Source organism: Streptomyces sp. 35G-GA-8 (genome assembly GCF_023534745.1).
Taxonomy (GTDB): domain Bacteria; phylum Actinomycetota; class Actinomycetes; order Streptomycetales; family Streptomycetaceae; genus Streptomyces.
Genome location: NZ_JAMHJQ010000020.1, coordinates 1 through 114,594 on the forward strand (window position 1 = coordinate 1; position 114,594 = coordinate 114,594).

Sequence of the window (114,594 nt, forward strand, 5' to 3'; positions counted from 1 at the left end):
ACGGGGGCGCGGTGAACTCCGGGGCCGCCGGTGCGGCGGGCGCCGGCTTCGGCGCGGCGGCCGCGGGGCGCGGGGCCGGGCGCGGGCCGGGCGTCGGCGCGGGGGAAGGGGTGCTCCTGGGGGCCTCGGCGACGGCCGGCTTGGGGGCCGGAACGCCGGGCTTGGGGGCAGCGGGACGTGCCGCCTGCGCCGGAGAGGGCGCGGCGGGCCTGGCGGGGGTCGCCTTGCGGGGCGCCCCGGGCTTGGCAGCGGTCTTGCCGGCGTTGCCGCCGGGACCCTGCAAAGCATCAGTCAGTTTGCGTACGACCGGCGCCTCGATCGTCGACGACGCCGAACGGACGAATTCACCGAGTTCCTGGAGCTTGGCCATGACGACCTTGCTCTCCACGCCGAACTCCTTGGCGAGTTCGTATACCCGGACCTTAGCCACTTCGCTCCTTTTAGGTCCGGGTTACCGCCGGACCGTCGCTACTTCATGGGCGTACTCATCGCGTACTCATCGAGTGCTCATCGCAATCTCGACCTACTTCCAACTCGCGAGGTACCTGAACCGCACGGGGTTCCGTGCCGTACTTCTTCCTACAGTGCTGCCTGCACTGTGATCGCCTCGACAACCCGGCGCAGGTCCGCGCTGTCGAGCGGTCCCTGGACCCGGAAGGCCCGGGGGAACGCCCGGCGGCGGACCGCCAGATCGAGACAGATCAAGGCGGGATGCAGATACGCACCCCGGCCGGGCAGCGTACCGCGTTGATCGGGAACACATTGTTCTCCGGCCACCACGATGCGCAACAGATCGTTCTTGGCCGCTCGCTCCCGGCAGCCCACACAGGTTCGTTCAGGGCATGCACGGTCGACCGTCCGGCCAGACACGCTCAAGTCTACCTCCCCGCGCCGCCCCCACCCCTTTGGGGCAAGGTTCGAACGCCTGCCGCCCGAAAGATCACGTCGGTGTCCGGCGTGGCCTCGTCGCGACCTACCGCGAGGGGCCCGCACCGCCGGTCATTCCTTGATCATTCGAACCGGATGATCAGCCGTGGTCGCTACCGCGGTCCCCGGTCGTCACGACCGCGCTCCCGGTCGTCGCCGCGGTCGCGGTCGTCGTCCGTGGGCTCCGTGTCCGGCCGGATATCGATGCGCCAGCCGGTCAGCCGGGCGGCGAGCCGGGCGTTCTGCCCTTCCTTGCCGATCGCCAGCGACAGCTGGTAGTCGGGCACGGTCACCCGCGCGGAGCGGGCACCCAGATCGACCACCTCGACCTTGCTGACCCGGGCCGGGGACAGCGCGTTCGCGACCATCTCGGCCGGGTCGTCCGACCAGTCCACGATGTCGATCTTCTCGCCCAGCAGCTCGGCCATGACATTACGCACACGCGCGCCCATCGGGCCGATGCAGGCGCCCTTGGCATTGAGACCGGAACGTGTCGACCGTACGGCGATCTTGGTGCGGTGGCCGGCCTCGCGGGCGATCGCGGTGATCTCGACGGAGCCGTCCGCGATCTCCGGGACCTCCAGCGCGAAGAGCTTCTTCACCAGATTGGGGTGGGTACGCGACAGCGTCACCGACGGCCCGCGCACCCCTCTGGCCACCCTGACCACATACGTACGCAGCCGAAGACCGTGGGTGTACTCCTCGCCCGGCACCTGTTCCTGCACCGGAAGGATGGCCTCAAGCTTGTCGTCCAGCTTGACCAGGACGTTCTTCGGGTCCTTGCCCTGCTGGACCAGGCCGGCGACGATATCGCCCTCCCGGCGGGCGTACTCGCCGAAGGTCACGTCGTTCTCGGCGTCGCGCAGCCGCTGCTGGATGACCTGGCGGGCGGTGGTCGCGGCGATCCGGCCGAAGTCCGACGGGGTGTCGTCGAACTCCTTGGGCTCCTGGCCCTCCTCCAGATCGGCCGGGTCCTCCTTGGCCCAGACCGTGACATGGCCGGTGTCCCGGCTCAGTACGACCCGGGCGCGCCGGTGGCTGCCCTCGGTGCGGTGGTAGGCGATGAGGAGTGCCGATTCGATCGCCTCGACCAGCAGGTCGAAGGGAATCTCCTTCTCTTGTGCCAAGCCCTTCAGGAGCTTCACATCGATGTCCACGGCTACGCCTCCTCTTCCTTCTTGTCCTTGCGGCTGAACTCGATCTCCACGCGCGCCTTGTCGATCCCCGGGAACTCGATCCGGCGGGCGGTGGGCTTGCGCCCCTTCACGCCCGGCACTTCGAGGTCGAGCCCCTCGTCGTCGACGGTGAGGATGCGGGCCACCAGCTCGCCGTCGTCGTGCAGCTGGAACCTGGCCAGCCGGCCCACGGCGCGCACGTAGTGGCGGTGTTCTGTCAGCGGGCGCTCCGCGCCGGGGGAGGTCACTTCGAGCTGGTACTCGTCCTCGCCCATCGCGTCCGTCTCGTCGAGCTTGTCGGAGATGGAGCGGCTCAGCTCGGCACACTCGTCGAGGTCCACGCCCTCGTCGGAATCGACCACGACCCTCAGCACGCGACGCCTGCCCGCCCGGGACACCTCGATCTCTTCCAGATCCAGGTCCTTCGCGCTGACGAGTGGTTCCAGCAGTCCGCGCAGCCTTTCGCTCTGGGTGGTGCTCATCCGGGTGACTCCTCGGCCGCGTGTGCTGTTGTGGGGATCGTCGCGTGTCAGATCAAAGGGTATCCGGTCCCAAGGGGTGTTGCCGTCCACCCGGGGGTGACCCGCGGGTACGCTCGCCTGCGGTGATCATCGCGAAGCCCGAGGAGAGACGCGTGGGGCGCACGGGGACGACACGGAGGCATGCGCTGATGGCCGCGGGCGCCGCGACGGCCGGTCTGGTGACCGGCTGTTCCCAGGACTCCCCGGCCGCGGACAGCCCGGCGGGAATCGCGCGGGCGGCCGAGCTGGAGCGCGCGCTGCGGGCCCGCGCGGCCGGCGCCAACCGGAAGTTGCTGGGGCAGTACGACGCCGTGCTGAAGCGCCACCCCGGGCAGCGTGCGCGGCTGGCTCCGCTGCGGGCGGCGGTCGCACAGCAGTTGGCGGCGCTGGCCCCGGAGCCTTCCGAGTCCGCGAGCCCGTCCGCGCGGCCCTCCCCCACTCCGTCCGTCTCCGTCACGGCCGCCGGGCCGGCGCCGGCCTCGTCCGCGATCCCCGCGGAACCGGCCGAGGCCCTCAGGGCGCTGGCCGCGACCGAGCGCCGTACCAGCGACGCGCACACCACGGCGCTCATGGAGGCGCCCCCGGAGCTGGCCCGGCTGCTGGCCTCTCTCGCGGCGGCGAGCGCCGCCCACGCCTATCTGCTGATGGAAGGATCCCGCTCATGAGCACGGCGTGGACGGTGCGCACCGCGCGGACAACCGGCTCGCAGGCCGCGACGGGCGACGGCACGCTGGACGCCGCGCAGGCCGCGCTCGCCGCCGAGCACGCGGCGGTGTACGGGTACGGGGTCGTCGGCGGTCGCGTCGGGGGCGAGCGCCGGAGCGAGGCCACCAGCGCGCACGCGGCGCACCGCGCCCGGCGTGACGCGCTGGCGCGGACCGTACGGGACCTGGGCGGTACACCAGCCGTCGCTGCCCCCGCGTACACCCTGCCCTTCCCCGTACCGGATTCCGCCGCGGCCGTACGGCTGGCCGCCGAACTGGAGGACCGGGTCGCGGCCGTCTACTCGGATCTCGTACGGGCCTCGGAGGGCCCCCTGCGGCGGGAGGCGGCGGGCGCGCTGCGCGAGGCCGCCGTGCGCGCGGTGCGCTGGCGCGGGAGCGGCGTAGCCTTTCCTGGGCTCGCCGAGCGCGCGTGAGCCCGTGACCTCGGAAAGGGAACAACGCACGTATGGGTTTCGAACCGCCGCAGCGTCTGGTGCGCACGCTCGGCGAGAGGTACGGGGAGACGGCCGCGGCCGAATGGCTCGGCCGACTGCCCGCCCTCGCGGGTGAGGCGGTCGCCCGGCGGGGTCTTGAGGTCGAGCGGGTGATCGCGCCCGGCGGTCGGAGCGGCCTGGTGCTGCTCGTACGGCGGTCCGACGGCTCCCCCGCGACGCTCAAGATCGTCCCGCCGTTCGCCGCTCCTTCACTGGAGCGGGCGGCGCTGGCGCACTGGAAGGGCTGGGGAGCGGTGGAACTGCTCGACGCCGCGGACGAGGACGGCGCGGACGCCCCGGACACCGCCGGTCGCGCACTGCTCCTGGAGCGGCTGCATCCCGAGGTGTCGCTGCGCTCCCTGCCGGAGGCGAAGTCGCTGCTCGAAGCGGCGGGTACGGTGCGTCGGCTGTGGGTCGACCCGCCCGGGGGCCATGGCTTCGAGACGGTGGCCGAGCGGACCGCGCGGGAGGCGGTGGCGCTGCGGACGACCGCCGACGACTCGCTCGGGCCGCTGGTGTCGGCCGCGCTGGCGGCGCGGGACGAACTCTGCGCCTCCGCCGCCGAGGTACAGCTCCTGCACGGCGCCTTCGGTCAGGGCAAGGTGCTCGCCGGGGACCGCGCGCCCTGGCTCGCGGTCGGCCCGGAACCGCTGGTCGGTGAGCGCGCCTATGATCTGGCCCGGCTGGTGCGCGACCGGGTCGAGGACCTGGTGGCGGCCTCGTCGGGGCCGTCCTCGGCCCGTCGGCGCGTCAACAGACTGGCCGATTCGCTGGATCTGGACCGGGAACGGGTGCGTGGGTGGACGCTGTTCCGTGCGGTGGAGTCGGGGGTGCGCACGCTTCGGGCGGGACGTCGGCAGAGCGGGGAGATGCTGCTGGAGTTCGCGGGCTGGCTGTAGAGGGCGTTAGGTCCTGTCCGGCGGACCGGACAGAACGGGACGGGACGGGCTCGGCGCGAGCCCGTCCCTCGATGGGCCCCGGTCAGGCGGTGAGGCGGGCGATCGCCTCCGCGACGGTCAGCTCCTCGCGCTCGCCCGTACGGCGGTCCTTCAGCTCCAGGACGCCTTCGGCCGCGCGGCGGCCCGCCACCAGGATCTTGGGGACACCGATCAGTTCGGCGTCGGTGAACTTCACGCCCGGCGAGACCCCGGGACGCTCGTCCACCAGCACCCGCAGACCGGCGGCCGACAGCTGCTCGGAGACGTCCAGCGCCAGTTCCGTCTGGAGCGCCTTGCCCGCCGCGACGACATGGACGTCCGCCGGGGCGATCTCGCGGGGCCAGCACAGCCCCTGCTCGTCGGCGCTCTGCTCGGCCAGGGCCGCCACCGCGCGCGAGACACCGATGCCGTACGAGCCCATGGTCACGCGGACCGGCTTGCCCTGCTGACCGAGGACATCGAGCTGGAAGGTGTCGGCGTACTTGCGGCCGAGCTGGAAGATATGGCCGATCTCGATCGCGCGGTCGAGCTTGAGGCCGGTGCCGCAGACCGGGCAGGGGTCGCCCTCCTCGACCACGACGACGTCGAGATAGTCGTCGACCTCGAAGTCGCGGCCGCAGACCACATTGCGCGCGTGGGTGTCGGGCTTGTTGGCTCCGGTGATCCAGGCGGTGCCGGCCGCGACGCGCGGGTCGGCGATGTAGCGGATCTTGAGGCCCTGCGGGCCGACATAGCCCCGTACCAGCTCGGGGCGGTCCTCGAAGTCCTCGGCCGTCACCAGCTCCACCACGGCGGGGGCGAGGTGCTCGCCCAGCTTGCCGAGGTCCACCTCGCGGTCGCCGGGGACGCCTACCGCGGTGATCTCGCCGTCGACCTTGACGAGGAGGTTCTTCAGCGTCGCCGAGGCGGGCACCCCGAGGTGCGCGGCGAGCGTTTCGATGGTCGGGGTGTCGGGGGTGTCCAGCTCCTCGACCGGGCCGGGCTCGGTCGCCGCGGGCACGGACGCGGCGAATGTGACGGCCTCCGTGTTGGCCGCGTAGTCGCATGCCGGGCAGTCCACGAAGGTGTCCTCACCGGCGGCGGCGGGCGCCAGGAACTCCTCGGAGGCGGAGCCGCCCATCGCGCCGGAGACCGCCGAGACGATACGGAAGTCGAGACCGATGCGCGCGAAGATCTTCTGGTAGGCGGCGCGGTGCAGCGCGTACGACTCGGCCAGGCCCTCGTCGGTGGTGTCGAAGGAGTACGAGTCCTTCATCTGGAACTCGCGCCCGCGCAGCACGCCGGAGCGCGGCCTCGCCTCGTCGCGGTACTTCGTCTGGATCTGGTAGAGCATCACCGGCAGGTCCTTGTAGGACGTGCACTGGTCCTTGACGACCTGGGTGAAGATCTCCTCGTGCGTGGGGCCGAGCAGATAGTCGGCGCCCTTGCGGTCCTTGAGGCGGAACAGCAGATCGCCGTACTCCTCCCACCGGCCGCTCGCCTCGTACGGCTCCCTGGGCAGCAGTGCGGGCAGCAGCACCTCCTGCGCGCCGATCGCGTCCATCTCCTCGCGGACGACGCGCGAGATGTTCTCGAGGACCTTCTTGCCCAGCGGCAGCCAGCTCCAGATGCCGGCGGACGTACGGCGGACATACCCCGCGCGGACGAGCAGCTTGTGGCTGAGCGTCTCGGCGTCCGCCGGGTCGTCGCGCAATGTCTTGACCATCAAACGGGACATGCGCTGGACCTGGGACATGGGGAGCACTCCTGCGTTCTCTCGGCTGATGCCAGGAGGTTAGCCGGGGCACGCCCGCGGGCGGAAATCAGTTCTCCGCGCCGCCCGCCCGGCGCAGCGGGAGCGGGGCGCCCATCACGGCGTACGGCTTGGGGGCGCTGGGGAAGTGGACCTGGCGTGCCAGGTCGGTGTAGCCGAGCGCGCGGTAGAGGCGGCGGGCCGGGCTCTCGATGTCGATCGCGGACAGGATCGACTTGGGTTCGCCGGCGCCGTCGGTGATCGTGGTGATCAGCGCGCGGCCGATGCCGCGGGCCTGGAACTCCGGGTGGACATGCAGTTCGGTGATCACGAAGGAGTCGATGAGCCAGTCCTCGGAGCCGGTGGTGCGCAGATACGGCTCGACGACGCTGGACCACCAGTGGGCGCGGTCGTTCGGCAGTCCGTATACGAAGCCGACGAGCCGGCCGGCCGCGGTGGTCGCGCCGAGGGCGCGGGAGCCGCGCAGCAGCAGATGCCGGAGCACGATATGGCGGCGTACCTCGATCTCGTCGGCACTGAGCCCGAAGGCGAGGGCCTGTACGGCGAGCGCCTCGTCGACGCGTGCGGCGAGATCGACCGGCCCTACCTGTACGTCGGGGGTGCGGGGGCCCCGCCCGGGAATGCTCAGCATGGGCCGAACCCTACTTTCAGAACAGCACGCTCATGAAGGCACCCACTTCACGGAAACCCACCCGGCGGTACGCGGCTCTGGCAGGGGTGTTGTAGTCGTTCACATACAGGCTCACGACGGGCGCGACATCGGCCAGCGCGTACCGCACGACCGCCGCCATGCCCGCCTCGGACAGGCCGCGACCGCGGAATTCGGGGTCGACCCAGACCCCCTGGATCTGGCAGGCCCGGGGGGTGGCGGCGCCGATCTCGGCCTTGAAGATGACCCTGCCGTCGTCGATACGGGCGAACGAGCGTCCCGCGCCGACGAGTTCGGCGACACGCGCCTGGTAGAGCAGTCCGCCATCCCCGGCGAGCGGGGAGACACCGACCTCCTCGGTGAACATCGCCACGCAGGCGGGCATGATCACTTCGAGTTCGGTCTTGCGGATTCGGCGTACGAGCGGGTCGGGCGCGACCGAGGTGGGAATCCGCTCGGTGACCATCAGCGGCTGGTGGGCGCGGATCTCGCGGGCCGGGCCCCAGCTCGGTTCGAGCAGCCGCCACAGCTGGGCGGTGGGCCCGGCGGGGCCGACGATCGAGGAGCAGCGGCGGCCGGCCCTGCGTGCCCGGTCGGCGAAGGCGCGCACGGCCTCGGGGGTGGCGCAGATGGGGACGAGATTGGCACCGGAGTAGCAGAGCGAGCGCAGCCGCCCGTCCGCGTACCAGCCCCACATCTCGCCACCGAGACGCCAGGGGTCGAGCCCCGCGACCTGCACGCGGGACGTCACAAAGGCGTTTTCGACGGGCTCGCTCTCCAGGATGGCGAGCGCGGCGTCGAGTTCGCTGGGTTCGAGGACCCGGGTGGTGGTCTGCGTCAACACGAGGGGGCCTCACCATACGTATGCCGATCCCCGCACTGTACCCGGACCCTTCCCGGTATGCCGCTCATCGGAGCGGGGTCCGGTATCGCCGCAGGTCAGAGTCACGAAAGAGCCCGCAGCCGATGCCCGGGGGCGGTGGCTGCGGGATCCGTCGCGAACATATGTCCATGGCCGGACAGGTCTTGGGTGGCCGCGGTCAGCTGACGGAGACCTCGGGCTCGCCCGAGGCGACGCCGTCCTTCTCCATCTGCTCCGCGATCTTCATGGCCTCGTCGATCAAGGTCTCCACGATCTTCGATTCCGGGACGGTCTTGATGACCTCGCCCTTCACGAAGATCTGGCCCTTGCCATTGCCGGACGCGACACCGAGGTCGGCCTCGCGGGCCTCGCCAGGACCGTTCACGACACAGCCCATGACGGCCACACGCAGCGGGACCTCCATGCCCTCCAGACCGGCCGTCACCTCGTCGGCCAGCTTGTAGACATCGACCTGGGCCCGGCCGCAGGAGGGGCAGGAGACGATCTCCAGCCGGCGCTGACGCAGATTCAGCGACTCCAGGATCTGGATGCCGACCTTGACCTCCTCCGCGGGCGGGGCGGAGAGGGAAACCCGGATCGTGTCGCCGATGCCTTCGCTGAGGAGGGCGCCGAAGGCCACCGCGGACTTGATGGTGCCCTGGAACGCGGGGCCCGCCTCGGTGACGCCGAGGTGCAGCGGATAGTCGCACTGCGCCGCCAGCTGGCGGTACGCGTTGACCATGATCACCGGGTCGTTGTGCTTCACGGAGATCTTGATGTCCCGGAAGCCGTGCTCCTCGAACAGCGACGCCTCCCACAGCGCCGACTCGACGAGCGCCTCCGGGGTGGCCTTGCCGTACTTCGCCAGCAGACGCGCGTCCAGCGAACCGGCGTTCACGCCGATCCGGATCGGGGTGCCGGTCTCACCGGCCGCCTTCGCGATCTCCTTGACCTTGTCGTCGAACTGCTTGATGTTCCCCGGATTCACCCGCACCGCCGCGCAGCCCGCGTCGATCGCCGCGAACACGTACTTCGGCTGGAAGTGAATGTCCGCGATCACCGGGATCTGCGACTTCCGCGCGATCGTCGCCAGCGCGTCCGCGTCGTCCTGCGTCGGGCACGCCACCCGTACGATCTGGCAGCCGGACGCCGTCAACTCCGCGATCTGCTGCAGCGTGGCGCCGATGTCCGACGTACGCGTCGTTGTCATCGACTGCACCGAGACCGGCGCGTCCCCGCCGACCGCCACCGACCCCACCTGGATCTGACGGCTGACCCGTCGGTCGGCGAGCTTCGTCGGAACGGACGGCATTCCGAGAGAAATTGCAGTCATCTGCTGTGCAACCCCAAGGTGTGGATCGAGGTCCCGAGATCGGCGGGCTCCAGCCCCCGAGATTACGCCACCGCGTGCGGGCCGGGCACATCCTCGCGAAAACTCCACCCAAAGGTAAGCGGCCGGACACGAATGGTGTCCGGCCGCCGCGAAACGGATTCAATCAGCTGATCTTGACGGGGTTGAAGACATCGGCGACCAGGACGAGCAGGGTGAAGCAGATGAAGATCCCCGCCACGACATAGGCGACGGGCATCAGCTTCGCCACATCGAACGGGCCCGGGTCGGGCCGCTTGAACAGCCGTGCGAGCCTGCGCCGCAGCGATTCCCAGAGCGCGCCCGCGATATGCCCGCCGTCGAGGGGCAGCAGGGGCAGCATGTTGAAGAGGAAGAGCGACAGATTGAAGCCCGCGAGCAGGAACAGCATCATCGCGATCTGGTTCTGCGCGGGGATGTCGAGCGTCATCACCTCGCCGCCGATGCGTGCCGCGCCGACCACACCGACCGGTGAGTCGTCCTTGCGGGGGCCGTCGCCGAAGGCCGCGCTCCAGAGGTCGGGGATCTTGGAGGGCAGGGCCAGGATCGACTCGACACCGTCCCCGATCATGGTGCCCATCCGGTCCACGGACTGCGGGAAGGAGAGCGGGACGATCTCGGTGGAGGCGGCGAAGCCGAGATAGCCGGCCGGTACGTACTTGTCCGGGACGACCTCTCCGTCGGAGTCCTTCTCGGCCACCATGTTCTTCGCGAGCGTGGCGTGGAGCACCTTCTCGGTGCCGTCGCGCTCGACGGTGATGGTGGCGGGGCCGATCGTCTTACGGATGAGGCCGGAGAGCGTCGCCCAGTCCTCGACGCGCTGTCCGTCGAAGGCGACGATCTTGTCGCCCTTCTGGAGACCGGCCGCGCGCGCGGGCGAGACGGGGTCCTTCTTCTCGCAGGTGTCGCGCTTCTCGCTCTGCGAGATCACACACTGCTGGACGCCGGCGACCTGGGTGGTCTGGGTCTGGAAGCCGAAGCTCATCGCCACACCGATGAAGATCACGGCGGCGAGGACGAGGTTCATGAACGGGCCCGCGAACATCACGATCACGCGCTTCCACGGCTTGCGCGTGTAGAAGAGGCGCTTCTCGTCGCCCGGCCCCAGCTCCTCGAAGGCGGCGGAGCGCGCGTCCTCTATCATCCCGCGCCACGGCGAGGTGGAGCGCGCCTCGATCTTGCCGTCGGGGCCCGGCGGGAACATTCCGATCATCCGGATATAGCCGCCCATCGGGATCGCCTTGATCCCGTACTCCGTATCGCCCTTCGTGCGCGACCAGAGGGTCGGCCCGAAGCCGACCATGTACTGGGGCACGCGGATGCCGAAGAGTTTGGCCGTGGAGAGATGGCCCAGTTCGTGCCAGGCGATGGAGAAGAGCAGCCCCACGACAAAGACGAGAATGCCGAGGACCGTCAACAGGATCGTCATGCGCGAGCCTCCGCTGGCTGTTCTGCACTGAATTTCGCTGCCGTTTCACGGGCCCGGGCGCGGGCCCAGGTCTCCGCTTCGAGGACGTCCGCCACGGTGAGCGAGGTTCCCGTACGGGGGGTGCCGTGCTCCGCGACGACCTCCGTGACCGTATCCATGATGCCGTTGAACGGCAGCCGTCCCGCCAAAAACGCGTCCACGCACTCCTCGTTCGCGGCATTGAACACCGCGGGGGCCGTGCCGCCCAGGGCGCCGACGTGCCGGGCGAGTCCCACGGAAGGGAACGCCTCGGTGTCGAGCGGGAAGAACTGCCAGGTCGAGGCCGTGGTCCAGTCGAAGGCGGGCGCGGCGTCCGGCACCCGGTGCGGCCAGCCGAGGCCCAAGGCGATCGGCCCGCGCATATCGGGCGGGGTCGCCTGGGCCAGGGTCGAACCGTCGTTGAACTCCACCATCGAGTGGACATACGACTGGGGGTGTACGACGACCTCGATGCGTTCGAAGGGAATGTCGTACAGCAGATGCGCCTCGATCACTTCGAGGCCCTTGTTGACGAGGGTCGCGGAGTTGACCGTGATCACCGGACCCATGGCCCAGGTGGGGTGCGCGAGGGCGTCCTTGGGGGTGACATGCGCCAGTTCGGCCTTCGTACGGCCCCGGAAGGGCCCGCCGGAGGCCGTCACCACGAGCTTGCGCACCTCGGCGCGGGTGCCGGCGGCCAGCGCCTGGAAGAGCGCGGCGTGCTCGGAGTCGACGGGGATGATCTGGCCGGGGCGGGCCAGGGCCTTCACCAGCGGTCCGCCGACGATCAGCGATTCCTTGTTGGCGAGCGCGAGCGTACGGCCCGCCGTGAGGGCGGCGAGGGTCGGCGCGAGTCCGATGGAGCCGGTGATGCCGTTGAGCACGGTGTGACAGTCCGACGCCGCCAGCGCCGTGGCGGCGTCGGGTCCCGCGAGGATCTCGGGGAGCGGTTCACCCGTCCCGTACCGCCCGGCGAGCGCCTCCCTGAGCGCGGGCACGGCCTCCTCGCGCGCGACCGCGACGGTACGGACCCGCAGCCGCCACGCCTGCTCGGCGAGCAGTTCCACACGACCGCCGGCGGCGGAGAGCGCGGTGACACGGAAGCGGTCGGGGTGGCGCAGGACCAGGTCGATGGCCTGCGTGCCAATGGATCCGGTGGAGCCGAGGACGACGATGTCCCGGCGGCCTTCGATCGGATCGAAGGTGGTGTGCGGATCGGCGAGAGGGGCTGGGCAGTCGCTCATGCCCCCATTCTTGCCTCATCCCCGCGCCGGGAGGACAGCGCGCCCCCGCAGGTGTTCCCGTGCGCCGGTTCTGATGGCTGATTCACGGCTTTTCCGCGGCTTCCCCGGCCACCGACCGGAACTTCTGCCACTGGGCCTGGACGATCTCGTCGGGCACTCCCCCGACATCCTTCGTGCCGGTGATCTCGGCGCGGAAGGAGAGCGTGGTGGAGCCGGACCGTACGACGGTCAGATACTCGTACAGCTTCAGCGTGCCCTTCACGTCGAGGATGGTGAAGCGGTACGCCCTCGCCTCGTCCCCCACGTCCGGGGCGGTGGCGGGCTCCACCTTCAGATAGGTCGCCCGCGCCAGCGCCCGGTCCTCGGTGAACCCGCCCGCGCACTCCCGCCCCGCCGTGGCGAGGGCCTTCATCACACCGGTCGCGTCCGGCGCGGTGTACGAACGCAGCTGTACGGAGACGGTGAGGCCGAGCATCTCGTCGGGTATGTCGGCCTTGCGCTGGACCTCGGCGACGGGGTCGAACGCGGTGGCGCCCTTGGCGAGGCTGACGAGCGGCTGGCAGACGGCGGGATCGGCGGTGTAGTCGTCACCGAGGGGCGCGCCGAGGGCGTACTCGGAGGCGGTGTACGCGCCGACGCGCTCGCCGTCGGTCAGGGACGCGGCGGTGAGCCGGTCCACGGTGAGCGGCGCGGGCCCGGCGGCGGAGGTGGAGGCGGCGACGGAGGGCCCCTCGGCCGGATTCCCGCTCGCCTCGCCGCTCGCCTTCCCGCCCTTGCCGTCGTCGGCGCTCTGCCCGTCACCACCGCACGCGGCCACCCCGACCAGTACGAGCCCTGCGGCCACCGCCCCAAGACCCCGCGCCCACCGCTTCCCGGCCCCGAACATCCTTGCCCCCGTCGTGAGTCGATCGCGCCGCGTCGACGGCGCGCCTGGTCCTACGTCTGCTCTGCGCCGCTGAGCTTATGGGGGCCCTTGCCGGCCGTGCTGACCCGCGTACCGGAAGCGCCGGCGCGGGGTCTGTCCGTCGCTCAGTAGTGGGTCGTGATGCCGAACTTCTCGCGGAGCCTGGCCATGTCGTGGCGGTCCCGGTCGGTCGGCTCGTATCCCTGGTGGAAGAGGACCTGTTGCCCGGCCGAGATGCACCGGACCGTCGTATCCCCGATGGTGCCCGTGGTGAAGCACTCCGCCGGGTACACATAAGGCTGCTCCGGGTCCAGTGAGGACTGGAGCGCCGAGCCGTCCGGGGCGAAGGAGAGGGGGTGGAGATCGATCTCCACGCCCGTCGGGCGGGCGAGTACGAAACGCACCGGGCGCCAGTCCAGGGTCTCGGCGAAGCCCGCGGCGGCGAGCGCCTCGATGACACGGGGTTCCTGGTCGGCGCGGTGCAGGAGATCCAGATCGCGGTGGGGGCGGGTCTGGGTGCCGAGCAGGGCGTCGATGCCCCAGCCTCCGGCGATCCAGACGTCCGCGTCGGCCTTCCGCAGCAGGTCCAGCACGGTCAGTACGTCGTCGGCGTTCATCACGCGGCGGCACGCTACGCCGTCAACTCCGGTCGCCGCCAGTCATTTTCCCGGCCCCCCGGCCGGTCCGGGGAACGCACCGCCGCTGGGGCGAGTTGGGTCGGGCGCATTGACACACCTCACCCGCGGCCCGATTCTGAGAGCGCTCTCAACCCGCTCCTCAACCCCACACAGCAGGAGGTAGAGCGTGCTTGGCACCAGAAAGTTGCTCGCGGCGCTGGCCGCCGCGGTGATCTTCGCAACGGGGTTCTCGGCCGCCGGCCCCGCGGCTCCCGCCGAGGCCGCGGTTCCCACGACCATTCCGCTCACCATCACGAACAACTCCGGCCGCACGGACCCGGTCTACATCTACAACCTCGGCACCCTGCTCACGACGGGCCAGCAGGGCTGGGCCGACGCGAACGGCACGTTCCACGCCTGGCCCGCCGGCGGCAATCCCCCCACCCCGGCGCCCGACGCGTCGATCGCCGGACCCGCCAACGGGCAGTCCACGACGATCCGGATGCCGAAGTTCTCCGGCAGGGTCTACTTCTCGTACGGCCAGAAGCTCGACTTCAGGCTGACGACCGGCGGACTGGTGCAGCCCGCCGTGCAGAACCCGTCCGACCCGAACCGGAACATCCTGTTCAACTGGACCGAATACACACTCAATGACGCCGGACTGTGGATCAACAGCACACAGGTCGATATGTTCTCGGCGCCCTACGCCGTCGGCGTCCGGGCCTCCAACGGCACCACCAAGACCACCGGCCATCTCAAGGCGGGCGGCTACCAGGGATTCTTCGACTCCCTCAGGAGCCAGCCGGGCGGCTGGGCCAACCTGATCCAGACCCGGTCCGACGGCACGATCCTGCGCGCCCTCTCGCCCGGTCACGGCATCGGGGCCGGCAACCTGCCCGCCTCCGTGATGGACGACTACATCAACCGGGTGTGGAGCAGGTACACCACCTCCACGCTGACGGTGACACCGTTCGCGGACCAGCCGAACACCAAGTACTTCGGCCGGGTCTCGGGCAACACCATGAACTTCACCAACAGCGCGGGAGCGGTCGTCACGTCCTTCCAGAAGCCCGACTCCGACTCGATCTTCGGCTGCTACAAGCTGCTGGACGCACCGAACGACCTCGTACGCGGGCCGATCTCGCGCACGCTCTGCGCGGGGTTCAACCGCTCCACGCTCCTGGTCAACCCCAACCAGCCGGACACGAGTCCGGCCGGCTTCTACCAGGACGGGGTGACCAACCACTACGCCAAGAAGATCCACGAGCGGATGGCCGACGGCAAGGCGTACGCCTTCGCCTTCGACGACGTCGGCAACTACGAGTCACTGGTGCACGACGGTGACCCGCAGCAGGCCTCCATCACGCTCGACCCGTTCAACTGATCGCGACCCGTCACACATGACCGTCCCATGACCGGTCGGTTGACTCCGGTCATGGGGCGGGGTTACGGGTGGGCCGAGCGGCCCTCACGGGTGCGGCCTTCGCGGGAACGGCGGCCCTCACGGGAACAGCAGGATTCCCGCCAGGATGATCACGATGATCGCGATGGCGACGGCCATGACCTTCCAGGCCGTGCTGTGGACCGGGGGCGGCCCCTTCGGTCCGCCTCCGCGCGGCCGGTCCTCCCGGAGCTGTGGGTTCTCCGGCCGCCCATGTGCGTAGAAGTCGGCGTCGCCGGCCATGGCAACCCCCTCACAGAGGTCGACGGACCCCGCCCGGCTCGGACGGGAGGCGCGGTAGGCATCCCTACCATTCCTCTACATTTTACCCACAAAGCGGGCAAAATGTAGAGGAAAATATGCCTCGCTTCAGTGGATCGGACGGTGCACGTTCTCCCGCCGGGACGGTCCCGGAGTCGCGTCCGCGATCCAGGGGCCCTCACCGCTCGGGTCGATGATCCCGGCCTCCAGCCAGGTGTACGTACCGGCCAGGACACCGTTCACGACCTTGCGGTCCAGGTCGTCCGTGTTGGACCAGAGCCGTGTGAACAGCTCCTCGACCCGGATACGGGCCTGCCGGCAGAAGACGTCGGCCAGCTGGTACGCCTCACGGCCGTGGTCGCCGCTCGTCCGCATCAGCTCGGCCCGTACACAGGCCGCGCTCATCGCGAACAGTTCGGCGCCGATGTCCACGATCCTGCCGAGGAAGCCCTGCTTGGTCTCCATCCGGCCCTGCCAGCGCGACATGGCGTAGAAGGTGGAGCGGGCGAGCTTGCGCGCGTTGCGCTCGACATAGCGCAGATGCGTCGACAGGTCCGGGTGTCCCGCCGGGTGGAACTCCGCGTACGAGCCGGGCAACCGGCCCGGCCCCGTGACCAGCTGCGGCAGCCAGCGGGCGTAGAACCGGCCCGCCTGCGCACCGGCCCGCGCCTTGTCCGAGAGCGACTTCTCCGGATCGATGATGTCGCCCGCGACGGACAGATGGGCGTCGACCGCCTCGCGCGCGATCAGCAGATGCATGATCTCCGTGGAGCCCTCGAAGATCCGGTTGATGCGCAGATCGCGGAGCATCTGTTCGGCGGGTACGGCGCGTTCGCCGCGCGCGGCCAGGGAGTCCGCGGTCTCGAAGCCTCGGCCGCCCCGGATCTGGACCAGCTCGTCGGCCATCAGACAGCTCATCTCGGAGCCGTACAGCTTGGCCAGGGCCGCCTCGATCCTGATGTCGTTGCGGTCCTCGTCCGCCATCTGGGAGGCCAGGTCCACGACCGCCTCCAGAGCGAACGTGGTGGCGGCGATGAACGAGATCTTCGCGCCCACGGCCTCGTGGCGGCCGACCGCTCTGCCCCACTGCTCGCGGGCGGCCGACCATTCGCGGGCGATCTTCAGACACCACTTGCCGGCGCCCACGCACATCGCGGGCAGCGAGAGCCGGCCGGTGTTGAGGGTGGTGAGGGCGATCTTCAGGCCCGCGCCCTCGGGGCCGATGCGGTTCGCGGCGGGCACCCGGACCTGGTGGAAGCGGGTGACACCGTTCTCCAGACCGCGCAGGCCCATGAAGGCGTTGCGGTTCTCGACCGTGATGCCCGGGGAGCCGGCCTCGACGACGAACGCCGTGATGCCGCCCTTCCCGCCCTCCGTCTTCGGCACGCGCGCCATCACGACGAGCAGATCGGCGACGACTCCATTGGTCGTCCACAGCTTCACACCGTCGAGGACGTACGAGTCGCCGTCGGGCACGGCGGTGGTGGCCAGCCGGGCGGGGTCGGAGCCCACGTCCGGCTCGGTGAGGAGGAAGGCCGAGATGTCGGTGCGGGCCAGGCGCGGCAGGAACGTGTCCTTCTGCTCCTGGGTGCCGAAAAGCTTCAGCGGCTGCGGTACGCCGATCGACTGATGGGCGGAGAGCAGCGCGCCGATCGCCGGACTGGCGGAGCCGACCAGGGCCAGGGCCTTGTTGTAGTACACCTGGGTGAGGCCGAGCCCGCCGTACTTGGTCTCGATCTTCATACCGAGCGCGCCCAGCTCCTTGAGGCCGTTGATCACCTCGTCGGGGATCCGGGCCTCGCGCTCGATCCGCGCGCCGTCGATCCTCGTCTCGCTGAACTCGCGGAGCTTGGTCAGGAACTGCTCGCCGCGCTTGACGTCCTCGGACGCGGGCATCGGGTGCGGATGGATGAGATCGAGACGGAAGCGGCCGAGGAACATCTCCTTGGCGAAGCTCGGCTTGCGCCAGCCCTGTTCCCGGGCCGCTTCGGCGACCTGGCGCGCTTCCCGCTCGGAGACCTTGGGCGTGCCCTGGGGTTCCTGCGGTGCGGATGCTGCTGAGGGTGCGGATGGGGCGGACATGAGGAACTCACCTCGCCGCGGAGTCGGGTCCAGTGACGGTTCAACCGGCCTGGTACTACTCGTCCGTATCTACCCGATTCCGGCGGCCCGCACCAGTCGTGGCGCGGGCCGCGGAGGCCCCCGGGGCGCTTCTAGAGGGCGAGGCCCGTGAGCACCATGACGCGCTCGTACGTGTAGTCGTCCATCGCGAACCGGACGCCCTCACGGCCGACGCCGGACTGCTTGGCACCGCCGTACGGCATCTGGTCGGCGCGGTACGAGGGGACATCACCGATGATCACGCCGCCGACCTCCAGCGCGCGGTGGGCGCGGAAGGCGGCCTGGAGGTCATGGGTGAACACCCCGGCCTGGAGGCCGTACTTCGAGTCGTTGACCTTCTCGAACGCCTCGGTCTCGCTCTCGACCCGGCGCAGGGTGAGAACGGGCCCGAAGACCTCCTCGCGGGAGATCGTGACGTCCTCGGGGACCTCGGACAGCACCGTCGGGGCATAGCCGGCGCCATCCCGCTTGCCGCCCGTGAGCAGCTGGGCGCCGGCCCGTACCGCCTCGTCGACCCACGACTCGACGCGCTTGGCCGCGTCCTCGCTGACGAGCGGCCCGACATCGGTGGCGTCGTCGCCGGGGTCGCCGGTGACCTGGGCCTCGACCGCGGCGATGACCTTGGGGACGAGACGTTCGTACACCGAGGCGTCCGCGATCACGCGCTGGACGGAGATGCAGGACTGGCCGCCCTGGTAGTTCGAGAACGTGGCGATCCGGGTCGCCGCCCAGTCCAGGTCCTTCTCGCTCGCGTAGTCGGCGAGGACGACGGCCGCGCCGTTGCCGCCGAGTTCGAGCGTGCAGTGCTTGCGCGGCACGGAGTCCATGATCGCGAAGCCGACCTTGTCCGAGCCGGTGAAGGAGATCACCGGCAGCCGCTCGTCCTGGACGAGGGCGGGCATCCGGTCGTTCGGCACGGGCAGTACGGACCAGGCGCCGGCCGGCAGCTCGGTCTCGGCCAGCAGCTCGCCGAGGAGGAGGCCGGAGAGCGGGGTCGCCGGGGCGGGCTTGAGGATGATCGGGGCTCCGACCGCGATGGCCGGGGCGATCTTGTGGGCGCAGAGGTTGAGCGGGAAGTTGAACGGCGCGATGCCCAGGACGACGCCACGGGGGAAGCGGCGGGTCAGGGCGAGGCGGCCGGCGCCGCCCGCGTCGGTGTCGAGACGCTGGGCGTCCCCGCCGTTGAAGCGGCGGGCCTCCTCGGCGGCGAAGCGGAAGACGGAGACGGCGCGGCCGACTTCGCCCCGGGCCCACTTGAGGGGCTTGCCGTTCTCGGCGGAGATCAGCCGGGCGATCTCCTCGGTGCGCTCGACGAGCCTGCGCGAGACATGGTCGAGCGCGGCGGCCCGTACGTGCGCGGGCGTCGCGGCGAACTCGTCCAGGACGGCGTGCGCGGCGGCCACGGCCTCCTCGACCTGGTCCTCGGTCGGCACGGCCACGGTGCCGACGAGCCGGCCGTCCCAGGGGGAGGTGACATCGAAGGTGTCCTCGCCGGTGGCCTGGCGGCCGGCGAGCCAGAAAGCGTGGGTGGAAGTCATTGCGAGTCCGGGCCCTTCCGAAGAGATGGGGGTGTCTGGTTCCACGGTAGGGGTGCGGGCATGGGTGGTCGTTTGTCCGGGGTGGAGTGATGGGGTGGAGGGTGTGCTACGCAATGTCGTAACCGGACAGCCGAGTGGCGGACCACCCCCGCCCCAGCACCTCCGCGCTGCCCGGCTACTCGGTCGCGGGAACGGGTGACGCCGTCGTCTTCAGGGCCAGCCACAGCTCCATCCGTACGTCCGGGTCGTCCAGCGAGCGGCCGAGGATCTCCTCCACCCGGCGCATGCGGTAGCGCAGCGTATGGCGGTGGACCCCGAGGTCCGCCGCCGCCGCGTCCCACTGGCCGTGGCGGGAGAGCCAGGCCCGCAGCGAGGCCACCAGATCGCCGCGGCCCTTCGCGTCGTGCTCGTACAGGGCGCGCAGCATGCCATCGGCGAAGGCGCGCACCGCGTCGTCCGCGAGCAGCGGAAGGATCGATCCCGCCGCCAGTTCCTCGTGCTCGACCAGCGCGCGGCCGCGCCGCCGTGCCACCGAGAGGGCCTGCTCCGCCTGTTTGTACGCACCCGCCGCCGCGATCGGGCCCGTCGGCGCGGAGAGCCCGATGACGACCCCGGCCTCTTCGGCCTCGCGCCGCGCGTATCCCTCGCAGGCCGTGACCACCGCCCCGCCGTCCACCGCGAGCACCATGAGCCGTTCCTCGCCGTCCGGGACCGCGAGCACCGCCTCGCCCGCCCGTGCCGCCGCGGCCTCCAGCGCCTCCGCGAGCAGCTGGAGCGGATGGTCGGTCTCCGGGTCCGGCGCGGGCTTCGCCGACTTCGCCGAGTTCGCCGATTCGGCCGATTCGGCGACCAGCAGCCGGAACGGGGCGTCGAGCAGGCCCCCGTACAGATCCCCCGCCACGGCCCGCGCGTGGTCGGGCTGGCCGGAGAGCAGCATCCGCAGCACGGCCGAGCCGAGCCGCTGTTCGGCGGCCTGAAGGGCGCGCGATCGTTCCGTCGTCAGCGTCAGCAGGGCGATCGCCGAGTGGACCGCGTACCGCTCCGCGGTACCCAGCGCGGCTCCTGTGCCGACGGCGAGCGCGCCGCGCAGCCGCCGGCCCGTGCCGAGGGACTGGAGCTCGACCCGGTCCTCGGCGTCGCCGGACGCCTCGTCCAGCGCGTCGCCCGAGGCTCCGACCACCGCGCTCGCGGGCGCGGGCCGCTCCCGCAGCCGTTCCACCTCGCCGGTCAGCCGGGCGGCCCGGCGCGCGGCCCACTCGGGCGCGGCGGCGACCACGGCGCCCGACGCGTCGTACAGCGCCGCCCAGCCGTCCACATACGCGGCGAGCCGGGCCAGCAGCGCCGCGGGCCCCTCGGCGAGCGCGGCACGGGTCAGCTCCCGCTGGGCCTCGAACCCGGCGGTGACCGCGCGGTACTGATCGGCGGCGAGCGCCGCCGAGACGGCCTTGCTGATGGCGAGGAAAGGGGTACGCCGGGGAACGCCCAGCAGCGGCAGCCCGGCCTCCCGTGCCGCCTCGACCAGCGCCTCGGGGACGTCCTCGTAGTTCACGCCGACGGCGAAGCCGAGCCCGACGACCCCGGCGCCGACCAGCCGGCGCACATAGCGCCGCATGGCCTCCGGATCGTCGGCGTCCAGCGTTGTCGCCGTGATGAGAAGCAGCTCACCGCCCTCCATGTACGGCACGGGGTCGGCCAGCTCGCTCGCGTGGACCCAGCGCACAGGCGTCTGCAGCCGGTCCTCGCCCGCGCGCACGGTCAGATTGAGCGCCGAGTGCTGGACGAGCGAGGCGAGGGTGGGCGGCATGGTGGAACCGTAGGGCCTTCGGCGATCGAGGGGCAGGGCGGCGGCCGGATGACGCCGCCTCGGACGATTACGCCGCTCCGTACGAACGGCATCCCTCAATTCTGCCAGCTTGTACGAGCCGACGGCCGGGGGCCGGGGCCCGGTGCCGTGGCCGGGTGGCGCGAGCTCCGGGGGTCAGCTCCGCAGATCCACCAGCAGGGGCGGCGCGTGGTCGCCCCCCACCGTGCGCAGCGACAGCACCGCGTGCCCGGCGGGGACCGAGTGCGCCAGCTCGGAGGCCGACCACCGTTCGCGCTCGACCTTCCGTACGGTCACCGCGTCCGTCGTCACGGCCTTGCCGGTGACCAGCTTCCGGAACGCGTGAATGGCCCGGGTCAGCGGCTGGTCGGCGAAGACCGTGCGCTGGGTGACGTCCCGGGTCTCCACCCACTCCGTGCCCCAGGCCTCCGCGAAGCGCTTGCCGTCCCAGGTGGTGATCCCGGAGAAGGCCATCCGGCAGCCGACGGCTCCGAGGAGCGCGGTGTGCAGTGCCTCCGGCACATCGTCGAGCGTGCGCAGGGTGAGCAGCGCGCCCGCGTTGACCGACCGCAGCCGCTGCACCCCGCGCAGCGTCTCGCCGGTGAGGGTGCGGGTCGCGTCGTCCAGGACGAGGCAGGCGAAGAGCGAGCGGTCGGCGCGTACGGCGGCGTTCGCCGTGAACTGGGCGAGCACGAGCCTGGCCAGCATCCGCGAGGCCTCGGCGTGTCCGCGCTCGGGCAGATCGATACGGACCCGGAGCGGATGCTGCAGGGTGCGCAGCGAGAACGGCCGGGTTCTGCCGCTGGTGTCGAAGAAGCCCGCGAACGCCGGGCGGTCGAGCAGTGCGATCCGGTCGGCGAGCGCGCTCCCGGCGTCCCCCGGGGCTCCGGACTGCCGTTCCCTGGTGTCGAGTTCACGCCGCATGGCGTGGTGGCCCCCGGCGTCGAGCGCCTCGCGCAGCGCCGCCAGCGCGGCGGGCGTGCCGTCGAGCAGCTCGCGCAGCTCCGGGACGGCGGGCAGCCGGCCGTGTGCCGCGTGGAACGGGCCGAGCAGCTGCGCGAGCGCGGTGGTGGCGCGCCTGCCGTCGGTGTCCGTGAGATCGCCGACCAGACCTTCGGCGAGTACGGCGGCGGCCTCGTCCGGGTCGTTCGTCCCCCCGTACAGATCGAGGTCGTACACCGACGCCGGGTCGCCGAGCCGGACCACGACGTCATAGGCGCTGTCGGGGCCGAGCTGGGTTCCGGCGGCGCAGACGGCGATGACGACGGCCTGTCCTGCGAGCGCCTGGAGGGAGAGCGACTCGACGACCGGCCGGACGAGCGCGTGTGTCTTGCCGGCGCCCGGCGGCCCCACGGCCAGCAGCGAGGTCCCCAGCAGGCCAGGATCCAGCGCGAGCCCCGTCCCGCGCCGGGGGTACGGGTTGCGCTCCCCGTCGTGGACCGTGCCGAGCCTGACCTGTTGTACGAGCAGATCGTGCCGGGCCGCGCGGACGGGCAGGTCGCGCTTGCCCGACGGGTGGACGCAGGCCCCGGCGCCATGGCCGCGCACGGCCTCGGCGAACGCCGTGAGCCGGGAGGGATCGGCCCTCACGGACTGCCAGGCGCGCCGGATCCGGGCGTAGTCGACATCGTTCATCCGCCCGTTGCGCACCTCGGCGGCGAGCCGCGCGGCGGTCTCGCCCTGGCCGGAGGAGCGGAGCTGGGGCCACTCGGCCAGATCGTCCTCGGGCTCCGGAGGCGGGGGCGCGGTCTCCTCCGGGGCGACGCCGGGGACCCGGCGCAGAACACGGCGGGCGAGCTCGGGCCAGCGGCCGAGCCGGCCGAAGAGGAAGAGAAGCCCGCCGACGACGAGCACGTTGTAGATGGCCTGGGCGACAGCGCCTTCCTGCGTACCGATCCACCAGCGGTCCGGGGTAAGGAGGAAGAGCGGCCAGAGCCAGAAACTGCCCAGATAGCCGTTCCACAGCAGCGACCAGAGCAGCAGGCCCGCGAGGAGCGAGATCAGCGCGCCGCTGACCAGCTGCCGCGTGGGCGTGCGCTCCGGCTCCTCCGGGGGGCGGGGCCGGTGTCCGTACGTCCAGGTCCCGGGCGCGTCCGCGACCCTGGGCACCCGTAGCCACTCGCCCAGCGTCGGGCCGCTGTCCGGGGCGCGCTCCGGCGCGGGGGGTGGAGCCGTCTCGAAGGCGCCGGCTTTGTAGGCACCGGACGGCGGACCCGCCGAGACCGGCGAGGCCGTCGGCATCGGCGGTGGCGTGGAGTGCGCCGTGGGGGCCGCGGGCGCCGTGGAGGGTGTGGGCGGCGTTGGTGGCGTTGGTGGCGGCCCCGCCGGCCGCGGCACAGGGGTGGCGCGCGTGCCCTGCGAGTCGTGCGTGCCGTCGGTGTCCATGAACCCCTGCCCCCTACCAGTCGGGCCCGCGCTGCGCGGTCCGCCCTGTGCAAGCGTCGATCTCGTGTGCAAGCGTCAATCTAGTGCCCGCGCACGGGTAGTTCACCGTTCCGCGCGCAGGGGGTGTCGCCCGCCCCGCCGTACCTCCCGGCCCCGGCGCGTGGGCCACCTGTCCGTCACGGACAACGACACGCCCCGGTTACTACCGAACGGCGCATGCCCGCACCCCTCCCCCACCCCTAGCCTGCGAAGAAAGCCGAAGAAAGACCCCGGAAACACCCCCAGGAGCCCCTCATGACCGCCATTCCGCAGGAGCGCCGCCTCGTCACCGCCGTCCCCGGCCCGAAGTCGAGGGAGTTGCAGGCCCGCCGTACCGCCGCGGTCGCCGCGGGCGTCGGGTCCGTGCTGCCCGTGTTCGCCGCCCGCGCCGACGGCGGCATCCTTGAGGACGTGGACGGCAACCGGCTGATCGACTTCGGTTCCGGGATCGCCGTGACCTCGGTCGGTGCCAGCGCCGAGGCCGTCGTACGCCGCGCCTCCGCCCAGCTCGCGGACTTCACCCACACCTGTTTCATGGTCACGCCGTACGAGGGGTACGTCGAGGTCTGTGAGCGGCTCGCCGAGCTGACCCCGGGTGACCACGCGAAGAAGTCCGCGCTGTTCAACTCGGGCGCCGAGGCCGTCGAGAACGCCGTGAAGATCGCCCGTTCGTACACCAAGCGCCAGGCGGTGGTCGTGTTCGACCACGGCTATCACGGCCGTACGAACCTCACCATGGCGCTGACCTCGAAGAACATGCCGTACAAGAACGGCTTCGGGCCGTTCGCCCCGGAGATCTACCGGGTGCCGGTCGCCTATGGCTACCGCTGGCCGACCGGTCCCGAGAACTGCGGCCCCGAGGCGTCCGCCCAGGCCATCGACCAGATCAGCAAGCAGATCGGCGCCGACAACGTCGCGGCGATCGTCATCGAGCCGGTGCTCGGCGAGGGCGGCTTCATCGAGCCGGCCAAGGGCTTCCTGCCCGCGCTGGCGAAGTTCGCCAAGGACAACGGGATCGTGTTCGTGGCGGACGAGATCCAGTCCGGTTTCTGCCGTACCGGCCAGTGGTTCGCCTGCGAGGACGAGGGCGTCGTCCCCGACCTGATCACCACCGCGAAGGGCATCGCGGGCGGTCTGCCGCTCGCCGCCGTCACCGGTCGCGCCGAGATCATGGACGCCGCGCACTCGGGCGGCCTCGGCGGTACGTACGGCGGCAACCCGGTGGCCTGTGCCGCCGCGCTCGGCTCCATCGAGACGATGCGGGAACAGGACCTGGCCGGGAAGGCCCGCCGTATCGAGACGGTCATGAAGGGCCGGCTCTCCGCGCTGCGCGAGAAGTACGACCTCATCGGCGATGTCCGCGGCCGGGGCGCGATGATCGCGATCGAGCTGGTGAAGAACCGCGAGACCAAGGAGCCGGCCCCGGAGGCGACCGCCGCGCTCGCCAAGGCGTGCCACGCGGCAGGGCTACTGGTCCTGACCTGTGGCACTTATGGCAATGTGCTGCGCTTCCTGCCGCCGCTGGTGATCGGCGAGGACCTGCTGAACGAGGGCCTGGACATCATCGAGCAGGCTCTCGCCACCGTCTGACCTGGCGTCCGAGCTGCCGGAACGGCGGACCGTGGACGGCACTCCGCCCCCGGTCCGTCACACCTGTCAGGGCCTGTGAAGAAGGTGTGCGAGGCCGATGGCGGGATGCGTTTCGTACTGTCGGTGGCCGCGCGCCTGACGTACCGTTTCCGCAGATGAGAGAAACACCCCGCTCGCAGGGGACTGCGGGCGACACCGGAGCGGGGCATCCCCAGCACCGCTTTGGTCGTGCCTTCGCGCACACCACTGGAGCCTTCGGCTCTGGAACACCTCACCGATCGGACGGCCGCCCGCCCCAAACCCCCCGGGGCGTGCGGCACACCGGTCCGTACGGCCGCCCCGGAACCACCCCCCCTGTTCCCGGGCGGCCGGCCTTTTTCTCCTTCTTCTCCCGCCCCGGGTGGCGGTTCTGGGTTCCCTTCGCGCTGTGCGCGGCCGTCTTCGCGCTCGTGACCTGGCAGGTTTCCGCCGGCGGGCCGCTGCGCTCGGCCGACGAGCGGGTTGGTCACGCGCTCGCGGGCCAGGGGCCCAGACCAATGACGGAACTCCTCGCCGATCTGGGCAGCATGCTCGTCGCCGTGCCCGTACTGGCCCTGGTGATCGGGTACGCGCTCTGGCGCGGGCAGCGCGCGCGACCGCTGATGGCGGCGCTCGCGATGGCAGCCGTCCCTCTCCTGGTCGTACCGCTCAAGATCTGGATCGACCGGCAGGGCCCGCTGACCGATGCCACCGGGTACTACCCGTCCGGGCATACGGCGACGGCGATGGTGGCGTACGGCGCCGCCGCCCTGCTCCTCGCGCCCCGCGGGCGGACGTGGGCGATGCCCGCCGCCGTCCTGCTCACCCTGGCGACGGGCATCGGTCTTCTGCTGCGTGGCTACCACTGGCCGCTGGACGTCCTCGGCAGCCTGGCGCTCTGCGGAATGCCGCTCCTGGCTCTGGAGCGGGCACTCCGCGCGGCCGGATCGCGCGATCTCAGCCGCGATCTCAGCCGAAGTACGCGTCGAAGTTCTTCGAGAACTCCCACTGGTTGAAGCGGTCCCAGTTGATCGACCAGGTCATCAGCCCCCGCAGGGTGGGCCAGGTGCCATGGGTCTGGTACGAGCCGCAGTCGGTCTTCTTGGTCAGGCAGTTCAGCGCCTTGTTCACCTCGGCCGGTGACGTATGGCCGTTGCCCGCCTGGGTCGAGGCCGGCAGGCCGATGGCCACCTGCTCGGGGCGGAGCGCCGGGAAGACCTTCGTGGTGTCACCGGCGACGGGGAAGCCGGTGAGCAGCATGTCGGTCATGGCGATATGGAAATCGGCGCCGCCCATCGAGTGGTACTGGTTGTCCAGACCCATGATCGGGCCGGAGTTGTAGTCCTGGACGTGCAGCAGGGTGAGATCGTCGCGCAGGGCGTGGATCACCGGGAGATACGATCCGGCGCGCGGGTCCTGGCCGCCCCAGGGACCGGATCCGTAGAACTGGTAGCCGAGCTGTACGAAGAAGGTCTCGGGCGCCATGGTGAGGACGAAGTCCGCGCCGTACTTGGCCTTGAGGGTCTTGATCGCGGAGATCAGATTGACGACGACCGGTGTCGTGGGGTTGCGGAAGTCGGTGTCGCCGGTGTTCAGCGAGAGCGAGTGGCCCTCGAAGTCGATGTCCAGGCCGTCCAGACCGTACTCGTCGATGATCTTGGAGACCGAGGAGACGAAGGCGTCACGGGCGGCGGTGGTGGAGAGCTGGACCTGGCCGTTCGCGCCGCCGATGGAGATCAGGACCTTCTTGCCCGCGGCCTGCTTGGCCTTGATCGCCGCCTTGAACTCGGCGACGGATTCGACGTTCGGGCATTCGGCGACCGGGCAGAGGCTGAAGCGGATGTCGCCCGAGGTGACCGAGGTGGGTTCGCCGAAGGCGAGGTTGATGACGTCCCACGAGGCGGGCACATCGGCCATGCGTGTGTAGCCGGAGCCGTTGGCGAAGCTGGAGTGCAGATAGCCGACCAGCGCGTGGGCGGGCAGGTCACCGCCTCCTCCGCCGCCGCCCGAGGGGGCGGTGGTGGCGGTGACGGCGGGCGAGAGCGCGGACGCGCCGACGGCGTTGGTCGCGGCGACCTGGAAGCTGTAGGCCGTGGCGGGGCTGAGCCCGGTGACGGTCGCCGAGGTGCCGGAGACGTCCAGGGCCTTCACGCCGCCCCGGTAGACGGTGTAGCCGGTGGCTCCCGTGACCGGCGCCCAGGACAGCGCCACGGAGGTCGAGGTGACGCTGCCCGCCTTCAGGCCGGTGGGGACGGCCGGGGCCTGCTCGGGCGCGCCGCCGGGGCCGACGAGGGTGAGGTCGTCGGCGTAATAGGCGGGCGTGCCGTACCAGCCGTGGGTGTAGATGGTCACCGAGGTGGTGCTCGGGCCGGTGCGGAAGGTCGTGGTCAGCTTCTGCCAGTCGGCCGCGGACTGCGTCCAGGTCGAGACATCGGTGGTGCCGGTGCCGGAGGCGCCGAGATAGACATAGCCGCCGCGGACCCAGGAGCTGAGCGTGTACGCGGAGTCGGGCTTGACCGTGACGGTCTGCGAGCACTTGGCGTTGTCGTTGCCCGCGGGGGTCCCCTTGAGCGCGCCGCCGCCACCGTGCACCGGTGTGGTGACGACGGAGCCGCTGCCCGCCGTACAGCTCCAGCCGGTCAGGCCGGACTCGAAGCCGCCGTTACGGGCGATGTCCGCGTCGGCGGCCCGTGCCGTCTGGGCGGCGGCGACGAGTCCGCCCGCGGTGAGCACGGCGGCCGCGAGGGCGGCCACCAGTCTTGGGTACAGAGCAGGACGTCTGGTGCGTTCCACAACTGCCTCCGGGCATGGGGGAAATGAGGTGGCGGAGCGCGCACAGCATGGTCCAGACCAATTGGTTGGTCAAGACCTGTGACAGCGCCACCCCGGAACCGCCCCGGTCGCCCCCGCCCGCCGTCGTCACACGGCGCCGCTCCGGCCGCCCCCGCCCCCATCGCCGTTCCCGGCCGCGAGGTTCGCCGCCGCCTCGTGCATCGCCAGCTCCAGCAGCGACGCGTCGGTGAGTGTGCCCGAGCCGTCCGGCGGCACCAGCCAGCGCAGACCGCCGCTCGCCCGTCCCGGGTACGGCACGACGATCCAGGTGCCGGACCCGGCGCCGCGTACGCCCGTACCGAGCCAGCGCGCGACCGTGCCCGGCGGCACGAAGAACCCCATGCGGGAGTCGCCGGAGTCGGCGAGCACGGGCCCCGGCCGGTCGACGAGCCTGGTCAGCACGTCGAGGGTCGGATAGCCGAGCGCGCCGGGGAGGATCAGCACGTCCCAGAGCCGGCCGGCGGGCAGCAGAGCCACCCCCAGCGGGTTGCGCTCCCACTCCCATCGGCAGGCTTCTGGATCCGGTGCCACCGAAGTCAGCCACCCCACCGCGTTGTTCGCCCCTGAGCCGGTCATGTGCCCGGCCTCCCCTCCGTATTGTTGGACAATCTGTCCACAAGGGGGAGACACGAGGGGGGCCGGGCGATGACGCGAGTTCGGCCCGCGATCTTGCGGTGATCTGGGTCACAAGGACCTCGGCGGCCGGTCCGGCGGTGGCTCAGCTGTCGAAACCGAGGCCCAGCCGGTCCATGGTCCGCAGCCACAGATTGCGCCGACCGCCCCGGGCGTCCGCGCGGGCCAGCGACCATTTGGTGAGACCGATCCCCGCCCACGCGGCGGGTTCCGGCGGGAACGGCAGCGGCTTGCTCCTGACCATCTCCAGCGCCGTGCGCTCGGTCCGTTCGCCCGCCAGGAGATCGAGCATCACCTCCCCGCCGAAGCGGGTCGCCCCGACACCGAGCCCGGTGTACCCGGCGGCGTACGCGACCCGGCCGTCGTAGGCCGTGCCGAAGAAGGCCGAGAAACGCGAACAGGTGTCGATGGCACCGCCCCAGGCGTGGCTGAAGCGCACCCCCTCCAGCTGCGGGAAGCAGCGGAAGAAGTGGCCGGCGAGCTTGAGATAGGTCTCCGGACGGTGGTTGAGCGCCGCGTCGAGCCGACCGCCGTACGGATAGATCGCGTCGTAGCCGCCCCACAGGATGCGGTGGTCGTCGGTGATCCGGAAGTAGTGGAACTGGTTGGCGCTGTCGCCGAGCCCCTGACGGTTGCGCCAGCCGATCGCGGCGCGCTGCGCCTCGGTCAGCGGCTCGGTCATCAGCGCGTAGTCGTAGACCGGGACGGTGTACGGCCGTACCCGCCGGACCAGCGAGGGGAACACATTGGTGCCGAGCGCGACCCTGCGCGCGAAGACCCGGCCGTACGGCGTACGCACGGCCATCCCGGAACCGGCACCCGACCGGGCACCCGGCCCGCCTCCGGACCCGGCTCCGGCTCGGGCACGCGCCAGCTCCAGCGCGCGGGTGTTCTCGTAGACGCGTACCCCCAGCTCCGCGCAGACGCGCTTGAGGCCCCATGCGAGCTTGGCCGGATGCAGCATGGCGACGCCGCGCCGGTCCCACAGCCCGCCCAGGAACGTCGGGGAGTCGACCTCGGCGCGCAGCGCGTCCCGGTCGAGCGGTTCCAGACCGGTGCGGCCGAGCCGCGTCGCCTCCTCGTACAGCTCATGGAGGTCGTCCAGTTGGTACGGCTCGGTGGCGACATCGATCTCACCGGTGCGTTCGAACGAGCAGTCGATCGCGTAGCGGGCGACGGTCGCCTCGATGGCGTCGAGATTACGCTCGCCCAGTTCCTCCAGTTTCCGCAGCTCACCCGGCCAGCGCGCGAGCCCATTGCCGAAGCCGTGGGTGAGGGAGGCGGCGCAGAAGCCGCCGTTGCGGCCGGAGGCGGCCCAGCCCACCTCGCGGCCCTCGATCAGTACGACGTCCCGCTCCGGGTCGCGTTCCTTGGCGAGCAGCGCGGTCCACAGCCCGCTGTAGCCGCCGCCGATGACCAGCAGATCGCAGTGTTCGTCGCCCGTGAGGGCCGGCAGGGCCCCCGGCCTGCCGGGGTCGTCCAGCCAGTACGGGACCGGCCGCGCGTCGGAGAGCGATGCGGCGGAGAGCGCCGCGGTGGCGGTACGCATGGCGCTTGGGGCCATGTCTTCCAACTCCTTCAGGGGATGGTGAGACCCGTTCAGGCGGTGGCGGTCTTCTTCCGTCGGTTGCTGACCAGCTGACCGCCGACCACCAGCAGTACGGCGACGATGAACATCGCCGTCCCGATGACATTGATCTGTACCGGCGTGCCGCGCTGCGCGGAGCCCCAGACGAACATGGGGAAGGTCACGGTCGAGCCGGCGTTGAAGTTGGTGATGATGAAGTCGTCGAAGGAGAGCGCGAAGGCGAGCAGGGCGCCCGCCGCGATGCCGGGGGCGGCGATCGGCAGCGTGACCCGCAGGAAGGTCTGTACGGGCCCCGCGTAGAGGTCCCGCGCCGCCTCCTCCAGTCTCGGGTCCATCGACATGACGCGCGCCTTGACGGCGGTCACCACAAAGCTGAGGCAGAACATGATGTGGGCGATCAGCACGGTCCAGAAGCCGAGCTGCGCGCCGAGGTTGAGGAAGAGCGTCAGCAGCGAGGCGGCCATCACGACCTCGGGCATCGCCATCGGCAGGAAGATCAGTGAGTTGATCGAGCCGCGCGCCCGGAAGCGGTAGCGGACCAACGCGAAGGCGATCATCGTGCCCAGGACGGTGGCGCCGAGCGTCGCCCAGGCGGCGATCTGGAGGGAGAGCGTCAGCGAGCCGCACAGATCGGCGACTCCGCAGGGGTCCTTCCAGGCGTCCAGCGAGAAGCGCTGCCAGGAGTAGTTGAAGCGCCCGTTCGGCTTGTTGAAGGAGAAGACCATCACGACGAGATTGGGCACGATCAGATAGCCGAGCGTCAGCACGCCCGCGATGACGACGATGTTGCGTCGGAGCCAGCGCATCAGACCAGGTCCTCCGTCCCTGCTCGGCGGATGTAGAAGGTGACCATCAGCAGGACGATCGCCATGAGGATGAACGAGAGCGCGGCGGCCGTCGGATAGTCCAGGACCCGCAGGAACTGCGTCTGGATGACGCTGCCCACCATCTTGGTGTCGGTGGAGCCGAGCAGTTCGGCGTTGACGTAATCACCGCTCGCCGGGATGAAGGTGAGCAGCGTGCCGGAGACGACCCCCGGCATGGAGAGCGGGAAGGTCACCTTCCGGAACGTGGTCAGCGGCCTGGCGTACAGATCGCCCGCTGCCTCGTGCAGCCGCCCGTCGATGCGCTCCAGCGAGGTGTAGAGGGGCAGGATCATGAAGGGCAGGAAGTTGTAGGTGAGCCCGCAGACCACCGCCATGGGCGTGGCGAGTACGCGGTTGCCCTCGGTCCAGCCGAGCCAGCTGGTCACGTCGAGCACATGGAGGGAGTCCAGGATGCCGACGACCGTGCCGCCGTCCGCGAGGATCGTCTTCCAGGCGAGTGTGCGGATCAGGAAGCTGGTGAAGAACGGCGCGATGACCAGGACCAGCAGCAGATTGCGCCAGCGTCCGGCCTTGAAGGCGATGAGATACGCGAGCGGATAGCCGAGCAGCAGACACAGGATCGTGGCGGTGCCCGCGTACAGCAGGGAGCGCACGAACTGCGGGTAGTACTCCTGGAGCGCGTCCCAGTAGGTCGGGAAGTGCCAGGTGACCTGGAAGCCCTCCTCCAGGGAGCCGGTCTGTACCGAGGTCGACGCCTGGTAGACCATCGGCAGCGCGAAGAAGACCAGCAGCCAGAGGATGCCGGGCAGCAGCAGCCAGTACGGGACGAGCCGCTTGCGCGTGGACGCCTTGCGCACCGGGGGTTCCGGCGGGGTGGCGGGCGCGGCGGGCGGCGCCTCGGTGATCGTCACGAGACCTCCTCGTCCACCGTCTCGATGCCCGCGGAGCCCACTGTCCCGGCAAGCAGGGACTGGGCCGCGTCAAGACCGAAGCTGTGCGCCGGGTTCCAGTGCAGGACCACCTCGGCGCCGGGGGAGAGCCGGCTGTCCCGCTCGATGTTCTGCGCGTACACCTCGAACTCGGGACAGACCGGGCTGTCGATCACATACTGCGTGGAGACTCCGATGAAGCTGGAGTAGGCGATCCGTCCGGTGATGCGGTTGTGGCCGTCGGGGATGGTGCCCGCGTCGTCCGCGTGCGCCAGCGAGATCTTCTCGGGCCGTATGCCGACCAGCAGCTTGCCGCCGCTCGTGGTCGGGGCGGAGCACCGTCCCGCGGGCAGCCGCAGTTTGGCGCCGCCCGCCGTGACCACCACGTCGTCGCCGTGGATCTCGGCCACCTCGGCCTCGATGAGGTTGGAGGTGCCGAGGAAGTTGGCGACGAAGGTGGTCCGCGGGTTCTCGTAGAGATCGGCGGGGCTGCCCAGCTGCTCGACCACACCGCCGTTCATCACCGCGACCGTGTCGGCCATCGTCATGGCCTCCTCCTGGTCGTGGGTGACATGGATGAAGGTGATGCCGACCTCGGTCTGGATGCGCTTCAGCTCCAGCTGCATCTGCCGGCGCAGCTTGAGGTCGAGGGCGCCGAGCGGTTCGTCGAGCAGCAGCACCTGCGGGTGGTTGATCAGCGCGCGGGCGACGGCGACCCGCTGCTGCTGGCCGCCGGAGAGCTGGTGCGGCTTGCGCTTGGCGAAGTCGCCGAGCTGGACGAGATCGAGCATCTGGCCGACCTGCCCGCGTACGGACTTGATGCCGCGGCGGCGCAGCCCGAAGGCGACGTTCTCGTAGATGTCGAGGTGCGGGAAGAGCGCGTAGCTCTGGAAGACGGTGTTGACCGGCCGCTTGTAGGGAGGCAGGCCGGTGACGTCCTTGTCCCCCAGGAAGACCGTGCCGGTGGTCGGCTCCTCCAGGCCCGCGATCATCCGCAGGGTGGTGGTCTTGCCGCACCCCGACGCGCCGAGGAGAGCGAAGAAGGAGCCCCGCGGCACGGTGAGATCGAGCGGCTTGACGGCGCGGAAGGAGCCGTACGTCTTGCTGATCCCGGACAGGCGGACGTCGCCGCCGCCCCGGCTGGTGGATGCAGTCTCTGTCATGGGTAACGGTCCCGGGGATGAGAGAGGTGGACGGGCTGAGACCAGGCCGTCCCCGGCGATGGAGGAGGAGCGGCGTCAGGCGCCGATGAGCTTGGCGAACTTCTGCTCGTACGCCGTCTCTTCCTCGGCGCTGAGGGAACGGAAGGCGTGCGAGGCGGCGGCCATCGCCGCGTCCGGGAGGATCAGGGTGTTGTCGGCCATCGACGTGTCGATCTTCGCGAGTTCGGCGCGTACACCGTCGACCGGGCAGACGTAGTTGATGTACGCGGCGAGCTGGGCGGCGATCTCCGGCCGGTAGTAGTGGTCGATGAGCATCTCGGCGTTGGTCTTGTGCCGTGCCTTGGCCGGGACCAGCAGATTGTCGCTGGAGATGATGTAGCCGCTGCGTGGGATGGCGAACTTGATGTCCGGGTTGTCGGTCTGGAGCTGGACGACGTCACCGGCCCAGGCGACACAGGCCGCGATATCGCCCTTGTCGAGGTCCGCGGTGTAGTCGTTGCCGGTGAAGCGGCGGATCTGCTTCTTGTCGACGGCCTTCTGGATACGGGCGACGGCGGCGTCGAAGTCGTCGTCCGTGAAGCTGCCCGGGTCCTTGCCCAGATCGAGCAGGGTCATTCCGATGGAGTCGCGCATCTCGGAGAGGAAGGAGACGCGCCCTTTCAGCTGGGGGTCGTCGAGCAGCTGGGAGACGGAGTCGACCTTGCGTCCGCCGGTGGCCTTCGCGTTGTACGCGATGACGGTGGGGATACCGGTCCACGGGTAGCTGTGGGCGCGGCCCGGGTCCCAGTCGGGTGAGCGGAACTGGTCGGAGAGGTTCGCGAACGCGTGGGGCAGCCGCGAGGGGTCGAGCTTCTGCGCGTAACCGAGCCTGATCATGCGGGCGGCGAGCCAGTCGGTGACACATATGAGATCGCGGCCGATGTCCTGGCCGGCCGCCAGCTGCGGCTGGATCTTGCCGAAGAACTCGACGTTGTCGTTGATGTCCGCCGTGTACTTGACGCTGACGCCGGTGCGCCTGGTGAACTCCCGGAGCGTCGGGTAGTCCTTCTCGTCCTCGCTGACGTCCATGTACTCGGTCCAGTTGGAGAAGACGACCCGCTTCTCGTCCGCCGAGTGGTCGGTGGACGCGGGCCCGTCGCCCTCCCGCTTGGCGGGCGGGATCCCGCAGCCGCTCAGACCGGCGAGAGCGCCGATCGTGAGCGCGCCGGCACCGGTGGCGCGCAGCATGGAACGGCGGGTGAGGGCGCCCCTGCCGCTGGTCAGGCTGCGCCGCATCGCGGCCAGTTGGGCCCCGGAGAGACGGTCGGGCTCGTACTGCTCCATGCGCTGTGCCCTTTCGGGTGGGTGGTCACTGCGGACGGACGGTCCCTAGGGACGGTCACCGAAGATCGTGCGGTGCCAGTCCTTCCTGGCCACCGCGGTGTTGTCGTACATCACATGCTTGACCTGCGTGTACTCCTCGAAGGAGTACATGGACATGTCCTTGCCGAATCCGCTGGCCCGGTACCCGCCGTGCGGCATCTCGCTGATGATCGGGATGTGGTCGTTGACCCAGACACAGCCGGCCCTGATCTCACGGGTGGCCCGGCCCGCGCGGTGGACGTCGCGGGTCCAGGCGGAGGCGGCGAGGCCGTACGGAGTGTCGTTGGCGAGCCGGATGCCCTCGTCGTCGGAGTCGAAGGGCAGGACGACCAGGACCGGGCCGAAGATCTCGGACTGGACGATCTCGCTGTCCTGGGCGGCGTCCGCGACAAGGGTGGGGCGGTAGTACGCGCCGTCCTTCCACATCCCGCCGGGCGCCTCGCCGCCGGTGACGATCCGGGCGTAGCCGCGGGCTCGTTCCACGAAGCCGGCCACGCGGTCGCGGTGGGTGCCCGAGATCAGCGGGCCGAGGTCCGTGGCCGGATCGAAGGGGTCGCCGAGGCGCACGGTCTCCATCAGATCGGCGACACCGCTGACGAAGGCGTCGTAGAGCGGCCGTTGCACATAGGCGCGGGTGGCGGCCGTGCAGTCCTGGCCGCCGTTGATGAGGGAACCCGCCACCGCTCCATGGACGGCGGCCTCCAGGTCCGCGTCGTCGAAGACCAGGAAGGGCGCCTTGCCGCCGAGTTCGAGATGGAGGCGTTTGACGGTGGCGGTGGCGATCTCGGCGACGCGCTTTCCGACGGCGGTGGAGCCGGTGAAGGAGGTCATCACGACATCGGGGTGGCCGACGAGACGTTCCCCGGCCTCGGGCCCCGCGCCGCTGACGATATTGATCACGCCGTCGGGCAGTCCGGCCCGCTGGGCGGCGCCCGCGAACATCAGCGAGGTGAAGGGGGTGATCTCGGCGGGCTTCAGGACGATGGTGTTGCCCGCGGCGACGGCCGGCAGGATCTTCCAGGCGGCCATCTGGAGCGGGTAGTTCCAGGGCGCGATGGAGCCGATGACCCCGATCGGCTCGCGGCGCAGGTACGAGGTGTGATCGGCGCTGTACTCACCGGCCGAGGCGCCCTGGAGATGGCGCGCGGCGCCCGCGAAGAACGCGGCGTTGTCGATGGTGCCGGGGACATCGAACTCGGTGGACAGCTTGATCGGTTTGCCGCACTGGAGCGATTCCGCGTACGCGAGGTCGTCGGCTTGTTCGGCGAGGACGTCGGCGAACCGGTGCAGGGCGTCGGAACGCTCCCCCGGGGTGGTGCCCGACCAGCCGGGGAACGCCTCGCGCGCGGCGGTCACGGCGGCGTCGACATCATCGGCGCCCGCCAGTTCGTACGCGTACAGCTCCTCGCCGGTCGCCGGGTTGACGACGGCGTGCGTACGTCCCGAGGTGCCCGGGCGGGGCCGTCCGCCGATGAACTGCGCACCGTCCGCGAAGCGGTCCCGCACCTGGAAGCGGTTGGCCATGACGCTCTCCGATGTTCCAGCTGGTTGGTCAGCTGTTGTTCCGGCTGTTGTTCCGGCTTCAATTGAGTGCCGATCCTGACAGAGCACCGCCACCTCAACAAGGGATTCCGTTGTTGCCTTTTGGTTACGCGACGGAATCGGTCGACCATGTGTCGCCTCAGCGCCCTGATCGGCGGACGGAATGTCAGTGGTGGCTGCCAGACTCGCATGCATGGGGAAGAACTCGGGGCGGGAGAAATACCTGCTCTTCTGGGGCCACGCGGCACGGCGGGACGGCACGCTCGGGGCGAGCTGTCTCAGTCAGTGGTGGCCGTCGCCGTTCACGGTGGACGGGGTGGAGTACGCGACGGCCGAGCACTGGATGATGGCGCGCAAGGCACGGCTCTTCGGGGACGAGGAGGCCGAGCGCGCCGCGCTGGGGGCGGCGAATCCGGCGCTCGCCAAGAAGGCGGGGCGGCTGGTGCGCGATTTCGACGAGACCGTCTGGGAGCGCGAGCGCTTCGGCATCGTGGTGGAGGGCAGCGTCCACAAGTTCGGGCAGGACGCGGCGCTGCGCGGATTCCTGATGGCCACGGGCGACCGGATACTCGTGGAGGCCAGCCCGATGGACCGGATCTGGGGCATCGGGCTGGCCTCGGACGACGAGCGGGCGCGGGACCCCGAGCGCTGGCGCGGGCTGAATCTGCTGGGCCTGGCGCTGATGGAGGCGCGTGAGCGGCTCCGGGCCGAGGCCGCGGGCGCGGGCGCGGCCTCGGACGACGGAGGGTCCGCGGGCTGAGGACCGGTCGGCTCAGAGCCTGGCGGGCCCCCGGATGCCACGGGTCCTCCCGGGTCTACCGAGTGACGTCGACCACCAGCGAGGTGCTGTAGCCGTCGTAGGTGCTGTCGTAGTCGTTGTCGTTCTCCTCGTTGATCGCCTGGGTGATGCCCCAGATGATGAAGCCGAGGAAGATGACGCCGAGGGCGATGCCGATCGAGCCGAGGATGACACCGGCGCGGGCCTGTCCCTCATTGGTGGCCTCGCCCCGCTGTACCCGCTTCCTGCCGACGATGCCGAAGATCAGCGCGAGTACGCCGAGGACGATGCCGCCGATGCCGTACAGACAGAACAGACAGACGGACAGAATGCCGAGCACCATCGCGGCGACGCCCATACCGTTCGCCGGGGGCTGCCAGCCGGGCTGGCCGTACCCCGGGGCGCCCGGGTACGGCTGGGGAGCCGCCGGGTAGCCGGGATAGCCGTAGCCGGGGGCCGCTCCCGGTCCCGCGCCGGCGCCGTACGGAGCGGCGCCGTACGGAGCGGCGGAGTGCGGGGCGGGCGGGGCGCTCGGGTATCCATAGGGACCGGGGGCGGGCTGAGCCGGTCCCCCGGGAGCGGTGGGCGGCGGCGGTACGGCGCCGGACTCGGGCCCTCCGGCCGTCATGCCGATGACCGTCGGCATGTTGTGCACCGATCCGGGCGACGGTTCCCCGGGGGCTCCCGGGCCCCCGGGGGACGGCTGTCCCGGAAGCTCGGGCGATATCGGTGGCGGCGGCAGTGACGCCGGCTTGTCCAGCGGGATCCGCTGCTCGGGCGGAGCCCAGGGATCACTCGGCTCGTAGCCGCCCGGCGGCTGCTCGCTCTTGTCTGACATGGGCCTCCCCCATCGTAATTCCGTCATGCTACGGCCTCCGCTCCACGCGGAACCGGCCCGGCCTACGATGATCCCTGACCCGAACGGCCCACGGCAGAGCGCGGACGTACCGCCCCTGCCGGCGCCGTGAATTCCTGGCGACCCGCCCCAGCACACGGAGGACCCCGATGACCGATCTGCACCCCTTCATCGCGGGGCTGCCCAAGGCCGAACTGCATGTCCACCATGTCGGGTCGGCGTCGCCCCGTATCGTGGCCGAACTGGCCGGCCGGCACGCGGACTCCAAGGTGCCCACCGACCCCGAGGCGCTCGCCGCGTACTTCACCTTCACGGACTTCGCGCACTTCATCGACGTCTATCTCTCCGTCGTCGATCTGATCCGTACGCCCGAGGACGTCCGGCTGCTGACCTTCGAGATCGCGCGTGACATGGCCCGCCAGAACATCCGCTACGCCGAGCTGACGGTCACGCCGTACAGCTCGACCAGCCGCGGCATCCCCGAGCAGGGCTTCATGGAGGCGATCGAGGACGCCAGGAAGAGCGCCGAGGCCGAGTTCGGTGTCGTGCTGCGCTGGTGCTTCGACATCCCCGGCGAGGCGGGGCTGCCCGCGGCCGAGGAGACGGCCAGGCTCGCGGTGGACCTGCGGCCCGAGGGGCTGATCTCCTTCGGTCTCGGCGGTCCCGAGATCGGGGTGCCCCGGCCGCAGTTCAAGCCGTACTTCGACCGCGCGATCGCCGCGGGCCTGCACTCCGTGCCGCACGCCGGTGAGACGACGGGCCCCGAAACGATCTGGGACGCGCTGCGCGAGCTGGGCGCGGAGCGCATCGGCCATGGCACGAGCGCCGTCCAGGACCCGGGGCTGCTGGCCTACCTCGCCCAGCACCGCATCCCGCTTGAGGTGTGCCCGACCTCCAATATCGCCACCCGCGCCGTCCTCGATCTCGAAGAGCACCCGATCAAGGCGATGGTCGCGGCCGGTGTGCTGGTCACCATCAACAGCGACGACCCGCCGATGTTCGGCACGGACCTCAACCAGGAGTACGGGGTGGCCGCCCGGCTGCTCGGCCTGGACGAGCGCGGTCTGGCCGATCTCGCGAAGAACGGTGTCGAGGCCTCGTTCCTCGACAGCGACGGAAAGAAGCGGCTCACCGCCGAGATCGACGCGTACACCGCCCAGTGGCTCGCGCGCTGACCATGTCGGGCGACCGGACGGACCGGGACCCCGCCGCGCGGAGTGTCGTCGCGGTCGGCCACCGCGGCGACCCCTATCGCGTACGGGAGAACACCCTCCCCTCCGTGGACTCCGCCCGGCGGCGGGGCGCTGACGCGGTCGAGATCGACGTCAGGCTCACCCGCGACGGTGAGCCCGTGCTGCTGCACGACGCCACGCTGGAGCGGCTCTGGGGCCATGAGCGGCGGCTGGCCGAGCTGACGTACGAGGAGCTGCGCGAGCTGACGGACGGCGGGGTCCCGACGCTGCGCGAGGCGCTCACCGCGAAGGACCCGGCCGGGGCCGGAAGCGGACACCCGGGTGCGGACGGGACCCGCTTCATGGTGGACCTTCCCGGCGCGACCGAGGAGGCGGTACGCACCATCGTCGGCACGGTGCGCGAGTGCGGCGCCGCCGAGCGCGTGTACTACTGCGCGGGCCCGAGCGCGATGCTCGCCGTACGCGCCGCCGACGCGCGCGCCGAGATCGCCCTGACCTGGACGACGCTCGCGCCACCGCGGCCGGCCCTGCTGGCGGCGGTGCGGCCACGCTGGCTCAACTACCGGTTCGGGCTGGTCAGTCGGGAGCTGGCCGACCGCAACCACCGGGACGGGCTGCTGGTCTCCGCCTGGACCGTGGACACCCGGCGCAGCATGCGCCGGCTGATCGCGCACGGCGTCGACTCCGTCACCACCAACCGGATCGATGTCCTGTCCGGGCTGCTCGGGACTCGTCGTTCATGAAGCCCCGGGCATACGGTCGGGCATGATGAGCCGACGGTCCCTCCCGTGTTCACGGCGAGCGCGGCGGGTGCGGGGGGTGCGGCGGGTGCGGAAGTGAGCAGAGGAGAAGATATGGCCGACGACCACAACGACCCGCGCGCGACGGGACGTATCCGCTCCGACATCGCCCACAACGCGCGCGTCTGGAACTACTGGTTGGGCGGCAAGGACAACTATCTGGTGGACCGTGCGGTGGGCGACCGGATCACCGGCCTCTATCCGGGCATCGGCGAAGTGGCGCGCGCGGACCGGGCGTTCCTCGGCCGTGTGGTCCGTCATCTCACCGGTGACCTGGGCGTACGGCAGTTCCTTGACATCGGCACGGGCCTGCCCACCGTCGACAACACCCATGAGGTGGCGCAGCGGATCGCGCCCGAGTCCCGGATCGTCTACGTCGACAACGACCCGATCGTGCTGGCGCACGCCCGCGCGCTGCTGACGGGTTCCGCCGAGGGCGCCACCGAGTACATCGACGCGGACGCCCATGACCCGGACGGGATCCTGGCCGCCGTCGAGCCGACGCTCGACCTGCGGCAGCCGGTGGCGGTGATAATGCTGGGCATCCTGAACTTCGTCCTCGACACCGACGACGCGCGGTCGATCGTACGGAAGCTGCTGGCCGCCGTACCGTCCGGCAGCTATCTCGTACTGACCCACCCCACGCTGGAACTGGGCGGCGACGGCAATGCCGAGGCCATGCGGTTCTGGAACGAGAACGCGACGCCGCCGATCACCGCCCGCGGCCGGGCGGACATCGAGTCCTTCGTGGCCGGTCTTGAGCTGCTGGAGCCGGGCATCGTCTCCTGCGCGCGCTGGCGCCCCGACCCCCGCCGGGACGACGGCGCGGCGGAAGTGGCCCAGTTCGGCGTGGTGGCCCGCAAGCCCTGACGTGCCTGGAATCGGGAGAACGGGACCAGCGGGACCGCCGGACGCCGGCAAGGCGGGGGCCGGCGACGCGAGGGCCGGAACGCCGGCCGTCGCCGGGCCCTGGGCCGTCGACATCGGGGTGGCCCTGCTCATCCAGGCCGCGGTGACCATTCCGTTCGTCGTGCCGCGCGGACCGGACGTGCCGCCCGCCGACTGGCCCTCGTACGGACTGACCACGCTGGCCGTGCTGCCGCTGGTCTGGCGGCGCCGGGCGCCCGTGACCGTACTGCTCGCCGTACTGATGGCGCAGATCCTCTACAAGTTCACGCTCGACGGTCCGGGCCAGAGCCTGCCGTACACCAGCCTGATGGCGCTCTACACGGTCGCCGCGCTGTCCCCGGCGCGCCGCCGCGTCCCGGCCGCCGTGGGGACCTTCGCGCTCGTGCCCCCGGGGGTCGCGTTGAACTCCCGCGACGCCAAGGAGCTGCTGTTCTCGCTCTTCGTGTTCGGCGCGGCGTACGCGTTCGGCCGGCTGACCCACACCCGCCGGGCCTATACGGCGGCGGTCGAGGACCGCGCGGCCCAGCTGGAGCGGGCGAACCGGATCGAGGCCGAGCGGGCGACGGCGCGTGAACGGGCCCGCATCGCCCGGGAGATGCACGACATCCTGTCGCACGCGGTCAGCGTGATGGTGGTCCAGGCGGAGGCCGGTCCGGTCGCCGTACGCACGGCGCCCGAGCGCGCCGAGGCGGCCTTCGAGGCCATCTCGGAGACCGGCCGGGACGCGATGGTCCAGCTGCGCAGGATGCTCGGGCTGCTCCGCGAGGACACCGAAACGTCCGCGGAAGCCGGGGACACCGGGACATCCGGGACCGCCGCCGCCTCCGGGCCGCCGCCGCGCCGGCCGCAGCCGTCCCTGACCACGCTCCCCGGGCTGGTCGAACGGGTCGCCTCGGGCGGGCTCGCCGTCGACCACGTGACCGAGGGCAGGCCCCGCCCGCTGTCGCTCGACACGGAGGCGACGGTCTACCGCGTCGTCCAGGAAGCGCTGACCAATGTGGTCAGGCATGCCGCCGCGCGCTCTGTGCGCATACGGCTGGCGTACGGCGCGGACGCCCTGGAGATCACGGTCACCGACGACGGCCGGGGTCCCGCCGACCCCACCGGCCCCGCCCCCGACGCCGTCCCCGGCCATGGGCTGATCGGCATCCGGGAACGCGCCGCCGCCCATGGCGGTACGGCAGGCACCGGACCGGGCCCGGGAGGTCTGGGCTTCCGGCTCACCGTACGGCTTCCGCTGCCGCCCATACATTCCCGTGAGGAGGTGGGGAGTTGACGATCCGTGTGGTGGTGGCCGACGACCAGGAGCTGGTACGCAGCGGATTCTCGATGATCCTGGACGCGCAGCCGGACATCGAGGTGGTCGCCGAGGCGGGCGACGGAGCGCGGGCGGTCGAGGCGGTACGCCACCATCGCCCCGAGGTGGCGCTGCTCGACATCCGGATGCCGGTGCTCGACGGGATCGAGGCGTGCCGCGCCATCACGGGCGCGACCGGCTGTCGCGCGGTCATGCTCACCACCTTCGACTCCGACGAGTATGTGTACGAGGCGCTGCACGCGGGGGCGAGCGGATTCCTGCTCAAGGACGTCCGGCGCGACGATCTGGTGCACGCGGTACGGGTGGTGGCGGCCGGGGACTCCCTGCTCGCCCCCTCGGTGGCCCGCCGGCTCGTCGAGGAGTACACCCGGCGGCCTGCCGGGCCCCCCGCCGCGGGCGCCGCGCGGCTCGATGTCCTGACCGCGAGGGAGCGCGAGACACTGCTGCATCTCGCGCGCGGCCTGTCCAACGCGGAGATCGCGGCGGCGCTCACCGTCAGCGAACACACCGTCAAAACACATGTGGGCCATGTGCTCGCGAAGCTCGGTCTGCGCGACCGCGTCCAGGCGGTCATCTGCGCGTACGAGACCGGTCTGGTCACCGCCGGACATCCTCCCCACGGAGGAGACGCGGTGCGCGACTCCCCCGTACCGGTGAGGGATTGAGGCCGCGAAGACCGCTCGCTCCGGCGATCCGCCGGCGCGCGGTGCTCAGCAGGATGGGACGGGTCGGCACCACCCGCCTCTGACACCTGGAGACCCCAGAGATGCCTGCCCGCACACGCACCGCCGCCCTGGCCGCCGCCCTCGTTCTGGGGATCGTGGCCGGCCCCGCGGCTCCGGCCGCCGTCGCCACGGCGGCTCCGCACGGCGGCGCGCACCGCACCGCTCCCACGGACGATGCCGACGCGCGGCGCGACGCGCCCGACGCCGAGGCGCTGCGTGCCGCCCTCGCCGGTCTGCCCGACGCCGACTCGACCGCCGCGCTGGCCCGGGTCGGCGGCAGCGGCGGCAGCTGGCGCGGCAGCGCGGGCGTCCACGATCTGCGCAGTGGCCGCCCCGCCGACGAGGAGGGTCGCTTCCGGGCCGGATCGGTGACCAAGGTGTTCACCGCCGCCGTCGTGCTCCAGCTCGCCGCCGAGAAGAGAGTCGCCCTCGACCGCCCGGCCAGGGCCTATCTGCCGACGCTGATCCCGGCGGCGTACGGCGCGGTCACCGTACGGCAGCTGCTCGACCACACCAGCGGGATCCCGGCGGCCGACCTGCCCGGGGAGACGGCCGAAGAGGCGTACGCCCACCGCTTCGACCGCCACGATCCCCGGGACATGGTCGCGTCGGCGACCGCGAAGGACCGGGAGTTCGCCCCCGGCGCCGCGCAGCACTACCTCAACATCAACTACACCGTGCTGGGGCTGCTGATCGAGAAGGTCACCGGCGCGCGCTACGCGGACGAGGTCCGGAGCCGCGTTCTGGCACCGCTCGGTCTGCGCGACACGTACTTCCCCGGCGACGATCCGCGTATCAAGGGGCCGCACAACCGCGGCTACCAGTCCTTCCCCCGGGCCGGCGGCTCCGAGGGGGAGGTCGAACTGCGCGATGTGACGGTGTGGGGAAACACGAGCAGCTGGGCGGCGGGCGATCTCATCTCCACCACCGCCGATCTCGAACAGTTCGTCCAGGCCCTGTTCCGGGGCCAGGTCGTGCCGGAGCCGCAGCTGGAGGAGATGTTCAGCCTGCCTGCCCCGTCCGTGCGCGACCATGTCTCGGGCGACCCCGCCGCGTACAGCGCCGGTCTGTCGGTGACGACGCTCGGGGGCCGACAGGTGTGGGGCAAGTCGGGCGGACGATGGGGCTACAACACGGTGATCGGCGCCACCCGGGATCTCTCCCGGACCCTGGTGTACAGCGTCAACGCGACGGACGCGAAGGGCCCTGACATGAACCCGACCGCGCTGAAGCTGATGGTCGCCACGTTCGGCGCCCCGTCCGCCGGTCCGGCCCCGGCCGCGTAGCCCGGCCCCTGGACCGGTCCGGGTCGGGAGCGGTCCCTGGACCGGCCCCGACCGCGCCGTCACACGTCCGCGCCCGGATCCTCCCTGGACGGTCCCGGCTCGTCCGCCCTGAGCTTCTCCGGCGGCTTCACCTCCTTGGCACGCTCCGTCAGCACCTTCCCGATGAAGAAGTCATAGACGAAGACGCCGATGAGCCCGCCGACCAGCGGCCCGATGATCGGGATCCAGAAGTAGCCGCTGAACCACTGGAAAGTGCCCGGCAGCGCGATGTCCCCCCAGCCGACGAAATACGTCCACAGCCGTGGCCCGAAGTCACGCGCGGGGTTGATCGCGTACCCGGCGTTCGTCCCGATGCTCAGTCCGATCGCGAAGACGACCAGACCGATCAGGAACGGTGCGAGATTCGACAGAGGTCCGCTGTTGCGAGTGTCGATGAGCGCGCAGACCAGGATGAGGAGAATCGCGGTGCCGATGAGCTGGTCCAGGAAAGGACCCCACCAGGAACTACCGAAGTACTCGGCCGGGAAAGTGGCGAAGATCGAGAAGGTGGAGAGCGACTGGTCCCTGGCGATTCCGGCCTTGCCATTGAAATCGTCGATGGCCCAGCTGTACGCGGAAAAGACCACGGCGGCGCCGAGGAAAGCGCCCAGGAGTTGGGCGCCCCAGTACGGAAGGACCTTGTTCCAGGGGAATCCGCGGCGCGCGGCGAAGGCGAGCGTGACGGCGGGGTTGATATGCCCTCCGCTGATACCTCCGGAGACATATACGCCGAAGACCACGCCGAGTCCCCAGCCCCAGGAAATGATCAGCCAGTTCGCCGGGCCGAAGGCGACCGTCTGGCGGCCCGATCCGGGAAGTCCGGCGACGGCCACGGCCACCGACCCGCAGCCCAGCAGGATCAGTACGAACGTTCCCAGGAATTCCGCGAGCAGCTCGCCATTGAGCCCTTCCCGGTAGCCGCGACGCTTTGTACTGGTGGTCTCCGTACTGGTGGTCGCCATTGCTCCTCCTGCTCCTGACGGGATAGAAGCGACTGTAGGACCGTCCGGCGGAATGCGCCCGGCGAGCCCGGCACGCAGCTGAGGGAATGTCACACAGCCAGGGGAGCCATTCGGGTGAGGATTGTTCGCCCTGCGCATAGGAAAGGGGCGGGCGGTGGACAAGAAGTCCACCGCCCGCCCCTCCGGCGGGAATTCCGCGCTCTGCCGGGACGCGCTCCCGTGGGCGTGTCAGCCGTCGAGCGAGGTCATCACGTGCTTGATACGCGTGTAGTCGTCGAAGCCGTACGCCGAGAGGTCCTTGCCGTAGCCGGACTTCTTGAAGCCGCCGTGGGGCATCTCCGCGACCAGCGGAATGTGGGTGTTGATCCACACACAGCCGAAGTCCAGCGACTTCGACATCCGCATCGCCCGCCCGTGGTCCTTGGTCCACACCGAGGAGGCGAGGGCGTACTCGACACCGTTCGCGTACTCCAGCGCCTGCGCCTCGTCCGTGAAGGACTGGACGGTGATGACCGGGCCGAAGACCTCGTTCTGGATGATCTCGTCGTCCTGCTTGAGGCCCGAGACGACGGTCGGGGCGTAGAAGTAGCCCTTGTCGCCGACCTGGTGGCCGCCGGCCTCGACCTTGGCGTGGGCGGGCAGCCGCTCGATGAAGCCGGAGACCTGCTTCAGCTGGTTGGCGTTGTTGAGCGGGCCGTACAGCACGTCCTCGTCGTCCGCGGCGCCGGTCTTCGTGTCGGCGGCGGCCTTCGCGAGCGCCGTCACGAATTCGTCGTGGATCGACTCGTGGACGAGGACGCGGGTGGCGGCCGTACAGTCCTGTCCGGCGTTGAAGTAGCCCGCCACCGCGATGTCCTCGACGGCCTTGGCGATGTCGACATCCTCGAAGACGACGACCGGCGCCTTGCCGCCCAGCTCCAGATGGACACGCTTGACGTCCTTGGCCGCCGACTCGGCGACCTGCATGCCGGCCCGCACGGAACCGGTGATCGAGGCCATCGCCGGGATCGGGTGCTCGACCATCGCACGGCCGCTGTCGCGGTCGCCGCAGATGACGTTGAAGACGCCCTTGGGGACGATCGCGCCGATGATCTCGGCCATCAGCGTGGTCGAGGCCGGGGTGGTGTCCGACGGCTTGAGCACCACGGTGTTGCCCGCGGCGAGGGCCGGCGCGAACTTCCACACGGCCATCATCATCGGGTAGTTCCACGGCGCGACCTGCGCGCAGACACCGACCGGCTCGCGGCGGACGATGGAGGTGAGCCCCTCCATGTACTCCCCGGCCGAGCGGCCTTCGAGCATCCGGGCGGCGCCCGCGAAGAAGCGGATCTGGTCCACCATCGGCGGGAGCTCTTCGGTACGGGTCAGCTCCAGCGGCTTGCCGGTGTTCTCGGACTCGGCGGCGATCAGATCCTCCGCCCGCTCCTCGAAGGCGTCCGCGATCTTGAGCAGTACCTTCTGGCGTTCGGCCGGAGTGGTGTCGCGCCAGGCCGGGAAGGCCGCCGCGGCGGCCTCCATGGCGGCGTCGACGTCGGCCTGCCCCGAGAGCGGGGAGGTGGCGTACACCTCGCCCGTGGCCGGGTTGACCACCTCGATGGTCCGCCCGTCCGCGGCGTCCCGGAACTCTCCGTTGATGTAGTTACGCAGCCGGCGCAGCTCGGTGGTCACTGCCACCCCTCCTGTCGGAAGTTACGTATCGGAATGTCCGATGGGTGAGACACCCACCTTAATCGGTCGGTCGACGCTTTCGACAGGCCGACCCCTCCACAACTTCGGATTCGGTGAGATTCGGTCGCCTCAACAACGAATTTCATCGATACAGGGTTGCGGGACGGACGAGTCGCAGTGCACAGTGAGGCGCGTGGCCAGTCGTAGCGCAGACTCCAGAACAGAGTCCAGGACAGATTCCAGGACCGGGAACGGATCATCGCCGTCCATCGATGCCGTGTCCCTCGCCATCATCGAACAGCTCCAAGAGGACGGACGGCGCCCGTACGCCGCGATCGGCAAGGCCGTGGGCCTCTCCGAGGCGGCCGTGCGCCAGCGCGTCCAGAAGCTGCTCGACCAGGGCGTGATGCAGATCGTCGCCGTGACCGACCCGCTCACCGTGGGTTTCCGGCGCCAGGCGATGGTCGGCATCCATGTCGAGGGCGATCTGGATCCCGTCGCGGACGCGCTGTCTGCCATGGACGAGTGCGAGTACGTGGTGATGACCGCGGGCTCGTTCGACCTGATGGTGGAGGTCGTCTGCGAGGACGACGACCACCTGCTGGATGTGATCAACAAGCGGATCCGCGCGCTCCCCGGCGTGCGATCCACCGAGAGCTTCGTCTACCTCAAGTTGAAGAAGCAGACCTACATGTGGGGAACCCGATAGCCGTGAGCAAGGACCTCTCCAAGACCGCGTACGACCACCTGTGGATGCACTTCACCCGCATGTCGTCGTACGAGAACGCACCCGTGCCCACCATCGTGCGTGGTGAGGGCACCTACATCTACGACGACCAGGGCAAGCGCTATCTGGACGGTCTCTCGGGACTGTTCGTGGTCAACGCCGGGCACGGCCGCCACGAACTGGCCGAGACCGCCTACAAGCAGGCGCAGGAGCTGGCCTTCTTCCCGGTCTGGTCGTACGCGCACCCCAAGGCCGTCGAGCTGGCCGAGCGGCTTGCCCACTACGCGCCGGGCGACCTCAACAAGGTCTTCTTCACCACGGGCGGCGGCGAGGCGGTCGAGACCGCCTGGAAGCTCGCCAAGCAGTACTTCAAGCTGACCGGCAAGCCGACCAAGTACAAGGTCATCTCGCGCGCCGTCGCCTACCACGGCACACCGCAGGGAGCCCTGTCCATCACCGGTCTGCCGGCCCTGAAGGCGCCGTTCGAACCGCTGGTCCCCGGCGCGCACAAGGTCCCGAACACCAACATCTACCGCGCCCCGATCCACGGCGACGACCCCGAGGCCTTCGGCCGCTGGGCCGCCGACCAGATCGAGCAGCAGATCCTCTTCGAGGGCCCCGAGACGGTCGCGGCGGTCTTCCTGGAGCCGGTCCAGAACGCGGGCGGCTGCTTCCCCCCGCCGCCCGGGTACTTCCAGCGGGTCCGCGAGATCTGCGACCAGTACGACGTCCTGCTCGTCTCCGACGAGGTCATCTGCGCGTTCGGCCGGCTCGGCACGATGTTCGCGTGCGACAAGTTCGACTACGTACCGGACATGATCACCTGCGCCAAGGGCATGACCTCGGGCTACTCCCCGATCGGCGCGTGCGTCGTCTCCGACCGGATCGCCGAGCCGTTCTACGAGGGTGACAACACCTTCCTGCACGGCTACACCTTCGGCGGCCACCCGGTCTCGGCGGCGGTCGGTCTCGCCAACCTCGACATCTTCGAGCGCGAGGGCCTGAACCAGCACGTCCTGGACAACGAGTCCGCCTTCTTCGACACGCTCAGCAAGCTGCACGATCTGCCGATCGTGGGCGACGTGCGCGGCAACGGCTTCTTCTACGGCATCGAGCTGGTGAAGGACAAGGCCACCAAGGAGACGTTCACGAGCGAGGAGACCGAGCGCGTCCTGTACGGCTTCCTCTCCAAGAAGCTGTACGAGAGCGGTCTGTACTGCCGGGCCGACGACCGCGGCGACCCGGTCGTGCAGCTGGCGCCGCCACTGATCTCCGAACAGTCGACGTTCAACGAGATCGAGGGAATCCTGCGGTCCGTGCTGACGGAGGCGTGGACCAAGCTCTGACGGTGACGATCCGGCACAGAGTGTCCCCGGGTGGTTCCGTCACCGAATCGACCGTACGGAACCCACCCCGGGGGACGGCCCGGGTGCCGCCTTTCGAGTGAGAAGGGCGGCGCCCGGGCCGTGTGCTGTCCGTACTCCCGGCTTCGAATACCTACCGTGCCCTGTGACCGATCGTCGCAGCCTTCGTTCCCCCGAACGGGGGAGGTAAATCCGAACCGAGGTGTACGCCAATGGTGGCCCCACCCGACAACGACGTGCTCTGGGCGCGTTCTCTGAACTACTCCCACAACGGCTCCCCCGCACTCGACAGCGTCTCGCTCGGTGTGCGCGAGGGGGAGATCCTCGCCGTGAGCGGCCCGCGCGGCAGCGGCAAGACGACTCTGCTGCAGTGCCTGTCGGGCCAGTTGGTGCCACAGGAGGGCGAGGTCTGGTTCAACGACTCGCCGGTCCACACCATGAGCGCCGCGCTCCGCGAACAGCTGCGCCGCGACCGCTTCAGCTGGATCGGCCCGGAGCCGTCCCTCGTCCCCGAGCTCAACGCCTGGGAGAACGCGGCCCTGCCCCTGCTGATGCTCGGCGCGCCCCATCGCGCCGCCAAGACGGCGGCGATGGAGTGGCTGGAGCGCCTCGACATCGCCACCTGCGCCCGAAAGCGTCCCTACGCCCTGTACCAGGCCCAGCGGCAGCGCGTCGCCGTCGCCCGCGCACTGGTCACCACGCCGTCGGTGCTCTTCGCCGACGAGCCGACGGCGGCGCTGCATCTCTCGGACGGGGCGCAGGTGCTGCGCACACTGACCACCGCGGCACGCTCGCACCGGATCACGGTCGTCCTCGCCACCCTGGACGAGGAACTCACGGCGCTCGCCGACCGTACGGTCTCACTGGTGGACGGACGACGGGTCAACTCGACCCGGCCGTCCGAGGCGGAAGGCCGGGCCGCGTGCTCGCTCTCCGTCTAGGCCTCGGCACGCACCCCATGGTCCTGCTGCGCCGGCTGCTGGTCGCCGCGGCCTCGGCCGGGGTCGGTTTCCTTCTGCTGTGCACACTGGGCTGGGCACTGGACCATCCGGCCGGGTCCCAGTCGCGGCTGCTCTGGTGTCTGATCCCGCTGGCCGCGACGGTGCAGTTCGCGGTCGCCACGGCCCGTACCGATCAGAGCACCCTGCCACGCTCCGGGCTGTCCGCGGTGGGCCTCGGGCCGTCCCGGCTCGCCGCGCTGGCCGCCTCGTCGACCGCCGTGACCTGCACGCTGGGCAGCGCGGTGGCGCTGCTGTTCTTCCTGCATCTGCGCGGTGATCTGACCGGGATGCCGTTCGACGGCGACGCCGCGAAGCTGCTCGCCGCCGGCCGGCCGCTGCCGCTGGGCGCGGTGCTGACGCTGCTGGCGGCGGTGCCGGTGGTGGCGACGGTGACGACCTGGCTGGCGCTGCGCACGCGCACCACGACCGGGCTCCGGCCCGCTCCCGTCAGGGCGCCGGCCCGGCCCGCCGTCGCCGCGGCGCCTGCCGCGGACGCGGACCCTGCGTCGGACCAGGCCCTGGAGACCGCCGCGGCCGAGAACGCGGACGCGACGCGGGCCCCGGACACGGTCGTCGAGGAGGCCAGGGTCGTGGCGCCCGTACGCGTCCCCGACCCGGCACCGGCGCCGGCCGGTCTTCCGTGGGGTGTCGCGATCGCGGCGGCGGGGCTCGCGGTCGAGACCTACGCGAGCCGGGGCGGTGGCGGCACCGGCACCCCGCCGCCGCTGCCGGGCCACTTCGACGGCAGCTCGGCCGGAGTGCTGGCGGGCTGGGCGCTGACGGCGATCGGCCTGGCCCTCGCGGGGCCGGGGATCACCCATCTCTGTGGGCTGCTGCTCCAGGCCATGCGCCCAGGCGCGGTCCGGCTGCTGGCGGGCCGCACGCTGATGGCCGAGGCACGCCCCATCGGGCGCCCGCTCGGTGTGCTGTGCGCGGTGGTCTCGGGCGCGTTCGCCGCGGCGTCCCTGTACGGGCCGGGTGACGAACGGCCCTTCGGCGCGCTCACCGGCCTCGGCGCCACCCTGGTCATCGGCTGTACGGCGGCCACGGTCCTGACGGCGTTCCTGGAGGCCAGACAGGCCCGCTTCGCCACCACCGAGTCGCTGTACCGGCTCGGCGCCCCCGCCACGCTCCTGCGTACGGCGGCGGCGGTGCGGGCGACCACGATCCTCGTGGTGTTCGCCCCGCTGACCTGGGCGGTGGCGGCCCTGGCGGCGATCCCGCTGACCACCTGAGCGGCGCTTGTCCCGGAACCGGCCGTGGCCCCCCCCAGCGCNCGTACGGCGGCGGCGGTGCGGGCGACCACGATCCTCGTGGTGTTCGCCCCGCTGACCTGGGCGGTGGCGGCCCTGGCGGCGATCCCGCTGACCACCTGAGCGGCGCTTGTCCCGGAACCGGCCGTGCCCCGCCCGAGCGCGGGGCACGGCCGGTTCCGGCTGTCCGGGGCCGAAGGCCGACCGCTCGGGGCACGAAGGCCGGGGACCGGGCCTCAACTCCCCGCGGGCCACGCCCTATCGTGACCCCATGCCGAACGACGCAGCGTCTCCCGCGCACGCCCAGGACCGCGAGATCGAGTCCCTTGACGAGTTCGACGAGGTCGTCCGGGCGGGAACGCTCGGCGGATACCGGGTGCAGTCAGTCGATCTGACGGCCCGTACGCCCGAACTGCTCCGCACCGACACCACCGACGCCGTCTTCCTCGGCTGTCCCATGGAGCCCCGCGCCGCCGACAAGGTACGGGCCGACGGCGCCATGGTCTTCCCGCCCGTTCCGCATCTCCCGTTCGATCCGTACCGGGGCTTCGTCTACTCGCCCGACCAGCTCTTCGAGGGGCTGGCGGAGGGCGGTTACGAGGCCACGCCCGACGCCCGCGCGTACGCGTGGTTCCAGCGGACGAAGTCGGACGGCGACATCCTGGCGTCCATGCTGCGCGCGGTGCACGACGACGCGATCTCCGACGCGCTGGACGAACTCCTGGTGGGCGCCCGGGTGGTGGGCGTGATGGGCGGCCACGCGATGGCGCGCGGCACCGACGCGTACGCCGGCGCGGCACGGCTCGGCCGCTCGCTCACCCGTTCAGGACTGACCGTGGCGACCGGCGGCGGTCCCGGTGCCATGGAGGCCGCGAACCTCGGCGCGTACGCGGCGGCCCACCCCGACGAGATGCTGGACGAGGCGCTCGGCATCCTCGCGGACGCGCCGTCGTTCGTCCCCTCCATATCCGACTGGGCGCGGGCCGCCTTCGACATACGCGCCCGCTGGCCCAAGGGCGAGGCGTCGATCGGGATCCCCACCTGGTTCTACGGTCACGAGCCGCCCAACGCCTTCGCGGCGCACATCGCCAAGTACTTCGCCAACGCCACCCGCGAGGACGGCCTGCTGGCACGCTCCAACGCGGGGGTGGTCTTCCTGCCGGGCGCGGCGGGCACGGTCCAGGAGATCTTCGACAACGCGACGCCGAACTACTACGAGTCGCGCGGAGAGCCGACCCCGATGGTCCTGGTCGACCGGGCCCACTGGACGGAGCGACTGCCGGCCTGGCCACTGCTGACGGCGCTCGCGCGGGAACGCCGGATGGAGTCCCGTATCGCGCTCGTCGACACGGTGGACGAGGCACCGGCGGCACTGGCCCGGCTCGCGGCGGGCTGAGGCACCTGCCGACAACCAGCCGGGCCGGGCACCGCGGGGCCATGACCCGCGAGGTAATCGACGTGGCGGCGCGGGGCGCGGCAGGCTCGTCCTCGTGGGGCCCTTACGGGCTCGACCCGACACAGGGAGACGACGAGATGACCGACAGCGCGGCCACCCTCCGTACCGACCACACCGGCACCAGCAACGGCACCGCCAGCACGGGCGCCGACCGGACCCGCGCCACCGTTCAGGAGCTGCTGCGCCGCATCGCGGAGGGCGATCCCGGCCGGATCGCCGCCCTCTTCGCCGAACAGGTCGACTGGCACATCGCCGAGAACCCCGCCGTCCCGTGGATCCGGCCGCGCGCCACCCGCGCCGATGTCGCGGACCACTTCCGTGAACTGGCCGAGGGCCAGACCCCCGATCCGGCCGCGGGTTCGGTCGACGCGCTCGTCGTGGAGGGTAAGGAGGCGATGCTCAGCGGCACGCTCGCCGGGACGGTACGGTCCACCGGCAGGACGTTCCGCTCGCCGTTCGCTATGCGGCTGACCGTCGAGGACGGCCTGATCACCCGCTATCGCGTCTACGAGGACAGCTTGGCCATCTCCGCCGCCTGCACGCCCGGCCGGTCCTGAGCGGCCAGCACCACCACCTCCTCGGCGGCGAAGGCGACACCCACCTCCGCCCCCTCCTCCGGCGCGTCGCGCAGCCCGCACTCGGCCTCGATGTCCGGCGCGTCGGCCGACCCGGCGGGCCGCAGCAGCACGGTGACCCGGCCGCCGGTGAACGTACGCGCCCCGACCGTGCAGCGCAGCCCTTGGCCCGGGGCCACGAGACGTACACCGGCGGGCCGTATCAGCACCGTCCGCTCGCCCCGGGCCGATCCGTCGGGGACCGGGATCCGGCCCCAGACCGTGTCGGCGCCCGAGCCGTCCACGGTCGCGTCCACGACATTGTCGAAGCCGAGGAACCGCGCGACGAAGGCGGAGGCGGGCCGCTGCCAGACCTCCAGCGGCGTGCCGGTCTGGGAGATGCGGCCGTCGCGCATCACCACCACCCGGTCCGCGAGCGCGAAGGCCTCGCCCTGGTCGTGGGTGACGGCGAGCACGGTCGTGCCCAACCGTCCGAACAGGCCGCGCAGTTCGACCACGAGTCGTTCGCGCAGGCCGCGGTCCAGCTGGCCGAGCGGTTCGTCCAGCATCAGCAGCCGCGGGCTCGGCGCGAGCGCGCGTGCCAGGGCGACCCGCTGCTGTTCGCCGCCGGACAGCTCGGCGACGGCCCGGCGGCCGGCTCCCGGCAGTCCGACGAGGTCGAGCAACTCCTCGACCCGGCGGGCCTGTTCGTCCCGGGCGGCGCCACGCATCCGGAGGCCGAAGGCGACATTGCCGCGCACATCGCGCTGAGGGAAGAGCTGATGGTCCTGGAACATCAGGCCGACCCCGCGCCGGTGTACGGGCACCCCCGACTGGTCGGCGCCGTCGAGCGCCACCCGGCCGCCGGCCGTCTCCTGGAGTCCGGCGACCACGCGCAGCAGCGTGGACTTGCCGCTGCCGCTCGGCCCGAGCACACAGACGATCTCGTGCTCGGCGATCTCCAGATCCACCGCGTCGAGCGCGGTGCGGGCGCCGAACCGTACGGTCACGTCCGACAGGGTCAGCAAGGCCATCAGAACTCTCCCGAGCGGTCGGTACGGATACGTTCCAGCGCCAGCAGCGACACCGCGCACACCACCATCAGGACCGTGGAAAGGGCCATCGCCTGGCCGTAGTTCAGCTCGCCGGGCCGTCCCAGCAACCGGGCCACGGCCACCGGCAGCGTCGGCCGGTCCGGTCGCGCGATGAAGACCGTCGCACCGAACTCGCCGAGCGAGACGGCGAACGCGAACCCGGCGGCGACCAGCGACGCCCGCCGTACCATCGGCAGATCCACCTCCCGCCAGGCGCGCAGCGGCGACGCCCCGAGGACGGCCGCCGCCTCACGCAGCCGTCCGTCCACCGCGCGCAGCACCGGCAGCATCGTCCGTACCACGAAGGGAACCCCCACCAGCGCCTGGGCGAGTGGCACCAGGATCCAGGAGGCCCGCAGATCCAGTGGCGGTTTGTCGAGCGTGATCAGGAAGCCGAAGCCGACGGTCACGGCCGAGACCCCGAGCGGCAGCATCAGCAGCGCGTCGAAGCCCCGTACGAGACGACCCGCGCGCCGGGTGAGAGCGGCGGCGGCCAGTCCGCCCACCAGCAGCGCGATGACGGTCGCGACGAGCGCGTACCGCAGGGAGTTCCAGACCGCTTCCAGCGGCGGTACGAGGAAGGTGCCGCCGGCGGCGTCCACCGAACCGAGGGCCCGGTAGAAGTCGAGTCCGTACCCGCCGGAACCGCTCAGGGAGCGTTCGACGAGGACGCCCAACGGCACCAGGATCAGCAGCAGTACGGTGCCGAGCACCCCGCCGAGCAGCGCCCACTGCCCGGCGCCGCGCGGCCGGCGGGCGGTCAGCGCGGGATCGACCAGCCGCAGCGCGGTCTCCCGCTTCCGCACGGTCCAGGCGTGCACCGCGAGGACCGCGCCGACCGCCGCGAACTGCACCAGTGTGAGCACGGCGGCGGTGGGCAGATCGAGGAGCTGCGCGGTCTGCCGGTAGATCTCCACCTCCAGGGTGGCGAAGCCGGGGCCGCCCAGGATCTGTACGACCCCGAAGGAGGTGAAGGTGAAGAGGAAGACCATCAGCGCGGCGGCGGCGACGGCGGGGCCGAGGGCCGGCAGCGTCACCCGCCACCAGGCCGCGAGCCGTCCGGCGCCGAGCACCCGTGCCGCCTCCTCCTGGCGCGGGTCGAGCTGCGACCACAGGCCGCCCACCGTCCTGACGACCACCGCGTAGTTGAAGAAGACATGCGCGAGGAGGATCGCCCAGACGGAGGTGTCGAGCCGGAGGCCCCACAGGTCGTCGAGGAGTCCGCCGCGCCCGAGCAGCGCCAGGAAGGCGGTGCCGACGACCACGGTCGGCAGCACGAACGGGACGGTGACGACCGCGCGCAGCAGCTGTTTGCCGGGGAAGTCGAAACGTGCGAAGACATAGGCGCCCGGCAGCGCGATCAGCAGGGTGAGCGCGGTGGAGGCGAGCGCCTGCCAGGTGGTGAACCACAGGACGTCGAGGATGTCCGGGCGGGTCAGTACGTCCCCGATCCGGCCGAACCGCCAGCCGTCGTCCGTCTTCAGTCCCCGGCCGACGATCGCGGCCACCGGGTAGGCGAAGAAGACCGCGAAGAAGGCGACGGGCAGGGCCATGAGGGCGAGCCGGACGGCGTTCGCGCGCCCCCCGGCCCGGCCACGCCCACCCTGATCTCGCCCGCCCCGGTTTCGCCCGGCCCGGCCGTCGCTCGGCGTCCTCGGTGTTACTTCACGACGAGTGAGGACCATGACTGGATCCACTGCTCACGGTGGGCGGCGATCGTCTCGGGCGCCACGGTCCCGGGCGTGTCGACGGTCGCGCCGAACTTCGTGAACAGCTCCGGCAGCGCGATGTCCTTGACCACGGGGTTGACGAACATGTTCAGCGGCATGTCCGCCTGGAACTTCTCGCCGATCAGGAAGTCCAGCAGCGCCTTGCCGCCCGCCTCGTTCTTCGCGCCGTTCAGCAGACCGGCGAACTCGGTCTGCCGGAAGCAGGTGCCGGTGGCGACCCCGGTCGGCGCTTCCTCCGGCCGGGGCTCGGCGTACAGCACCTCGACGGGCGGGCTGGAGGCGTACGAGACGACGAGCGGCCGGTCGGCCTTGGCCTTCTTGCCGCCCGCGGAACCGGAGAAGGTGTCGTTGTACGCCTGCTCCCAGCTGTCCACGACCTGGACGCCGTTGTCCTTCAGCTTCTTCCAGTAGTCCTGCCAGCCGTTGTCGCCGTAGCGCGCGACCGTGCCGAGGAGGAAGCCGAGGCCGGGTGAGGAGGTGGCGGCGTTCTCGGTGACGAGCAGGTTCTTGTACTGGGGCTTGATCAGATCGTCGAAGGTGCGCGGTGGCGCCAGCTTCTTGTCCGCGAAGTACTTCTTGTCGTAGTTCACGCAGATGTCGCCGGTGTCGATCGGGGTGACGCGGTTCTTGTCCTTGTCGAGGCGCGCGCTCTCCTCGACACGGTCCAGGCCCTTGGCCTCGTAGGGCGTGAACAGCCCGTTGTCGAGGGCGCGGGAGAGCAGGGTGTTGTCGACGCCGAAGAAGACATCGCCCTGGGGCGAACCCTTCGTCAGGATCTCCTTGTTGAGTGCCTCGCCGGCGTCGCCGCTCTTCAGCACCTTGACCGTGTACCCGGTCTCCTTGGTGAACTCCTTCAGCACGGCGGGCGAGGAGTTGAAGGAGTCATGGCTGACGAGGGTGACGGTCTTCGACGGCGAACCGCCGCTGCCGTCGCCGGACGACGTCGAGCCGTCGGACCCGGCGCAGGCGGCGAGCGCCGAGACACCGAGCGCGGCGGCGAGCGCGCCGGCGGCGGCCCTTCTCGTGCTGGTACGGGAACTGCTACGGGTACTGCTCACTGACTTTCCTCCTGGGATGTCCAGGAGAAGACGCGGCCCTGCCCGGGGTCCGTACCGGCCGGACTCCGGGCAGGGCGCTACAGCTTGAGTGGTGTCCGAACTTCCTACCCAGAATGACCTGGGCAAGGTTCAGAGGGTCTGCGACCGCTGCCCGCTCCCACGGACATGTGCCGCACTCTCAGCGCTGTGGCGCTCCCCTGTCGGAAAATATGCAATGCGTTCAGGCCAAGGTTACCCCCTGGCGCCGTACCGGCTCCTACCGCTCCGAGGCGGCCAACTGTCCGCACGCTCCGTCGATCTCCTGACCCCGCGTGTCCCGTACGGTCACCGGCACACCATGGGCCGCGATCGCCTCGACGAACGCCTTCTCGTCCTCGGGGCGCGATGCCGTCCACTTCGAGCCGGGCGTCGGGTTGAGCGGGATCAGATTGACGTGCACCCGCTTGCCCTTGAGCAGCCGGCCGAGCCGGTCGCCGCGCCACGCCTGGTCGTTGATGTCGCGGATCAGCGCGTACTCGATGGAGACCCGGCGGCCGGACTTCTCCGCGTACTCCCAGGCCGCGTCCAGTACTTCCCGCACCTTCCACCGCGTATTGACCGGGACGAGGGTGTCGCGCAGCTCGTCGTCGGGCGCGTGCAGGGAGACCGCGAGCCGGCACTTGAAGCCCTCGTCGGCGAAGCGCAGCATCGCGGGCACCAGACCGACCGTCGAGACGGTGATCCCGCGCTGCGAGAGACCCAGGCCGTCCGGCTCGGGATCGGTCAGCCGGCGGATCGCCCCGACCACCCGCTTGTAGTTGGCGAGCGGCTCGCCCATCCCCATGAAGACGATGTTGGACAGCCGCGAAGGACCGCCGGGAACCTCGCCGTCCCGCAGCGCGCGCATCCCGTCGACGATCTGGTGCACGATCTCGGCGGTGGAGAGGTTACGGTCCAGACCGGCCTGGCCGGTGGCGCAGAAGGGGCAGTTCATCCCGCAGCCCGCCTGCGAGGAGATGCACATGGTGACCCGGTCCGGGTAGCGCATCAGCACCGACTCGACGAGGGTGCCGTCATGGAGCCGCCAGAGGGTCTTACGGGTGGTGTCGTCGTCGCACGAGATATGCCGTACCACCGACATCAGCTCGGGCAGCAGCTCCGTGGCGAGCTTCTGGCGCGCGGCGGCCGGAATGTCGGTCCACTGCTCGGGGTCGTGCGCGTACCGCGCGAAATAGTGCTGTGACAGCTGCTTGGCGCGGAACGGCTTCTCGCCGATCGCGGCGACGGCCTCGCGACGCTCGGCGGGGCTGAGGTCGGCGAGATGCCGCGGGGGCTTCTTGGCTCCGCGGGGCGCGACGAAAGTGAGTTCTCCGGGTGTCGGCGGGGCCATGAAAAACCAAATCTCCTCGGTGCGGCGAGGCCGGGCGCCCCCGCCGTGGCGGGGAGTACGGCAGGACTGTGCCGGTGCCGGGAGACCTCACGGGAACGGCTTCACAGCCGCGGGGCTCAAAAGGGCCCGCCACCCGTGAGCGGCGAGCCCTTTCAGAGTAACCGGTACCGCTCAGCCCGAGCCCACGAAGAGGACCAGCAGCAGCCAGACCACCGGCGCCGTGGGCAGCAGGGAGTCCAGCCGGTCCATGATCCCGCCGTGGCCGGGCAGCAGTGTGCCCATGTCCTTGATGCCGAGATCCCGCTTGATCATGGACTCGCCGAGATCACCGAGGGTGGCACTGGCCGCGACCGCGAGACCCAGCAGCAGTCCTTGCCACCAGACTCCGTCGTCGATCAGGAACTCCATACACAGGGCGCCCGCCGCCATCGCGAAGACGACGGCTCCGGCCAGCCCCTCCCTGGTCTTGCCGGGGCTGATACGGGGCGCCAGCTTGTGAGTGCCGAAGCGCCAGCCGACCGCGTACGCGCCCGTGTCGCTGACGACCGTCAGCACGAGGAACATCAGCACGCGCCAGGGACCGTCGTGCGCCGTGAGCATCATCGCGACGAAGGTGGCCAGGAACGGTACGTAGAACGCGGCGAAGACCCCCGCCGTGACATCTCTGAGATAGCCCTCGGGCGGCTCGGTCATCCGCCAGATCAGCACCGCGAGCGCGGTGAGGGCCATCGCGACCCAGGCACCCTCCGCGCCCCGCGCGTATCCGGCGACGACCATCGCGGCGCCACCGACGGCCAGCGGGACGAGCGGTGCCTTGATGCCCTTCTTCTCGTCGAGCCGTGAGGTCAGCTCCCACAGCCCGATCACCACCGCGACCGCTATGACACCGATGAAGACGGCCTTGACGATGAAGAGCGAAGCCGCGACCACCGCGCCGAGCCCGATGCCGACCCCTATGGCCGCGCGCAGATCACGTCCGGCCCGCTTCTTCGGCGGGGGAGGTGGAGGCGCTGCCATGGGCTCCTGCGGAGTCTCGTCACGGAACAGGGGGCCGCCCGGCCGAGCGGCCCCCCGGTCGTCACGCTGGTCCCCGTTGTCGGCGGGTCCGTCGGGCACGATGGGCATGGGCCGAGTCTGCTGTGCGGGATGCTCATCGTATGCGGGACCCGCCGGAAGGACCCCCGGGTCGGTCGGTCCCCAGTACCCGGCTGTCGACGAGGCTCCCCGGAAAGAGTCGTTCATCAGACTTCGAGCAGCTCGGCTTCCTTGTGCTTGAGCAGCTCGTCCACCTGCGCGACATACTTCGCGGTGGTGTCGTCGAGCTCCTTCTCGGCGCGGCGGCCCTCGTCCTCGCCGACCTCGCCGTCCTTGATCAGCTTGTCGATGGTCTCCTTGGCCTTGCGGCGGACCGCGCGGATCGAGATCTTCGAGTCCTCGGCCTTGGTCTTGGCGACCTTGATGAACTCCTTGCGGCGGTCCTGCGTCAGCTCGGGGAACACCACCCGGATGATGTTGCCGTCGTTGCTCGGATTGACGCCGAGGTCGGAGTCGCGGATCGCCTGCTCGATATTGCGCAGCGCGCTCTTGTCGAACGGGGTCACCACGGCCATCCGCGCCTCGGGCACGGCGAACGAGGCCAGCTGGTTGATCGGGGTCAGGGCACCGTAGTAGTCCGCCACGATCTTGTTGAACATCGCCGGGTGCGCCCGCCCTGTGCGGATCGCGGCGAAGTCGTCTTTGGCGACCAGGACGGCCTTCTCCATCTTCTCCTCGGCCTCGAGGAGGGTCTCTTCGATCACCACTTGCTCCTGCGTGTCTTGAGTGGGCCCGGCGTACGAATCGGCCGGCGGAACCTGCGTCGCGTCTTGTCCTGCACGGTGTCCGACCGGCAGGGCTCTGTCCATCCCCGTACGGGGCAGCCCCGGATCAGCTCCGGGTGCCCTGGTCGCTCACGAGTGTGCCGATCTTCTCACCCTTGACCGCACGCGCGATATTGCCTTCCTTCAGCAATTCGAAGACGAGGATCGGCAGCTTGTTGTCCTGGCACAGCGTGATGGCGGTCATGTCGGCGACGCGGAGATCACCGGCGATCACCTCGCCGTACTCCAGGGCGTCGAACTTGACCGCGGCCGGGTTGGTCTTGGGGTCGGAGTCATACACCCCGTCGACCCCGTTCTTCCCCATCAACAATGCCTCGGCATCGATTTCCAGCGCGCGCTGGGCGGCCGTGGTGTCGGTCGAGAAGTACGGCATGCCCATACCGGCGCCGAAGATCACGACGCGGCCCTTCTCCAGGTGGCGCACGGCGCGGAGGGGGATGTAGGGCTCCGCGACCTGGCCCATGGTGATGGCGGTCTGGACCCGGGAGTCGATGCCCTCCTTCTCCAGGAAGTCCTGGAGGGCGAGGCAGTTCATGACCGTGCCGAGCATGCCCATGTAGTCGGAGCGCGCCCGGTCCATGCCGCGCTGCTGGAGTTCGGCCCCCCGGAAGAAGTTGCCCCCGCCGATGACGACCGCGATCTGGGCGCCGTCACGGACGACGGCGGCGATCTCGCGGGCGATGGCGTGGACGACATCGGGGTCGACGCCGAGCGCTCCCCGGCCGGCGAACGCCTCACCGGACAGCTTCAGCATGAAGCGGCCGTGACCGTGGCCCCTGCCGTCGTCACTCTTGTTGCCGTCGTCGCTTGTGTCGGCCTGTTCCATGAGATCTCCTCGTGCGCATACGAAGAAGGCCAGTGCCGGGGTCCTTGCGGTTCCCTGTGCGGCAATGGCCTCCTCGTCAGATCTGCGGCCGCCCGACAGGTACCCGGACGACTGCGTCAGACCCTATCGGGGTCTTTGGTTGATCGCGTACAGACTCAGACGCCGACCTTGATGCGCACGAAGCGCGTCAGGGCGACACCGGCCTCGTCCAGGATCTTCTGGACGGACTTCTTGTTGTCCTTGGCGAACGCCTGCTCCGTGACGACGACCTCCTTGAAGAAGCCGTTGACACGACCCTCGACGATCTTCGGCAGGGCGGCCTCGGGCTTGCCCTCCTCGCGCGAGGTGGCCTCGGCCACGCGGCGCTCGTTCTCGACCGTCTCGGCCGGGACCTCGTCGCGGTTCAGGTACTTCGGGGCGAAGGCGGCGATGTGCTGCGCGATGTCCTTGGCGACCTCGGCGTTCTCCTTGTCCAGCTGGACGAGGACGCCGACCTGCGGCGGGAGGTCGGGCATGGTGCGGTGCATGTAGGCGGCCACGTAACCGCCGGTGAACTGCGCGAAGCGGTCCAGGACGATCTTCTCGCCGAGGTTGGCGTTCGCCTCGTCGACATACGCCTGCACGGTCTTGCCGGCCTCGATCTCGGAGGCGAGCAGCGCCGGGAGGTCGGCCGGGGACGTCGCCGCGACGTGGGCGGCGAGCGTGTTGGCGACGGTCTGGAACTTCTCGCCCTTGGCGACGAAGTCCGTCTCGCACTTCAGCTCAAGCAGGACACCGGACGTCTTGTCCTCGGAGATGAGGGAGACGACGGCGCCGTTCTCGGCCGAACGGCCCTCGCGCTTGGCGACGCCCTTCTGGCCCTTGACACGGAGAAGCTCGACGGCCTTGTCGACGTTGCCGTCGGCCTCGTCGAGCGCCTTCTTGCAGTCCATCATGCCGGCGCCGGTGAGCTCACGGAGCTTCTTGACGTCAGCGGCGGTGTAATTCGCCATGATCTGTAATTCTCTCTCGAAGGTCTGAAGGATCTACGGGTGAACGGCGGGGGCCGTGGGCCCCCGCCGTCGACTACCGAACCTGGTAAAGGTCAGGCCTGCTCGGTGTCCGCGGCCGGAGCGGCCTCGACGGACGCCTCGGCCTGCTCCGCGTCGGCGACCTTCTCCGTCTCCGCGGAGGTCTGGACTTCGCCCTCGGCCTTGGCCTCGGCCGGCTTCTCGGCGTCGTCCTTCTTCTCGCCCTCAAGCAGGTCGCGCTCCCACTCGGCGAGCGGCTCGCCGGCGGCCTTCTCGCCCGGCTTCGAGTCACCGGTGGCGACGCCGGAACGGGCGATGAGGCCCTCGGCGACGGCGTCGGCGATCACGCGGGTGAGCAGGGTGACGGAGCGGATCGCGTCGTCGTTGCCCGGGATCTTGTAGTCGACCTCGTCGGGGTCGCAGTTGGTGTCGAGGATCGCGACGACCGGGATGTGGAGCTTGCGCGCCTCACCGACGGCGATGTGCTCCTTCTTGGTGTCGACGATCCAGACGGCGCTGGGCACCTTCTGCATCTCGCGGATACCACCGAGGGTCTTCTCCAGCTTGGCCTTCTCGCGGGAGAGGACCAGCAGCTCCTTCTTGGTGAGGCCGGAGGCGGCCACGTCCTCGAAGTCGATCTGCTCAAGCTCCTTCAGACGCTGAAGGCGCTTGTAGACGGTGGAGAAGTTGGTGAGCATGCCGCCCAGCCAGCGCTGGTTGACGTAGGGCATGCCGACGCGCGTCGCCTGCTCGGCGATGGCCTCCTGGGCCTGCTTCTTCGTACCGACGAACATGATGGAGCCGCCGTGCGCGACGGTCTCCTTGACGAACTCGTAGGCGCGGTCGATGTACGACAGCGACTGGAGCAGGTCGATGATGTAGATGCCGTTGCGCTCGGTGAAGATGAAGCGCTTCATCTTCGGGTTCCAGCGACGGGTCTGGTGACCGAAGTGGACGCCGCTCTCCAGCAGCTCCCGCATCGTGACGACGGCCATGGCCGTACTCCTTGAGATACTCGGTTGTCGCGTCCGCCGGACGGCAGTCGCGCCTGACGCCCCGATGCGCTGTGCCACGGAAGTCCGAGACCGAGAAGCGCTGACATCGGCGCGAATGGGGCCGATGGCGGGGCGTGCGAAGTCGACCCGGTGACCCGGATCGCCACAAGAAGTGTACGGGACCTTCGCACCTCCGGGTGACGGCGCTGTCCACAACCCGTCAGTACTCCACAGATCCCGTTCATGATCAGCGCGATGGGGCCCTCGTGCGCGAGCGTGGACCCATGACCACTCTCCGTAACCGCGCCGACGCGCTCGCCCCGAGGCTCCCCCTCCTCGCTGTTGTCCTGGCAGTTGTCCAGGCTGTCGGCCTGACTGTCGGCCTGTTGGCCGTTCCGGCTGTCGCCTCGGCTCCGCACGAGCTTCGGTCGGCCCCGGCGGCGGTAGCGGTGGAAGTACCCGGGGTCGGGGCCGGGGCCGGGGCCGGGCAGCGAACCGACCGGGCGTGGCCCGTGGGCTCGCGCCCGGCGGTGCTGCGCGGCTGGGAGCCACCCGCTTCGGCGTACGGTCCCGGGCATCGCGGGGTGGATCTGGCCGCGTCGCCCGGGGCGCCGGTACGCGCGGCGGCGGCCGGCCGGGTCTCCTTCGCGGGACGGGTGGCGGGGCGCGGGGTGCTCTCGATCACGCTGGAAGGTACGGGCGATCCGCCGCTGCGGACCACCTACGAACCGGTGTCACCGCTCGTCGCCGAGGGGGACGAAGTGACGGCGGGCCGGCCGGTCGCGACGGTGGCGGGCGCTCCGTCCCACTGCGCGCCGGGCTGTCTGCACTGGGGGCTGCTGCGGGGTGCGGTCTATCTGAACCCGCTGTCCCTGCTGCCCCGCGAGCTGCTGCGCCGGGGACCGTCGCGGCTCCTGCCGGTCTTCGGCGTTCCCGAGCCGGAGCCAGGACGGATCCGGCGGGGCGCGCGGTGGCCACCGGCGGCGCATCCGCCGGCGTACGCGCCCGGCCCTCAGCCCCGTACGCCGCGCAGTGCCATGGAGACGGCCGCCTCGGCGATCTCCGGGGGTGCCTCGGCCGCGCCGAGTTCGATACGTCTGACCGCCGCGTCCACGACGCCCTGGAGCAGCATGGCGGCGAGCCGGGGCTGCTGGTGGCCCAGCTCGCCGAGGGCCTCCACGATCATGGCGATCAGACCGCCGTGCGCGGCGCGGATCTTCTCCCGGGCGCCGTCGTCCAGCTCGCTCGCGGAGATGGCGACGACCGCGCGGTGCCGTCGGTCCCCGACCAGCGCGAGCTGACGGCGCACATACGCCTCGATCTTGGCCTCGGGCGTCTCGGCCCCGGCCATGGCCGCCTCGACCTCGGCCGCCCAGACCGGGAAGTCGACGGCGCACAGTTCCTCGACGACGGCGGCGCGCGAGCGGAAATACTCGTAGACGGAGGACCTGGCGAGTCCGGTGCGTTCGGCGAGTGCGGGGAAGGTCAGCGCGTCCGTACCGCCCTCGGACAGGAGGGAGCGCGCGGCGTCCAGCAGGGCGCCTCGTTGCATGGTCCGGTGCTCGGCCACGGAGGCCGCTCGAATCCTGGGCACGCCTCCACTCTACGGATGGGCGGGCGGCGGCACAGCGTCAGCGTCCGACGTCGGCCAGCTTCGCCCGCAGTTGCAGCACGGACTTTGTGTGGATCTGGCTGACCCTGCTCTCGGTCACCCCGAGGACATGGCCGATCTCGGCGAGCGTGAGGCCCTCGTAGTAGTAGAGCGTGACGACGGTCTTCTCCCGGTCGGGGAGGGTGTTGATGGCCCGCGCGAGCAACCGTCTCAGCTCACGGTCCTCGGCGACCTCCACCGGATTGTCGGCGGCCGTGTCCTCCAGGGTGTCCATGAGGCTGAGCCGGTCGCCACCCTCGCCGCCGACATGCAGCAACTCCTCCAGTGCCACAACGTTCGCGAGGGACAACTGGCTGAAAACCGCATGCAGTTCCTCCAGCGCGATCCCCATCTCGCCGGCGACCTCGGGCTCCGTCGGCGTGCGGCGCAGCTGGGCCTCCAGGGTGGCGTAGGCGCGCTCGACGGCCCTGGCCTTCTGCCGTACGGAGCGCGGGATCCAGTCGAGGGCCCGGAGTTCGTCGATCATCGCGCCGCGGATCCGGGTGATCGCGTAGGTCTCGAACTTGATGGACCGCTCGATGTCGAACTTCTCGATCGCGTCGATCAGACCGAAGACCCCGGAGGAGACGAAATCGGCCTGCTCGACATTGGACGGCAGCCCCACACTCACCCGGCCGGCCACGTACTTCACCAGGGGCGAGTAGTGCAGGATCAACTGCTCGCGCAGCCGCTCGTCGCCCGTGGTCTTGTACGACCGCCACAACTCGTCGAGCGACGAGGGCGCGGGGGGCCGCACGCCGCTCCGGGCGGCAGGGGGCGCCGCCGCGCGGTCAGACCCGGAGGTGTGCTGGGGCATGCGTTGCCTTGAGCCGTTCTGCTGTGACGTGCGGGGGGACATCTGTCGAAGTGGCCGGAATGCATGTGAGCGTAGCGTGACTGGGGCGTCGCGCTGAGCGAGGAACGGGCGCCCGGACCCGCCTCGACGGACACCGTCGACCACGCCTTCGATCGGGGGCCGACGCCGCTCGCGCCGGCCCCTGGCGTGTCACCGATCGAGAGACAGAGGTCATCCGCATCACCTTTTCACCCGAATGCCCCGGATCAAGTACCGCCTCGCCGCGCGGCGGCCAACTGCCAGCCGTCCCCATGCCGTTCGACGAACCCCAACGAGTGCAGTTCGTACAATCTGCCGAGCGCCTCGTCGGTGGTCGTGCCCGCGCCGCGCGCGATCTCCGGCCCCCGCGAGACCCCGCGAGCGGGCAGCGCCTCAAGCACCCGCGCGCTGACCGGGTCGAGCAGATCCCTGGGGAGTACGGGGCCGCGTCGGAGCGGTGCCAGTTCACCCATGTCGCCCACCAGCTCGACCACTTCCGCGGCGTCCGTGACCAGCACTCCCTCACCACGCAGCAGTTCGTGCACACCCGCCGAGAGGCCGCTGGTGGCGGGGCCGGGCACGCCCATCGTGAAGCGGCCCAGCCGCTGCGCGGCGCGCGCGGTGACCAGGGATCCACTGCGGTACTCCGCCTCCACCACGACGGTCCCCCTGGTGAGCGCGGCGATCACGCGATTGCGGAGGACGAACCTGCTGCGGGTGGGATGGTCGCCCGGCGGTAATTCCCCGATGACCAGCCCCTGTTCGGCGATGCGTCCGATCAGTTCGGTGTGACCGCGCGGATAGGCCACATCGACCCCGCAGGCGAGTACGGCCACGGTGGCACCGCCCGCCGCCAGCGCACCGCGGTGCGCCGCGCCGTCCACACCGAACGCCGCACCGGAGGTGACCACCCAACCGCGCTCGGCCAGACCCGCGCCCAGACTCGCCGCCATATGTGCCCCGTACGGAGTACACGCCCTGGCGCCGACCACGGCGACGGAGCGCAGTGACCAGAGCCGCAGATCCGCGGTGCCGCGCACCCACAGCCCCACGGGCGCGGCCGTCTCCAGGTCGTCGAGCTGGCTGGGCCACTCCCGGTCACCGGGGCAGACGAACCGGCCGCCGAGCGCGCTCACCGCCGCCAGATCGCGCTCGGGGTCGGCCACCGCAGCCCGTATCCGATAACCGTCGAGCCGCCGCTCACCGACCTCGGTGAACCGCTCCGGCCCGGCGTCCGGTGAGGTGAGCCGCTCCAGCAGCCCGACCGCCCCGAACCTCCGCAGCCACAGTCCGCCGCACTCGTCCCCGGGCTCCAGGATCCGGGTGAGCGCGGCCCGCGCCAGCCGCTCCCCCGGACCGACGGAGGTCATGACACCGCTCCGGCCACCGCCGTACCCCGGGCGACGCCGGTACGCAGCTCCAGCGCCAGCGCCACATCACGCGATTCCGGCCGACCGCGCCCGGCGAGGTCCGCGACCGTCCAGGCCACCCGCAGCACCCGGTCCAGGCCACGCGCGGTGAGCAGGCCACGCTCCAGATCCCGTTCGGCCGCCGCGAGCGCTCCGGGGGCGACGGGCCAGCGCGTTCGCAGCTCATGGCCGGGCACCTCGCTGTTGACCGTCCACGGTGTGCCGTCCAGCCGGTCCGCCGACCGCTGACGGGCGTCCCGTACCCGCGCGGCGACCACGGACGTGGACTCGCCCCTGCCGCCCTGCCCCAGCAGATCCGCTCGGTGGACGGGCTGGACACCGACCCGCAGATCGACCCGGTCGAGCAGCGGCCCGGACAGCCGGGCCTGGTAACGGCGGATCGCCGAGGGCGGGCAGTCGCACGCGGCCCCCACCAGCGTGTGCCGCCCGCACGGGCAGGGATTCGCCGCGAGGATCATCAGAAACCGCGCGGGCAGCCGCACGACCCCGGCGCTGCGGGCCACCACCACATGGCCGGATTCCAGCGGCTGCCGCAGGGCGTCCAGCGCCCGGCCCGAGAACTCCGGCGCCTCGTCGAGGAACAGCACACCCCGGTGGGCCAGCGACACCGCGCCCGGTCGCGGCAGCCCGTTGCCACCGCCGACCAGGGACTGCATGGTCGCCGAGTGGTGCGGTGCGCAGTAGGGCGGGGTGTGGACGAGCGGTTCGCCGGGCGGCAGCATGCCCGCCACCGAGTGCACGGCGGTGACCTCCAGGGATTCCTGTCTGGTCAGCGGCGGCAGGACTCCGGGCAGCCGCTCGGCCAGCATCGTCTTGCCGGCCCCCGGCGGTCCGTGGAGCAGCAGGTGGTGCCCGCCCGCCGCGGCCACCTCCAGGGCCGTACGGGCCGCCTCCTGGCCGGCCACATCCGCGAGATCCGGCCGGTGTCCGTCGCCCGTCCCCATGCCTGTGGCCAGTCCGGTGCCCACCCCGGCGCCGGGCACCATCAACCCCGCGAGCATCGCGTCAGGACGCCCCTGCGCGGTCTCCGGCGCTTCTTCGGGCACCGGCTCGCCGGTCAGTACGGCGATGAGCTGACGCAGGGTCCTTACCCCGAGGACCGACACCCCCGGCACCAGGGAGGCCTCGCCCGCAGTCTGCTCGGGCACGACGACCTGGCGGTATCCGGCCTCCGCCGCCGCGAGCACGGCCGGCAGCACCCCGCGCACCGGCCTGACCCGTCCGTCCAGGCCCAGCTCACCGATCAGCACCAGATCGGCGATGGCGCCCGGATCGATCCGCTCGGCGGCCCCGAGCACCGCCGCCGCGACGGCGAGATCGAAACCGCTGCCGCCCTTGGGCACGGAGGCGGGACTCAGCCCCACCGTGAGTTTCTTCTGCGGCCACTCGCCGCCGGAGTTCACCACGGCCGCCCGCACCCGGTCCCGGCTCTCCACCAGACTCTTGTCGGGCAGCCCCACCAGGGTGAACGCGGCCACCCCCGGCTCCAGGTCCGCCTGGACCTCGACCACCACGCCCTCGACGCCGACCAGCGCCACCGAGCACGCACGCGCGAACCCCATCAGGTCACCCCCTGCGCGTGCTCGACCACCGGTGCGCCCCGGCCGGGCAGCAGCACCCCGATCAGATCGATACGCACCCCGCCCGACGGCGGACCGCCGTACCGCTCCAGCCAGCAGTCCGCGAGCCGTCTCAGCCGGTCCGCCTTCACCGGCGTGACCGCGGCCATCGGATGTTCGAACCAGCCGGCTCTGCGGGTCTTCACCTCGCAGACGACCAGCACGTCCCGGCCGCCGCTGTCCTTGTCGCGGGCCACGATGTCGATCTCGCCGACCCTGCCGCACCGCCAGTTGCGCGCCAGCACGGTCATCCCCGCGTCGGCCAGCCGCCGCGCCGCCAGATCCTCGCCGTACCGCCCCAGTGCCCCCGTCGCGTTCATTTCGGCACCACCTCCGGTACCGACTCTGACGCGACCGCCCCTCACTAGTGGATCTTGGTGGACAACCCGGCGGTTGTGGAAAACTCACTCACTCGTTCGTGACGCCCCGGCACGCCCTGGCACGTCCCGGCCCCTCGCCCGCAGCCCCGGCCCGATCACGCTCTTCAGCCGCCGGGGAGTTCGAGGTCGCTCTTGTTCAGCTCCTCGATATTCACGTCCTTGAACGTGAGCACCCGTACCTGCTTGACGAACCTGGCCGGCCTGTACATGTCCCAGACCCAGGCGTCCGCCATCGTGACCTCGAAGAAAACCTCACCCTGCACCGAGTGCACCTGCATCTCGTAGTCATTGGTGAGATAAAAGCGACGCTCGGTCTCGATCACGTATTTGAACAGACCGACGACATCTCGATACTCCCGGTAGAGCTTCAGCTCCATCTCGGTCTCGTACTTTTCGAGGTCCTCGGCGCTCATGGCATGTTCCCCTTCAGCCGTACGTCCCCCTATTGTGCTCCGGCCCCCGCGCCCCTAGACGCTCTCGGGGGCGAGGTCCACCGGCTCACCCGGGGGACCCTCGTCGAGCAGCGTGCGCAGCAGCTCGGCGAGCCTGGTCGGATACACCGTCTCACGCGCCGCCGACAGTTCGGCGGAGGTCCACCACCTCAGCCCCGCGACGCTTCGCAGCTCCAGCTCGGTCAGCCCCTCGACCGACGTCTCGGTCTGCGTCGTACGTGCCAGGAAGTACCACTCGTCCTGATCCCAGCGGCGCCCGTCGAACGGGAAGGAACAGGTCCGGCGCCACAGCACGGGCCCCAGCTCCACCTGTGTGATCCCCGTCTCCTCCGCCAGCTCGCGCAGTGCGGCCTCTTCCCGGGTCTCGTCGCCCTCCAGGCCGCCGCCGGGCGTGAACCACCAGTCGTTGTCCGGATCACCGGGCTCGTATCCATGCAGCAGCAGAATCCGGTCCGCCGGGTCCAGCAGCACCACCCGGGCCACCCGCCGCAGCTCCTGCCCACTCGGCCCGCCCGACACCGCCGTCCCCCCAGTGCCCCCGGTCCCCGTAGATCCAGCAGTCCCAGCAGTCCCAGCAGATTCAGCAGATTCAGCGGACACCCGTGGACACCCCTTCACCGCTCCTGCCGCCGGTCCGCGGCTTCGAGAACCGCCGGGCGACCGGCCCGTACGCCGCCCCGCCGAAGATCAGCAGCGCCCCGGCCACCACCGCCACCACGATCAGTCGCACGGGCCCCGGCCCGGACACCCCGCCAGGCAGCGCGGCGAAGCCCGCCGGCCGGTCGATCACCTCGCCCAGTGGCCAGGCCACGGCGTCGACGCGCGCGTCGACCGCCGAGCGCGGCACCGACCCCTGCCCCGCGTCCTCCAGATGGACCCGGGAATCCAGCGAACCGCTGCGTTCATCACCGAGCAGGAACAGCTTCCCCTCGGGCACGGTCGCGTCGAAATCCGTCGTGGACGCCCGCCCACCGGCCATTCCCCGTACGTACGGTTCCTCGACCGCCGTGCCGTTGACGGTGAGCCGGCCGTCCGCGTCACAACAGGCGATCTTGTCGCCGCCGACCGCGACCACCCGCTTCACCATCGGCATATTGGCCCAGTCGGCGTCCTTGAAGACCACCACGTCGCCGCGGCGTACCTCGTCGCCGGATATCCGCTGTGCCAGCACCCGGTCCCCCGCCTTGACGGTCGGGTCCATCGAGTTGGTCGGGACGGTGTACGGCCGGTACTCCACGGCTCCCCAGACGAACCCGCCGAGGAAGAGCACACAGCCGACGGCCACGGCCAGCCCCGACAGCACACTGCCGAGGCGGCCATGGCCGCCGTTCGAACGTTCCGCTCGTCCTGTTCCGCTCATCCCAGCACTCCCCCCGTTCCGGAGAACGATCACTCCACCGCTCCGGAGAACGATCCTCGGAGATCGGCGATCCGGGACGGCACCCTACCCGGCGGTACGCCCCCGGGTAAGCCGCCTTCGGCGCCACAGCACGAGCGGCACCGCTCCGGCCAGGCCCAGCGCCCCCGGAGCCGCGGCCGAGGCCACCGACGCCGCCGCGCTCAGCCCGGACTGGTCGAACGTGTCGGGCACCGGAAGGAACGACCAGCGGTTGATCGGCCAGGCCACCACGAAGGCACGCCCGACGACCTCGTCGTTGGAGACCGTGCCGTTTCCGGTCAGCTCCTGGTGGTAGCGGGAGTCCAGCGAGTTCTGCCGGTGGTCACCCATCACCCAGATGCTGCCCTTGGGCACGTCGATCGGCCCGAAGGGCTTGTCGTCACAGGGAGTGTTGCCCGGGTAGATGTAGTCGGTCTCGTTCAACGGAACGCCGTTGACCTGGACCTTTCCGCCCTTCTTGCACTCCACCGTGTCACCGCCGACCGCGATGACCCGCTTGATCAGGTCCTTCTCCTCGGCGGACGGCATCAGTCCGATGAAGCTCAGGAACCGCTGCGCCACATTCGGCTCGGGCGCCTGGGTGCTGTCCAGCCAGCCGCCCGGATCATGGAAGACGACGACCTCGCCACGCTCCGGCTCGGAGCCGAACCAGGGAGTGAGCTTGTCCACCAGCACCCGGTCGCCCCGCTGCAGGGTGTTCTGCATCGAGTCCGAGGGGATCGAGAACGCCTGTACCAGGAAAGTCTTGATCAGAAGCGCCAGCAGAAGCGCGATCCCGATGAGAAGGGGCAGCTCCTTCCAGAAGGAGCGCGGTTTCCTCGCGTCCGATCCTTCGCTGTCGCTGTCGCCGTCCCTATCGCCGTCCTGGATCCCACCGGACCCGTTCCCGCGTTCCGTCGACCGGGCCGTCACGTTTTCGGGCGCCTCGGCGAGCTGCTCGTGTCCCTCCTCGGGATCATCGTGTCCGGATCGTGCGCCGACCGCCACATCCCCCACATCCACTCCTCACTCCGTGCGATTACTCCGTGCGAACGCCTGCCCCGGAGACGGGACAGGCCCACCACTCCCATAACGAGCGGGAGTTCCGCAGGGGTCGGGAGCCGGATCAATCCGTTCAGATCCTGGTAAGACACAGTAAGCGACTCCGACGGCCCCAGGGCTGTCGTCGGCGCGGCGCGCGGGTCAGGAACCGACGCGTAGGTCTCCCGCTCCTCCAGCCGCCGCCAGTGACCGACCGGCCAGGCGATGACGACCGCGCGCCCCACGACCTCGTCCTCCGAGACGGTCCCCTTGTCCGCCTCCTGGAGGTGGAAGCGTGAGTCGGCCGAATTGGACCGGTGGTCCCCCATCACGAAAATGCGCCCCTCCGGCACCCGCACCTCGAAGGGGATGGTGGAGGGCACGTTCCCGGGGTTCAGATACGGCTCGGTGAGCGGGGTGCCGTTGACCGTGACTTTGCCGTCCCGGTCGCAACATTTGACGGTGTCCCCGCCGGTTGCGACGACGCGCTTGATCAGATCCTGCTCGTCGGCGGACGGCAGCAGTCCGATGAAGGTCAGCGCCTGCTTGACCTGCTTGATCACGATCGGTGAGTCGTCCGGCGGCGGCTGCTCGTCGTGGAGCCAGTTGCCGGGGTCCTTGAAGACCACGACATCGCCCCGCTCCGGCTTCGAGCCGAACCATGGGGTCAGCTTGTCCACCAGCACCCGGTCGCTGATCCTGATCGTCTGCTCCATCGAGCCCGAGGGGATCACGAACGCCTGGACCAGGAAGGTCTTCAGGACCAGCGCGATCAGCACCGCCACGGTGATGAGTATCGGTATCTCCTTCGCCGCGGACCTGCGGCGGCGCTGTTTGACCCGGCGCGCGAGCTTACGGCGCTCCGCGCGCCCCGGCAGCGTCCGGCCGGTGGTGGGCCGGGAGCCGGTCGGCAGCCGGGTGTCCGACCCATGGCTGGGGCGACGGCGCCCCCGCTTACCCATGGGCACCGCCCGGAATCCCCGCGTCACCCGAGGTCCCCGTGCCACCCGGCGCGCCCGCGCCCGCGTCCGCCGGGGTCACCGCGCCTCCCGGGCTCCGTACGTCGTGGAAGGCCCCTGTCGGCTCCAGGACGGCCCAGCGGCCCAGCGGCCAGCCGATCCAGTCCGCCCGTCCGATGACCTTGTCCACGGGCACCATGCCGCCGCCGGGGTCGCCGAGATGGTCGCGGGAGTCGCGCGAATTGCTGCGGTGGTCGCCCATCACCCAGAGCGTGCCCTGGGGTACGACGATGTCGAAGGGAACGCTGGAGGGGGCGTCGCCGGCGTACAGGTACCCCTCGTCCACAGCCCGGCCGTTCACCTCGACCCTGCCCCCCTTGTCGCAGCAGACCACCCGGTCACCCCCCACACCGACCACACGCTTGACGAAGTCGGTCTCGGCGGGTGCGGCGAGACCGAGGGCCGCGGCCGCCCCGTGCAGCAGCCCGGTGACGGGGTTCTCCCCCGGCGGCTCCTGGACGAAGGATCCGGTGCCGTCGAAGACCACCACATCACCGCGCTCCGGCGCGGTACCGAAACGGTACGCCAACTTGTTGACCAGCACGCGGTCCCCGACCTGGAGAGTGGGCCGCATCGAGCCGCTGGGGATCAGGAACGGCTGCACAACGAAGCTGCTGAGCAGCAGCGCGAAGACGGCGCAGGCGAGCGCGAGGAGGCCCGCCCTGCGCCAGGAGGGCCCGGACAGCCCGGGGAATCCGGGAACTCCGGAGAGTCCGGGGAGCCGCCCGGAGGAACGCGCGGAGCGCGATCCCTCTTCCGTCCCGTCGTGGGATCCGGAAGAGCGATCGCGCTCCGTCTGCCGTTCTTCGGTGTCCATCGGGGCCAGATCTTATCCGGCGGCCCTGTGGACCCGGGTGCGCGCCCGGACCGAGCCGGACGCCGCGGGTCCTACCTGTCGCGCTTCTCCTTGATCTTCGCGGCCTTGCCGCGCAGCTCACGGAGGTAGTACAGCTTCGCGCGACGGACGTCACCGCGGCTGACCAGCTCGATCTTCTCGAAGATCGGGCTGTGCACCGGGAAAGTACGCTCGACGCCGACGGAGAAGGAGACCTTGCGGACCGTGAAGGTCTCACGGACACCGGATCCCTGGCGGCGGATGACCACGCCCTTGAACTGCTGGATACGGGAGCGGTTGCCCTCGATGACACGTACGTGGACGTTCACGGTGTCACCGGGACGGAAAGCGGGGAGGTCGCTGCGGAGCGACGATGCGTCGACGACGTCGAGCAGGCTGGCCATGAAGGTCTGCTTCCTCGCTGATGCCACAGGTCATCAGCGGATATCGAGAGAGAGTCCGATGTGCCGTTCGCGTCGGGCGGGCGTCGTTCCCCCTGTGGCAGGGGCGCACGCCGGACGTAAGGCAGCGGCCTATTCTTCCATGGCCTCGGGCCTGCGCCAAAATCGGCCACCTGGCTCCGGCGCCCAGCCCAGGATGGAGAGCATCTCGCGGTCCTTCTTGTCGAAGGACGCGGGATCGCAACGCTCGATCAGATCGGGCCGGTTGAGGGCCGTACGCCGGAACGCCTCGTCCCGCCGCCAGCGCGCGATCCTGCCGTGGTGGCCGCTGAGCAGCACATCCGGAATCCCGCGCCCGCGCCACTCCGGCGGCTTCGTGTAGACGGGGCCCTCCAGCAGATTCGCCATCGCGCCGGGGGCGAAGGAATCGTCGCGGTGCGACTCCGCGTTGCCGAGCACACCGGGCAGCAGCCGGGCCACGGCCTCCGTGATCACCAGTACGGCCGCCTCGCCGCCCGCGAGCACATAGTCGCCGATCGAGACCTCGACCACCGGTATCCGGGTCGCGTACTCGTCGATGACCCGGCGGTCGATGCCCTCGTAGCGCGCCGGCGTGAAGACCAGCCAGGGCCGCTCGGAGAGTCCGACGGCCAGCTCCTGGGTGAAGGGGCGGCCACTGGGCGTGGGGACGACCAGGACCGGGCCATGGGCGCCCGACTCGTAGCCGCTCGCCAGGACGTCGTCCAGCGCGTCGCCCCAGGGCTCGGTCTTCATGACCATGCCGGGACCACCGCCGTACGGGGTGTCGTCGACCGTGTTGTGGCGGTCGTACGTCCACTCCCGGAGGTCGTGTACGTGGACATCGAGCCGGCCGCGCGCGCGGGCCTTGCCGACGAGTGAGACGTTCAGCGGCTCCAGGTACTCCGGGAAGATCGTGACCACATCGAGCCGCATCAGCCGCCGTCCTTACCGGCCGCGCCGTCCTCGCCCGTCGCCGCGCCGTCCTCGTCCGGGGCTTCACCGGCCGAGTCGGCGGCCGGGTCGGCGTCCCGGCTGGAGGCGATCTCCGCCCTGTCGTCGATCAGCCCCGGCGGCGGGTCGATGACGGCCCGCTGCTCCTCCAGGTCGATCTCGGTGACGATCTCCTCCACGAACGGGATCATCACCTCGCTGCCGTCCGGCCGTTCCACGATGAACAGGTCCTGCGAGGGCAGATGCGAGATCTCGGTGATCCGCCCGACCTCCGTGCCGTCGGCCAGCACCACATCCAGGTCCATCAGCTGATGGTCGTAGAACTCCTCGGGATCCTCGGGGAGTTCCTCGGGGTCGACCTCCGCGATCAGCAGGACATTGCGCAGCGCCTCGGCGCCCGTACGGTCGCGTACGCCCTCGAAGCGCAGCAGCAGCCTGCCGCTGTGCACCCGGCCCGTCTCGATCCTCAGCGGCCCGGCCTGGGCCGGTTCCGTGGCGAGTACGGCGCCGGGGCCGAGCCGCAGTTCGGGCTCGTCCGTACGTACTTCTACGGTGACCTCACCCTTGATCCCATGGGCGCGGCCCACCCGCCCGACCACCAACTGCACTGACACTCCACCTTCTTGTCACGATCACGCGTCACGATCACGCGCGGGAAACAGCGAAGGCCGGGAAGGCCGTGGCCCTCCCGGCCCCTGCCGGTGTTCTGCTGTCTCAGCGGACCTGGTCCACGTCGATGAGATCGACGCGGATGCCACGGCCGCCGATGGCGCCCACGACGGTCCGCAGAGCACGTGCGGTGCGGCCGTTGCGGCCGATCACCTTGCCGAGGTCGTCCGGGTGCACCCGGACCTCCAGCACACGGCCGCGGCGCAGGTTGCGCGAGGCCACCTGCACTTCGTCCGGATTGTCGACGATGCCCTTCACGAGGTGCTCAAGAGCCTCCTCGAGCATGCTCAGGCCTCGGTCGACTCGGCGGCCGAGGACTCGGTCCCGGCTTCGTCGGCCTTCTTGTCGGACTTCTTGGCCTTCTGAGTGATCGCCTCACCCTTGGGCTCGTCGCCGGCGTCCTTCGCGGCGGCCTCGAAGAGGGCGCGCTTGTCGGCCTTCGGCTCCGGCTGGAGCAGCGGCGCGGGGGCCGGCAGGCCCTTGTGCGCCTGCCAGTCACCGGTGAGCTTGAGGATCGCGAGAACCGGCTCGGTCGGCTGGGCGCCGACGGACAGCCAGTAACGCGCGCGCTCCGAGTCGACCTCGATGCGCGAGGGGTTCTGCACCGGGTGGTACAGACCGATCTCCTCGATGGCCCGGCCGTCACGGCGGGTACGGGAGTCGGCGACGATGATGCGGTAGTGAGGCGAACGGATCTTGCCCAGACGCTTCAGCTTGATCTTGACTGCCACTGGAGTGGTGTCTCCTGGTCTTGACGTGGTTGGGCACAACGGGATGCCGCGTGGGGTTGCGGTACCCGATCCGCCCGATGGACGCGTCAGCCGGAGGAGAGAGGGGTCCTGTGCGACTGTCGAGTACAGCTGGTCATTCTGCCATACGACCGCGACCGGGCATGACGCGGCGACGGGCAGGGGACGGGAGCGGCCGGGACGGCCGGTGACTCAGCCCGCGGCACCGACCACTTCGGGGATACGGAAGGGCTTGCCGCAGCCGCCGCAGACGATCGGGGCCTGGGCGAGGACCGAGGGTACGACCCGTACGTTCCGCCCGCAGTCACAGACCGCCTTGACGCGTACCCCGCCACCGGACGAGCCGTGTCTCGCGGCAGGACCGCGGAAGCTGCGCTTGGTGTCGGCGGCCGTCGCGACCGTGTGCGCCTTGAGGGCGCGCTGCAATCGCTCGATGGTGGGACGGTACCGCCGCTTCGCCTCGGGACTGAGCGAGACCAGGGAGAAACCGCTGCTGGGATGCGGCTCCTCGGGATGGTCCAGGCCCATCTCCTCGGCGATGGCGAGGAATCGGCGGTTGTGATAGCGGCCCGCCCGCGAGGTGTCGCGGACACCTCTGGCCGCGGCGATGCCATGGACCGCTTCGTGAAGCAGTCGTTCGAAGGAGAGCTCGGCGCCACAGGCGGACGACGACTCTCCGATCAGGGACTCTGGCGCGGCAAGATCCGGCAGCTCGGGGTGGGACCGCTGAATATCGGCCCACGCCTGCGCCAGCTCTGCGGCGAGAACAGGTGGTGTCGTGCTCACGTCGTGAACAACGAGCCGGAGCCCTCCCGGGTTCCATTACGGGGCATCTCAAATAATTTGCACGTACCCGTCAGTTGTCATTGATGCGTCCGGACGAGGGCGGGTGCGCTGATCTGCGGAGAAGCCTCACAGCTCCTACCAAGGTGGTACGTAGCGACTCGTACGCTTCGACGCGTAGACGATCTACGTACACCCGCGCTTCCCCTTGAGGAGGAGTTCCGTCGGAGGAGTCCCGAGGAGTTCCGCCGCGGGGGCGACTGCCCAGGGACTCGCCGGACTCCTGGTGACGGATGCGCTCAATACGCACGGGCCACAATGGCGACACTACCCGCCGCATCATCCGTTTCCGGCACCGCCCCGTCCTCGGCGACCAGACACCGTACGGAGACCCCGAGCTCGGCGAGAGCCGCCTCTCCCCGGGTACCCAGCGTCGCCCAGGGGATGCGTGCCCAACCGCCCGCGGCGGCGGCCTCGGCGGCCTCCTCGACGGTGGAGACCTCGGCGGTACGGGCCTCGCGGCGCGCCCTGGACTCCGTCAACAGCAGTGCCTGGTCGTCCTCCAGGACCGTGGGCAGCAGCCCGGCGAGTGCCCCGACGGCCACCGGCTCCTTGCCGCCGGGGATCCGGCGTACGAGCATCGCGGTGCCGTTCTCCAGATCGCGCGGGCCGATCTCGATCCGTACGGGCACGCCCTTCAACTCCCAGTCGACGGCCCGGCGGCCGAAGGGGATGTCGGTACGGTCGTCGATCATGACCCGGACGCCGGCGAGCCGGAGCCGGTCGGCGGTCTCGCGGACGGCGGCCAGGACCGGCTCGTCGTCCTTGATGGCCAGCACCACGGCCTGTACGGCGGCGAGACGGGGCGGGACACGCAGCCCGTCGTCGTCGCCGTGCGACATGATCAGCCCGCCGACCATCCGGGTCGAGGCGCCCCAGGAGGTCTGCCAGACCAACTCCTCGGTGCCCTCCTTCGACAGATACCGGGTGTGGAAGGCCCGCGCGAAGTTCTGTCCCAACTCGTGGCTCGTGCCCAGCTGGAGGGCCTTGCCGTCGCCCATCATCCCTTCGAGCGTCAGGGTGTTGACGGCCCCGGCGAAGCGCTCGCGCGCGGTCTTGCGGCCCAGGACGACATCGATCCCGAGGACTTCGGTCATGAAGTCCGCGTAGACGTTCCGGTGGATGTGCGCGGCGTAGTCCCTGGCGTCCTCGTAGGTGGCATGGGCGGTGTGGCCCTCCTGCCAGAGGAATTCGGTGGTGCGCAGGAAGACGCGGGGGCGCATCTCCCAGCGGACGACATTGGCCCACTGGTTGATGAGCAGCGGCAGATCGCGGTAACTGCGCACCCACTTGGCGAAGTACTCGTTGACGATCGTCTCGGAGGTGGGCCGTACGACGACCGGCTCCTCAAGGTCCTTGCCGCCGCCGTGGGTGACGACCGCCAGTTCGGGCGCGAAACCCTCGACGTGCGCCGCCTCCCGGGTCAGATACGACTGCGGGATGAAGAGCGGGAAGTACGCGTTCGAGGCGCCCGCGGCCTTGATACGGGTATCCAGCTCCTGCTGCATCCGCTCCCACAGACCGTACCCATATGGCCTCATCACCATCGTGCCGCGCACCGGCCCGTTGTCGGCCAGTTCGGCCTTGTTGATCAGATCCTGGTACCAGCGCGGGAAGTCGTCCGCCCGGGGCGTGAGAACAGGTGCCTTCGCCATGGCGCGCATCGTACGGGCTCGGGCGTAAGGAACCGGCCATACGCGCGGGGGCGCACGCCCGGGGCATACACGCTTTGCCCGCCGCCCACTGGACGCGGGCACGGATGCGGAGTTCTCTGGCATACGGGGGAAGAACGCGCGCACGCACACGGGGGGCTGTCCATCTGGGCACGACCGACCTCTCGGCGGATTGGGGCGCTATCCATGACACGTACGCTCGGCCGGCACCACCAGCGGTTCGCGCACCCGGGCACGGCACCGGCGGTTCTCCCCGACGCGGGCGCGCGTGCCCGCGACTGGGCCGAGATCCAGGAACGGATGCTGGTGCCGCTCTACGAAGCGGTGTACGAGCGGCTTGAGGTCCGCAAGGGGACCCGGGTGCTCGGCCTCGGCTGCGGCTCGGGGCTCGCCCTGCTGCTCGCGGCGGCGCGGGGTGCGCGGGTGACCGGTGTCGACTCCGACGCCGAGCGGCTGGCGCTGGCCCGTGAACGGCTGCGCGCCGAGCGGGAGCGGGACGGCCGGGAGCGGGACGGCCGGGAGCGGGACGGCCGGGCGGACCGCGCGGCCGACGCGGGCACGCTGCTGCCGGTGGACCGGATGGCCGACGCCGCGCCGGGGCCCGGCCGTTCACCGTACGACCTGATCACCGCCTTCCAGCCGATCGGCTCCGTCGCGGGCGACGCGAAGGGGCTCGGTCCCGCGCTCGGCGAGGCGATACCACTGGCCCGGCGCGGTACACCCGTGGTGCTCGCGGGCTGGGGTCCGCCCGAGCGCTGCGCCACGGACGGGGTGCTGCGGATCGCGGGCCGGCTGAGCGAGCGTCCGCGCGAGGACGCCCGGCGGCGGGGGCACCGCGACGATCTGGAGGAGATCGCGGCGCGGGCGGGTCTGAAGCCGGACGGTTCGGGGCGGGTGGCCTGCCCGTTCGGGTACGCGGACCAGGAGAGCGCGGTCCGCGGCCTGTTGTCGACGGGGGTGTTCGACGGCGCGATCCGGACGACGAACCGGCGGCTGGTGGAGAAGGAGATCGGCGAGGCGCTCCATCCGCATCTGCGCCATGACGGCACGGTCTGGATGCCGAATGTCTTCCGGTATCTGATCGCCCGGACTCCCTGAGGCCCGGGCACGGCCCCTGCCCCGGACTCGGCCCCGGACTCGGCCCCGGACTCGGCCCCGGACCGGAAACGGCCCGGAAACGGACGGGTGCGGGACCCTGGACAGTATCCAGAATCCTGTTTACTGTCTCCTTCGTGACTGGCTTCGACGAGCGTTTCCTGACCCGCAACGGCCTCGCGGCCCGGCAGCTGGCAGTTCTCCTGCTGAACCACGAGCCGGAGACCCGGCTGCCGCGCGTGCGGGACTTCGCCGTGGAACTGGGCGTCGGGAACGGCACCGTCCAGGCCGCGCTCCAGCTGCTGGAGAACGCCGAGGCGATCGAGACGACGGCCCGGGGCCATCTCGGCACCTTCCTCGTCCGCTCGGACCGCTCCATACTGTGGCGGCTCTCCGGACTCGGCACCCTCCTTGCCGCGATGCCGCTGCCGTACTCCCGCCGGTACGAGGGACTGGCGACGGGGCTGCGCTCCGCCTTCGAAGAGGCGGGCGCGCCCTTCGCGATCACCTTCATGCGGGGCGCCGGCACCCGTACGACCGCGCTCCTCGAAGGGAAGGTCGATCTCGTCGTCCTCTCGCGCTTCGCCGCCGACCGGCTGATCGAGGACCACCCGGTCGAGCTGGTCGCGGATCTGGGCCCGGCCACCTACGTCGGGGCGCACGGACTGCTGGTGCGGCGCGGCTCGGACCCGGAGACCCCGGGGCTGCGCGTCGCCATCGACCACGCCTCGGAGGATCAACGGATGCTCGCCGAGCGCGCGTTCGCCGGGCGCTCGGACATCGAGTGGGTCGAGGCCTCGTACATGCAGCTGCGCGAGCTGTTCGAACACGACCGGGCCGACGCCACCGTCTGGAACCTCGATGAGGTGCAGGGGCTGCTCGGCACGAGTGTGGACGTCCTGCCGCTCGGCGACGAGGTCACCCGCGATCTGTCACTGCGCAACTCCAGAGCGGCGATCATCGGCAGGACGGAGGGGGCGAAAGCACTCGGCGCCGTACGGGAGTCCCTTGATCTGTCGGTGGTCACCACCCTCCAGGCCGAGGTGTTGCGCGGTGAGCGCACGCCCTCGTACTGACCGCCCGGCCCGCCCGCGCGAAAGGACACCCCCGGAGTCCACGCGCACCCAGAAAATACAAAATCCTGGTTACTGTCCGATCGCCCCGCCCGAGGAATCGCCCCCAGAGGAATCGCCCCCCGAGGAATCGCCCCCAAGGAATCGAAGGAAAGGACCACCATGGACGACCAGCTCGCCCTCCGCGTCCGGCTGTTCCACGAGAGCGGCCAGGTCAGGCCCGAGGTCGCCGCGTTCGTGACCGAGGAGCTGGCCGCCCTGGCCGCCGAGGGCCATACCGTCACCGAGGCCACGGCGGGCATGCTCACCAGCCATCTCATGATGGCCCTCAACCGGCTGCTGGACGGCGCGCCGATCGAGGAGTTCAGGACCGACGAGCAGGTGGCGGCCGAACTCACCGGACATCCCGAGGCCCTGGCCCGGGCCCGCGCGGTCTCCCTGCGCGCCGAACGGGAGTTGGGCGCTCCGCTTCCCGATTCCGAGATCAACTTCCTGGGCCTGCATCTCGCCGTACTGGCCCAGAACTCCCCCGCCTCACACCACTCGTAGGACTCACCACTCGTAGCGCTAAGGACCCAGCCATGACGAAGATCCTCACCGGCGGCGTCGGCAAGACCGAGGTCGCCGACACCGTCTCCGCACTCGGCCTCGACGGCCTGGAGATCACGGTCTCCAACGACATGGACGCCGCGATGAAACTCCGCGCCGGACAGGCCGACTACTACCTCGGCACCTGTCACACCGGCGCCGGCGCCTCCCTCGGCATCCTCGTCGGCCTCCTCGGCCGGCCGCTCTGCCACACCTTCGGCCGCCATGTCCCCTCCGAGGACGAGGTCGCCGCCCTGCTGGCGGACGGCAAGAAGGTCTTCGGCTTCGCCATCGACCAGATCGACGTGATCGCCCCGATCATGGCCCGCGCCATCACCGCGCGCGGCTGACCGAAGACCTGCCAGGGACCGGAGGAGAGACCCCGTGAGCAGCACCGTCCTCGCAGCGAGTACCAGTCTGGACTTCTCGCTGACGCAGAAGCTTTTTGTCATAGCCCTGTGCGCGCTGACGGCCTTCGTCTCGCACATGGCGCTGGCCGTGTTCAACGACGGCGTACGCCCCTTCATGCTCGACTTCATCCAGGGACGCGCCAAGCGGAGCGCCACCACCGCGGTCTCCTTCGGCCTCTCGGCGGGCTTCATCTTCGGCCTGGGCGCCCCGATGGCGCTGTCCAGCGGTGTGCTCAACCCCTGGCTGCTCTTCCTCCCCACCGACATCCTGGGCATCCTGGCGCCGAGGAAGTGGCTCGCGCCGCTGCTCGGCGGCGCCTGGGGCGCGGTGGTCGTCTTCGGCCTGAGCGGCGCCAATGAGGTGGCGCACGATCTGCCCGTCGACTTCCTGACCGCGATGCAGCAGATGTCGACGCCGATCCTCTTCCTCTTCACGCTCTTCCCGGTGCTCGCCATCACCAAGCAGTTCGGCCGGCTGCGCGGCGGTCTGGCCGCCGTGCTGGAACTGGCGCTCGTGATCATGACGATGAAGCTCTGGCCCAATGTCTTCGCCGGCTCACTGGCGATGGCGGCCGGTGTGCTGCTGCTCATCGGCTTCGCCGTACGGAAGGATCTGCTCCAGCGCAAGGAGGACCGGGCCGCCGCGCTGGCGGCCGGCGAGGAGACCTCGGGTACGGGACAGTCCGTGGCCGCCGGTGATGATCCGATGGCCTCGCTCTTCAGCGCCAGTGCGCTGCGGCTGCGCCGGTATCTGCCGCTGTTCATGGTGCTGGGCGCCGGCGTCTGTGTGCTGGCGCAGATGCATGTCTTCGGCGGCGGCGAGGCGACCAGCTTCCTGATCGCCAAGGGCCAGTACAGCGAGGCCGCGCAGGTCGACTTCTACCGGGTCTTCGGCTTCATCCCGCTGATCGCGACGACCGCGCTCGCCTCCGGCGCGTACGGCATCGCCGGTTTCACACTCGTCTACCCCATCGGCTATCTGATGCCGAACCCGATCCTGGCGGCCGTCGTCGGCGCCGCGGTCTTCGCCCTCGAAGTGCTGGCCCTGTCCTCCATCGGCAAGGTCCTGGGCAAGCTGCCGAGCGTGCGGGACTCCTCCGAGCATCTGCGGAGCGCGATCACCGACAGCCTGCAACTGGCGATCCTCTTCGGCTCACTGCTCGCGGCCAATGTCATGGGCGGCGGGCTCGCGATCCTCATCGTGGGCGGGCTCTATCTCCTCAACGAGGCGATGGGCAGACCCGTGGTGCGGATGGCGGCGGCGCCCGCGGCGGTCATCGTCGGCGGCGTTCTTCTGAACATCCTCTACTGGCTGGATCTGTTCACCCCCGTCAAGGGCTGAGCCCACGACGGTCCGGACGGACCCGCCAGGAAGGCACCCCCACTCTCATGCCTCGTCTCACCACCGTCGCCGGGCCGCTGCCCGTCTCCGCCGTGCGCGGCCCGGCCCTCTCCCATGAACACCTCGTCCTCGATCTCGACCGTACGGGCGACGGCGCCGCCGTTCTCGACCCGGGGCGCCATCTGCGCGCGGTCACCTCCGAACTGACCGCCCTGCGCGAGGAGTTCGGGCTCTCCCTGATCATCGAGCTGACCTGCCGCGGCATGGGCCGCGACCCGCGCGCGCTGGCGCGTATCGCCGAGGAGTCCGGGGTCGCGGTGGTCGCGGCCACCGGCTGGTACTACGAGCCCTTCCACCGGGACGAGATCGGCGGCACGCCCGTCGACCTGCTCACCGCGACCCTGGTCCAGGAGATCACCGACGGGCTCGACTCCACCGGGATCCGCCCGGGTGTCCTCGGCGAGATCGGCAGCCACGGCGACCTGCCCAGCGAGCCGGAGCGCCGCGCGCTGCTCGCCTCGGCGCACGCCGCGCTCGCCACCGGGCTGTCGGTCGCCACCCATGCCCAGCTCGGCCGCGGCGGGCTCGCCCAGCTCGAACTGCTCGCCGGTACGGGCCTGGCGCCGCACCGGATCTCCGTCGGCCACCAGGATCTGCTGGACGATCCCGCCGTCCACCGCGAGCTGGCGGCGAGCGGCGCGTATGTCGCCTTCGACACCGTCGGCAAGGAGTCCTACCAGAGCGACGACACCCGGCTGCGGCTGCTGCTCGCCCTGCTGGACGCCGGTCACGCGGACCGCGCTCTGCTCAGCTGCGACATCTCGCGCCACGGCTATCTGGAGTCGGAGGGCGGCCAGGGGTACGGACATCTCTTCCGGTCCTTCCTGCCCAAGGCGCGCGCGGCGGGCGTGGACGACGAACTGATCGATCTGATGACCCGGCGCAATCCGCTGCGCTTCCTGACGGGCACCGACCCGGATACCGCCGCCGACAACGACACCGAGGTGATCTGAGATGCCCGTGCTCCCGCGGACCTTCCCGCTGGCGACCATCCCCCTGGAGGACGCGGCCCGGCGGCAGTTCCGGCTCCTGGAGTGCACCGCCGCGCACTTCGAGGGACCTCAGCTCTTCGAGGCGGACGCCGGTGTCGTACCGGGGCTCGGCCGCCCCCGTACGACCGCCCGCGTCGAGGCCGTACTCGCCGACTACTTCGGCGCCGAGGACGCGGCGCTCGTCCAAGGCGCCGGTACGGGCGCGATCCGCGCCGCGCTCGGCGCGGCCGTCTCCCCCGGTGACCCGCTGCTGATCCACCGGGCCCCGGTCTACCGGACGACCGCCGTCACCCTGCGCGGCCTCGGGGTCCGAACCACCGAGGCCGACTTCAACGACCGCCCGGCGCTCCGGCGCGCCCTGGAGTCCGGCGCGTTCTCCTGGGCGTACGTCCAGCACAGCCGGCAGCGGCTCGCCGACTCCTACGATCCGGGCGAGGTCCTCGCCGACTGCCGCGCCGCCGGAGTCCGTACGGTCGTCGACGACAACTACGCGGTGATGCGCGTACCCGCCTCCGGCGTGGAACTGGGCGCGGACGCCTCGTGCTTCTCCCTCTTCAAACTGCACGGCCCCGAAGGCGTCGGCGCGGTCGTCGGTGCCCGCGATCTCGTCGGGCGCCTCCGCGCCGACAACTACTCCGGCGGCGGCCAGGTCCAGGGCCACCAGGCGCTCGACGCGCTGCGCGCGCTCACCCATGTCCCCGTCCTGTGGGCGCTCCAGTCCCAGGTGGGCGCGGAGATCGCGAAGCGGCTCAGCGCCGGCGAGGTGCCGGGTGTCGCCGAGGTACGGATCGCCAACGCCCAGGACCGCTGTCTGCTGGTACGGCTCGACCGCCCCGTCGCCCGTGAGCTGCCCGCCGTCGCCGCGCGGCACGGCGCCGCGCCCTACCCCGTGGGCTCCAACTCCCGCTACGAGATCGCCCCGCTCGTCTACCGGATGTCCAGCTCGTCGCTCGACGACGAACCCGGACTCGCCGACTGGACCGTACGGATCAACCCCATGCGGGCCGGAGCCGATCTCGTGATCGAGATCCTCCGCCGTTCGCTGCACGACCTGAAGGGCTGATCGTGTTCCTGGACACCGTCCTCTCCCGCAACCCCGCGCTCGTCGACACGGCGACCGCGCTGCACCGCTCCGGTGCCATCCCGCCCGACACGTATGTCATGGACGCGGACGCCGTCGAGGCCAACGCCGCGCTGCTGGCCGCCGAGGCCGAGCGGCTCGGGATCTCACTGTGGTTCGTGGTCAAACAGTTCGGCCGCAACCCCGCGCTGATCCGGGCCGTCGCCCGGCACATCCCCCGGTTCGCCGCGATCGACCCCGCCGAGGCCCGCGTCCTGCACGCCACCGAGGCACGGGCCGGCAACCTCGGCCATCTCGTCCAGATCCCCCGCCGCGACCTCCCCGAGATGCTGTCCTGGCGGCCCGAGGCGGTGACCGTCTTCGACCTCGCCAACGCGCGGGCCGTCTCGGAGGCCGCCGGTGAACTGGGCCTCGTCCAGGACGTGTTCGTACGTCTCGAAGGCGTTCCCGGCTCCGTCTACCCGGGCCAGGAGGGCGGCGTACCGCTCGACGCGCTGGACGAGTTCGCGACCGCCGCCGAACAGCTGCCGTCGATCCGTATCGCCGGGGTCACCGCGTTCCCCTGTGTCCTGTGCGACCCGGTCACCGGTCGGCCCACCCCCACCCCCAACTTCGAACTCGCCCTCAAGGCCAGGGAACTGCTCACCGCCCGCGGCCACCACCCCGTCGCGCTCAGCGCTCCCAGCGCCACCTCCATGGCGACCCTGTCGCTGCTGGCCGAACTGGGCGCCACCCACGGCGAGCCCGGCCACTCCCTCACCGGAACCACGCCGCTCCACGCGATCGACCCCCGCCAGCCCGAGCGGCCCGCCTACGTCTACGTCAGCGAGGTCGCCCACACCCTCGCGGACGGCCGGCCCGCGCTCCACGGCGGCGGGTTCTACGGCCGCGCCGGCATCCGCACCGCCCTGCTGCCGCGCACCGGTCTGCGCCTTCCGGTCCAGGGCGCCCCCGCCGAGAACATCGACTACTACCGCCTGCTGGACGCGCCCCCCTCCGGCGAGGTGCGGGCCGGGGACACCGCCGTACTCGCCTTCCGTACGCAGATCTTCGTCACCCGCTCGACCGTCGCGGTCGTCGCCGGCCTCTCCACCGGGAAACCCCGGCTGACCGGCCTGTACGACGCGCGGGGCCGGGCCCTGTAAGGAGCCACCGCATGAGCAAGACCGTCATCCTCGTCATCGACGGATTCGGGATCGGCGCGATGCCGGACGCGGGGGCGCTGCGGCCGGGCGATGTCGCGGCCGACACCTGCGGGCATGTACTGGACCACTGCCGCGCGTCCCTGGGCCGCCCGCTGCGGCTGCCCGCGCTGGGACAACTGGGCCTCGGCCTGGTCCATCCCCACCCCGACCTGGCCAGGTCCAGCCGGCTGCCGGTGACCGCGGGGCGTGCGGCGCTCGGCTACCCGGGCGCGGACACCTACGCGGGCCATCAGACCATGATGGGCGCGGACTTCAGCCATGTCACGGTGGCCCGGCTGGCCGACCATCTCCCCGAGGTCGTCTCGGCCCTGTCCGCGGCCGGCCACCACGCCGAACCGCTCGACGGCCGGCCCCTGCTCCTCGTCGACGGCGCGGTACTCGTCCATGACAACCTGGAGGCCGACCCGGGCATCAACTGGAACGTCTCGGGCCGCCTGGACGACCTGCCCTTCGACCGGATCCTCGCGATCGCCCGTACGGTACGGACCGTGGCGCCCGTGGCCCGCGTCATCGCGGTCGGCGGCCACGCGGACGGCCCCCTCAGCGCGTACGTACGCGACGGGGACGGCGGCACGGTCGGCCTGGACACCCCGGCGAGCGGCTTCTATCGCAACGGCGGACTCCAAGTCCAGCACCTGGGCGCGGACCTCGACCACACCCGCCAGCTCCCGGACCTGGCGGCCCGCGCGGGCATCCCGGTGACACTGATCGGCAAGGCGGCGGACATCCTGGCGTGCGATGCCGCCGTACGGCGGCCGGCCGTCCGGACGGCGGATGTCCTCGCGCACACACTGGAGGCGGTACGCGCCCCCGGCGACGGGCTCATCGTCACCAACGTCCAGGAGACGGACCTCGCCGGGCACCAGCAGGACACCGACCGCTACGGCCGGATCCTGGAACAGACCGACGCGGGCCTGTCGGCGCTGCTCGGGCTGCTGTCGGACCCGGGCGACCGGCTGACGGTGACGGCCGACCACGGCAACGACCCGACGATCGGCCACGCGTACCACACACGCGAATACGTCCCGGTCCTGACGTACACCACGAACGGCGGGGGCCCGGAACTGGCGGGGGACGCGGGAACGCTGGCGAAGGTGGGCGCGGACGCGGATGCGTGGCTGCGGCGGAGTGTGTGCGGTGCGCCTCCAGGCGGGGGGTCGTAGTCGCGGTGCGTTTCGGCTGGGGCCGGTGGTTGTGTGCGGGTTGTTGCCGGTGGTCGCTCCGGGCGGTGCGCCTTCCGGCGAGGGGCCGTGGCTACGGTGCGTTTCGGCCGAGGCCGGTGGTGCGGTGCGGGTTGTCGCCGGTGGTCGCTCCGGGCTCGCGTCCGGGACTGCATGATTTACGTCGCGACTCTGGCCACAGTCAGGAGACGGGCGTTCGCGCGCCACAAATCACGCTCTACGTCCCGGACACGACCCCTGCGCGCCCCCCTTCACCACCCGCACAAGCGGGCCCGGTCGTGCGCGAGGGCGGGCGGGGGAGGCGGCGGCACACTCCCGCACCAGCCCACCCACCCCGGCCGGACGGCGAGTAGTCGGGACCCACCGGGGGGAGGGGGTCGGGGTCGGAGGAGGTGCGTGTCCGGACACTAAAGCGTGATTTGTGGCGCGCGACCGCCCGAACCAACGACAGGCCAGAACCGCGCCGTAAATCATGCCGTCCGGACATGCACCTCCGGAGGCCCCGGCCCCCGGCCGACAACGCACGCACCCGCACCCGCACCCCGCACCCCGCGCACCGCGCACCGCACACGCAGGGACTAGCTCATGAACTTCTTGAACTCGTCCGGGAGTTCGAACGACTTGTCCTGCCCCCCGGCCGGCAAGCCATTCGCCGCCTCCTCACGGCGCGCCAGCGCCGCCTGCTCCTCCGCCTTGCGCTTCATCGGGTTCCCCGACCGCTGCTTCCCCTTCGCCTGCTTCGTCTTCTTCTTCGTACGGCCCGGACCGCCGCCCATCCCCGGAACGCCCGGCATCCCCGGCATCCCGCCGCCCTGCGCCATCTTCGACATCATCTTGCGAGCGTCGAAGAACCGCTCCACCAGGTTCTTCACGGCGCTGACCTCGACACCAGAACCCCGCGCGATCCGGGCCCGGCGTGAGCCGTTGATGATGACCGGGTCCTGACGCTCCCCGGGAGTCATCGACTTGATGATCGCGGCGGTGCGGTCCACGTCCTTCTCGTCGATGTTGTTGATCTGGTCCTTGATCTGTCCCATGCCCGGGAGCATGCCGAGCAGCTTGCTGATGCTGCCCATCTTCCTGACCTGTTCCATCTGCGCCAGGAAGTCGTCGAGCGTGAAGTCCTTGCCCTTGCTGCTCGCCAGCTTGGAGGCCATCTTCTCGGCCTCGGCCTGGCTGAACGTCTTCTCCGCCTGCTCGATCAGGGTGAGCAGGTCACCCATGTCGAGGATGCGGGACGCCATGCGGTCCGGGTGGAACGCGTCGAACTCGTCCAGCTTCTCGCCGTTCGAGGCGAACATGATCTGCTTGCCGGTGACATGCGCGATGGAGAGGGCCGCGCCGCCGCGCGCGTCGCCGTCGAGCTTGGAGAGGACCACGCCGTCGAAGCCGACACCGTCGCGGAACGCCTCCGCGGTGTTGACCGCGTCCTGCCCGATCATCGCGTCGACGACGAAAAGGACCTCGTCCGGGCTGACGGCGTCGCGGATGTCCGCGGCCTGCTTCATCAGCTCCTCGTCGATACCGAGGCGGCCGGCGGTGTCGACGATGACCACGTCGTGCTGCTTGGTCTTCGCGTACTCGATGGAGTCCTTCGCGACCTTGACCGGGTCGCCGACTCCGTTGCCCGGCTCGGGCGCGTACACCGAGACGCCCGCGCGGTCGGCGACCACGGAGAGCTGCGTGACGGCGTTGGGGCGCTGGAGGTCACAGGCGACGAGCAGGGGGGTGTGGCCCTGGCCCTTGAGCCAGAGGCCGAGCTTTCCGGCGAGGGTGGTCTTACCGGCGCCCTGGAGACCCGCGAGCATGATCACCGTGGGCGGCTGCTTGGCGAAGCGCAGGACACGGGTCTCGCCGCCGAGGATGCCGATGAGCTCATCGTTGACGATCTTGATGACCTGCTGCGCCGGGTTCAGCGCCTGGGAGACCTCGGCGCCGGCGGCGCGCTCCTTGACCTTGGCGATGAAGGCGCGGACGACGGGCAGCGCGACATCGGCTTCGAGCAGGGCGATACGGATCTCGCGGGCCGTTGCGTCGATGTCCTCCGGGCTGAGGCGCCCTTTGCCCCGGAGGCTCTTGAACGTGGCTGCGAGGCGGTCGGAGAGAGTGTCGAACACGGTGGTCGCGGATCCTCAGGTCGGGGGCGGATGAGGGGGCTGTCCCGCGCGGTGAAGGACAGACCGTCCCCCAGGGTATCCGGCCGCGCGCGGTGCGGTCTGCCCTGTGGATGACCGGGACGTACGAAGCGCGGACGAGGCGGACCGTCAGCGCAGGGCGGCCTCCACCGCGTGGGCCAGCCCGGCGGCGGCCTTCTCGGTCAGCGGCCGGCCCCGCTCGTTCGTCACATAGAACGCGTCGACCGCGTTCGCGCCCAGCGTCGACACATGCGCGCTGCGCACCCGTACCTTCGCCTCCTCCAGGGCACGGCCGATGCGGTGCAGCAGCCCAGGTGCGTCCTGGGCGCGTACCTCGATGACCGTCGCGAGCTGGGAGGCGGTCGGCGCGACCGTCACGCGCGGCGGTGGGGCCGTGACACCCCGGCGGCGCGGATAGGCGGCCTCCCGTTCGGCGAGCCTGGACGGGATGTCGAGCGAGCCGTCGAGGGCCCGTACGAGATCGGCGCGGAGCCGGGCGGCCTGCGGCAGGGAGCCGTACTCCGCGGCCACCCGCCAGCTCAGCAGCAGGACCTCGGTGGTCTTCTTCCCCTGTCCGGTGCCCTTGCCCAGCTCCGCGGGCAGTTCGACGGCGCGCAGATCGGCCGCGCGTACGGTCAGCCGGTGCAGGGCGAGCACCCCGGCCGCGGCGGGCAGTACCCCCGGCTGGTCGGGCAGGGCGATGAGCAGTTCGACGCCGACGGGTTCGGGTGCGCCGTCGTCCTGCGGGGCCTCGGTCTGGGCGTGCAGCGCCAGTACGGGACCGCCGGTGCGCAGCGCCTCGACGGCCAGCCGTTCCTGCTCGGCGCTGGGCGCGGCGGCTTCCGGTTCGGCGACGGCGTCGCCCGCGAGGACGGCGGCCACGCGGGCGACGAGATCGTCGACGAGCGAGGCGCGCCAGGACGACCAGGCCGCCGGCCCGGTGGCCAGCGCGTCGGCCTCCGTGAGCGCGTGCAGCAGTTCCAGGGTGGCGAGCGAGCCGACCCGGTCGGCCACCGCCCCGACGGTCGCGGGGTCGTCCAGATCGCGCCGGGTCGCGGTGTCGATGAGCAGCAGATGGTGGCGCACGACCGTGGCGATGACGCCCATGTCCTCGCGGTCGAAGCCGATCCGGGCGGCGACGTCGCGGGCGATGACCTCACCGGCCACGGAGTGGTCGCCCGGCCAGCCCTTGCCGATGTCGTGCAGCAGGGCGCAGATCAGCAGCAGGTCGGGACGGCCCACGCGGCGGGTCAGCGAGGAGGCCTGGACGGCGGTCTCCACGAGATGGCGGTCGACGGTCCAGGTGTGTACGGGGTTGCGCTGGGGCCGGCAGCGGACCCGCTCCCAGTCGGGCAGGAGCTGGGTGATCAGGCCCTCGGCCTCCAGTGCCTCCCAGACCGGGACGGTCGACTCACCGGCGCCGAGCAGGGTGATCAGTTCCTGGCGGGCTTCGGCGGGCCAGGGCACCGGCAGCGGCTTCGAGGCGGCGGCCAGCCGGCGCACGGCGTGCAGCGAGATCGGCAGACCGGCCTGGGCGGCGGCAGCGGCGGCCCGCAGGGGCAGGACGAGATCGCGCTCGGGGCGGGCGGTACGGGCGAGGACGACCTCGCCGTCCTGCTCGACCACGCTTTCGGCGAGCGGGCTGCGGTCCTGGGCGGGCTTGCCGCCGAGCATGGCCCGCAGTCGGGGGCGGACGGCCCGGGAGCGCAGGACGCGGTTGACCTCGCGCCAGGTGACGTCGGAGGCGTACGAGACGGTGCGCCCCGCCTCGTACACCTGCCGCAGCAACGCGTCGGCGTCGAGCAGGCCGAGTTCCGCGGCGACCGGGTCCTGTTCCTGGAGGGCGAGCCGGTCGGTGGCCCGGCCGGTGGTCAGATGCAGGGCGTCGCGGGCGTCGAGGAGCCGGCGCCGGGCGTCGTAGAGCCCTTCGCGGGGCGCGTCGGCGAGCCAGGACGCGGCGACGGCGCGCAGCGCGGTGGCGTCGCGCAGTCCGCCCCTGGCCTCCTTGAGGTCGGGTTCCAGCAGGAACTGGAGCTCGCCCTGGCGCTCGGCGCGCTCCCGGCAGAGTTCGTCCAGTTCGGGGAGGCGTTTGGGGGCGCTGTTGCGCCAGTCGGCGAGGATCGCGGTGCGTACGCCGCTGACCAGGCCAAGATCCCCGGCGACATGGCGGGCGTCGAGGAGTCCGAGCTGCGCCTTCAGGTCCTCGGCGGCGGTCTTGCGCGCCTCGGCGGGGGTGCGTACGGAGTGGTCGAGGGCGAGCCCGAGGTCCCACACCGGGTACCAGACGCGGTCGGCGAGTGCGGCGATCGCGGCGGGGCCGGATCTGCCGTCGTGCAGGAGCAGCAGATCGAGGTCGCTGCGCGGTGACAGTTCGCCGCGGCCGTAGCCGCCGACGGCGACGAGCGCGGCGCCGCGCACCCCGGCCTCCTGTGCGGCGGTGGTGAACAGCGCGTTCAGCCAGCCGTCGGTCAGTCTGGCCAGGGCGGCACGGCGCGGCGGCCCGGACCGCGCCTTCTCCTGGAGGAGGCGCAGCCGGGCCGCCGCGTAGCCGCTGGGTCCCGAGTCTGCCTGTTCGGTCGTCTCTTCGAGGCTCGTCACCCAGTTGTTCCCGTCTCTCGTGCCTAGAGGGCGTCCGGGCCGCGCTCGCCGGTCCGTACCCGGACCGCCGTGTCGACCGGCACGCTCCATACCTTCCCGTCACCGATCTTGCCGGTGCGGGCGGCCTTGACCACCACATCGATGAGCTGTTCGGCGTCGCCGTCCTCGACCAGTACCTCGATGCGGATCTTCGGTACGAGGTCGACGGTGTACTCCGCACCGCGGTAGACCTCGGTGTGGCCGCGCTGGCGGCCGTAGCCGCTGGCCTCCGTGACCGTGAGCCCCTGGACGCCGAAGGCCTGCAGGGCCTCCTTGATCTCGTCCAGCCGGTGTGGCTTCACGACTGCGATGATGAGCTTCATGCGTCCACCTTCTTGGTCTTCGCCGCGGCGGCGAGGGTCTCGTCCTGGCTGGCGGCGGCGACGCTACTACGGCCCGAGGGCGAACCCCCGACCGCGCTGAAGTCGTAGGCGGACTCGGCGTGGTACGCCATGTCGACGCCGCTCGTCTCGTCGTCCTCGGAGGCCCGGAAGCCGATCGTGACATCGACGATCTTGGCGAGGATCCAGGAGACCACGAAGGAGTAGGCCATGACCGCGAAGGCACCGACGGCCTGCTTGCCCAGCTGCGAGAGGCCGCCGACGCCACCGGTGGCGAGAACACCCACGAGCAGGGTGCCGATGACACCGCCGACGAGGTGGACGCCGACCACGTCGAGGGAGTCGTCGTAGCCCAGCTTGAACTTGAGGCTGACGGCCCAGGAGCAGACCGCGCCGGCGACGACACCGATGAGCAGGGCGCCGAAGGGGTTGACGGCCGCGCCGGACGGGGTGATCGCGACAAGGCCCGCGACGGCGCCGGAGGCGGCGCCCAGCGTGGTGAACGCGCCGTGCCTGACACGCTCGTAGATCAGCCAGCCGAGCATCGCGGCGCCGGTGGCGATCTGCGTGTTGAAGGCCATGAGGGCGGCGGTGCCGTTGGCGGCCAGCGCCGATCCGGCGTTGAAGCCGAACCAGCCGAACCACAGCAGCGCCGCGCCGAGGACGACGAGCGGCAGGCTGTGCGGCCGCATCGGGTCCTTCTTGAATCCGATCCGCTTGCCGACGACGAGGACCGCGGCGAGCGCTCCGACACCCGCGTTGATGTGCACCGCCGTACCACCGGCGAAGTCGATCACCCCGAGCTTGAAGAGCCAGCCGTCGGACTGCCAGACCCAGTGTGCGATCGGGAAGTACACGACGGAGACCCAGAGCGCGATGAACAGCGCCCAGGCGCTGAACTTCACACGGTCCGCGAGCGCCCCGCTCATCAGCGCGGGGGTCAGGACGGCGAACATCAGCTGGAAGAGGGCGAAGGCGAAGACCGGAATGCCTTCGTTGCCCCCGGTCAGGGTGTCGACCGTGATGCCCTTGAGGCCGATGTGGTCGAAGTTGCCCAGCAGACCGGCGCCGATGTCGTCACCGAAGGTCAGCGAGTACCCGTAGAGCACCCACAGCACGCTGACGATCCCGAGCGAGATCAAGGACATCATGAGCATGTTGAGGGCGCTCTTCACCCGCACCATGCCGCCGTAGAAGAATGCCAGGCCGGGCGTCATCAGCATGACGAGCGCGGCACTGATCAATACGAATGCGGTATCTGCGCCATTCAAGGCCAGCGTCTCCTCGTGGGTGGGAACGGCCCCGTGCGGATGCTCAAGCTAGGTGTGGGCCGACTGTGCTGAGGAGATTGGCGCAGCGCGGTTTCGGCCAATGCCGCTCGATGTTTCACGGCAGTGACGAAGACGTCCTGTGTGTTACGTGCCGATGAACCGACGGATCTCGGCGGCCGGCCGTGGATACCCTCTGCGGACATCGGAAACCGGCCGCGGCGGTCACCCTGTGTCCTGGCGGCGGGGGAGCCGTGTCGGGCCCTACGGGGTGACTGCCGCGGCCGGAGCTTTCGGCGGGGCGGCGGGCGGATCCGGCCGGGCGGCCGGGGTGCGTCCGGCCGCTCAGACGGCCTCCGCGGACTCGGGCAGCTGGGCGGTGAGCCGCTCGGTGAGATCGACCACGCCGGAGACATCGCCGAAGTCCCTGGCGGCGGTGTCGAGCGTCTTGCGCAGCCGGGTGTTGACCCGCTCGGAACGCACGCTCTCCGCCACCTTCAGGGCCTTCTCCGCAAGGACCGTGGACTGCTCGGGCTCCTTCTTGAGGAGATGGACGGTGGCCAGACCGATCAGGTTCAGCGCGTACGACCGCTGGTGGTCGGTGTCCTCGGCGAACAGCTCGACGGCGCGCCGCATGGCGGGCTCGGCGAGGGAGGCGTAGGTGGGGCTGCGGCCGGCGACATAGGCGAGGTCGCGGTACGAGTGGGCGTTCTCGCCGTTGAGTTCGGCCTCGGAGAAGAAACGGATCCAGTCGGGTTCCACCTCGCCGTCGTCCCCGGCGTCGGAGAAGGTGTCCTCGGCCATCCGCACGGCCCGCTTCGTCTTGCTGGGCTGGCCCATGTTGGCGTACGCGCGCGCCTCCATCGCATACAGCATGGCCTGGGTCCGGGCGGTGGCGCAGTCCCGGCTGCCGTACTGCGCGAGATGGATCAGCTCCAGCGCGTCGTCGGGGCGGCCGAGATGGATCATCTGGCGGCTCATGGACGAGAGGATGTACGAGCCGAGCGGCTTGTCCCCGGCCTCCTTCGCGGCGTGCAGGGCGAGGACGAAGTACTTCTGGGCGTTGGGCTGGAGGCCGACGTCGTAGCTCATCCAGCCGGCCAGCTCGGCCAGTTCGGCCGCGCACCGGAAGAGCCGCCGCGAGGTGGCCTCGGGCTGTGGCTCCTGGAGCAGGTCGGTGACCTCGTGGAGTTGTCCGACGACGGCCTTGCGCCGGAGTCCGCCGCCGCACTGCGCGTCCCAGAGCCGGAACATCGCGGTGGTCGACTCCAGCAGATCCAGCTCCGGCCCGGAGAGCCGGGTGGCGCGGGACGGGGTGACGACGGGTTCCTCGTCGGACTGTTCCTGGCCGCCCGCCGTGGTGGGCACCAGCCAGCGCTGCATGGGCTCCACCAGCGCGGGACCCGCGGCCAGCGCCAGCGAGGTGCCGAGGAAGCCGCGCCGCGCCAGCATCAGATCGCTGCGGGAGAACTCGCTGATCAGCGCGACGGTCTGGGGGCCGGCCCAGGGCAGATCGACCCCGGAGACCGAGGGCGACTGATGCGCGGAGCGCAGCCCCAGCTCCTCGACGGCCACGACGGCGCCGAAGCGCTCGGAGAACAGCTCGGCGAGGATCCGCGGGATCGGCTCGCGCGGCTGCTCGCCGTCGAGCCAGCGGCGCACCCGCGAGGTGTCCGTGCTGATGTGATGCGCGCCCATCTGACGTGCCCTGCGGTTGACCTGACGCGCCAGTTCGCCCTTCGACCAGCCACTGCGCAGGAACCACGAGCCGAGTTGCCCATTCGGGCGCTTGCCGGTATTCGTACCGCCTGCGCCACTGCCGCCCACTGGAACGCCCCCATCCGCTGAAGCCACTTGTCGCGCGAACCGCTATCAGAATGCCGTGAGCACGGGGTGCCTGTCCGCCCGTTGCCCCCCTTCGAACAGGAAACCGAGTTGCCCTTGGCATACCCGCGGGAGTGTCTTACCCCGGGTTCGTGTACTGAAAGTAATCCTACGATCACGGGCCCAGCGAGGGTGATTCCACAATCGCCACCATTCGCCACCCCTTCGAATGAACTCGCCCACGGCCGGGCGCGATTGACTTGACGCACTTCGATCGGAGCGGGCCGAAGCGCTGCACACCGGGGCGCGCGAATCCGGCCCCACTACCCCCAATGCCACTTCGCGCCGCCTCGACCGCCCCGATGGCGACGGAGTGTCACGGGCAGACTGCGAGACGTAACCACCGGCGAGTTCGACCCGTTGGAGGGGGCATGGGCTTCACGATCGGCGGCATCCGGGAGATGCGGTCCGGCTCGCGCCGCCGCGGCCGCACCACTGAGTGCACCGCGGTGGCGGAGTACACGGGCCTATGGGGCTGGGACGTGGTTCCCGGCGCGGTTCCCGCGGCGCGGGCCTCGGGCGCGCAGTGCACCTGCGGCGAGCCCGACTGCGCGTCGCCGGGCGCCCATCCGCTGGCGTTCAGCCCCGAGGTGTCGGCGGGCGCCACCCTCGACGACGTCGCCAAGGTGTGGTCGGAGGTGCCGGGCGCGCCGGTGCTGCTGCCGGTGGGCCGCGGCTTCGACATCATCGACGTGGCGGAACCGGCGGGGAGCCGGGCCCTCGTACGGCTCGAACGGATGGGACTCCCCCTGGGCCCGGTCATGGCGACCCCCGAGGGCCGCGCCCACTTCCTGGTGGCGCCGGGAGCGGCGGCGGAGCTGCCGGAGCTGCTGTACCGGATGGGCTGGGACGACGCGGACCTGGATCTGCACGGCCTGGGCCCGGGAGCGTATGTGATGGCGCCGCCCTCGGAGGTGGCGGGACTGGGGCCGGTGCGATGGCTGCGACCGCCGTCCCTGGACACGGGGGCGGAACCCCCACCGGCGAGGCTGCTCCTGGGCACGCTGGCGTACATCTGCCACCGCCTGGCGTGACGGCCGGGTGGGGTCGCGTTTCGGTCGCGGTCTCGTACGGCTGGGCCGGGGCCCGGCACGGTGTGCCGTCCGGCGGGGTCGTGGTGCATGGTGCGGTGTCGTGCCGGGGCCCGGGGCCTCCGGAGGTACATGTCCGGACGGCATGATTTACGGCGCGCAGCTGCCCACAGTCAGGATGCGGGCGGTCACGCGCCACAAATCACGCTTTAGTGTCCGGACACGCACCTCCTACGACCCCGCCCCCCTCCCCCGGTGGTCGCCCCCAGCCGCCGCCCAGGTGGGGGTTGGGGGTGCGCCCCGGTGGCCCCGCCAACTCGTCATCCCGGCGCGGGCGAGTGGGCTGGCGCGGGACGGTTCATCCGCCTCGTGCCCGGCCGCGTGGGTCATGGCGGGAGGGGGTCGGGGTCGGAGGAGGTGCGTGTCCGGACGTAAAGCGTCGCAGCTCGCGCGAAGCGCGGTGAGGAAAGCAGTCCGGACACGGACCTCCGGAGACCCCGGCACCCGGCACCACAACGCACCCGCACCCGGAAACCGGCCCCGGCCACAGAAACCCCCTAGTCGCCGATCAACGCGCTCACGAACGCCTCGGGTTCGAACGGGGCCAGATCGTCCGCCCCCTCGCCCAGGCCCACCAGCTTCACCGGTACCCCCAGCTCCCGCTGCACCGCGATCACGATGCCCCCCTTGGCCGTGCCGTCCAGCTTCGTGAGGACGATGCCGGTGATGTCCACGACCTCCGCGAACACCCGCGCCTGCACCAGCCCGTTCTGGCCCGTCGTGGCGTCCAGGACCAGCAGTACCTCGTCCAGCGGTCCGTGCTTCTCCACGACCCGCTTGACCTTGCCCAGCTCGTCCATCAGCCCGGTCTTGGTGTGCAGCCGGCCCGCCGTGTCGATGAGGACGACGTCCGCGCCCTCCGCGATGCCCTCCTTGACCGCGTCGAAGGCGATCGACGCCGGGTCGCCGCCCTCGGGGCCGCGTACCGTACGCGCGCCGACCCGCTCGCCCCATGTCTGGAGCTGATCGGCGGCGGCGGCGCGGAACGTGTCCGCCGCGCCCAGGACGACCGAGCGGCCGTCCGCGATCAGTACCCGCGCCAGCTTGCCGGTGGTCGTGGTCTTGCCGGTGCCGTTGACACCGACGACCATCACGACCGCCGGGGTGTCGAGGCCGCTCTCGGTCTTCACCGCGCGGTCGAAGTCCGTGCCGAGGAGGTGGACGAGCTCCTCCTTGAGCAGCGCGCGCAGTTCCTCGGGCGTCCGCGTACCCAGGACGCGTACCCGCTCGCGCAGCCGCTCGACCAGTTCCTGGGTCGGTGCGACACCGACGTCCGCGATCAGGAGGGTCTCCTCGATCTCCTCCCAGGTCTCCTCGTCGAGGTGCTCGCGCGAGAGCAGCGTGAGCAGTCCCTTGCCGAGGGAGTTCTGCGAGCGGGCGAGCCGGGCGCGCAGCCGGATCAGCCGGCCGGCGGACGGCTCGGGGATCTCGATCGCGGGCGCCGGCGCCTCCGCCTCGACGGCGACCGGCGTCTGCGTACCGTCCGGGAGGCCGACCTCCTCGATCGTGCGGCGCGGCTCGTCGCGCGGTGCCTCCGCCTCGTCGCCGACATGTGGCTCGGCAGGGGGAGCTGTGAGGGTCGGCGCGCTCGACGGGGGCTCGGGCGGCAGCTTCTTCTTCTTGCGGCTGCCGACCACGAGGCCGCCGATGAGGCCGACCGCGACCAGGGCGATGACTACAACAAGGATGACGATTTCCATAACGCTCCCAGTATCAGCCACGGCCGGGACCGGCCCTGGCTTCAGAGGATCACACGAAGATTCCCGTTACGATTTGGACCTTTTGCGTTGAACGTACGATGCTGGGGGTTCTGGGTCCTCCCGGACTCCCCTCTCTGGAGCCCCCACCCTGTACGGAGCCTCTTCATGCCCCACGCCTCAGAAGGCGCGGTAGAGACCCGCGGCCTGGAACCCGTCCCCGATGACGAGCGCACCGGCCATGCCCGCCAACTCTTCCCCACCTGGGTGGCGGCGAACATCAGCGTGCTGCTGCTCACGATGGGCGCCGGTCTGATCGTCTTCAACGGTCTGAACTTCTGGCAGGTGCTGACCGTCGCCGTCGCGGCGCCCGTCGTGTCGTACGGCATCGTGGGGCTGGTCTCCCTCGCCGGGAAGCGCGGCGGCTCCCCGGGTATGGCGCTCTCCCGGGCTGTCTTCGGCCAGCGGGGGAACCTCTTCCCCGGGGCGCTGATCTGGGTCGCCCGCTGGGGCTGGGAGACGATCAACGCGGTCACCGGCGCCTATGCCGTGCTGACGGTTCTCGACTTGCTCTTCGGCGTCAAGCGCGACACTCCGCTGATCGTGATCACACTGCTGCTCTTCGTGGCCTGCACCTTCCTGGTCTCGGGCCTCGGTATCAGCGCGCTCCGGGTGTGCGGCACCTGGTCGACGTATCTCTTCGGTGCCTTCAGCGCGCTGGTGCTGATCTATCTGGTGGCGCATACGGACTGGTCGGCGGTCTTCGACCAGCCCGCGGGATCGACGGCGATGATGGTCGCCGGGATCGGCACCCTCGCGGCGGGCGGGATCAGCTGGGTGCCCTCCGGCCCGGACTTCACGCGCTATCTGCCCCGGTCCGTCTCCGGCCGGTCGATGGTCGGCTGGACCGTCGGCGGCGCGGGGATCGTGGTGCTGCCGATGGTGCTGATGGGTGCGGTGATGGCGGTCGGCACCCCGGATCTCGCCACCGCGCGGGACCCGGTGTCGTTCATCGGCGAGCTGCTGCCCGCCTGGATCGCCGTGCCGTATCTGCTGATCGCGCTGGTCGGAATGTTGCTGATCAACTCGATGTCGATGTATTCGGCGGGGTTCACCGCGCAGACCCTGGGCATCAAGGTGCCGCGTGCCTGGGCGGTCAGTGTGAACGCGGTGATCAGTCTGGTCCTCGGCTTCCTGCTGATGGTGGTGGCCACCAGCTTCATCGGCTCGTTCATCTCGTTCCTGACGCTGCTCGCGGTGGCGTTCTCGGCGTGGATCGGCGTCTTCGGGGTGGACATGCTCCGGCGGCGTACGTACGACGGCGCGGCGCTGATGGACACCACACGGGCGGGCGCCTACTGGTACCGGGGCGGCTTCGCGTGGTCGGCGACGGCTGCCTGGGGTACGGCGCTGGTGCTGGGGCTGCTGTTCACCGAGGTGGACTGGTTCTCGGGGCCGTTCGCCGGCACCTGGCCCGGTGAGAACGGTCTGGGCTGGGTCATCACGACCGTTGTGGCGGCGGCTCTCTACGCGGTCCTGCCGCGCGAACGGACTCCGGCGCCGACCGCCGAGGCGTCGACCGCCGAAGCACCGAGCGCCGAAGCACCGACCGAGGACGCCCGGACCGAGGAAGAGAAGCTGCCCGTCTCTTAGGACCCCAGGGCGCTAACCCATCTCTTCGAGCGACTTGCCCTTCGTCTCCTTCACGAACAGCAGCACGAAGGGGATGGAGAGCACGGCGAAGCAGGTGTAGATGACGTACGTGCCCGAGAGGTTCCACTCGGCGAGGCTCGGAAAGCTCGCGGTGATGACCCAGTTGGCGATCCACTGCGCCGAGGCCGCCACCCCGAGCGCGGCGGCGCGGATCTTGTTCGGGAACATCTCGCCGAGGAAGACCCAGACGACGACGCCCCAGGACAGCGCGAAGAAGAGCACGAACACATGGGCCGCGATCAGGGCGACCGTCCCCTCCGTGCCCGGCAGTTTGCCGTTCACCAGGGGCGCGGAGAACGCCCACGCCTCGAAGGCGAGCGCGACGGCCATTCCCGCCGAGCCGACGAGCGCGAGGGGCTTGCGGCCGACCCTGTCCACCAGGACCATCGCGATCACGGTGCCGATGATGTTCACGATCGACGTGGTGAACGAGTAGAAGAACGAGCTGGACGGGTTGATGCCGACCGACTGCCAGAGCGTCGCCGAGTAGTAGAAGGCGACATTGATGCCGACGAGCTGCTGGAACATCGACAGTCCGATGCCGACCCACACGATGGGCAGGAAATAGAAGCGGCTGCCCTTCAGGTCCTTGAAGGTCGACTTGTGCTCGCGGCGCATGGCGTGGTCGATCTCGGCGACCCTGGCGTCCAGATCGACATCCTTGTTCTCGACCTCCGCGAGCACCTTCCTGGCGCGGTCCACCCGGCCCACGGAGATCAGATAGCGCGGCGACTCGGGGATCGCGAGGGTGAGCAGACCGTACAGAAGCGCCGGGACGACCATCACTCCGAGCATCCACTGCCACGCCTCCAGCCCCAGCAGCTCGCCGCGCTGCTCGCCGTCGGCGAGCTGGAGGATGCCGAAGTTCACCAGCTGGGAGATGGCGATACCGACGACGATCGCGGCCTGCTGGAAGGAGCCGAGCCGGCCCCGGTAGGCGGGCGGGGAGACCTCGGCGATGTACGCGGGGCCGATCACCGACGCCATGCCGATGGCGAAGCCGCCGATGATCCGCCAGACCGCCAGGTCGTAGATGTCGAAGGGCAGCGCGGAGCCGACGGCGCTGACGGTGAAGAGGGCCGCGGAGATCCGCATACAGCGGATGCGGCCGATCCGGTCGGCGATCCGGCCCGCCGTGGCGGCACCGATCGCACAGCCGATCAGGGCGATGGCGATGACCTGCGCGAGGGCCGCCGCGCCGATGTCGTATCTGCTCCTGATGGCTTCGACGGCGCCGTTGATCACCGAGCTGTCGTAGCCGAAGAGGAAGCCGCCCATCGCGGCCGCGGCCGTGATGAAGACGACATGGCCGAGGTGCTCCGGTGGGGCCGCGGGGCCTCCGGACGGCGATACCCCCGCTGTGCTGGTCACGTGTGCTCCTGGTACCGCCCGGCTGCCGGTGCCGGACGTGGGGTCGGCGAGCCCTTCCAGTGGGTCACAGCTCACCCCCGGCCACCACTTGTACGCGTGCCCGGCGCGAACAGGAGGTGACGCGGGCGGGAAGTGACGCGAGCGGGACGGGAAGTGACGCGGCGCGACGCGAGCGGAGGTGATACGCCGTCAGCGCAGCCGCTGGCTGATGACCTTGGAGACCCCGTCGCCCTGCATGGAGACCCCGTACAGCGCGTCGGCGACCTCCATCGTCCGCTTCTGGTGCGTGATCACGATCAGCTGGGAGCTCTCCTGGAGCTCCTGCATGATGCGGATCAGCCGCTGGAGATTGGTGTCGTCGAGCGCCGCCTCGACCTCGTCCATCACATAGAACGGGCTCGGCCGCGCCTTGAAGATCGACACCAGCAACGCCACCGCCGTCAGGGACCGTTCGCCTCCGGAGAGCAGCGACAGCCGCTTGACCTTCTTGCCCGGCGGCCTGGCCTCCACGTCCACGCCCGTGGTGAGCATGTTCTCGGGGTCGGTGAGGATGAGCCGCCCCTCACCGCCCGGGAAGAGCCGCGAGAAGACCCCCTCGAACTGCTCCGCCGTGTCCCGGTACGCCTCGGTGAAGACCTGCTCGACCCGTTCGTCGACCTCCTTCACCACCAGCAGCAGATCCGCCCGGGTCTTCTTCAGGTCTTCGAGCTGCTCGGAGAGGAACTTGTGGCGTTCCTCCAGCGCCGCGAACTCCTCCAGGGCGAGCGGATTCACCTTTCCGAGCTGCTGATGCGCCCGTTCGGCCGCCTTGAGCCGCTTCTCCTGCTCGGCCCGCACATACGGCCTCGGCTGGTTGCGCGGATCCGCCGGGTCCTCGGGCAGTTCCTCGCCCTCCGCGGGCGGGGACGGCGGTACGAGCTGGTCGGGGCCGTATTCGGCGATCAGCCCGGCCGGCTCGACGCCCAGCTCCTCCAGGGCCTTGGCCTCCAGTTGCTCGATCCGCATCCGCTTCTCGGCGCCCAGTACCTCGCCTCGGTGCACGGAGTCGGTGAGCTTGTCCAGCTCGGCCTTGAGATCGCGGCCCTGGTTGCGCTCGGCGGCCAGCTCCCGTTCGCGCTCGGCCTTGGCCGCCTCGGCGGCGACGCGCTCGGCCTCGGCCCGTACAACCGATACCTCCACATGCGCCAACAGCTGCCGGGCGCCTGCCGCGACGGCCCCGGCCACATGGGCCTCGTGGCGCAGTCGCGCACGGCGCTGTTCCGCGCGCGCCCGCGCCTCGCGCTCGGCACGCGCTCCCCGGTCGAGCGCGTCGGCCCGGCCCGCGAGCCCCTTCACCCGCTCCTCGTGGGTACGGACCTGGAGCCTGGCCTCCATCTCGGTCTGCCGGGCGTTGGCTCCGTCGGCGGCGAGCCGGTCCCGCACGGAGGTGTCCGGCTCCTCCTGGACCGGGGCCTCCTCCGCGACCAGCAGCCGTTCCGCGAGTTCCTCCGCCTCGGCGGTGGCGCGCTCCAGCGCCTCCTGGGCCCTGCCCGCGGCCGCGGTCGTACGCTCGGCCTCCCCGGCCGCCGCGCGTGCCTGCCCGGAGAGCCGTCCCAGCTGTCCGGACACGGCGGACTTCTCCCGGTCGGCGGCCCGGCGCCGCTCCCCCAGCTCCTCCACCAGTGCGGCGCACTCGGCCCGCCGCTCGGTGGCGCGGCGCTGTGCCCCGGCCAGTTCCTCGCACCGTACGGCCAGCTCCGCGAGGTCGGCGGCGGCCTCGTCGACGGAGACCTGTACCTCCAGCAGGCTCGGCGCGCCCGCCGAGCCGCCGTGCGCGAAGTGCGCGCTGAGCACATCGCCCTCGGCGGTCACGGCGATGAGCGCGGGCCGCGCGGCGATCAGGTCCTCGGCGTCCTCCAGTGTCCCGACGACCACCGTGTCCCGTACGAGCCGCCGTACGGCGCGCAGCAGCTCGGCGGGGCCGCTGACCAGATCGATGACATACGGCACGGCGCCGGCGGAGACGGCGGTACGTACGGAACGGTCGGCGGCGTCCGTACCGCCCCCCTCCGCCGCCGTCTGACCGGGCACGCCGGGGGCCGGGGCCGTCCCGGAGGCGGCCGGTGGTCCGGGTTCGTCCTCCCCGGGAGAGCCGGCCGGCAGGAGCGCGGCCCGGCCCGCGTCCTGTTTGCGCAGCAGCCGGATGGCCTCGGCCGCCGCCGTCGGATCGGCGACGGCGATCGCGTCCGCGGCGGCGCCGAGCGCCGCGGCCACCGGGATCTCGTACCCGGGGGTGACGGTGAGCAGTTCGGCGGCCGGACCGAGCAGGCCGGAAAGGTCCTCGCGGGAGGCGAGCAGTGCGCCGGTGCCGTCCTTGCGGCGCAGGCCGAGGGCGAGCGCTTCATGGCGGGCCGCGAGGGCCGCTCGTTCGCGTTCCGCCGCGGTGGCGGCCTCGCGCGCCGCCGTCAGCTCGGCCTCCGCGGCGGACAGGGCGTCGCGGGCGCTGTCGTACCGTTCGCCCAGTTCATGGTCCTCGGCGTCCAGGCCGTCCACCTCGGCCTTGAGCTGTTCGTACTCCTCCTGGGCGGCGACCGCGCGCTCGCGCGCCTCGTCGCGGGACGCGGCGAGGCGGCCGATCTCCGCCTGGGCCGACGCCGCCCTGCCCCGGGCGGCGTTGACCTGGCCGTGCAGCCGGGCCAGGCCCTCGCGGCGGTCGGCGATCGCGCGGGCGGCGTCCTTGAGCCGGCGTTCCTCCGCGGCCAGTTGGCGTTCCAGCTCGGCGCGGTGCGCGACGGTGTCCTCGCGGGCGTGCTCGGCCGCCTCCAGCGCGGCCTCCAGCTCCGCCTCCTGCTCCCGGATCCGGGCGGCCTCGCGCTCCATGTCCTCGGGGTCGCGGCCACGGCGCTCGTCGGTGGGGGTCGCGGTCGCGCTCTTCACCCGCGCGTCGGCCAGCGAGACCGTGCCCCGTACCCGCTCGGCCAGCTGGGACAGTTCGTACCAGGTCTGCTGGGCCCGCTGGAGGCGCGGCGCCAGCCGCCGTACCTCGTCCTCCAGCTCGGCTTCCCGGGTCAGCGCGGCCTTGAGCCGGCCCTCGGTGGATTCCTTGCGCTGCTTCAGTTCGGCCTCGTCGGCGATCTCCGTACGGAGCGCGTCGCGCAGCCTGACCAGATCGTCGGCGAGCAGCCGCAGCCGCGCGTCGCGCAGATCCGCCTGTATGACGGCGGCCCGCCGGGCGACCGCCGCCTGCCGTCCGAGGGGTTTGAGCTGACGGCGCAGTTCGTCGGTGAGGTCCTGGACGCGGGCCAGGTTCGCCTGCATGGAGTCCAGCTTCCGCAGCGCCTTCTCCTTGCGCTTGCGGTGTTTGAGTACTCCGGCGGCCTCTTCGATGAACGCCCGGCGTCCCATGGGGTCGGCGTGCAGTACGGAGTCGAGCTGGCCCTGGCCGACGATGACATGCATCTCGCGGCCGATACCGCTGTCGGACAGCAGTTCCTGGATATCGAGAAGACGGCAGGTGTCGCCGTTGAGCTGGTATTCGCTGCCGCCGTTGCGGAACATGATCCGCGTGATGGTGACTTCCGCGTAGTCGATGGGCAGCGCGCCGTCGGTGTTGTCGATGGTCAGCGAGACCTCCGCGCGGCCGAGCGGCGGGCGCCCGGTCGTCCCGGCGAAGATCACGTCCTCCATCTTGCCGCCGCGCAGAGACTTCGCCCCCTGCTCCCCCATGACCCAGGAGAGCGCGTCCACGACATTGGACTTTCCCGAGCCGTTCGGACCCACCACACAGGTGATCCCCGGTTCGAAGCGCAGCGTCGTGGCGGAGGCGAAGGATTTGAACCCGCGCAGGGTCATGGCCTTGAGATGCACGCCGTCGGACTCTACCCGGCTCCGATCGTCCCTCGCCGGTTTCACCGCCGAACGTGCAGGGCACATCAGACGTTAAGAAAGGCGTGGCAGCGCCAACAATGCTTCGTACAGCGGAAGATGGAAAGAAAGAAGGGACGCCGAGGCGTCCCTTGCATATCTTGCGAGAGTGTTTCTCACCCGACCCCGAGGGGGGCTGTTGTCAGGTGAGCGCCGGCTCCGCCTGGGGTACATCGATGTCGATGCCATTGAGCAGCGACTCTCCGGGGTGCTGTGCGACGGCGGCGTTCAGTACGTCGTTCTCGGACTGGATCCGTACGAGTTCGGATTCGAGGTCCTGGACGCGCTGCTGGAGCCGTCGCATCTCGGCGAGGAGTCGCGGGTCGGAACCGCCGACATAACCGAGAAGCGCCTTTGCCATGATGAATGGTCCTCCACACTGAGTGACCGACCGGATGCGGTGTGGGTCGTGAGGGAAATCGCACCCGCGGTGCTTGGCAGTGCTTGTTCATCACTGCGGTTCTTACTGCCAAACAGCTAAGGTGCGCGGGGATTCCAGACTCTCACCAAAAAGTTTGACGGTCAACACGATCACACCCCGTGCCGACGGGCGGCCCGGCGGCGGGCGCCCGCGAGGCGTGCGGCCCCGGCTTTGTCACGGGGCCCCTGGGGCGTGGAGATCATCGTTGTCCGGGCAGCCTGGCACGACTGGCGGTTCTTGGCAACCACCAGGTCATCGCCGACTTGCGCATGTGCCGTCGGCATTCCCGAGACTCCCGGCGCCGCCGGGGGCGGCGTGGTCTCAGCGGATCGCGAAGGTCTCATAGCCACCGCGCGGGGTGTCCCAGATCTCAGTGACTCCGTCCACACGCCCGGGTGTGTCGGAGGAGCGCAGCCATTCCAGCAGACGGTGGCAATTCTCACGTGGCCCCTCGGCGACGACCTGCACCCTGCCGTCGTCCAGATTGAGGGCGAATCCGGTGAGGCCGCCGATCTCCAGAGCGTTTGCCCTGGTGAACCAGCGGAAGCCCACTCCCTGCACTCTTCCGCGTACCCAGGCCGTGACTCGAACGTCTTCTTTCATGCACGCAAGCTAACCGGCCAATTGCCGCCGGCACCCGGCGCCCCCTCCGACCATGCCGTACAGTCCCGTCGCAAAAGCCTCACTCGTACGGGTGAGACCTGGACACGTTGCCGTCGAGAGCATGAGGAAGGCACATGGGACGCCACCGCCGCTCAGCCGCCGCCCCGCCCGTCGAGGACCACGTGGACGGTGCGCGCCGGAAGAGGCGGATCGCCACCCCTGTACGTACCGGCCTGCTGGGCGCCTCCGCCGCCATGGCGGTCGGAGCCGTAGCCGTCGCCTCGGGCCTGCTGCCCGGCGGCGGGGACCACTTCACGGTCGGCGGCAGCGCCAACGGCGGACAGATACGTACCGAGGGCGCTCCGGAGCTTCAGCAGCAGGGCGGCTCGTCCGCCGAGCCGACGCGCGAGAACCCGGCCTCGCCGAGCCGTGGCGCCGAGCGGACCCAGTCGCCGTCGGCGTCCGCGTCGCCCACTCCGCGTAAGCCGTCCGTCACTCCTTCGAAGGACACGACGGAGTCGACCGCCGAGCGGTCGGAGAAGACCACGAAGCCCGCCGCGGCCCCGCCGCGGCCGAAGGCCGAGATACCGACCCGCTCCAGCGAGGCCCCGGCGCCCGAGCAGACCACCAAGCGCGCCGTGGAGGCCCCGGCGGCCCCCGGCTCCAGTTCCTCCGAGGCGGCCGTGCTCTCCCTGGTCAACAAGGAGCGCGCGAAGGTGGGGTGCAGCCCGGTGCGGGCCGATGCCTCGCTCGGCAGGCTGGCGCAGGACTTCAGCGACGACATGGCGGAGCGCGGGTTCTTCGACCACACGGACCCGGACGGCAAAACGCCCTGGGACCGCGCCGACCAGGCGGGCGTCAAGGGTCTGGGCGGCGAGAACATAGCCAGGGGGCAGGCCACCGCTCAGTCCGTGATGGACTCGTGGATGAACAGCGAGGGCCATCGCGCGAACATACTGAACTGCGATTACACCCGGCTGGGTGTCGGTGTCCACACCGGCTCCGGCGGCCCGTGGTGGACGCAGGACTTCGGCTTCTGAGCCCGGCCGCCCCTGACAGGGCCCCGGCCGCCCGCGAAGCTCACTAACCACACGAAAGCGCCGCCTGTCGGGGGGCGCTTTCGGTTGTAAAGTCGCCGCCATGGACGCCTTCGATGTCTTCTCCCGGCAGTGCCCCTCGCGCACCACGCTGGAGCATGTGACGGGCCGCTGGGGCGGCCTGACGCTCACCGCCCTGTACGAGAGCCACGAGAACCACGAGAGCCGCCTCCGCTTCAACGAACTGCGGCGGCGCGTCGACGGCGTGAGCGAGAAGATGCTCTCCCAGACCCTGCACGCGCTGGAGCGGGACGGCCTGGTGCTGCGCGAGGCGCGGCCGGTCAATCCGCCCTGGGTGGATTACGAGCTGACTCCGCTGGGCCGGGACGTCGCCGAGCGGCTGCTCGGGCTGATCCAGCTGGTGGAGGGGCGGATGTCCGAGGTGATCTCGGCGCGGGAGCGTTACGACACGACGCGCGGGGCCCTCTGACAGCGCGGACAGAAGTAGCTGGACCGGTTCATCCAGGGCCGTCGGCGGATCGGTGTCCCACAGCGCCGGCACGGCTCGTCCTCCCGTCCGTACGCGTCCAGCGACCGGTCGAAGTACCCCGATTCGCCGTTCACATTGACGTACAGGCTGTCGAAGCTGGTGCCGCCGACATCGAGGGCCGCGGTCATCACGTCCCGTACATGACCAAGCAGTTCCGTGGCGCGCGGCCGGGGCAGGGTGGCCGTGGGGCGTTCGTAGTGGAGACGGCCGCGCCACAGCGCCTCGTCGGCGTAGATATTGCCGACGCCACTGATCAGCGACTGGTCGAGCAGGGCGCGCTTGACCGTCGTACGGCGCAGCTTCAGCGCGGTGAGGAAGGCGGCGTCGTCGAAGGCGGGGTCCAGCGGATCCCGGGCGATATGCGCGATGACATCGGGCAGTCCGTCGGGGGTGTTCTCGTGGAGCGAGAGCCCGCCGAAGGTGCGCTGGTCGACGAAGCGCAGCTCGGTCCCGAGGGTGTCGGCGAAGCGGATCCGGATGCGCAGGTGCTTCTCGTCGGGCGCGCTCTCCGGCTGGACCAGCAGCTGGCCGCTCATCCCGAGGTGGCCGAGGATCGAGGCGTCCGTGTCGGCGAGGGGCAGCCACAGGTATTTGCCGCGTCGGCGTGCCGTACCGATGGTGTGCCCTTTGAGCTGGGCCGCGAAGTCGGCGCCTCCGGCGGTGTGCCGCCGTACCGCGCGCGGATGCAGCACCTCGGTCTCGGCGACGGTCCGGCCGCTGACCCAGCGTTCAAGTCCACGCCGGACGACTTCGACCTCGGGCAACTCGGGCACGGGACGCTCCTGGGGGGTGAAGGGGCCGTAACGAGTGCGCCCCTCACGCCGTACGACGACGCGAGGGGCGCACCCGGAAGGAGAGAGCACGGACGCTCAGGCGTTGGCGGTGTCCGCAGGAGTCTGCTCCGAGGGAGCTGAAGAGGTGTCGGCGGCCTCTTCAGGCCCGGCATCCGCGGACGTGGCGTCCTCGGCCTTGGCGTCGACGCCGTTCTCCATGTCAACGCCGGAGTCGGCGTCGGTCTTCCCCGCCGCCTCGCGTTCGTCCGCCGCGGTCCGGATGGACCGCCAGGCGGACTCCGCCGCCTGCTGCTCCGCTTCCTTCTTGCTGCGGCCGGTGCCGGTGCCGTACGAGACACCACCGACGCGGGCGGCAGCGGTGAAGGTCTTCTCGTGGTCCGGGCCCGTTTCCGTGACGAGATACTCGGGCACACCGAGACTCTCCGCCGCGGTCAGCTCCTGGAGACTGGTCTTCCAGTCCAGGCCGGCCCCGAGATTCGAGGACTTCTCGATCAGCGGGTCGAAGAGCCGGTGCACCAGCTCGGACGCCGCGTCGAGGCCCTTGTCGAGATAGACAGCGCCGATCACCGCTTCAAGGGTGTCGGCGAGGATGGACGCCTTGTCCCGGCCGCCCGTGCCCTCTTCGCCCCGGCCGAGCCGGATGAAGGAGCCGAGTTCGAGGCCGCGGCCCACTTCCGCAAGCGCACGCGAATTGACCACCGCGGCCCGCAATTTGGCCAACTGGCCTTCAGGCAGATCGGGGTGGGTGCGGTACAGCGTGTCCGTGACCACCAGACCGAGCACCGAATCCCCGAGGAATTCGAGCCGCTCGTTGGTGGGCAGACCGCCGTTCTCGTACGCGTACGAACGATGGGTCAGCGCACGCACCAGAAGGGCGGTCTCGAGCTGATACCCGAGCCGCCCTTCCAGAAGCGTGTGGGACGAGGCTGTGCTGACATTGTCTGTCTGCTTCTTGGCATGGGACAGTTCAGACATTGAGCCTCTCACCAGCCGCTCAGACCTCGAGGACCTGGCGCTTGTTATAGGTGCCGCAGCTCGGGCACGCGATGTGCTGCAGCTTCGGCTCCTGGCAACGCTCGCACGAAACCAGGGTGGGGACCGCAGCCTTCCACTGCGACCGGCGGTGGCGCGTGTTGCTGCGCGACATCTTCCGCTTCGGAACAGCCACGGCTACTTCTCCTGCTTCTCGTCGACGCCCGCTTCGGCGCCGCCCATGTTGTCCTTCTCGCCGTCCTTGACGGTCTCGGCGAGTCCCTGCAGTGCCGCCCAACGGATGTCGACGGCGTCGTGGTGGTGGTCCGGGTTCTCGTCCAGCCTGATCCCACATGTGGAACACAGACCGGCACAGGTCTCCCGGCACACCGGCTGCATCGGCAGTGCGAGTACCACCGCGTCACGCAGCACCGGTTCGAGGTCGAACAGGCCATCTTCGATGAAGAGTCTGTCGTCGTCCTCGCTGTACTCGGCGTCAGCGGCCGGCTCCGCACGGGTGCGGCCCCGGTCATCGGCGTCGTGGTACGAGAACATCTCCTGGAAGTCCGCCGCCACTTCCTGGCTGAGCGGCTCCAGACACCTTACGCACTCCCCCTCGGCCACCGCACGGGCGGTGCCCGTGACGAGCACCCCCTCCATGACGGATTCGAGGCGGAGGGCCAGCTCCACGGGCGCGCCCTCGGGCGTCCCGATCACCCCCGCGATACCGAAGTCCTTGGGGGCGGGTACCGAGCGGGTCAGCTTCTGGAGCGCACCAGGACGCCGCCCCAGCTCGTGTGTGTCGAACACGAGGGGGTCGCGGTGGTCGAGGCGCGCGTTCAGGGCTTTTCCCGCTTTCGGATCGTTTGGGAGGCCGCCACCGTCGCGAGAGCGAGCGGGCGGCATGGGTCGCGGACATACACGCGGCCGAAGAGCCAGGGTACTGGACCGGCCGCCGTAGGCCCAATCCGGCCCCTCGGTGGCGGCCGGACCGGGCGCGCGGTCCCGGCGACCCGGGGCCGGCGGTCTCAGCGTCCTTGCTCGTACCGGCGCAGCTGCTCGATGTCGATCATGCTGGTGTCGAAGAGGCTGGTCTCGTCGAGGGTGCTGCGCGGCTCGTGGGCCGGGGGCAGCGCGTGCTGCTGGGGCTGGACCTCGGGCTGCTGCTGCCAGCCGTAGTTCGGGTCGTAGCCCTGCGCCTGGTCCTGGCCGTGGCCCTGGTCCTGGCCGTATCCCTGCTGCTGGTACGCGTACGGGTCCTGCTGCTGGTAGCCGTACGCGTCCTGCTGCTGGTAGCCGCCGTAGCCGGCGTCCCCGGCGTACGCCGGGTCCTGGTAGCCGGCCTCGGCGTACTGGGGCACTGGCTGGGCCTGGGGCGGTGTCTGCGGGTACGCGGGCTCGGCGTACGGCTGCTGGACCGGTACGGGGGGCTGCTGCGCCGCCACGGGCTGCTGGACGCCTTCCCGGGGGTCCCCCGCGAGGTCCGCCAGATAGTCCGCGTCGCTGGTGCGCCCCTGGGGGCCCGCCGCGTCCTGGGCTGCCATGTGGGCGCCCAGATCGTCCGAGTCGGTGCGGCCGTGGAGCTTCTGCCTGCCGCGGCCGACCGCTTCGAGGGTCTTGGACAGAACGGCCTCGAAGGCGCCGAACTTGGTGTCGATGTACTCGTCGGCCCGCCGGATCAGGGTGCCGGGGTCGTCGCTGTACTCGGGGGCATCGTCGTCGTCACCGCCGGGGGCGCGGCCGAGCAGCTTCTCGCGGCCCCGGTCGACGGAGCCGATGGTCTTGGTGAGGACGACCTCGAAGTTGGCGAGCTTGGAGTCGACGTAGTCGTCGGCCTCGGCGCGGATCTCCTCGGCGTCCCTGCGGGCCTCCGCGAGGATGCGGTCGGCCTCCTCCTGGGACTGCCGGGCGACCGCGGTGTCGGAGATCAGCCCGGAGCGCTGGGCGTGCGCCGCCTCGATGATGCGCTCCGCCTCCTGGCGGGCCTGCTCGGCCAGCTGCTCCCGGCCGCCGATCAGCTCCTGTGCCTGGGCCAGCGAGCCCGGGAGAGCTTCCCGTACCTCTTCCAGCATGGCGAGCAGCTCGGCGCGGTTCACCACGCAGGACGCCGACATGGGCATGGAGCGGGCGCTGCCCACCGTGTCGACGATCTCGTCGAGCTTCTTCTGTACGTCCACCGTGTGCTCGCCACTCTCTCAGCTGGTTTGGAGACGGACGCAACGACTGTACGGCCAGTTCGAGCCCGTCCGACACCGGATGACGGGCCGTCAGTTCCTCAGCGCTCGCCGAGGCGCGCCATCAAGGCCGAGTGGACGGCCTCGGGCAGCAGGTGGGAGACGTCTCCGCCCCAGGTCGCGACCTCTTTGACCAGGGAGGAGGAGAGGAAGCTGTAGGTGGGGTTGGTGGGCACGAACAGCGTCTCGACCCCGGAGAGCCCGTTGTTCATCTGGGCCATCTGCAGTTCGTAGTCGAAGTCGCTGACGGCGCGCAGGCCCTTGACGATGGCGGGGATGTCGCGCTGCTTGCAGAAGTCGACGAGCAGCCCGTGGAAGGCCTCGACCTCCACATTGCCGAACTCGGCGGTGACCTCGCGGATCAGATCGATCCGCTCCTCGATCGTGAACAGCCCCTTCTTGGACTGGTTGATCATTACCGCGACATGTACGACGTCGTACAGCTTGGAGGCGCGGGCGATGATGTCGAGATGTCCATTGGTGATGGGGTCGAAGGACCCCGGACAGACGGCGCGGCGCAACTTGATTCCCTCGCTCTCCGGTCCGGTCATGGTGCGTCTTCACTCGTAGAGGCGGCGCGACCGTACCAAAGCGTTCCCTCGCCGTAGCGACGGGACCGCAACGGCTCGAAACCCTCCGGCCAGTCGAACTCCCCACCCCTGGTGCTGCGTTCCACGGTGGCGACGGCGGCGGCGCTGAGCCAGCCCCTTGTGCGGAGTGTGAGCAGTATCTCCCGAAGATCGTCGTCGGTGACGGCATACGGCGGATCGAGGAAGACCAGGTCGTAGGGGGTGCCGGGGACCGGGCCCGTGATGATCTGCTCCGCCTTGCCGGTACGGACCTCCGCGCCGGGAAGCCCGAGCGTCGCGACGTTCGCGCGGACGGTGCGGGCGGCGCGGGGGTCCGACTCGACGAGCAGGGCGTGCGCGGCGCCACGGGAGAGCGCCTCCAGGCCCACGGCGCCGGATCCCGCGTAGAGATCGGCGATGCGGAGGTCTTCGAGGGTGCCGAGGAGCGATTCCCAGCTGGAGAAGAGGCCCTCACGCGCCCGGTCGGAGGTGGGGCGGGTGCCGGTGCCTGGCGGTACGGCGAGACGGCGTCCGCCGGCGGCACCGGCGATCACGCGGGTCATGGGAGTCGGGTCCTCGGTTCGATGGGGTCGCGGGCGGTCGGTCGGGGACGGGTGGGTGGGGCGCGGGGCTCGGAAAACGGCTCTGCCCCCACGATATGGCGTACGTACCGAGCGGGCCCGGCCCGGTGCGACATGGCCCGGCCCCGTGCGACATGGCCGGGTCCGGTGCCCATGGCCGGGTCCGGTGCCCATGGCCGGGTCCGGTGCCCATGGCCGGGTCCGGTGCCCATGGCCGGGCACGGCGGGTCCGGCCGGTCCGGAGGGTCAGCCCTTGTCGAGGTACTGCTCGCGTTCGGTGTCCAGCAGGGCGTCCAGCGCCGTGCGCAGCTCCGGGGAGCCCGTCAGCTCCGGGTCCTCGGCGACCACCGCGGCGGCCTCCTCCCGGGCGGCGGCGATGATCTCCTCGTCCTCGATGACCGCGAGCATCCGCAGCGAGGAGCGCACCCCGGACTGGGCCTGGCCGAGGACATCGCCCTCACGGCGCTGTTCGAGGTCGATACGGGAGAGCTCGAAGCCGTCGAGCGTGGCGGCGACCGCGCCCAGCCGGGCCCTGGCCGGGCTCGCCTCGGGCATGTCCGTGACCAGCAGACAGAGGCCGGGGGCCGAGCCGCGGCCGACGCGTCCGCGCAGCTGGTGCAGTTGGGAGACGCCGAACCGGTCCGCGTCCATGATCACCATGGCGGTGGCGTTGGGGACGTTCACACCGACCTCGATGACCGTGGTCGCGACGAGCACGTCCACCTCGCCCGCGGCGAAGCGGCGCATCACGGCGTCCTTGTCGTCCGGCTGCATCCGGCCGTGCAGGATCTCGACGCGCAGCCCCTGGAGCGGTCCCTCGGTGAGCTGCCCGGCGACCTCCACGACCGCGAGCGGGGGCCGCTTCTCGGCCTCGTCCTCCTTGGACGGTTTCGTTTTCCGCGTCGCCTTGCCGTCGTCGTCCTCCTCGTCGTCTCCGATCCGGGGGCAGACGACATACGCCTGATGTCCTTTTCCGACCTCCTCCCGTACCCGCTCCCAGGCGCGGGCGAGGAAGTGCGGCTTGTCCTGGGCGGGCACCACATGGCTGGCGATCGGCGAGCGGCCCGCCGGGAGCTGGTCGAGGACGGAGGTCTCCAGATCGCCGAAGACGGTCATCGCGACCGTACGGGGAATGGGCGTGGCCGTCATGACCAGCAGATGCGGTGGCTGCTTGCCCTTGGAGCGGAGCGCGTCGCGCTGCTCCACGCCGAAGCGGTGCTGCTCGTCCACCACGACCAGTCCGAGGTCGTGGAACCGCACCTTGTCCTCGATC

The 114,594-nt window shown here is 70.7% G+C and carries 104 protein-coding genes, 2 pseudogenes and 1 riboswitch (1 of these 107 only partly in view); of the genes and pseudogenes, 33 read left to right on the forward strand and 73 right to left on the reverse strand.

The features are described 5' to 3' along the window. The 4 genes from M1203_RS33720 to rimP form a co-directional block, all read right to left on the reverse strand. Positions 1-430: translation initiation factor IF-2 N-terminal domain-containing protein (locus M1203_RS33720; RefSeq protein WP_249953664.1), on the reverse strand; the 430-nt coding region annotated here is incomplete at its 3' end. 149 nt (positions 431-579) lie between these two features. Then, positions 580-870, reverse strand: coding sequence for a YlxR family protein (locus M1203_RS33725; protein WP_249953765.1), 291 nt, complete (start codon positions 868-870; stop codon positions 580-582). 170 nt (positions 871-1,040) lie between these two features. Further along, a complete protein-coding gene (nusA, locus tag M1203_RS33730) occupies positions 1,041-2,084 on the reverse strand; it encodes a transcription termination factor NusA (protein WP_249953665.1) in 1,044 nt (347 codons plus the stop codon). Between the two features lie 2 nt (positions 2,085-2,086). Continuing rightward, positions 2,087-2,584: a ribosome maturation factor RimP gene (gene rimP, locus M1203_RS33735; protein ID WP_249953666.1), complete on the reverse strand. Its 498-nt coding sequence runs from the start codon at positions 2,582-2,584 to the stop codon at positions 2,087-2,089. A gap of 122 nt (positions 2,585-2,706) precedes the next feature. Here rimP and M1203_RS33740 point away from each other — a divergent pair, with 122 nt between their 5' ends. From M1203_RS33740 to M1203_RS33750, 3 genes are read left to right on the forward strand one after another with little or no spacing between them, the layout of a single operon-like run. Beyond that, positions 2,707-3,288: a hypothetical protein gene (locus M1203_RS33740; protein WP_249953667.1), complete on the forward strand. Its 582-nt coding sequence runs from the start codon at positions 2,707-2,709 to the stop codon at positions 3,286-3,288. Then, positions 3,285-3,761 carry a ferritin-like domain-containing protein gene (locus M1203_RS33745; protein WP_249953668.1) on the forward strand — a complete coding sequence of 159 codons (477 nt, stop codon included), beginning with the start codon at positions 3,285-3,287 and terminating at the stop codon, positions 3,759-3,761. Before M1203_RS33740 ends, M1203_RS33745 begins: the two co-directional genes overlap by 4 nt. A 32-nt stretch (positions 3,762-3,793) precedes the next feature. Continuing rightward, complete coding sequence (locus M1203_RS33750; RefSeq protein ID WP_249953669.1) at positions 3,794-4,720, forward strand: aminoglycoside phosphotransferase family protein; 927 nt, start codon at positions 3,794-3,796, stop codon at positions 4,718-4,720. A gap of 82 nt (positions 4,721-4,802) precedes the next feature. Here M1203_RS33750 and M1203_RS33755 read toward each other — a convergent pair whose 3' ends face one another. The 8 genes from M1203_RS33755 to M1203_RS33790 all read right to left on the reverse strand — a co-directional run bounded on the left by M1203_RS33755 (position 4,803) and on the right by M1203_RS33790 (position 13,604). Continuing rightward, positions 4,803-6,494, reverse strand: coding sequence for a proline--tRNA ligase (locus M1203_RS33755; protein WP_249953670.1), 1,692 nt, complete (start codon positions 6,492-6,494; stop codon positions 4,803-4,805). Positions 6,495-6,561: 67 nt separating this feature from the next. Next, positions 6,562-7,143, reverse strand: coding sequence for a GNAT family N-acetyltransferase (locus M1203_RS33760; RefSeq protein WP_249953671.1), 582 nt, complete (start codon positions 7,141-7,143; stop codon positions 6,562-6,564). A 16-nt stretch (positions 7,144-7,159) separates the two neighbouring features. Then, a complete protein-coding gene (locus tag M1203_RS33765) occupies positions 7,160-8,005 on the reverse strand; it encodes a DUF4081 domain-containing GNAT family N-acetyltransferase (RefSeq protein WP_249953672.1) in 846 nt (281 codons plus the stop codon). Positions 8,006-8,201: 196 nt separating this feature from the next. Continuing rightward, on the reverse strand, positions 8,202-9,356 hold the full coding sequence (gene ispG, locus M1203_RS33770) for a flavodoxin-dependent (E)-4-hydroxy-3-methylbut-2-enyl-diphosphate synthase (protein ID WP_249953673.1): 1,155 nt from the start codon (positions 9,354-9,356) through the stop codon (positions 8,202-8,204). A 163-nt stretch (positions 9,357-9,519) separates the two neighbouring features. Next, positions 9,520-10,821 carry an RIP metalloprotease gene (locus M1203_RS33775; RefSeq protein WP_249953674.1) on the reverse strand — a complete coding sequence of 434 codons (1,302 nt, stop codon included), beginning with the start codon at positions 10,819-10,821 and terminating at the stop codon, positions 9,520-9,522. Continuing rightward, the gene (gene dxr, locus M1203_RS33780; RefSeq protein WP_249953675.1) at positions 10,818-12,083 is read right to left on the reverse strand and encodes a 1-deoxy-D-xylulose-5-phosphate reductoisomerase; all 1,266 of its coding nucleotides are present in this window, start codon (positions 12,081-12,083) and stop codon (positions 10,818-10,820) included. The genes M1203_RS33775 and dxr overlap by 4 nt, the downstream gene beginning before the upstream one ends. 82 nt (positions 12,084-12,165) lie before the next feature. Continuing rightward, entirely contained in the window at positions 12,166-12,927 is a 762-nt protein-coding gene (locus tag M1203_RS33785; protein ID WP_249953676.1) for a hypothetical protein, read from the reverse strand. A gap of 185 nt (positions 12,928-13,112) precedes the next feature. Beyond that, positions 13,113-13,604 (reverse strand): nucleotidyltransferase domain-containing protein, encoded by a 492-nt coding sequence (locus M1203_RS33790; protein WP_249953766.1) that lies wholly within the window; start codon positions 13,602-13,604, stop codon positions 13,113-13,115. A gap of 187 nt (positions 13,605-13,791) precedes the next feature. Here M1203_RS33790 and M1203_RS33795 point away from each other — a divergent pair, with 187 nt between their 5' ends. Then, entirely contained in the window at positions 13,792-14,988 is a 1,197-nt protein-coding gene (locus M1203_RS33795) for a glycoside hydrolase family 64 protein (protein ID WP_374404650.1), read from the forward strand. Positions 14,989-15,105: 117 nt separating this feature from the next. On the opposite strand, the gene M1203_RS33800 is transcribed toward M1203_RS33795, so the two are convergent. The 5 genes from M1203_RS33800 to M1203_RS33820 form a co-directional block, all read right to left on the reverse strand. Further along, positions 15,106-15,288, reverse strand: a complete 183-nt coding sequence (locus M1203_RS33800; RefSeq protein ID WP_249953677.1) for a hypothetical protein — start codon at positions 15,286-15,288, stop codon at positions 15,106-15,108. Between the two features lie 126 nt (positions 15,289-15,414). Beyond that, positions 15,415-17,388, reverse strand: coding sequence for an acyl-CoA dehydrogenase family protein (locus tag M1203_RS33805; RefSeq protein WP_249953678.1), 1,974 nt, complete (start codon positions 17,386-17,388; stop codon positions 15,415-15,417). 131 nt (positions 17,389-17,519) lie between these two features. Then, on the reverse strand, positions 17,520-18,965 hold the full coding sequence (locus tag M1203_RS33810; RefSeq protein ID WP_249953679.1) for an aldehyde dehydrogenase family protein: 1,446 nt from the start codon (positions 18,963-18,965) through the stop codon (positions 17,520-17,522). A gap of 175 nt (positions 18,966-19,140) precedes the next feature. Further along, the gene (locus M1203_RS33815; protein ID WP_249953680.1) at positions 19,141-20,769 is read right to left on the reverse strand and encodes a PucR family transcriptional regulator; all 1,629 of its coding nucleotides are present in this window, start codon (positions 20,767-20,769) and stop codon (positions 19,141-19,143) included. Positions 20,770-20,943: 174 nt separating this feature from the next. Further along, complete coding sequence (locus tag M1203_RS33820) at positions 20,944-23,172, reverse strand: ATP-binding protein (RefSeq protein ID WP_249953681.1); 2,229 nt, start codon at positions 23,170-23,172, stop codon at positions 20,944-20,946. A 294-nt stretch (positions 23,173-23,466) separates the two neighbouring features. Here M1203_RS33820 and gabT point away from each other — a divergent pair, with 294 nt between their 5' ends. Both gabT and M1203_RS33830 read left to right on the forward strand, forming a co-directional pair. Next, positions 23,467-24,801: a 4-aminobutyrate--2-oxoglutarate transaminase gene (gene gabT / locus M1203_RS33825; protein ID WP_249953682.1), complete on the forward strand. Its 1,335-nt coding sequence runs from the start codon at positions 23,467-23,469 to the stop codon at positions 24,799-24,801. A 155-nt stretch (positions 24,802-24,956) separates the two neighbouring features. After that, positions 24,957-25,835 carry a phosphatase PAP2 family protein gene (locus tag M1203_RS33830; protein ID WP_249953683.1) on the forward strand — a complete coding sequence of 293 codons (879 nt, stop codon included), beginning with the start codon at positions 24,957-24,959 and terminating at the stop codon, positions 25,833-25,835. Here M1203_RS33830 and M1203_RS33835 read toward each other — a convergent pair. The 8 genes from M1203_RS33835 to M1203_RS33870 form a co-directional block, all read right to left on the reverse strand. Further along, positions 25,789-27,612, reverse strand: a complete 1,824-nt coding sequence (locus M1203_RS33835) for a glycoside hydrolase family 18 protein (protein WP_249953684.1) — start codon at positions 27,610-27,612, stop codon at positions 25,789-25,791. The genes M1203_RS33830 and M1203_RS33835 overlap by 47 nt on opposite strands. 126 nt (positions 27,613-27,738) lie before the next feature. Next, positions 27,739-28,227, reverse strand: coding sequence for a hypothetical protein (locus M1203_RS33840; RefSeq protein ID WP_249953685.1), 489 nt, complete (start codon positions 28,225-28,227; stop codon positions 27,739-27,741). A 142-nt stretch (positions 28,228-28,369) separates the two neighbouring features. Next, the gene (locus tag M1203_RS33845; protein WP_249953686.1) at positions 28,370-29,848 is read right to left on the reverse strand and encodes an FAD-binding oxidoreductase; all 1,479 of its coding nucleotides are present in this window, start codon (positions 29,846-29,848) and stop codon (positions 28,370-28,372) included. 35 nt (positions 29,849-29,883) lie between these two features. Beyond that, positions 29,884-30,678, reverse strand: coding sequence for an ABC transporter permease (locus M1203_RS33850; RefSeq protein ID WP_249953687.1), 795 nt, complete (start codon positions 30,676-30,678; stop codon positions 29,884-29,886). After that, positions 30,678-31,610, reverse strand: a complete 933-nt coding sequence (locus M1203_RS33855) for an ABC transporter permease (protein ID WP_249953688.1) — start codon at positions 31,608-31,610, stop codon at positions 30,678-30,680. Before M1203_RS33855 ends, M1203_RS33850 begins: the two co-directional genes overlap by 1 nt. Beyond that, a complete protein-coding gene (locus M1203_RS33860) occupies positions 31,607-32,791 on the reverse strand; it encodes an ABC transporter ATP-binding protein (RefSeq protein WP_249953689.1) in 1,185 nt (394 codons plus the stop codon). Before M1203_RS33860 ends, M1203_RS33855 begins: the two co-directional genes overlap by 4 nt. Positions 32,792-32,866: 75 nt before the next feature. Continuing rightward, positions 32,867-34,114 carry a PotD/PotF family extracellular solute-binding protein gene (locus tag M1203_RS33865; RefSeq protein WP_249953690.1) on the reverse strand — a complete coding sequence of 416 codons (1,248 nt, stop codon included), beginning with the start codon at positions 34,112-34,114 and terminating at the stop codon, positions 32,867-32,869. Between the two features lie 45 nt (positions 34,115-34,159). Continuing rightward, positions 34,160-35,677 (reverse strand): gamma-aminobutyraldehyde dehydrogenase, encoded by a 1,518-nt coding sequence (locus tag M1203_RS33870; protein ID WP_249953691.1) that lies wholly within the window; start codon positions 35,675-35,677, stop codon positions 34,160-34,162. 181 nt (positions 35,678-35,858) lie between these two features. On the opposite strand from M1203_RS33870, the gene M1203_RS33875 reads away from it, so the two are divergent. Beyond that, positions 35,859-36,455, forward strand: a complete 597-nt coding sequence (locus tag M1203_RS33875) for an NADAR family protein (protein ID WP_249953692.1) — start codon at positions 35,859-35,861, stop codon at positions 36,453-36,455. Between the two features lie 55 nt (positions 36,456-36,510). Here the strand turns inward: M1203_RS33875 and M1203_RS33880 are convergent, their stop codons facing one another. Next, the gene (locus M1203_RS33880) at positions 36,511-37,311 is read right to left on the reverse strand and encodes a DUF4190 domain-containing protein (protein ID WP_249953693.1); all 801 of its coding nucleotides are present in this window, start codon (positions 37,309-37,311) and stop codon (positions 36,511-36,513) included. Positions 37,312-37,478: 167 nt separating this feature from the next. On the opposite strand from M1203_RS33880, the gene M1203_RS33885 reads away from it, so the two are divergent. From M1203_RS33885 to M1203_RS33910, 6 genes are all read left to right on the forward strand, one after another. After that, positions 37,479-38,504, forward strand: a complete 1,026-nt coding sequence (locus tag M1203_RS33885; RefSeq protein WP_249953694.1) for an adenosine deaminase — start codon at positions 37,479-37,481, stop codon at positions 38,502-38,504. Positions 38,505-38,506: 2 nt separating this feature from the next. Beyond that, entirely contained in the window at positions 38,507-39,265 is a 759-nt protein-coding gene (locus tag M1203_RS33890; RefSeq protein ID WP_249953768.1) for a glycerophosphodiester phosphodiesterase, read from the forward strand. 111 nt (positions 39,266-39,376) lie between these two features. Next, positions 39,377-40,192 (forward strand): SAM-dependent methyltransferase, encoded by an 816-nt coding sequence (locus tag M1203_RS33895; RefSeq protein WP_249953695.1) that lies wholly within the window; start codon positions 39,377-39,379, stop codon positions 40,190-40,192. Between the two features lie 112 nt (positions 40,193-40,304). Then, positions 40,305-41,507 carry a histidine kinase gene (locus M1203_RS33900; RefSeq protein ID WP_249953769.1) on the forward strand — a complete coding sequence of 401 codons (1,203 nt, stop codon included), beginning with the start codon at positions 40,305-40,307 and terminating at the stop codon, positions 41,505-41,507. After that, positions 41,504-42,214: a response regulator transcription factor gene (locus M1203_RS33905; protein ID WP_249953696.1), complete on the forward strand. Its 711-nt coding sequence runs from the start codon at positions 41,504-41,506 to the stop codon at positions 42,212-42,214. The genes M1203_RS33900 and M1203_RS33905 overlap by 4 nt, the downstream gene beginning before the upstream one ends. 101 nt (positions 42,215-42,315) lie before the next feature. Beyond that, entirely contained in the window at positions 42,316-43,560 is a 1,245-nt protein-coding gene (locus M1203_RS33910) for a serine hydrolase (protein WP_249953697.1), read from the forward strand. 59 nt (positions 43,561-43,619) lie between these two features. Here M1203_RS33910 and M1203_RS33915 read toward each other — a convergent pair whose 3' ends face one another. Together M1203_RS33915 and M1203_RS33920 are read right to left on the reverse strand one after the other, a co-directional pair. Beyond that, positions 43,620-44,492 carry an MIP/aquaporin family protein gene (locus tag M1203_RS33915; RefSeq protein ID WP_249953770.1) on the reverse strand — a complete coding sequence of 291 codons (873 nt, stop codon included), beginning with the start codon at positions 44,490-44,492 and terminating at the stop codon, positions 43,620-43,622. Positions 44,493-44,789: 297 nt separating this feature from the next. Next, positions 44,790-46,229 (reverse strand): gamma-aminobutyraldehyde dehydrogenase, encoded by a 1,440-nt coding sequence (locus M1203_RS33920; protein ID WP_249953698.1) that lies wholly within the window; start codon positions 46,227-46,229, stop codon positions 44,790-44,792. A 193-nt stretch (positions 46,230-46,422) separates the two neighbouring features. Between M1203_RS33920 and M1203_RS33925 the strand changes: the two genes are divergently transcribed. From M1203_RS33925 to M1203_RS33950, 6 genes are all read left to right on the forward strand, one after another. Beyond that, complete coding sequence (locus M1203_RS33925) at positions 46,423-46,938, forward strand: Lrp/AsnC family transcriptional regulator (protein ID WP_249953699.1); 516 nt, start codon at positions 46,423-46,425, stop codon at positions 46,936-46,938. Beyond that, positions 46,923-48,302 (forward strand): aspartate aminotransferase family protein, encoded by a 1,380-nt coding sequence (locus M1203_RS33930; RefSeq protein ID WP_249953700.1) that lies wholly within the window; start codon positions 46,923-46,925, stop codon positions 48,300-48,302. The genes M1203_RS33925 and M1203_RS33930 overlap by 16 nt, the downstream gene beginning before the upstream one ends. Before the next feature lie 230 nt (positions 48,303-48,532). After that, positions 48,533-49,261 carry an ABC transporter ATP-binding protein gene (locus tag M1203_RS33935; protein WP_249953701.1) on the forward strand — a complete coding sequence of 243 codons (729 nt, stop codon included), beginning with the start codon at positions 48,533-48,535 and terminating at the stop codon, positions 49,259-49,261. Beyond that, positions 49,243-50,556, forward strand: a complete 1,314-nt coding sequence (locus tag M1203_RS33940) for a hypothetical protein (protein WP_249953702.1) — start codon at positions 49,243-49,245, stop codon at positions 50,554-50,556. The genes M1203_RS33935 and M1203_RS33940 overlap by 19 nt, the downstream gene beginning before the upstream one ends. A 289-nt stretch (positions 50,557-50,845) precedes the next feature. Further along, complete coding sequence (locus tag M1203_RS33945) at positions 50,846-51,970, forward strand: LOG family protein (RefSeq protein WP_249953703.1); 1,125 nt, start codon at positions 50,846-50,848, stop codon at positions 51,968-51,970. A gap of 41 nt (positions 51,971-52,011) precedes the next feature. Then, a complete protein-coding gene (locus tag M1203_RS33950) occupies positions 52,012-52,587 on the forward strand; it encodes a nuclear transport factor 2 family protein (RefSeq protein ID WP_374404662.1) in 576 nt (191 codons plus the stop codon). Here the strand turns inward: M1203_RS33950 and M1203_RS33955 are convergent. The 9 genes from M1203_RS33955 to rpsB form a co-directional block, all read right to left on the reverse strand. Next, a complete protein-coding gene (locus tag M1203_RS33955; protein ID WP_249953704.1) occupies positions 52,536-53,618 on the reverse strand; it encodes an ABC transporter ATP-binding protein in 1,083 nt (360 codons plus the stop codon). The genes M1203_RS33950 and M1203_RS33955 overlap by 52 nt on opposite strands. Then, positions 53,618-55,231: an iron ABC transporter permease gene (locus M1203_RS33960; protein WP_249953705.1), complete on the reverse strand. Its 1,614-nt coding sequence runs from the start codon at positions 55,229-55,231 to the stop codon at positions 53,618-53,620. The genes M1203_RS33955 and M1203_RS33960 overlap by 1 nt, the downstream gene beginning before the upstream one ends. A 107-nt stretch (positions 55,232-55,338) precedes the next feature. Next, complete coding sequence (locus M1203_RS33965; protein WP_249953706.1) at positions 55,339-56,466, reverse strand: thiamine ABC transporter substrate-binding protein; 1,128 nt, start codon at positions 56,464-56,466, stop codon at positions 55,339-55,341. An 83-nt stretch (positions 56,467-56,549) separates the two neighbouring features. Continuing rightward, a riboswitch (TPP riboswitch) is annotated at positions 56,550-56,675 on the reverse strand. A 47-nt stretch (positions 56,676-56,722) separates the two neighbouring features. Further along, positions 56,723-57,835 (reverse strand): 23S rRNA (adenine(2503)-C(2))-methyltransferase RlmN, encoded by a 1,113-nt coding sequence (gene rlmN, locus M1203_RS33970; protein ID WP_249953707.1) that lies wholly within the window; start codon positions 57,833-57,835, stop codon positions 56,723-56,725. A gap of 171 nt (positions 57,836-58,006) precedes the next feature. Beyond that, positions 58,007-59,077, reverse strand: coding sequence for a phosphatidate cytidylyltransferase (locus tag M1203_RS33975; protein ID WP_249953708.1), 1,071 nt, complete (start codon positions 59,075-59,077; stop codon positions 58,007-58,009). Then, positions 59,077-59,634 (reverse strand): ribosome recycling factor, encoded by a 558-nt coding sequence (gene frr / locus M1203_RS33980; RefSeq protein WP_030351725.1) that lies wholly within the window; start codon positions 59,632-59,634, stop codon positions 59,077-59,079. Before frr ends, M1203_RS33975 begins: the two co-directional genes overlap by 1 nt. A gap of 127 nt (positions 59,635-59,761) precedes the next feature. Then, positions 59,762-60,541, reverse strand: a complete 780-nt coding sequence (pyrH, locus tag M1203_RS33985; RefSeq protein WP_249953709.1) for a UMP kinase — start codon at positions 60,539-60,541, stop codon at positions 59,762-59,764. Positions 60,542-60,696: 155 nt separating this feature from the next. After that, complete coding sequence (gene tsf, locus M1203_RS33990) at positions 60,697-61,533, reverse strand: translation elongation factor Ts (protein ID WP_249953710.1); 837 nt, start codon at positions 61,531-61,533, stop codon at positions 60,697-60,699. A gap of 92 nt (positions 61,534-61,625) precedes the next feature. Further along, on the reverse strand, positions 61,626-62,546 hold the full coding sequence (rpsB, locus tag M1203_RS33995) for a 30S ribosomal protein S2 (RefSeq protein ID WP_249953711.1): 921 nt from the start codon (positions 62,544-62,546) through the stop codon (positions 61,626-61,628). A 284-nt stretch (positions 62,547-62,830) separates the two neighbouring features. Between rpsB and M1203_RS34000 the strand changes: the two are divergent. Then, a pseudogene (locus tag M1203_RS34000) lies at positions 62,831-63,352 on the forward strand (peptidoglycan DD-metalloendopeptidase family protein); the annotation flags it as partial. A gap of 206 nt (positions 63,353-63,558) precedes the next feature. Here M1203_RS34000 and M1203_RS34005 read toward each other — a convergent pair. The 18 genes and pseudogenes from M1203_RS34005 to proS all read right to left on the reverse strand — a co-directional run bounded on the left by M1203_RS34005 (position 63,559) and on the right by proS (position 78,475). Further along, the gene (locus M1203_RS34005; RefSeq protein ID WP_249953772.1) at positions 63,559-64,098 is read right to left on the reverse strand and encodes a TetR/AcrR family transcriptional regulator; all 540 of its coding nucleotides are present in this window, start codon (positions 64,096-64,098) and stop codon (positions 63,559-63,561) included. Positions 64,099-64,177: 79 nt separating this feature from the next. Continuing rightward, on the reverse strand, positions 64,178-65,014 hold the full coding sequence (whiG, locus tag M1203_RS34010; RefSeq protein WP_249953712.1) for an RNA polymerase sigma factor WhiG: 837 nt from the start codon (positions 65,012-65,014) through the stop codon (positions 64,178-64,180). A 245-nt stretch (positions 65,015-65,259) separates the two neighbouring features. After that, entirely contained in the window at positions 65,260-66,402 is a 1,143-nt protein-coding gene (gene dprA / locus M1203_RS34015) for a DNA-processing protein DprA (RefSeq protein WP_249953713.1), read from the reverse strand. Continuing rightward, entirely contained in the window at positions 66,399-68,024 is a 1,626-nt protein-coding gene (locus M1203_RS34020; RefSeq protein ID WP_249953714.1) for a YifB family Mg chelatase-like AAA ATPase, read from the reverse strand. Before M1203_RS34020 ends, dprA begins: the two co-directional genes overlap by 4 nt. Further along, on the reverse strand, positions 68,024-68,401 hold the full coding sequence (locus tag M1203_RS34025; RefSeq protein WP_249953715.1) for a YraN family protein: 378 nt from the start codon (positions 68,399-68,401) through the stop codon (positions 68,024-68,026). Before M1203_RS34025 ends, M1203_RS34020 begins: the two co-directional genes overlap by 1 nt. 164 nt (positions 68,402-68,565) lie before the next feature. After that, a complete protein-coding gene (locus M1203_RS34030; protein WP_014675276.1) occupies positions 68,566-68,874 on the reverse strand; it encodes a DUF2469 domain-containing protein in 309 nt (102 codons plus the stop codon). Positions 68,875-68,928: 54 nt separating this feature from the next. After that, positions 68,929-69,432: an NUDIX hydrolase gene (locus M1203_RS34035; RefSeq protein ID WP_249953716.1), complete on the reverse strand. Its 504-nt coding sequence runs from the start codon at positions 69,430-69,432 to the stop codon at positions 68,929-68,931. A 70-nt stretch (positions 69,433-69,502) separates the two neighbouring features. Continuing rightward, positions 69,503-70,273 carry a signal peptidase I gene (gene lepB, locus M1203_RS34040; protein ID WP_249953717.1) on the reverse strand — a complete coding sequence of 257 codons (771 nt, stop codon included), beginning with the start codon at positions 70,271-70,273 and terminating at the stop codon, positions 69,503-69,505. 84 nt (positions 70,274-70,357) lie between these two features. After that, positions 70,358-71,182, reverse strand: a complete 825-nt coding sequence (gene lepB / locus M1203_RS34045; RefSeq protein WP_374404694.1) for a signal peptidase I — start codon at positions 71,180-71,182, stop codon at positions 70,358-70,360. Next, positions 71,166-72,294, reverse strand: a pseudogene (lepB, locus tag M1203_RS34050) (signal peptidase I). Before lepB (M1203_RS34050) ends, lepB (M1203_RS34045) begins: the two are co-directional and overlap by 17 nt. Further along, positions 72,287-73,168: a signal peptidase I gene (lepB, locus tag M1203_RS34055; protein ID WP_249953718.1), complete on the reverse strand. Its 882-nt coding sequence runs from the start codon at positions 73,166-73,168 to the stop codon at positions 72,287-72,289. The pseudogene lepB (M1203_RS34050) and the gene lepB (M1203_RS34055) overlap by 8 nt, the downstream one beginning before the upstream one ends. A 71-nt stretch (positions 73,169-73,239) precedes the next feature. After that, positions 73,240-73,590, reverse strand: a complete 351-nt coding sequence (gene rplS, locus M1203_RS34060; protein ID WP_129772195.1) for a 50S ribosomal protein L19 — start codon at positions 73,588-73,590, stop codon at positions 73,240-73,242. A gap of 129 nt (positions 73,591-73,719) precedes the next feature. Continuing rightward, a complete protein-coding gene (trmD, locus tag M1203_RS34065) occupies positions 73,720-74,541 on the reverse strand; it encodes a tRNA (guanosine(37)-N1)-methyltransferase TrmD (protein ID WP_249953719.1) in 822 nt (273 codons plus the stop codon). Continuing rightward, positions 74,541-75,167: a ribosome maturation factor RimM gene (gene rimM / locus M1203_RS34070; RefSeq protein WP_249953774.1), complete on the reverse strand. Its 627-nt coding sequence runs from the start codon at positions 75,165-75,167 to the stop codon at positions 74,541-74,543. The genes trmD and rimM overlap by 1 nt, the downstream gene beginning before the upstream one ends. A gap of 106 nt (positions 75,168-75,273) precedes the next feature. Beyond that, positions 75,274-75,513, reverse strand: a complete 240-nt coding sequence (locus tag M1203_RS34075) for an RNA-binding protein (RefSeq protein ID WP_030351741.1) — start codon at positions 75,511-75,513, stop codon at positions 75,274-75,276. Positions 75,514-75,515: 2 nt separating this feature from the next. Beyond that, the gene (gene rpsP / locus M1203_RS34080; protein ID WP_249953720.1) at positions 75,516-75,959 is read right to left on the reverse strand and encodes a 30S ribosomal protein S16; all 444 of its coding nucleotides are present in this window, start codon (positions 75,957-75,959) and stop codon (positions 75,516-75,518) included. Positions 75,960-76,169: 210 nt separating this feature from the next. Then, positions 76,170-76,763: a hypothetical protein gene (locus tag M1203_RS34085; protein ID WP_030351743.1), complete on the reverse strand. Its 594-nt coding sequence runs from the start codon at positions 76,761-76,763 to the stop codon at positions 76,170-76,172. A gap of 296 nt (positions 76,764-77,059) precedes the next feature. Further along, the gene (proS, locus tag M1203_RS34090) at positions 77,060-78,475 is read right to left on the reverse strand and encodes a proline--tRNA ligase (protein ID WP_249953721.1); all 1,416 of its coding nucleotides are present in this window, start codon (positions 78,473-78,475) and stop codon (positions 77,060-77,062) included. 204 nt (positions 78,476-78,679) lie between these two features. Between proS and M1203_RS34095 the strand changes: the two genes are divergently transcribed. From M1203_RS34095 to M1203_RS34135, 9 genes are all read left to right on the forward strand, one after another. Further along, a complete protein-coding gene (locus tag M1203_RS34095) occupies positions 78,680-79,591 on the forward strand; it encodes a methyltransferase domain-containing protein (RefSeq protein ID WP_249953722.1) in 912 nt (303 codons plus the stop codon). A gap of 134 nt (positions 79,592-79,725) precedes the next feature. After that, on the forward strand, positions 79,726-80,664 hold the full coding sequence (gene yhfZ, locus M1203_RS34100) for a GntR family transcriptional regulator YhfZ (RefSeq protein WP_249953723.1): 939 nt from the start codon (positions 79,726-79,728) through the stop codon (positions 80,662-80,664). Positions 80,665-80,823: 159 nt separating this feature from the next. Then, positions 80,824-81,210, forward strand: coding sequence for a PRD domain-containing protein (locus M1203_RS34105; RefSeq protein WP_249953724.1), 387 nt, complete (start codon positions 80,824-80,826; stop codon positions 81,208-81,210). Between the two features lie 32 nt (positions 81,211-81,242). Beyond that, the gene (locus M1203_RS34110; RefSeq protein ID WP_249953725.1) at positions 81,243-81,599 is read left to right on the forward strand and encodes a DUF2620 domain-containing protein; all 357 of its coding nucleotides are present in this window, start codon (positions 81,243-81,245) and stop codon (positions 81,597-81,599) included. Positions 81,600-81,633: 34 nt separating this feature from the next. After that, positions 81,634-83,001 (forward strand): YhfT family protein, encoded by a 1,368-nt coding sequence (locus M1203_RS34115; RefSeq protein WP_249953726.1) that lies wholly within the window; start codon positions 81,634-81,636, stop codon positions 82,999-83,001. 47 nt (positions 83,002-83,048) lie between these two features. Continuing rightward, entirely contained in the window at positions 83,049-84,014 is a 966-nt protein-coding gene (locus tag M1203_RS34120) for a phosphotriesterase (protein ID WP_249953727.1), read from the forward strand. Position 84,015: 1 nt separating this feature from the next. After that, complete coding sequence (locus M1203_RS34125; RefSeq protein ID WP_249953728.1) at positions 84,016-85,116, forward strand: aminotransferase class V-fold PLP-dependent enzyme; 1,101 nt, start codon at positions 84,016-84,018, stop codon at positions 85,114-85,116. A 2-nt stretch (positions 85,117-85,118) separates the two neighbouring features. Next, positions 85,119-86,279 carry an alanine racemase gene (locus M1203_RS34130; protein ID WP_249953729.1) on the forward strand — a complete coding sequence of 387 codons (1,161 nt, stop codon included), beginning with the start codon at positions 85,119-85,121 and terminating at the stop codon, positions 86,277-86,279. A gap of 11 nt (positions 86,280-86,290) precedes the next feature. Further along, a complete protein-coding gene (locus M1203_RS34135) occupies positions 86,291-87,502 on the forward strand; it encodes a phosphopentomutase (RefSeq protein ID WP_249953730.1) in 1,212 nt (403 codons plus the stop codon). A gap of 596 nt (positions 87,503-88,098) precedes the next feature. Here M1203_RS34135 and ffh read toward each other — a convergent pair. The 5 genes from ffh to M1203_RS34160 all read right to left on the reverse strand — a co-directional run bounded on the left by ffh (position 88,099) and on the right by M1203_RS34160 (position 95,728). Then, complete coding sequence (gene ffh / locus M1203_RS34140) at positions 88,099-89,637, reverse strand: signal recognition particle protein (RefSeq protein WP_249953731.1); 1,539 nt, start codon at positions 89,635-89,637, stop codon at positions 88,099-88,101. Positions 89,638-89,784: 147 nt separating this feature from the next. Beyond that, a complete protein-coding gene (locus M1203_RS34145; RefSeq protein WP_249953732.1) occupies positions 89,785-92,253 on the reverse strand; it encodes a [protein-PII] uridylyltransferase in 2,469 nt (822 codons plus the stop codon). Positions 92,254-92,276: 23 nt separating this feature from the next. After that, on the reverse strand, positions 92,277-92,615 hold the full coding sequence (locus M1203_RS34150) for a P-II family nitrogen regulator (RefSeq protein ID WP_249953733.1): 339 nt from the start codon (positions 92,613-92,615) through the stop codon (positions 92,277-92,279). Next, positions 92,612-93,904: an ammonium transporter gene (locus M1203_RS34155; RefSeq protein WP_351393687.1), complete on the reverse strand. Its 1,293-nt coding sequence runs from the start codon at positions 93,902-93,904 to the stop codon at positions 92,612-92,614. Before M1203_RS34155 ends, M1203_RS34150 begins: the two co-directional genes overlap by 4 nt. Positions 93,905-94,246: 342 nt before the next feature. Then, positions 94,247-95,728, reverse strand: coding sequence for a hypothetical protein (locus M1203_RS34160; RefSeq protein WP_249953734.1), 1,482 nt, complete (start codon positions 95,726-95,728; stop codon positions 94,247-94,249). Positions 95,729-96,156: 428 nt separating this feature from the next. Here M1203_RS34160 and M1203_RS34165 point away from each other — a divergent pair, with 428 nt between their 5' ends. Further along, a complete protein-coding gene (locus M1203_RS34165) occupies positions 96,157-96,819 on the forward strand; it encodes a bifunctional DNA primase/polymerase (protein WP_249953735.1) in 663 nt (220 codons plus the stop codon). Between the two features lie 554 nt (positions 96,820-97,373). Here the strand turns inward: M1203_RS34165 and ftsY are convergent. After that, entirely contained in the window at positions 97,374-98,576 is a 1,203-nt protein-coding gene (ftsY, locus tag M1203_RS34170; RefSeq protein ID WP_249953736.1) for a signal recognition particle-docking protein FtsY, read from the reverse strand. 165 nt (positions 98,577-98,741) lie between these two features. Between ftsY and M1203_RS34175 the strand changes: the two genes are divergently transcribed. Beyond that, entirely contained in the window at positions 98,742-100,226 is a 1,485-nt protein-coding gene (locus M1203_RS34175; protein ID WP_249953737.1) for a cytosine permease, read from the forward strand. A gap of 12 nt (positions 100,227-100,238) precedes the next feature. Here M1203_RS34175 and M1203_RS34180 read toward each other — a convergent pair whose 3' ends face one another. The 4 genes from M1203_RS34180 to M1203_RS34195 all read right to left on the reverse strand — a co-directional run bounded on the left by M1203_RS34180 (position 100,239) and on the right by M1203_RS34195 (position 106,584). Beyond that, positions 100,239-101,657: a sugar porter family MFS transporter gene (locus M1203_RS34180; protein ID WP_249953738.1), complete on the reverse strand. Its 1,419-nt coding sequence runs from the start codon at positions 101,655-101,657 to the stop codon at positions 100,239-100,241. Between the two features lie 189 nt (positions 101,658-101,846). Beyond that, on the reverse strand, positions 101,847-105,503 hold the full coding sequence (locus M1203_RS34185) for an AAA family ATPase (protein WP_249953739.1): 3,657 nt from the start codon (positions 105,501-105,503) through the stop codon (positions 101,847-101,849). A 199-nt stretch (positions 105,504-105,702) separates the two neighbouring features. Then, positions 105,703-105,921, reverse strand: a complete 219-nt coding sequence (locus tag M1203_RS34190) for a hypothetical protein (RefSeq protein WP_030351764.1) — start codon at positions 105,919-105,921, stop codon at positions 105,703-105,705. 381 nt (positions 105,922-106,302) lie between these two features. Continuing rightward, positions 106,303-106,584, reverse strand: coding sequence for an acylphosphatase (locus M1203_RS34195; RefSeq protein ID WP_249953740.1), 282 nt, complete (start codon positions 106,582-106,584; stop codon positions 106,303-106,305). 134 nt (positions 106,585-106,718) lie between these two features. Between M1203_RS34195 and M1203_RS34200 the strand changes: the two genes are divergently transcribed. Both M1203_RS34200 and M1203_RS34205 read left to right on the forward strand, forming a co-directional pair. Further along, positions 106,719-107,624, forward strand: coding sequence for a CAP domain-containing protein (locus M1203_RS34200; protein WP_249953741.1), 906 nt, complete (start codon positions 106,719-106,721; stop codon positions 107,622-107,624). Positions 107,625-107,724: 100 nt separating this feature from the next. Further along, positions 107,725-108,111 carry a helix-turn-helix domain-containing protein gene (locus M1203_RS34205; RefSeq protein ID WP_249953742.1) on the forward strand — a complete coding sequence of 129 codons (387 nt, stop codon included), beginning with the start codon at positions 107,725-107,727 and terminating at the stop codon, positions 108,109-108,111. Here M1203_RS34205 and mutM read toward each other — a convergent pair. From mutM to recG, 8 genes are all read right to left on the reverse strand, one after another. Beyond that, positions 108,084-108,944 (reverse strand): bifunctional DNA-formamidopyrimidine glycosylase/DNA-(apurinic or apyrimidinic site) lyase, encoded by an 861-nt coding sequence (gene mutM / locus M1203_RS34210; protein ID WP_249953743.1) that lies wholly within the window; start codon positions 108,942-108,944, stop codon positions 108,084-108,086. The genes M1203_RS34205 and mutM overlap by 28 nt on opposite strands. A gap of 96 nt (positions 108,945-109,040) precedes the next feature. Then, complete coding sequence (gene rnc / locus M1203_RS34215) at positions 109,041-109,940, reverse strand: ribonuclease III (protein WP_249953744.1); 900 nt, start codon at positions 109,938-109,940, stop codon at positions 109,041-109,043. 19 nt (positions 109,941-109,959) lie between these two features. Beyond that, on the reverse strand, positions 109,960-110,133 hold the full coding sequence (rpmF, locus tag M1203_RS34220) for a 50S ribosomal protein L32 (protein WP_003965982.1): 174 nt from the start codon (positions 110,131-110,133) through the stop codon (positions 109,960-109,962). A 2-nt stretch (positions 110,134-110,135) separates the two neighbouring features. Then, positions 110,136-110,843, reverse strand: coding sequence for a DUF177 domain-containing protein (locus M1203_RS34225; RefSeq protein WP_249953745.1), 708 nt, complete (start codon positions 110,841-110,843; stop codon positions 110,136-110,138). A gap of 122 nt (positions 110,844-110,965) precedes the next feature. Further along, positions 110,966-112,114 carry an ATP synthase F0 subunit B gene (locus tag M1203_RS34230; RefSeq protein ID WP_249953746.1) on the reverse strand — a complete coding sequence of 383 codons (1,149 nt, stop codon included), beginning with the start codon at positions 112,112-112,114 and terminating at the stop codon, positions 110,966-110,968. Between the two features lie 98 nt (positions 112,115-112,212). Next, positions 112,213-112,692: a pantetheine-phosphate adenylyltransferase gene (gene coaD / locus M1203_RS34235; protein WP_249953776.1), complete on the reverse strand. Its 480-nt coding sequence runs from the start codon at positions 112,690-112,692 to the stop codon at positions 112,213-112,215. A gap of 26 nt (positions 112,693-112,718) precedes the next feature. Next, the gene (gene rsmD / locus M1203_RS34240; RefSeq protein ID WP_249953747.1) at positions 112,719-113,303 is read right to left on the reverse strand and encodes a 16S rRNA (guanine(966)-N(2))-methyltransferase RsmD; all 585 of its coding nucleotides are present in this window, start codon (positions 113,301-113,303) and stop codon (positions 112,719-112,721) included. 264 nt (positions 113,304-113,567) lie between these two features. Further along, a protein-coding gene (gene recG / locus M1203_RS34245) for an ATP-dependent DNA helicase RecG (protein WP_249953748.1) crosses the window boundary here: on the reverse strand, positions 113,568-114,594 show its end. Its footprint extends 1,202 nt past the window's final position; 1,027 of the gene's 2,229 nt are visible here — the last part of the coding sequence; its start codon lies beyond the right edge, outside the window; the stop codon is at positions 113,568-113,570.

Excerpts from the sequence above, each read along its gene's own strand:
- M1203_RS33830 (WP_249953683.1), top strand. The coding sequence starts at position 24,957 with ATGAGAGAAACACCCCGCTCGCAGGGGACTGCGGGCGACACCGGAGCG.
- M1203_RS33880 (WP_249953693.1), bottom strand. The coding sequence starts at position 37,311 with ATGTCAGACAAGAGCGAGCAGCCGCCGGGCGGCTACGAGCCGAGTGAT.
- M1203_RS34075 (WP_030351741.1), bottom strand. The coding sequence starts at position 75,513 with ATGCTCGAGGAGGCTCTTGAGCACCTCGTGAAGGGCATCGTCGACAAT.
- M1203_RS33810 (WP_249953679.1), bottom strand. The coding sequence starts at position 18,965 with ATGACTTCCACCCACGCTTTCTGGCTCGCCGGCCGCCAGGCCACCGGC.
- M1203_RS33960 (WP_249953705.1), bottom strand. The coding sequence starts at position 55,231 with ATGGCCCTGCCCGTCGCCTTCTTCGCGGTCTTCTTCGCCTACCCGGTG.
- rplS (WP_129772195.1), bottom strand. The coding sequence starts at position 73,590 with ATGGCCAGCCTGCTCGACGTCGTCGACGCATCGTCGCTCCGCAGCGAC.
- M1203_RS33975 (WP_249953708.1), bottom strand. The coding sequence starts at position 59,077 with ATGAACGACTCTTTCCGGGGAGCCTCGTCGACAGCCGGGTACTGGGGA.
- M1203_RS34025 (WP_249953715.1), bottom strand. The coding sequence starts at position 68,401 with ATGAACGCGACGGGGGCACTGGGGCGGTACGGCGAGGATCTGGCGGCG.
- M1203_RS33885 (WP_249953694.1), top strand. The coding sequence starts at position 37,479 with ATGACCGATCTGCACCCCTTCATCGCGGGGCTGCCCAAGGCCGAACTG.
- M1203_RS33775 (WP_249953674.1), bottom strand. The coding sequence starts at position 10,821 with ATGACGATCCTGTTGACGGTCCTCGGCATTCTCGTCTTTGTCGTGGGG.
- dxr (WP_249953675.1), bottom strand. The coding sequence starts at position 12,083 with ATGAGCGACTGCCCAGCCCCTCTCGCCGATCCGCACACCACCTTCGAT.
- M1203_RS33950 (WP_374404662.1), top strand. The coding sequence starts at position 52,012 with ATGACCCGCGAGGTAATCGACGTGGCGGCGCGGGGCGCGGCAGGCTCG.
- M1203_RS33895 (WP_249953695.1), top strand. The coding sequence starts at position 39,377 with ATGGCCGACGACCACAACGACCCGCGCGCGACGGGACGTATCCGCTCC.
- M1203_RS33745 (WP_249953668.1), top strand. The coding sequence starts at position 3,285 with ATGAGCACGGCGTGGACGGTGCGCACCGCGCGGACAACCGGCTCGCAG.
- M1203_RS33800 (WP_249953677.1), bottom strand. The coding sequence starts at position 15,288 with ATGGCCGGCGACGCCGACTTCTACGCACATGGGCGGCCGGAGAACCCA.
- pyrH (WP_249953709.1), bottom strand. The coding sequence starts at position 60,541 with ATGGAACAGGCCGACACAAGCGACGACGGCAACAAGAGTGACGACGGC.
- M1203_RS33845 (WP_249953686.1), bottom strand. The coding sequence starts at position 29,848 with ATGGCCCCAAGCGCCATGCGTACCGCCACCGCGGCGCTCTCCGCCGCA.
- M1203_RS34190 (WP_030351764.1), bottom strand. The coding sequence starts at position 105,921 with ATGGCAAAGGCGCTTCTCGGTTATGTCGGCGGTTCCGACCCGCGACTC.
- M1203_RS34150 (WP_249953733.1), bottom strand. The coding sequence starts at position 92,615 with ATGAAGCTCATCATCGCAGTCGTGAAGCCACACCGGCTGGACGAGATC.
- M1203_RS33910 (WP_249953697.1), top strand. The coding sequence starts at position 42,316 with ATGCCTGCCCGCACACGCACCGCCGCCCTGGCCGCCGCCCTCGTTCTG.
- M1203_RS33790 (WP_249953766.1), bottom strand. The coding sequence starts at position 13,604 with ATGAACGCCGACGACGTACTGACCGTGCTGGACCTGCTGCGGAAGGCC.
- M1203_RS33840 (WP_249953685.1), bottom strand. The coding sequence starts at position 28,227 with ATGACCGGCTCAGGGGCGAACAACGCGGTGGGGTGGCTGACTTCGGTG.
- M1203_RS33875 (WP_249953692.1), top strand. The coding sequence starts at position 35,859 with ATGTCAGTGGTGGCTGCCAGACTCGCATGCATGGGGAAGAACTCGGGG.
- M1203_RS34205 (WP_249953742.1), top strand. The coding sequence starts at position 107,725 with ATGGACGCCTTCGATGTCTTCTCCCGGCAGTGCCCCTCGCGCACCACG.
- M1203_RS34120 (WP_249953727.1), top strand. The coding sequence starts at position 83,049 with ATGCCTCGTCTCACCACCGTCGCCGGGCCGCTGCCCGTCTCCGCCGTG.
- M1203_RS34165 (WP_249953735.1), top strand. The coding sequence starts at position 96,157 with ATGGGCTTCACGATCGGCGGCATCCGGGAGATGCGGTCCGGCTCGCGC.
- lepB (WP_249953718.1), bottom strand. The coding sequence starts at position 73,168 with ATGGACACCGAAGAACGGCAGACGGAGCGCGATCGCTCTTCCGGATCC.
- gabT (WP_249953682.1), top strand. The coding sequence starts at position 23,467 with ATGACCGCCATTCCGCAGGAGCGCCGCCTCGTCACCGCCGTCCCCGGC.
- M1203_RS34020 (WP_249953714.1), bottom strand. The coding sequence starts at position 68,024 with ATGGGGTTCGCGCGTGCGTGCTCGGTGGCGCTGGTCGGCGTCGAGGGC.
- M1203_RS33850 (WP_249953687.1), bottom strand. The coding sequence starts at position 30,678 with ATGCGCTGGCTCCGACGCAACATCGTCGTCATCGCGGGCGTGCTGACG.
- M1203_RS33815 (WP_249953680.1), bottom strand. The coding sequence starts at position 20,769 with ATGCCGCCCACCCTCGCCTCGCTCGTCCAGCACTCGGCGCTCAATCTG.
- M1203_RS33945 (WP_249953703.1), top strand. The coding sequence starts at position 50,846 with ATGCCGAACGACGCAGCGTCTCCCGCGCACGCCCAGGACCGCGAGATC.
- M1203_RS33760 (WP_249953671.1), bottom strand. The coding sequence starts at position 7,143 with ATGCTGAGCATTCCCGGGCGGGGCCCCCGCACCCCCGACGTACAGGTA.
- M1203_RS34095 (WP_249953722.1), top strand. The coding sequence starts at position 78,680 with ATGACACGTACGCTCGGCCGGCACCACCAGCGGTTCGCGCACCCGGGC.
- ftsY (WP_249953736.1), bottom strand. The coding sequence starts at position 98,576 with ATGGAAATCGTCATCCTTGTTGTAGTCATCGCCCTGGTCGCGGTCGGC.
- M1203_RS33865 (WP_249953690.1), bottom strand. The coding sequence starts at position 34,114 with ATGGAGCAGTACGAGCCCGACCGTCTCTCCGGGGCCCAACTGGCCGCG.
- M1203_RS33860 (WP_249953689.1), bottom strand. The coding sequence starts at position 32,791 with ATGACAGAGACTGCATCCACCAGCCGGGGCGGCGGCGACGTCCGCCTG.
- M1203_RS33755 (WP_249953670.1), bottom strand. The coding sequence starts at position 6,494 with ATGTCCCAGGTCCAGCGCATGTCCCGTTTGATGGTCAAGACATTGCGC.
- proS (WP_249953721.1), bottom strand. The coding sequence starts at position 78,475 with ATGGCGAAGGCACCTGTTCTCACGCCCCGGGCGGACGACTTCCCGCGC.
- rpsB (WP_249953711.1), bottom strand. The coding sequence starts at position 62,546 with ATGGCCGTCGTCACGATGCGGGAGCTGCTGGAGAGCGGCGTCCACTTC.
- M1203_RS33955 (WP_249953704.1), bottom strand. The coding sequence starts at position 53,618 with ATGGCCTTGCTGACCCTGTCGGACGTGACCGTACGGTTCGGCGCCCGC.
- M1203_RS34225 (WP_249953745.1), bottom strand. The coding sequence starts at position 110,843 with ATGCCGCCCGCTCGCTCTCGCGACGGTGGCGGCCTCCCAAACGATCCG.
- rnc (WP_249953744.1), bottom strand. The coding sequence starts at position 109,940 with ATGTCTGAACTGTCCCATGCCAAGAAGCAGACAGACAATGTCAGCACA.
- dprA (WP_249953713.1), bottom strand. The coding sequence starts at position 66,402 with ATGACCTCCGTCGGTCCGGGGGAGCGGCTGGCGCGGGCCGCGCTCACC.
- M1203_RS33805 (WP_249953678.1), bottom strand. The coding sequence starts at position 17,388 with ATGTCCGCCCCATCCGCACCCTCAGCAGCATCCGCACCGCAGGAACCC.
- M1203_RS34105 (WP_249953724.1), top strand. The coding sequence starts at position 80,824 with ATGGACGACCAGCTCGCCCTCCGCGTCCGGCTGTTCCACGAGAGCGGC.
- M1203_RS33935 (WP_249953701.1), top strand. The coding sequence starts at position 48,533 with ATGGTGGCCCCACCCGACAACGACGTGCTCTGGGCGCGTTCTCTGAAC.
- tsf (WP_249953710.1), bottom strand. The coding sequence starts at position 61,533 with ATGGCGAATTACACCGCCGCTGACGTCAAGAAGCTCCGTGAGCTCACC.
- M1203_RS33870 (WP_249953691.1), bottom strand. The coding sequence starts at position 35,677 with ATGGCCAACCGCTTCCAGGTGCGGGACCGCTTCGCGGACGGTGCGCAG.
- rlmN (WP_249953707.1), bottom strand. The coding sequence starts at position 57,835 with ATGGCCCCGCCGACACCCGGAGAACTCACTTTCGTCGCGCCCCGCGGA.
- M1203_RS33750 (WP_249953669.1), top strand. The coding sequence starts at position 3,794 with ATGGGTTTCGAACCGCCGCAGCGTCTGGTGCGCACGCTCGGCGAGAGG.
- rimP (WP_249953666.1), bottom strand. The coding sequence starts at position 2,584 with ATGAGCACCACCCAGAGCGAAAGGCTGCGCGGACTGCTGGAACCACTC.
- M1203_RS33820 (WP_249953681.1), bottom strand. The coding sequence starts at position 23,172 with ATGGACACCGACGGCACGCACGACTCGCAGGGCACGCGCGCCACCCCT.
- ispG (WP_249953673.1), bottom strand. The coding sequence starts at position 9,356 with ATGACTGCAATTTCTCTCGGAATGCCGTCCGTTCCGACGAAGCTCGCC.
- rsmD (WP_249953747.1), bottom strand. The coding sequence starts at position 113,303 with ATGACCCGCGTGATCGCCGGTGCCGCCGGCGGACGCCGTCTCGCCGTA.
- lepB (WP_249953717.1), bottom strand. The coding sequence starts at position 70,273 with ATGAGCGGAACAGGACGAGCGGAACGTTCGAACGGCGGCCATGGCCGC.
- M1203_RS34200 (WP_249953741.1), top strand. The coding sequence starts at position 106,719 with ATGGGACGCCACCGCCGCTCAGCCGCCGCCCCGCCCGTCGAGGACCAC.
- M1203_RS34175 (WP_249953737.1), top strand. The coding sequence starts at position 98,742 with ATGCCCCACGCCTCAGAAGGCGCGGTAGAGACCCGCGGCCTGGAACCC.
- trmD (WP_249953719.1), bottom strand. The coding sequence starts at position 74,541 with ATGCGGCTCGATGTGGTCACGATCTTCCCGGAGTACCTGGAGCCGCTG.
- M1203_RS34195 (WP_249953740.1), bottom strand. The coding sequence starts at position 106,584 with ATGAAAGAAGACGTTCGAGTCACGGCCTGGGTACGCGGAAGAGTGCAG.
- M1203_RS34005 (WP_249953772.1), bottom strand. The coding sequence starts at position 64,098 with ATGCAACGAGGCGCCCTGCTGGACGCCGCGCGCTCCCTCCTGTCCGAG.
- M1203_RS33890 (WP_249953768.1), top strand. The coding sequence starts at position 38,507 with ATGTCGGGCGACCGGACGGACCGGGACCCCGCCGCGCGGAGTGTCGTC.
- M1203_RS34135 (WP_249953730.1), top strand. The coding sequence starts at position 86,291 with ATGAGCAAGACCGTCATCCTCGTCATCGACGGATTCGGGATCGGCGCG.
- M1203_RS34125 (WP_249953728.1), top strand. The coding sequence starts at position 84,016 with ATGCCCGTGCTCCCGCGGACCTTCCCGCTGGCGACCATCCCCCTGGAG.
- M1203_RS34030 (WP_014675276.1), bottom strand. The coding sequence starts at position 68,874 with ATGAGCGCCGAGGACCTCGAAAAGTACGAGACCGAGATGGAGCTGAAG.
- M1203_RS34110 (WP_249953725.1), top strand. The coding sequence starts at position 81,243 with ATGACGAAGATCCTCACCGGCGGCGTCGGCAAGACCGAGGTCGCCGAC.
- whiG (WP_249953712.1), bottom strand. The coding sequence starts at position 65,014 with ATGCCCCAGCACACCTCCGGGTCTGACCGCGCGGCGGCGCCCCCTGCC.